General features: G+C 59.9%; 101 protein-coding genes, 1 other RNA gene and 2 pseudogenes (2 of these 104 running past the window's edge). 43 read left to right on the forward strand and 61 right to left on the reverse strand.

Translation table 11 applies throughout. From position 1 onward, the window contains the following. Both BLR16_RS13515 and BLR16_RS13520 read left to right on the forward strand, forming a co-directional pair. Window positions 1-633: the 3' portion of a CDP-6-deoxy-delta-3,4-glucoseen reductase gene (locus BLR16_RS13515; protein WP_003432257.1), read on the forward strand. Its footprint begins 336 nt before the window's first position; 633 of the gene's 969 nt are visible here — the last part of the coding sequence; its start codon lies beyond the left edge, outside the window; its stop codon occupies window positions 631-633. A gap of 208 nt (window positions 634-841) precedes the next feature. Then, a complete protein-coding gene (locus BLR16_RS13520) occupies window positions 842-1,510 on the forward strand; it encodes a gamma-glutamylcyclotransferase (protein ID WP_003365840.1) in 669 nt (222 codons plus the stop codon). Here the strand turns inward: BLR16_RS13520 and glpT are convergent, their stop codons facing one another. Then, window positions 1,511-2,860 (reverse strand): glycerol-3-phosphate transporter, encoded by a 1,350-nt coding sequence (glpT, locus tag BLR16_RS13525; RefSeq protein ID WP_054081231.1) that lies wholly within the window; start codon window positions 2,858-2,860, stop codon window positions 1,511-1,513. 274 nt (window positions 2,861-3,134) lie between these two features. On the opposite strand from glpT, the gene BLR16_RS13530 reads away from it, so the two are divergent. Together BLR16_RS13530 and BLR16_RS13535 are read left to right on the forward strand one after the other, a co-directional pair. After that, window positions 3,135-3,800, forward strand: a complete 666-nt coding sequence (locus tag BLR16_RS13530; RefSeq protein WP_368086292.1) for an energy transducer TonB — start codon at window positions 3,135-3,137, stop codon at window positions 3,798-3,800. Then, window positions 3,797-4,432, forward strand: coding sequence for a hypothetical protein (locus tag BLR16_RS13535; RefSeq protein WP_003432260.1), 636 nt, complete (start codon window positions 3,797-3,799; stop codon window positions 4,430-4,432). The genes BLR16_RS13530 and BLR16_RS13535 overlap by 4 nt, the downstream gene beginning before the upstream one ends. Window positions 4,433-4,502: 70 nt before the next feature. Here the strand turns inward: BLR16_RS13535 and BLR16_RS13540 are convergent, their stop codons facing one another. From BLR16_RS13540 to BLR16_RS13555, 4 genes are all read right to left on the reverse strand, one after another. Further along, window positions 4,503-5,285 (reverse strand): hypothetical protein, encoded by a 783-nt coding sequence (locus tag BLR16_RS13540; RefSeq protein WP_060708539.1) that lies wholly within the window; start codon window positions 5,283-5,285, stop codon window positions 4,503-4,505. 47 nt (window positions 5,286-5,332) lie between these two features. Beyond that, the gene (locus BLR16_RS13545) at window positions 5,333-5,602 is read right to left on the reverse strand and encodes a bacteriocin immunity protein (RefSeq protein WP_010413539.1); all 270 of its coding nucleotides are present in this window, start codon (window positions 5,600-5,602) and stop codon (window positions 5,333-5,335) included. After that, entirely contained in the window at window positions 5,599-7,230 is a 1,632-nt protein-coding gene (locus BLR16_RS13550) for an S-type pyocin domain-containing protein (RefSeq protein WP_161437950.1), read from the reverse strand. Before BLR16_RS13550 ends, BLR16_RS13545 begins: the two co-directional genes overlap by 4 nt. Before the next feature lie 895 nt (window positions 7,231-8,125). Beyond that, window positions 8,126-9,109 (reverse strand): NADPH:quinone oxidoreductase family protein, encoded by a 984-nt coding sequence (locus BLR16_RS13555; protein ID WP_074806610.1) that lies wholly within the window; start codon window positions 9,107-9,109, stop codon window positions 8,126-8,128. Between the two features lie 130 nt (window positions 9,110-9,239). Here BLR16_RS13555 and BLR16_RS13560 point away from each other — a divergent pair, with 130 nt between their 5' ends. Continuing rightward, window positions 9,240-9,647: a flagellar basal body-associated protein FliL gene (locus BLR16_RS13560; RefSeq protein ID WP_003365857.1), complete on the forward strand. Its 408-nt coding sequence runs from the start codon at window positions 9,240-9,242 to the stop codon at window positions 9,645-9,647. Window positions 9,648-9,653: 6 nt separating this feature from the next. Here BLR16_RS13560 and BLR16_RS13565 read toward each other — a convergent pair whose 3' ends face one another. Next, window positions 9,654-10,103: an EVE domain-containing protein gene (locus BLR16_RS13565; RefSeq protein WP_003365859.1), complete on the reverse strand. Its 450-nt coding sequence runs from the start codon at window positions 10,101-10,103 to the stop codon at window positions 9,654-9,656. A gap of 194 nt (window positions 10,104-10,297) precedes the next feature. On the opposite strand from BLR16_RS13565, the gene BLR16_RS13570 reads away from it, so the two are divergent. After that, the gene (locus BLR16_RS13570) at window positions 10,298-10,450 is read left to right on the forward strand and encodes a hypothetical protein (protein ID WP_003317333.1); all 153 of its coding nucleotides are present in this window, start codon (window positions 10,298-10,300) and stop codon (window positions 10,448-10,450) included. A 45-nt stretch (window positions 10,451-10,495) separates the two neighbouring features. On the opposite strand, the gene BLR16_RS13575 is transcribed toward BLR16_RS13570, so the two are convergent. The 4 genes from BLR16_RS13575 to BLR16_RS13590 form a co-directional block, all read right to left on the reverse strand. Beyond that, entirely contained in the window at window positions 10,496-11,107 is a 612-nt protein-coding gene (locus BLR16_RS13575) for a 5-formyltetrahydrofolate cyclo-ligase (protein ID WP_003365861.1), read from the reverse strand. A 94-nt stretch (window positions 11,108-11,201) separates the two neighbouring features. After that, window positions 11,202-11,380, reverse strand: a non-coding RNA gene (ssrS, locus tag BLR16_RS13580) — 6S RNA. Window positions 11,381-11,410: 30 nt separating this feature from the next. After that, on the reverse strand, window positions 11,411-11,740 hold the full coding sequence (locus BLR16_RS13585; protein ID WP_003317331.1) for a cell division protein ZapA: 330 nt from the start codon (window positions 11,738-11,740) through the stop codon (window positions 11,411-11,413). Next, complete coding sequence (locus BLR16_RS13590; RefSeq protein ID WP_002551573.1) at window positions 11,737-11,946, reverse strand: TIGR02449 family protein; 210 nt, start codon at window positions 11,944-11,946, stop codon at window positions 11,737-11,739. The genes BLR16_RS13585 and BLR16_RS13590 overlap by 4 nt, the downstream gene beginning before the upstream one ends. A 150-nt stretch (window positions 11,947-12,096) precedes the next feature. Between BLR16_RS13590 and BLR16_RS13595 the strand changes: the two genes are divergently transcribed. The 4 genes from BLR16_RS13595 (at window position 12,097) to BLR16_RS13610 (ending at window position 16,525) form a co-directional block, all read left to right on the forward strand. After that, on the forward strand, window positions 12,097-12,651 hold the full coding sequence (locus BLR16_RS13595) for a YecA/YgfB family protein (RefSeq protein ID WP_003432285.1): 555 nt from the start codon (window positions 12,097-12,099) through the stop codon (window positions 12,649-12,651). A 74-nt stretch (window positions 12,652-12,725) separates the two neighbouring features. Then, window positions 12,726-14,060 (forward strand): Xaa-Pro aminopeptidase, encoded by a 1,335-nt coding sequence (gene pepP / locus BLR16_RS13600; protein ID WP_054081235.1) that lies wholly within the window; start codon window positions 12,726-12,728, stop codon window positions 14,058-14,060. Continuing rightward, entirely contained in the window at window positions 14,057-15,244 is a 1,188-nt protein-coding gene (gene ubiH, locus BLR16_RS13605; RefSeq protein WP_003365867.1) for a 2-octaprenyl-6-methoxyphenyl hydroxylase, read from the forward strand. The genes pepP and ubiH overlap by 4 nt, the downstream gene beginning before the upstream one ends. A 51-nt stretch (window positions 15,245-15,295) precedes the next feature. Then, window positions 15,296-16,525, forward strand: coding sequence for a 2-octaprenyl-3-methyl-6-methoxy-1,4-benzoquinol hydroxylase (locus tag BLR16_RS13610; protein WP_092194312.1), 1,230 nt, complete (start codon window positions 15,296-15,298; stop codon window positions 16,523-16,525). 203 nt (window positions 16,526-16,728) lie between these two features. Here the strand turns inward: BLR16_RS13610 and BLR16_RS13615 are convergent, their stop codons facing one another. Continuing rightward, a complete protein-coding gene (locus BLR16_RS13615) occupies window positions 16,729-17,721 on the reverse strand; it encodes an AraC family transcriptional regulator (RefSeq protein WP_003365871.1) in 993 nt (330 codons plus the stop codon). A 637-nt stretch (window positions 17,722-18,358) separates the two neighbouring features. Here BLR16_RS13615 and BLR16_RS13620 point away from each other — a divergent pair. From BLR16_RS13620 to BLR16_RS13635, 4 genes are all read left to right on the forward strand, one after another. Further along, a complete protein-coding gene (locus tag BLR16_RS13620; protein ID WP_003365873.1) occupies window positions 18,359-19,642 on the forward strand; it encodes an MFS transporter in 1,284 nt (427 codons plus the stop codon). A gap of 213 nt (window positions 19,643-19,855) precedes the next feature. Then, window positions 19,856-20,437, forward strand: coding sequence for an alpha/beta hydrolase (locus tag BLR16_RS13625; protein ID WP_003365875.1), 582 nt, complete (start codon window positions 19,856-19,858; stop codon window positions 20,435-20,437). An 83-nt stretch (window positions 20,438-20,520) separates the two neighbouring features. Continuing rightward, window positions 20,521-21,471, forward strand: coding sequence for a sigma 54-interacting transcriptional regulator (locus BLR16_RS13630; protein WP_072365132.1), 951 nt, complete (start codon window positions 20,521-20,523; stop codon window positions 21,469-21,471). Window positions 21,472-21,674: 203 nt separating this feature from the next. Continuing rightward, window positions 21,675-22,457: a MetQ/NlpA family ABC transporter substrate-binding protein gene (locus BLR16_RS13635; RefSeq protein ID WP_058416521.1), complete on the forward strand. Its 783-nt coding sequence runs from the start codon at window positions 21,675-21,677 to the stop codon at window positions 22,455-22,457. 299 nt (window positions 22,458-22,756) lie between these two features. On the opposite strand, the gene BLR16_RS13645 is transcribed toward BLR16_RS13635, so the two are convergent. After that, on the reverse strand, window positions 22,757-24,019 hold the full coding sequence (locus BLR16_RS13645; protein ID WP_074806614.1) for a lipase family protein: 1,263 nt from the start codon (window positions 24,017-24,019) through the stop codon (window positions 22,757-22,759). Between the two features lie 116 nt (window positions 24,020-24,135). Here BLR16_RS13645 and BLR16_RS13650 point away from each other — a divergent pair, with 116 nt between their 5' ends. Beyond that, complete coding sequence (locus tag BLR16_RS13650; RefSeq protein ID WP_074806617.1) at window positions 24,136-25,362, forward strand: MFS transporter; 1,227 nt, start codon at window positions 24,136-24,138, stop codon at window positions 25,360-25,362. A gap of 120 nt (window positions 25,363-25,482) precedes the next feature. Here the strand turns inward: BLR16_RS13650 and BLR16_RS13655 are convergent, their stop codons facing one another. The 4 genes from BLR16_RS13655 to BLR16_RS13670 all read right to left on the reverse strand — a co-directional run bounded on the left by BLR16_RS13655 (window position 25,483) and on the right by BLR16_RS13670 (window position 31,411). Then, entirely contained in the window at window positions 25,483-26,100 is a 618-nt protein-coding gene (locus tag BLR16_RS13655) for a GAD-like domain-containing protein (RefSeq protein ID WP_024661533.1), read from the reverse strand. A gap of 54 nt (window positions 26,101-26,154) precedes the next feature. Beyond that, the gene (locus BLR16_RS13660; protein WP_057425626.1) at window positions 26,155-26,772 is read right to left on the reverse strand and encodes a GAD-like domain-containing protein; all 618 of its coding nucleotides are present in this window, start codon (window positions 26,770-26,772) and stop codon (window positions 26,155-26,157) included. Window positions 26,773-26,782: 10 nt separating this feature from the next. Then, window positions 26,783-28,153 (reverse strand): DUF6861 domain-containing protein, encoded by a 1,371-nt coding sequence (locus tag BLR16_RS13665; protein ID WP_044308756.1) that lies wholly within the window; start codon window positions 28,151-28,153, stop codon window positions 26,783-26,785. Window positions 28,154-28,312: 159 nt separating this feature from the next. Continuing rightward, a complete protein-coding gene (locus BLR16_RS13670) occupies window positions 28,313-31,411 on the reverse strand; it encodes an autotransporter domain-containing protein (protein WP_139211505.1) in 3,099 nt (1,032 codons plus the stop codon). Window positions 31,412-31,628: 217 nt separating this feature from the next. Here BLR16_RS13670 and BLR16_RS13675 point away from each other — a divergent pair, with 217 nt between their 5' ends. From BLR16_RS13675 to BLR16_RS13715, 8 genes are all read left to right on the forward strand, one after another. After that, a complete protein-coding gene (locus BLR16_RS13675; protein ID WP_074806619.1) occupies window positions 31,629-32,525 on the forward strand; it encodes a TauD/TfdA dioxygenase family protein in 897 nt (298 codons plus the stop codon). A gap of 16 nt (window positions 32,526-32,541) precedes the next feature. After that, complete coding sequence (locus tag BLR16_RS13680; protein WP_054081242.1) at window positions 32,542-33,423, forward strand: ABC transporter ATP-binding protein; 882 nt, start codon at window positions 32,542-32,544, stop codon at window positions 33,421-33,423. Between the two features lie 91 nt (window positions 33,424-33,514). Then, entirely contained in the window at window positions 33,515-34,381 is an 867-nt protein-coding gene (locus BLR16_RS13685; RefSeq protein ID WP_005744777.1) for an ABC transporter permease, read from the forward strand. A 38-nt stretch (window positions 34,382-34,419) separates the two neighbouring features. Further along, window positions 34,420-35,439, forward strand: a complete 1,020-nt coding sequence (locus BLR16_RS13690) for an ABC transporter substrate-binding protein (RefSeq protein ID WP_003432311.1) — start codon at window positions 34,420-34,422, stop codon at window positions 35,437-35,439. Between the two features lie 626 nt (window positions 35,440-36,065). After that, window positions 36,066-37,049, forward strand: coding sequence for an RHS repeat-associated core domain-containing protein (locus BLR16_RS13700; RefSeq protein WP_074806622.1), 984 nt, complete (start codon window positions 36,066-36,068; stop codon window positions 37,047-37,049). Window positions 37,050-37,355: 306 nt separating this feature from the next. After that, window positions 37,356-38,474, forward strand: coding sequence for an efflux RND transporter periplasmic adaptor subunit (locus BLR16_RS13705; RefSeq protein ID WP_003432315.1), 1,119 nt, complete (start codon window positions 37,356-37,358; stop codon window positions 38,472-38,474). Beyond that, the gene (locus BLR16_RS13710) at window positions 38,471-39,556 is read left to right on the forward strand and encodes an efflux RND transporter periplasmic adaptor subunit (RefSeq protein ID WP_003365897.1); all 1,086 of its coding nucleotides are present in this window, start codon (window positions 38,471-38,473) and stop codon (window positions 39,554-39,556) included. The genes BLR16_RS13705 and BLR16_RS13710 overlap by 4 nt, the downstream gene beginning before the upstream one ends. Continuing rightward, window positions 39,553-42,654: an efflux RND transporter permease subunit gene (locus tag BLR16_RS13715; RefSeq protein ID WP_074806625.1), complete on the forward strand. Its 3,102-nt coding sequence runs from the start codon at window positions 39,553-39,555 to the stop codon at window positions 42,652-42,654. The genes BLR16_RS13710 and BLR16_RS13715 overlap by 4 nt, the downstream gene beginning before the upstream one ends. Window positions 42,655-42,705: 51 nt before the next feature. Here the strand turns inward: BLR16_RS13715 and BLR16_RS13720 are convergent, their stop codons facing one another. The 13 genes from BLR16_RS13720 to BLR16_RS13790 all read right to left on the reverse strand — a co-directional run bounded on the left by BLR16_RS13720 (window position 42,706) and on the right by BLR16_RS13790 (window position 56,706). Beyond that, entirely contained in the window at window positions 42,706-43,206 is a 501-nt protein-coding gene (locus tag BLR16_RS13720) for a hypothetical protein (RefSeq protein ID WP_003432318.1), read from the reverse strand. Between the two features lie 137 nt (window positions 43,207-43,343). Continuing rightward, on the reverse strand, window positions 43,344-43,970 hold the full coding sequence (locus tag BLR16_RS13725; RefSeq protein ID WP_074806628.1) for a class I SAM-dependent methyltransferase: 627 nt from the start codon (window positions 43,968-43,970) through the stop codon (window positions 43,344-43,346). Window positions 43,971-44,026: 56 nt separating this feature from the next. Continuing rightward, complete coding sequence (locus BLR16_RS13730) at window positions 44,027-44,671, reverse strand: methionine ABC transporter permease (protein ID WP_044308745.1); 645 nt, start codon at window positions 44,669-44,671, stop codon at window positions 44,027-44,029. Continuing rightward, complete coding sequence (locus BLR16_RS13735; RefSeq protein WP_054081246.1) at window positions 44,661-45,791, reverse strand: methionine ABC transporter ATP-binding protein; 1,131 nt, start codon at window positions 45,789-45,791, stop codon at window positions 44,661-44,663. The genes BLR16_RS13730 and BLR16_RS13735 overlap by 11 nt, the downstream gene beginning before the upstream one ends. After that, window positions 45,788-46,576, reverse strand: coding sequence for a MetQ/NlpA family ABC transporter substrate-binding protein (locus BLR16_RS13740; RefSeq protein WP_074806632.1), 789 nt, complete (start codon window positions 46,574-46,576; stop codon window positions 45,788-45,790). The genes BLR16_RS13735 and BLR16_RS13740 overlap by 4 nt, the downstream gene beginning before the upstream one ends. Before the next feature lie 1,104 nt (window positions 46,577-47,680). Next, a complete protein-coding gene (locus BLR16_RS13755) occupies window positions 47,681-49,039 on the reverse strand; it encodes an LLM class flavin-dependent oxidoreductase (RefSeq protein ID WP_074806637.1) in 1,359 nt (452 codons plus the stop codon). After that, window positions 49,039-50,244, reverse strand: coding sequence for an SfnB family sulfur acquisition oxidoreductase (locus tag BLR16_RS13760; protein ID WP_003432325.1), 1,206 nt, complete (start codon window positions 50,242-50,244; stop codon window positions 49,039-49,041). Before BLR16_RS13760 ends, BLR16_RS13755 begins: the two co-directional genes overlap by 1 nt. 25 nt (window positions 50,245-50,269) lie before the next feature. Continuing rightward, complete coding sequence (locus tag BLR16_RS13765; RefSeq protein WP_092194316.1) at window positions 50,270-51,592, reverse strand: SfnB family sulfur acquisition oxidoreductase; 1,323 nt, start codon at window positions 51,590-51,592, stop codon at window positions 50,270-50,272. A 388-nt stretch (window positions 51,593-51,980) separates the two neighbouring features. Next, window positions 51,981-52,700 (reverse strand): hypothetical protein, encoded by a 720-nt coding sequence (locus tag BLR16_RS13770; RefSeq protein WP_092194318.1) that lies wholly within the window; start codon window positions 52,698-52,700, stop codon window positions 51,981-51,983. 577 nt (window positions 52,701-53,277) lie between these two features. Continuing rightward, window positions 53,278-54,021, reverse strand: coding sequence for an L-cystine ABC transporter ATP-binding protein TcyN (gene tcyN / locus BLR16_RS13775; RefSeq protein WP_080484305.1), 744 nt, complete (start codon window positions 54,019-54,021; stop codon window positions 53,278-53,280). Between the two features lie 3 nt (window positions 54,022-54,024). Beyond that, window positions 54,025-54,693 carry a cystine ABC transporter permease gene (gene tcyL, locus BLR16_RS13780; protein WP_003341471.1) on the reverse strand — a complete coding sequence of 223 codons (669 nt, stop codon included), beginning with the start codon at window positions 54,691-54,693 and terminating at the stop codon, window positions 54,025-54,027. Then, window positions 54,690-55,487 carry a cystine ABC transporter substrate-binding protein gene (gene tcyJ, locus BLR16_RS13785; RefSeq protein ID WP_003432330.1) on the reverse strand — a complete coding sequence of 266 codons (798 nt, stop codon included), beginning with the start codon at window positions 55,485-55,487 and terminating at the stop codon, window positions 54,690-54,692. The genes tcyL and tcyJ overlap by 4 nt, the downstream gene beginning before the upstream one ends. 220 nt (window positions 55,488-55,707) lie before the next feature. Then, window positions 55,708-56,706, reverse strand: a complete 999-nt coding sequence (locus BLR16_RS13790; RefSeq protein WP_003432331.1) for a D-cysteine desulfhydrase — start codon at window positions 56,704-56,706, stop codon at window positions 55,708-55,710. A gap of 197 nt (window positions 56,707-56,903) precedes the next feature. Between BLR16_RS13790 and epsC the strand changes: the two genes are divergently transcribed. Beyond that, complete coding sequence (epsC, locus tag BLR16_RS13795; RefSeq protein ID WP_072365110.1) at window positions 56,904-57,857, forward strand: serine O-acetyltransferase EpsC; 954 nt, start codon at window positions 56,904-56,906, stop codon at window positions 57,855-57,857. 12 nt (window positions 57,858-57,869) lie between these two features. On the opposite strand, the gene BLR16_RS13800 is transcribed toward epsC, so the two are convergent. From BLR16_RS13800 to hutC, 6 genes are all read right to left on the reverse strand, one after another. Then, complete coding sequence (locus BLR16_RS13800) at window positions 57,870-58,577, reverse strand: anti-sigma factor (protein WP_044308739.1); 708 nt, start codon at window positions 58,575-58,577, stop codon at window positions 57,870-57,872. After that, window positions 58,574-59,140 carry a sigma-70 family RNA polymerase sigma factor gene (locus tag BLR16_RS13805; RefSeq protein ID WP_003365926.1) on the reverse strand — a complete coding sequence of 189 codons (567 nt, stop codon included), beginning with the start codon at window positions 59,138-59,140 and terminating at the stop codon, window positions 58,574-58,576. Before BLR16_RS13805 ends, BLR16_RS13800 begins: the two co-directional genes overlap by 4 nt. A gap of 104 nt (window positions 59,141-59,244) precedes the next feature. Further along, the gene (locus BLR16_RS13810; protein WP_003365928.1) at window positions 59,245-59,778 is read right to left on the reverse strand and encodes a DUF3455 domain-containing protein; all 534 of its coding nucleotides are present in this window, start codon (window positions 59,776-59,778) and stop codon (window positions 59,245-59,247) included. A 105-nt stretch (window positions 59,779-59,883) separates the two neighbouring features. Then, a complete protein-coding gene (gene nhaA, locus BLR16_RS13815; RefSeq protein ID WP_003432334.1) occupies window positions 59,884-61,059 on the reverse strand; it encodes a Na+/H+ antiporter NhaA in 1,176 nt (391 codons plus the stop codon). Between the two features lie 49 nt (window positions 61,060-61,108). Further along, entirely contained in the window at window positions 61,109-61,705 is a 597-nt protein-coding gene (locus BLR16_RS13820) for a HutD/Ves family protein (RefSeq protein WP_074806644.1), read from the reverse strand. Then, window positions 61,702-62,412 (reverse strand): histidine utilization repressor, encoded by a 711-nt coding sequence (gene hutC, locus BLR16_RS13825; RefSeq protein ID WP_161420743.1) that lies wholly within the window; start codon window positions 62,410-62,412, stop codon window positions 61,702-61,704. The genes BLR16_RS13820 and hutC overlap by 4 nt, the downstream gene beginning before the upstream one ends. Before the next feature lie 204 nt (window positions 62,413-62,616). On the opposite strand from hutC, the gene BLR16_RS13830 reads away from it, so the two are divergent. Then, entirely contained in the window at window positions 62,617-63,981 is a 1,365-nt protein-coding gene (locus BLR16_RS13830; RefSeq protein ID WP_003365936.1) for a formimidoylglutamate deiminase, read from the forward strand. Between the two features lie 89 nt (window positions 63,982-64,070). On the opposite strand, the gene BLR16_RS13835 is transcribed toward BLR16_RS13830, so the two are convergent. From BLR16_RS13835 to BLR16_RS28605, 7 genes are all read right to left on the reverse strand, one after another. Next, entirely contained in the window at window positions 64,071-64,649 is a 579-nt protein-coding gene (locus BLR16_RS13835; RefSeq protein ID WP_003365938.1) for a lipocalin family protein, read from the reverse strand. A 3-nt stretch (window positions 64,650-64,652) separates the two neighbouring features. Beyond that, window positions 64,653-64,907: an outer membrane protein assembly factor BamE domain-containing protein gene (gene bamE, locus BLR16_RS13840; protein WP_003403102.1), complete on the reverse strand. Its 255-nt coding sequence runs from the start codon at window positions 64,905-64,907 to the stop codon at window positions 64,653-64,655. A gap of 251 nt (window positions 64,908-65,158) precedes the next feature. Continuing rightward, window positions 65,159-66,169, reverse strand: a complete 1,011-nt coding sequence (locus tag BLR16_RS13845) for a class 1 fructose-bisphosphatase (protein WP_003341445.1) — start codon at window positions 66,167-66,169, stop codon at window positions 65,159-65,161. Between the two features lie 134 nt (window positions 66,170-66,303). Continuing rightward, window positions 66,304-67,653 (reverse strand): DUF3999 domain-containing protein, encoded by a 1,350-nt coding sequence (locus tag BLR16_RS13850; protein ID WP_003365943.1) that lies wholly within the window; start codon window positions 67,651-67,653, stop codon window positions 66,304-66,306. Between the two features lie 26 nt (window positions 67,654-67,679). Then, window positions 67,680-70,484 carry a DUF2339 domain-containing protein gene (locus BLR16_RS13855; RefSeq protein ID WP_092194321.1) on the reverse strand — a complete coding sequence of 935 codons (2,805 nt, stop codon included), beginning with the start codon at window positions 70,482-70,484 and terminating at the stop codon, window positions 67,680-67,682. 267 nt (window positions 70,485-70,751) lie between these two features. After that, complete coding sequence (locus tag BLR16_RS13860; protein WP_003365946.1) at window positions 70,752-73,202, reverse strand: glycogen/starch/alpha-glucan phosphorylase; 2,451 nt, start codon at window positions 73,200-73,202, stop codon at window positions 70,752-70,754. Between the two features lie 65 nt (window positions 73,203-73,267). Next, window positions 73,268-73,405 (reverse strand): hypothetical protein, encoded by a 138-nt coding sequence (locus tag BLR16_RS28605; RefSeq protein ID WP_154583503.1) that lies wholly within the window; start codon window positions 73,403-73,405, stop codon window positions 73,268-73,270. A gap of 77 nt (window positions 73,406-73,482) precedes the next feature. Between BLR16_RS28605 and pip the strand changes: the two genes are divergently transcribed. From pip to mdoH, 4 genes are all read left to right on the forward strand, one after another. Beyond that, the gene (gene pip, locus BLR16_RS13865; protein WP_003365948.1) at window positions 73,483-74,454 is read left to right on the forward strand and encodes a prolyl aminopeptidase; all 972 of its coding nucleotides are present in this window, start codon (window positions 73,483-73,485) and stop codon (window positions 74,452-74,454) included. 39 nt (window positions 74,455-74,493) lie between these two features. Continuing rightward, window positions 74,494-74,931, forward strand: coding sequence for a D-aminoacyl-tRNA deacylase (gene dtd / locus BLR16_RS13870; protein ID WP_058397805.1), 438 nt, complete (start codon window positions 74,494-74,496; stop codon window positions 74,929-74,931). A 263-nt stretch (window positions 74,932-75,194) separates the two neighbouring features. Beyond that, on the forward strand, window positions 75,195-77,138 hold the full coding sequence (locus tag BLR16_RS13875) for a glucan biosynthesis protein G (RefSeq protein WP_003432358.1): 1,944 nt from the start codon (window positions 75,195-75,197) through the stop codon (window positions 77,136-77,138). Next, window positions 77,131-79,713, forward strand: coding sequence for a glucans biosynthesis glucosyltransferase MdoH (mdoH, locus tag BLR16_RS13880; protein WP_074806653.1), 2,583 nt, complete (start codon window positions 77,131-77,133; stop codon window positions 79,711-79,713). Before BLR16_RS13875 ends, mdoH begins: the two co-directional genes overlap by 8 nt. 881 nt (window positions 79,714-80,594) lie before the next feature. On the opposite strand, the gene BLR16_RS29290 is transcribed toward mdoH, so the two are convergent. The 12 genes and pseudogenes from BLR16_RS29290 to ubiE all read right to left on the reverse strand — a co-directional run bounded on the left by BLR16_RS29290 (window position 80,595) and on the right by ubiE (window position 90,852). Further along, window positions 80,595-81,470: a methyl-accepting chemotaxis protein gene (locus tag BLR16_RS29290; RefSeq protein WP_371124297.1), complete on the reverse strand. Its 876-nt coding sequence runs from the start codon at window positions 81,468-81,470 to the stop codon at window positions 80,595-80,597. Beyond that, window positions 81,453-82,622 (reverse strand): annotated as a pseudogene (locus tag BLR16_RS29295) (methyl-accepting chemotaxis protein); the annotation flags it as partial. The gene BLR16_RS29290 and the pseudogene BLR16_RS29295, both read right to left, overlap by 18 nt. Before the next feature lie 118 nt (window positions 82,623-82,740). After that, window positions 82,741-84,576, reverse strand: coding sequence for a methyl-accepting chemotaxis protein (locus BLR16_RS13890; protein ID WP_371124299.1), 1,836 nt, complete (start codon window positions 84,574-84,576; stop codon window positions 82,741-82,743). Between the two features lie 169 nt (window positions 84,577-84,745). Continuing rightward, window positions 84,746-85,453 carry a 16S rRNA (uracil(1498)-N(3))-methyltransferase gene (locus tag BLR16_RS13895; protein WP_003365960.1) on the reverse strand — a complete coding sequence of 236 codons (708 nt, stop codon included), beginning with the start codon at window positions 85,451-85,453 and terminating at the stop codon, window positions 84,746-84,748. Next, window positions 85,450-86,250 (reverse strand): twin-arginine translocase subunit TatC, encoded by an 801-nt coding sequence (gene tatC, locus BLR16_RS13900; protein ID WP_003365962.1) that lies wholly within the window; start codon window positions 86,248-86,250, stop codon window positions 85,450-85,452. Before tatC ends, BLR16_RS13895 begins: the two co-directional genes overlap by 4 nt. After that, window positions 86,247-86,723 (reverse strand): Sec-independent protein translocase protein TatB, encoded by a 477-nt coding sequence (tatB, locus tag BLR16_RS13905; RefSeq protein WP_003365964.1) that lies wholly within the window; start codon window positions 86,721-86,723, stop codon window positions 86,247-86,249. Before tatB ends, tatC begins: the two co-directional genes overlap by 4 nt. A 4-nt stretch (window positions 86,724-86,727) precedes the next feature. Continuing rightward, window positions 86,728-87,003 (reverse strand): twin-arginine translocase TatA/TatE family subunit, encoded by a 276-nt coding sequence (locus BLR16_RS13910; protein WP_003316632.1) that lies wholly within the window; start codon window positions 87,001-87,003, stop codon window positions 86,728-86,730. 44 nt (window positions 87,004-87,047) lie between these two features. Continuing rightward, window positions 87,048-87,380 carry a phosphoribosyl-ATP diphosphatase gene (locus BLR16_RS13915; protein WP_002551631.1) on the reverse strand — a complete coding sequence of 111 codons (333 nt, stop codon included), beginning with the start codon at window positions 87,378-87,380 and terminating at the stop codon, window positions 87,048-87,050. A gap of 2 nt (window positions 87,381-87,382) precedes the next feature. Next, complete coding sequence (hisI, locus tag BLR16_RS13920; RefSeq protein ID WP_003432368.1) at window positions 87,383-87,775, reverse strand: phosphoribosyl-AMP cyclohydrolase; 393 nt, start codon at window positions 87,773-87,775, stop codon at window positions 87,383-87,385. 67 nt (window positions 87,776-87,842) lie between these two features. Beyond that, on the reverse strand, window positions 87,843-89,462 hold the full coding sequence (gene ubiB, locus BLR16_RS13925; protein ID WP_003365970.1) for a ubiquinone biosynthesis regulatory protein kinase UbiB: 1,620 nt from the start codon (window positions 89,460-89,462) through the stop codon (window positions 87,843-87,845). Next, window positions 89,459-90,082 carry a ubiquinone biosynthesis accessory factor UbiJ gene (locus BLR16_RS13930; RefSeq protein WP_003316636.1) on the reverse strand — a complete coding sequence of 208 codons (624 nt, stop codon included), beginning with the start codon at window positions 90,080-90,082 and terminating at the stop codon, window positions 89,459-89,461. The genes ubiB and BLR16_RS13930 overlap by 4 nt, the downstream gene beginning before the upstream one ends. After that, on the reverse strand, window positions 90,082-90,852 hold the full coding sequence (gene ubiE, locus BLR16_RS13935; protein WP_002551635.1) for a bifunctional demethylmenaquinone methyltransferase/2-methoxy-6-polyprenyl-1,4-benzoquinol methylase UbiE: 771 nt from the start codon (window positions 90,850-90,852) through the stop codon (window positions 90,082-90,084). Before ubiE ends, BLR16_RS13930 begins: the two co-directional genes overlap by 1 nt. 144 nt (window positions 90,853-90,996) lie before the next feature. On the opposite strand from ubiE, the gene BLR16_RS13940 reads away from it, so the two are divergent. From BLR16_RS13940 to BLR16_RS13950, 3 genes and pseudogenes are all read left to right on the forward strand, one after another. Next, complete coding sequence (locus BLR16_RS13940) at window positions 90,997-91,275, forward strand: polyhydroxyalkanoic acid system family protein (RefSeq protein WP_003316638.1); 279 nt, start codon at window positions 90,997-90,999, stop codon at window positions 91,273-91,275. A gap of 61 nt (window positions 91,276-91,336) precedes the next feature. Further along, window positions 91,337-91,535: pseudogene (locus BLR16_RS13945) on the forward strand (phasin family protein); the annotation flags it as partial. A 10-nt stretch (window positions 91,536-91,545) separates the two neighbouring features. Next, the gene (locus BLR16_RS13950) at window positions 91,546-92,235 is read left to right on the forward strand and encodes a phasin family protein (protein WP_074806659.1); all 690 of its coding nucleotides are present in this window, start codon (window positions 91,546-91,548) and stop codon (window positions 92,233-92,235) included. Between the two features lie 843 nt (window positions 92,236-93,078). Here BLR16_RS13950 and BLR16_RS13960 read toward each other — a convergent pair. The 6 genes from BLR16_RS13960 to BLR16_RS13985 form a co-directional block, all read right to left on the reverse strand. Beyond that, window positions 93,079-93,456, reverse strand: coding sequence for a gamma-butyrobetaine hydroxylase family protein (locus BLR16_RS13960; protein WP_003316640.1), 378 nt, complete (start codon window positions 93,454-93,456; stop codon window positions 93,079-93,081). Between the two features lie 92 nt (window positions 93,457-93,548). Continuing rightward, entirely contained in the window at window positions 93,549-94,886 is a 1,338-nt protein-coding gene (hslU, locus tag BLR16_RS13965) for an ATP-dependent protease ATPase subunit HslU (protein ID WP_074806664.1), read from the reverse strand. Between the two features lie 66 nt (window positions 94,887-94,952). Next, window positions 94,953-95,483, reverse strand: a complete 531-nt coding sequence (hslV, locus tag BLR16_RS13970) for an ATP-dependent protease subunit HslV (protein WP_003392345.1) — start codon at window positions 95,481-95,483, stop codon at window positions 94,953-94,955. 206 nt (window positions 95,484-95,689) lie between these two features. Further along, complete coding sequence (locus BLR16_RS13975; protein ID WP_003432151.1) at window positions 95,690-96,385, reverse strand: SPOR domain-containing protein; 696 nt, start codon at window positions 96,383-96,385, stop codon at window positions 95,690-95,692. 1 nt (window position 96,386) lies between these two features. Then, the gene (gene argS, locus BLR16_RS13980; protein ID WP_003432149.1) at window positions 96,387-98,123 is read right to left on the reverse strand and encodes an arginine--tRNA ligase; all 1,737 of its coding nucleotides are present in this window, start codon (window positions 98,121-98,123) and stop codon (window positions 96,387-96,389) included. 97 nt (window positions 98,124-98,220) lie between these two features. Beyond that, the gene (locus BLR16_RS13985; RefSeq protein WP_074806667.1) at window positions 98,221-100,440 is read right to left on the reverse strand and encodes a primosomal protein N'; all 2,220 of its coding nucleotides are present in this window, start codon (window positions 100,438-100,440) and stop codon (window positions 98,221-98,223) included. Window positions 100,441-100,609: 169 nt separating this feature from the next. On the opposite strand from BLR16_RS13985, the gene rpmE reads away from it, so the two are divergent. From rpmE to BLR16_RS14000, 3 genes are all read left to right on the forward strand, one after another. Then, on the forward strand, window positions 100,610-100,831 hold the full coding sequence (gene rpmE / locus BLR16_RS13990; RefSeq protein WP_002551648.1) for a 50S ribosomal protein L31: 222 nt from the start codon (window positions 100,610-100,612) through the stop codon (window positions 100,829-100,831). A gap of 13 nt (window positions 100,832-100,844) precedes the next feature. Beyond that, the gene (locus tag BLR16_RS13995) at window positions 100,845-101,648 is read left to right on the forward strand and encodes a thermonuclease family protein (RefSeq protein WP_074806671.1); all 804 of its coding nucleotides are present in this window, start codon (window positions 100,845-100,847) and stop codon (window positions 101,646-101,648) included. A gap of 182 nt (window positions 101,649-101,830) precedes the next feature. Continuing rightward, window positions 101,831-103,099 (forward strand): malic enzyme-like NAD(P)-binding protein, encoded by a 1,269-nt coding sequence (locus BLR16_RS14000; RefSeq protein ID WP_003365988.1) that lies wholly within the window; start codon window positions 101,831-101,833, stop codon window positions 103,097-103,099. Between the two features lie 1,347 nt (window positions 103,100-104,446). On the opposite strand, the gene BLR16_RS14005 is transcribed toward BLR16_RS14000, so the two are convergent. Beyond that, a complete protein-coding gene (locus tag BLR16_RS14005; protein ID WP_371124301.1) occupies window positions 104,447-106,888 on the reverse strand; it encodes a penicillin-binding protein 1A in 2,442 nt (813 codons plus the stop codon). A 209-nt stretch (window positions 106,889-107,097) separates the two neighbouring features. Between BLR16_RS14005 and BLR16_RS14010 the strand changes: the two genes are divergently transcribed. The 8 genes from BLR16_RS14010 to BLR16_RS14045 all read left to right on the forward strand — a co-directional run. Beyond that, window positions 107,098-108,162: a pilus assembly protein PilM gene (locus tag BLR16_RS14010; RefSeq protein WP_003365992.1), complete on the forward strand. Its 1,065-nt coding sequence runs from the start codon at window positions 107,098-107,100 to the stop codon at window positions 108,160-108,162. Further along, a complete protein-coding gene (locus BLR16_RS14015; protein ID WP_003365994.1) occupies window positions 108,162-108,737 on the forward strand; it encodes a PilN domain-containing protein in 576 nt (191 codons plus the stop codon). Before BLR16_RS14010 ends, BLR16_RS14015 begins: the two co-directional genes overlap by 1 nt. Continuing rightward, a complete protein-coding gene (gene pilO / locus BLR16_RS14020) occupies window positions 108,734-109,357 on the forward strand; it encodes a type 4a pilus biogenesis protein PilO (protein ID WP_003432147.1) in 624 nt (207 codons plus the stop codon). Before BLR16_RS14015 ends, pilO begins: the two co-directional genes overlap by 4 nt. After that, the gene (gene pilP / locus BLR16_RS14025; RefSeq protein WP_003350151.1) at window positions 109,354-109,881 is read left to right on the forward strand and encodes a type 4a pilus biogenesis lipoprotein PilP; all 528 of its coding nucleotides are present in this window, start codon (window positions 109,354-109,356) and stop codon (window positions 109,879-109,881) included. Before pilO ends, pilP begins: the two co-directional genes overlap by 4 nt. Window positions 109,882-109,928: 47 nt before the next feature. After that, entirely contained in the window at window positions 109,929-112,034 is a 2,106-nt protein-coding gene (gene pilQ, locus BLR16_RS14030) for a type IV pilus secretin PilQ (RefSeq protein WP_003432146.1), read from the forward strand. A gap of 4 nt (window positions 112,035-112,038) precedes the next feature. Further along, on the forward strand, window positions 112,039-112,557 hold the full coding sequence (gene aroK, locus BLR16_RS14035; protein WP_003365999.1) for a shikimate kinase AroK: 519 nt from the start codon (window positions 112,039-112,041) through the stop codon (window positions 112,555-112,557). Window positions 112,558-112,672: 115 nt separating this feature from the next. Then, window positions 112,673-113,776: a 3-dehydroquinate synthase gene (gene aroB / locus BLR16_RS14040; RefSeq protein WP_044308720.1), complete on the forward strand. Its 1,104-nt coding sequence runs from the start codon at window positions 112,673-112,675 to the stop codon at window positions 113,774-113,776. Window positions 113,777-113,786: 10 nt separating this feature from the next. After that, on the forward strand, window positions 113,787-115,039 hold the 5' portion of the coding sequence (locus BLR16_RS14045) for an SPOR domain-containing protein (RefSeq protein ID WP_003432141.1). The gene runs 376 nt beyond the window's last position; the window shows 1,253 of its 1,629 coding nt (coding positions 1-1,253); the start codon lies at window positions 113,787-113,789; the stop codon falls past the right edge of the window.

Below are 115,039 nucleotides of genomic sequence, written 5' to 3' on the forward strand. Positions count from 1 at the left end.
CGCGCGCCGGCTGGCAAGCCACCGCGTTATCACGCCGGGCAGTACCTGATGATCGAGCGCGAGAACGGCGAGAAGTCGGCGTTTTCCATCGCATCGGCGCCGCACAGCGGTCGCGACCTGGAGCTGCACGTGCTGGCTCGTGAAGACAGTGCGCGCAGTCTGATCGAGCAGCTGCAACGCAACCGCATGGCACGGGTCGAGCTGCCCTTTGGCGACACCCACCTTGCAGAGCTGCCGGACGGGCCGCTGGTGCTGATCGCGGCCGGTACGGGCATGGCGCAAATGAACAGTTTGTTGGAACACTGTCGCTCCACAGGCTTCAGTCATCCCGTGCACCTTTACTGGGGCGTGCGTCGTCCCGAAGATTTCTACCAGGTCAGCCATTGGGATGAGTGGGCGAAACTGCCGAACCTGTTCCTGCACAAGGTTGTCAGCGACCTGTGCGGCTGGGAGGGGCGTTGCGGTCTGCTGCACGAGGCGGTTTGCGAGGACATCAAGGACCTGTCGGCCGTCCACGTCTACGCCAGCGGCTCTCCAGCGATGATCTACGGAACGCTGGACGCTCTGGTCGACGCCGGAATGGATGCCCATCAGATGCGCGCAGACGTATTCGCCTACGCACCGCGTCCGTAATGCCGGACTGACGGCTGCATGAGTGGAGTGTAAATTGCTTTAACTGATTACAACCGATGGCGACGCCTGTTCGTCGCCAGGCAAACTTTAGTAACGGCAGGCCCTTGGCCTGTGGCAACAACCGAACCACGACACCCTGATGCCGCTCAACCACGAGCGAGTCGGCGGGGCTCGGTAAAAACTGACAGTCAGACTGTCAGGGAGGCAAATGGAGAACCCAATCAACGAGTTGGCCGTTGCAGTGCATGACGGCCTTGGCCTGACGTACCCGCCCGTTATCGATATGGGCCCACAGCTTACCCGCGAGCAGTTGCTCGCATCCATGAACGCCACCATGCGTCGTCACAAGGGCGGCCCGGTCTGGCTGTTCGCTTACGGCTCACTGATCTGGCGTCCCGAGTGCACCGCCGTGGAGAGCCAGCGCGCCCGAGTGCACGGTTACCACCGCGGGCTTTACCTCTGGTCGCACGAACACCGTGGCACGCCTGAAGTACCGGGGCTGGTATTTGGTCTGGATCGTGGCGGTTCATGCACCGGCTTTGCCTATCGTCTGCCGGATGAATGCCTGGAAAAATCGCTGCTGGCCTTGTGGGAGCGCGAGATGCCGTACCCCTCGTATCGCCCGCACTGGCTCAATTGCCGCCTTGAAGATGGCCGGAAGGTGCAGGCGCTGGGCTTCGTGCTCGAGCGGCATCTGCCCAGCTACGCAGGCAACCTGCCGGACAGCGTGCTGAGCCAGGTGCTCGCCAGCGCCAGAGGACGCTATGGAACCACCCGCGAGTACGTGGAGCAGACCGCCAAGGCCCTGCGTAGCCACGCCATGCCAGACCTGAATCTGGAGGCGCGGCTCAAGCGCTGCAAGTCAGAGACTGCCTGATCAGCCTTTGATGTCGCGGGACGTGCTGGCGACCTGCTTGTGCCGCAGCGTCGGCGCAAGGAACACCATCGCCAGAATGCACGCGCCGATCAACAGCACGAAGCCGCCATCCCAGCCGAAGTGGTCAACCGTGTAGCCCATTGCCGCGCTGGCCGCGACCGACCCGCCCAGATAGCCGAACAGCCCGGTAAAACCTGCCGCCGTGCCTGCTGCCTTCTTCGGCGCCAGTTCCAGCGCCTGCAGGCCGATCAGCATCACCGGGCCGTAGATCAGGAAGCCGATGGACACCAGGGCGATCATGTCGACGGTCGGATTGCCTTCAGGGTTCAGCCAGTACACCAGCGTGGCGATGGTCACCAGAAGCATGAACACCATGCCGGTCAGGCCGCGATTGCCCTTGAAGATCTTGTCCGACATCCAGCCGCACAGCAGCGTGCCCGGAATGCCCGCCCACTCGTAGAGGAAATAGGCCCATGAGGTCTTGTCGACCGTGAAGTGCTTGGCTTCTTTCAGATAGGTCGGTGCCCAGTCCAGCACGCCGTAGCGCAGCAGGTAAACGAACACGTTGGCCATGGCGATGTACCACAGGAATTTGTTGCGCAGCACGTACTTGATGAAGATTTCCCTGGCGCTGAATTCTTCTTCGTGGCTGGCATCGTAGCCTTCCGGATAATCGTTCTTGTAGTGCTCGATAGGCGGCAGGCCGACCGATTGCGGTGTGTCACGCATGGTCGCGAAGGCGAACACCGCGACCAGCAATGCAACCGCCGCCGGCACGTAAAACGCCGCATGCCAGTCGTTGGTCCAGCCCATGCCGAGCAGGAACAGTGGGCCGATCAAACCGCCGCCGACGTTGTGCGCCACGTTCCACACCGACACCACACCGCCGCGCTCTTTCTGCGACCACCAGTGGACCATCGTCCGCCCGCTCGGCGGCCAGCCCATGCCCTGTGCCCAGCCATTGATGAACAGCAGCACGAACATGATCGTGACACTGGACGTCGCCCACGGCGCGAAGCCGAAGATGAACATGATCCCCGCAGAGACCAGCAGGCCGAACGGCAGGAAGTAACGCGGGTTGGAGCGATCCGAAACGATGCCCATGAGGAATTTCGACAAGCCGTAGGCAATTGCAATGGCAGACATCGCCACGCCCAGCTGGCCACGCGTATAGCCTTCGTCGATCAGATACGGCATCGCCAGCGAGAAATTCTTGCGCAGCAGGTAGTAACCCGCGTAACCGATAAAGATGCCTGCGAAGATCTGCCAGCGCAGACGGCGATAGGTACTGTCTACCTTTTCTTCGGGAAGGGGTGCCTGATGCCTGGCAGGGCGGAAAAACCCAAACATGGAGAAGCTCCTGATTATTGTTGTTTTTGCGAATGCGAATATTACATTTTCATTACAGAAAAAAGCAGTGCCTTCGGGCTGATTCCTTGTAGGAAATGCAGGCGATCGGCTGTTCTTTTACGAACATTGCGCAAATGTTTAAAGGTGTTTCAAGTATTTGGGATGGGTCCTACAGGCGTACCGGAAGTCGTGTGCTGACTGATATGTCGGCAGGTTCTTACCATCGTCATCACTGCGCCCTGGAGGTGCACCACGACGATGAGCCCCTACAACAATGAGAATGACCGCGTTCATGATTGCCGCATCACTGGCCCCTCACGTAGGCGCTGCAGAGCCATTTCTGGTGCCGATATACACGCCGACACCGGTTTTTCCGCCTGAGCTGGTCAAGACCCGCTACGCAGGCAAGGTCCGCGCCCAGCTGTGGATCAAATCCGACGGGCAGGTTCGTGAAGCTAGGGCGATCGAGAGCGGGCATCCGCAGCTCGCCGCAGCAGTGGAGCAGGCACTCCGCCAATGGCGCTATAAACCCTGGGTCGGAACAGTCGGCGCACCGCCCATGACCACGATCACCGTGCCCGTCATTTTTGATTCCCACGGCTATCGGCGCTTCAATACCGAAGTGACCGTGGGCCTGGGCAACATCCGCTGCGGCTACCTGAACGACGAAGTGAAATCCGCCCGCCAGTACTATCCCAAGGAACCGCTGAGCAAGGTCGACGTGTTCTGGCACACCGGGCAGGCACTGTTCGGCAGCCATGTTGCCCATCAGCGCAGCGAGCCCCAGCGGAAGGCGTTGCTTGAATTGCTCGGAGCGTCGATACCTGCGGTAGTGAGCAACTGCAGAAGCAATCCGGATCATCTGTATGGGGATTACCTGCCTGGGCCGGTCAAGGTATTGATGGTCGGGTTGGCCGAGCAAGCGGAGGGCAGCGAATGAGCCGCGTGCTGGGTTGCATGATGATTACAGGGTTGCTTTGGGCGGGGGGAGCACAGGCGTTGCCGTCGTATCCGGTGCCGTTGCATATGCCTGAGCCGGGCTATCCGACATCAATGCTTCGTTCCTCCGTAAAACGCAGTGTCAGCATCAGGGTTTTCATTCAGGCCGATGGAGGCGTGCGCTTCCTGGAAGTGCTGGGGGCGCCCGATCCGAGGCTCATCAGCCTGACCCGAAGTGCTGTCGAACAGTGGGTCTTCGAACCTTGGCAGCCGCCGGCCTCTCACCCCGAGGGCGAAGCAGTTACGGTCACGTTCAATTTCACAGGGCGGCCACATGTCAACCCGCCGCTGACAGCCAATGTCGAGCTGAAGCAGGTGTTGTGCTGGCAGCTGAATACGGAAATGTTCGAGGGACGCAAATGGCGCAAGGACGTCAAGCCGGATGCGCTGATGCGCACAGAACTGTACCTGTCGAGCAGTCCGGTCGTAGAGCAGTTTCTCACTCTGGACGAGCGCCAGGCCCTGGTTCTTGAGCTGCTGGAAGCGACGCCGGGTATTGTCGCTCAATGCCAAAAAAATCCGATGCGCAGGTATGTTGATTATTTGCCGGAGAATGTGAGGAAGGCGTTGTAAGGGAGGGCGCATTAGCGAAATGCGGGGACCAAAGCATTATTGCCTTGGTCCCCGCACTGTTGGTGAGCGGTTAGTGAGTCGCGCTCATATTTTGAATCGCTTCAAGCTGACTCATGTCGAACGCCCCGTGAGCGCTGATCGTATTCGAGAAGTCGGTGATCGCGATTTCGATAGTGCCCCTCAGCACCTTGATCGCATTATCGATTTCTCGCGACGCCTCAGGCCCGAACGTCATCTCTATCGCTCGGTTGGATTCGGCCTCTTTAGCGCGAGCTTCCTCGGCGTTGCGTAGGGCCAATGCGTGCTCGGCTTCTTCGACCTGACGCTGTGCAAGCTGGAACGCTGCCTCTATAGCTCGCTGCTGCGCAGCATGTTCTTCCGCGAGTCGGCGAGCCGCCTCTTCCGCCTCGGCTCGCGCGCGCGCTTCTTCTTCGGCTTGGCGTTGTGCGGCTTCTTGGGCCATGCGCTCTGCGTGTTGGCGACCAAGTTCCAATAGCCGAGTAAGTAAGTCTTCGATGCTGCGTTTGAAATTCTCTAGGAACAGGATACTTTCCATGAAGAATCTGGCTTCGGCAATTAAATCCATACGGCCGTCACCAGGAAGAGTTCGTAGGTGTGCGCTCATTTCCATATCTTCTTTGGTTGAGCGCTGGTCACCCCAAAGTGTATGGGCATACTCGATATTGATCGGCTGCAGGGGCGCTCGTTTACTATTTATCAGATGGTTGACGGCCTGTATGTGTTTGTCGGTTATTTCGATATAATTCATCCCGCTCCAGTCGCCGACGTAAGCCGCAATCTCGGCTTGCAGAAAACCAGGTAATTGCCGTAGGTGATGATGTAGTTCTTCCATGGATGATTTCCTTTTTATAGTGTTTGAACTATTAGTTTGTGGAGTACTTAACTTTTGAATCCAGGCTTGCCATTTTTAGCTCGCCATTCTTTAATTTCTTTCATAACCCCTGCGGCGCTATCCTCTCTGCCTTCGAGCGGGTAATACAGGAGGTCCGATTTTTCCGGATGCTCTGTCACTTCTGTAATGTGGTCGACAAGGCTGTTCACGTACTCTTCGGCATCTTCTCTCGTTTCGCTTACGCCAGTGAAAAGCTCACTTAGAATTTCCATGAACTCAGCTTCGGTGTAATCGCTCAGTTTGGATTTCAGTTTCATTGGTTACTCCTGTGAGTCTGGATGTGGTCTTTAGGGGTCATAATTATAAGGTTGTCCAGATCATAAACTGATCCCCCTTCACTGACCCGGTGTTTGTGATGGATTTCATATTTCACGCGCTTGCCGACTCGATCTGCTAGCGGGGCACGAGGTGCACGTTTGTTTGATAGCTCCTGAAGGTTTAACTCTCCAAGATGTCCGCTCAACTCCGGGTCTTTTGATACCTCTAACCAGATCGCTTCCCTTAACTTGGCAAAGCTTGCGAATGGTCGCCCACTCAGCTTTTCCGCAACACTGGAAGGAATCGGCGCTGGTTGGCTTGCCGTCGGCCCTCTCAGCCAGGTAGCTGTCACCGCCTCGCCAAACCCACTCGCAACCCCCGGAATCGACCTCGGGTCCTTGAACAGCAGGTAGCTATTCGGCAGCCCTGAATCAATCGGCGATATGAGAATGTAATCATCAGGATCATCTCGATCAATCGCCGGGTAAGCTTCAAGCTCGGGTACAAAAGGTGTTACCACGTTGCCTGGATTTACCGGCAAAGCGGGTGGTCCTGCGGGTGAGCTTGTCGAGCTGTCCGCCGGTCGTGCTATTGGCGTCCATATCAGTGCCGGTGTCGATTCCCCGTCACGGATAAACTCGTAGGAATTGTTCTGTGCGTTATAGGTGAAAGTTCTTACGCGAACCTTGGTACCAACTTTCACACCGTCCGTAGCTACCCAGCGTGTAGCGCCGCTTGTGCCAGCTTCATCGGATGTCAGTCGATGAGGGACATCCAGCGTGCCCTTGACGCTGGCAAGGTAGTGCAGATCGATATGCGGCGGCAGGTTGAGCTGCGACAGAGGTGTGGCGATAACGGCGGGCGGCAGTTCTGCGTCGCCCAACGGTTGTGGATACATCGCCAGCAACGTAACCAGATTGCTGCCCAATGTTCTGGTCGCAATCCTGATGAGTTGATCCTTCGCGATGTTGGTCGCAACGGTTCTGATGCCTGGTGCTGCGGTGGTGGTTGACGCGGGGGCAATAACTGACCACAACTTGTCGATGCCAGCGGCCTGTCGTGCTTCCTGACTCGCCGGTTTATTGGCCAGCGACAGTTCAGCATGGCGCATGGAAAGCGCTGCTGATTGTTCATTGAGCAGCGTGACCGACTCGGCAAGAAGCTTTGCTTCGTAGGTTTGAGATAAAGCGTTTACCCACGCTTCATGGGCCTGCTGCACACGTGGCGGATCACCCTGGCTGTAGTACACCAGATAGTTCAGGTGGTCTTTTTGTGTAGCATGGTCAAGTTCTTGACCGGTGAGACTCAGAGCCTGAGCGCGACGCTCGTCCAGTAACGGTTGTTTGATTGCAAGTAAATAGTTAACCCTGGTTTTTTTCTGAAGTATAAGCTCAAGAGCCTGCTCGTCGCGTGGGGGATCAGCATTTAGATCATGACCTGACGCTATTTCTTTTTGAAGATCATTCGGCAGCGATGCAGAAGCCAGTAAGTAGTTTTGTGCCAATCCAGATTGTAACGAGGGATAGGACGCTGTCAGCGTTTCAAGAGCCTGTCGATGTGCCTGATCTTTTTCGGCCTGTGCGCGCACCTGCGCTTCAACGCGCTCTCGCTCGGCGGCTTCCGCCATTGCCCGAGCATGCGCCTCGGCTTCTACTCGTGCGAGATGAGCCGCGTGTTCTGCTGCTTGCCGCTGTGCCAACGCATGCGCCTCTGCCTCTTGTTGCCTTAATAGACGTCTCAGCTGTTTATTAGTGATACCTCTTCGGCGACCGCGGCCTGGGCCTAGGCCGGTAGTGCTGGGTCCATTGCCGCTACCAACGACTCCAATGTTCCAACCGGAATTGCTGCCGTTGCTTTCCGCACCGATATGAAAGTTTTTTGATAAATCCGAATCCGGGCGCATTGGAATACCACGGTCTACCAGGATGTTTTTTTCCGGAGGGTCATCGTTACTGTTATTTTCGCTCATACAATTTCCTTTTTTTTGTATGACGATAGGCTAACAAAGGCTTTTTTCTGAAAAGCCATAATTATGTATGGGTGATGTGCCAACTTCCTGATTTATAGTGTTTAGTAAGCTCGCAAATTTACTGCCTGCACTAAAGTCACTGTGATTATTTGAAGATGCTGCCTTAGTGGTTTATATATTTTCGCGTTTACCTTCTAATAAAGAAGGCTATGCGAGCAGTGTGAGGATTTCTTCTCGGTGCGTACAAAGCTTCAGTCACGGACAGCGTGAGTGCCGCGTACTTGTGGGAGTGAGCTTGCTCACGAAGACGTCGGTACAGCCGACGGATATCTCTCGTCTCGCACGCGTCAGCGGGAATGCCTTTCGTAAGGCTCCGCGTCACCATTCGCTCCATGATGCACATTCAAGATTGGACGCGGAGTCTCCAGAGAAGCGTGAGCGAGCATGGCAACGAAAATGTTTGTTGCCCTGTGAATACGCCTTCGCGAGCAAGCGAAGCTTCGCTTGGATCGCATCCCCATGTCAGGGAATCTCGCGTGTATTTGCGTGAGTTTCAGGCTTTGCCAACCAACACCACCACCTTCCCCACAGCCCTGCGCCCCCCCAACAAATCAATCGCCTCCCCAGCCCTTTCCAGCGGATAAACCGTCGACACCAGCGGCTTCAATTTCCCTTCTTCAAACCACGCAAACAGCTGCTTGAAGTTCGCCGCATTGTCCTGCGGTTGTCGCTGCGCAAACGAGCCCCAGAACACGCCGACCACCGAGGCGCCCTTGAGCAGGGTCAGGTTGACGGGCAGTTCCGGAATGCGGCCGCTGGCGAAGCCGACGACCAGCAGGCGACCGTTCCAGGCGATGGCGCGGATGGCCTGGTCGAAAAGGTCGCCGCCGACCGGGTCGTAGATCACGTCGGCGCCGTTGCCGTTGGTGAGACGTTTTACTTCGTCCTTGAGGCTGGTTTCGCTGTAATTGATCAGTTCGTCTGCGCCTGCGTTTTTGGCGACTTCAAGTTTTTCCGCGCTACTGGCGGCGGCGATGACGCGGGCGCCGAGGGCTTTGCCAATTTCCACGGCGGCCAGGCCGACGCCGCCGGATGCGCCGAGCACCAGCAGGGTTTCTCCCGCTTGCAGGTTGGCGCGTTGTTTGAGCGCGTGCATGGAGGTGCCGTAGGTCATGCTGAATGCGGCCGCCGTGGTGAAGTCCATGCCCTGCGGAATCGGCAGTACGTTGTAGTGGGGAACGGCGACCTGTTCGGCAAAGCTGCCCCAGCCGGTGAGCGCCATGACACGGTCTCCGGGTTTCAGGTGGCTGACGTTTTCCCCGACGGCGGCTATCACGCCTGCGGCCTCACCACCCGGTGAGAACGGGAAGGGGGGCTTGAACTGGTATTTGCCCTCGATAATCAAGGTGTCGGGAAAGTTGACCCCGGCGGCGCGCACTTCAAGCAGAATTTCGTTCTTTTTGATCGCGGGGCCGGGGACGTCTTCGAGCACCAGTGTGCTGGCAGGACCGAAGGCTTTGCATAACAGGGCTTTCATCGGGCTATTCCTTTTCCGGTAATGGCCGATAAAGTCAGTTAAGCGGGTTCCCGGGTCAACAAGCATGGCCCTGCCTGATAAGCACACATAAGCTGTAAGCTACGTGGCAAACCGTATTAAGGAGTGAACTGTGAAAGCGTGGATTCTGATGTTGCTGGCCTTGTCATTGCCTGTCATGGCGCAAGAGGAAGCCAAGGAAGAAGGTGGTGCGCCCAAGGCGGCTTATGTCTCGCTGACGCCTCCGTTCGTGGGTAACTACGCGCTCGATGGCGGCCCCAAGCTGCGTGTCTACAAGGCTGACATTTCCTTGCGTGTGACCGGTGCCGACGCCGAGGCCGCCGTGAAGCGCAATGATGCACTGATCCGCAATCAACTGGTTTCGCTGTTCACTCAGCAGACCGTTGATTCCATGAGCAGCGCCGAAGCGAAGGAAAACATTCGTCAGGAGGCACTCAAGCAGGTTCAGCGCGTTATGAACGATGAAGAAGGCAAGCCGATTGTCGAAGACCTGCTGTTCAATAACTTCATCGTTCAATAACGTCCGTCAGCGCAGTGCCAGTATCGCCGCCCATTGCTCGGCGGTGACCGGCATCACCGAGAGCCGGCTGCCTTTCTGTACCAGAGGCAGTTGCTCCAGCTGGCTTTGTTGCTTGAGATAGCCCAGCCCCAGCACGCGCTTGAAGTTCTCCACGAACTCGACGTCGATGGCACTCCACGGATTCTTTTCCTCTGTGGCCTTGGCGTCGTGATAGTGGCTCTCGGGGTCCAGTGCGGTGGGGTCCGGATAGGCTGACCTGGCGATTTTGGCGATGCCGGCGATTCCCGGCTCCGGGCAACTGGAGTGGTAGAAAAAGAACGCGTCGCCCTCGGTCATGGCTCTCAGAAAATTACGCGCCTGATAGTTGCGCACCCCGTCCCAGCGAGCGTTGCCCAGTCGTTGCAGGTCGCTGATCGAGAATTCATCAGGCTCGGACTTCATCAGCCAATAGGCCATTGTGCTCACTCCACAGACAAAAAGTTCACGGTATTTCGAATGGCTTGATGACAAACCGACAATCGGTTCGCGCCACTATTTGCGTACTGGTTCACGTTACCGCAAAATGCCGCCCTTTAAAGTTCCACGCTGCTGCACGGCCTATACAAAAACCGATGCTGACATCGTATTGATTTGCCTAAGGAGGGCAGTCAATGAAACGCAAGCCTGATTTACTCTGGATTCTGGTTATTTTGTTTGGCTTGGGTGTCGTGACAACCGGTTATGCACAGAGCTTGTGGTCCACCAAGGATGACGCTCCAGTCGAGATCACTCAGCAGCAGCAAAAAGTCCCCGGCAGGCATTGAGCCCTGCTTGTACTCTGATCGTTGATTGCCCTGTTGGCTGAACGATCAGAGTGTCTGCGTCACATACCAGCCTTTATCCGATACCGTGCCTTGCAGCGGTACATCCCAACTGGCCTGCGCCAGTCGATCCACTTTCTGACACTCGTGAGCCAGTCCCAGTAACACCGGTTTGCGCCAGGTCTTTCTGCGCGCCAGGTACGCCAGGCTGCGGTCGTAGAAACCTCCGCCCATGCCGAGGCGACCGCCTTCGTCATCGAAACCTACCAGCGGCATCAGAATCAGGTCGAGCGCCCATATAGTGCGCTGTTTTGCCCGGTCAATGCGCGGCTCGGGGATGCGGAAACGGTTGGGGATGAATGTCTCGCCGGGACGCACGCGCTGAAAAACCATGCGGGTGCGCGGCCATGCGTTGAGCACCGGCAGATAGGTTGCCTTGCCGCGGCGCTGGGCTTCGCGCAGCAACAGCCGCGGGTCGATCTCACCATCCATCGGCAGGTACAGCGAAACATGTCGGGCACGTCGAAACAGTGGGTGCTGCGCCAGTTGACGGTAAATATCCCGTGCGGCTTCGCGTTGCTGGCTGCGGCTCAAGGCTTTGCGTGCCTTGCGTAGCTGGCGGCGCAATTGCGGACGTGTAAGTGACTGGGCGCTGATCATGAGCAGGAGGTCATGCAGGCTGATCCGGAAAGGAGGTTGAAGCTTGAGCGGGGTCGTCGTTGCCAGACAACGGGGCTGGCAACTGACCGAATATGGACTCCCCGACGAACCGCTGTCGGTTTAGCCCTTGAACCCGAAAGTTCAAGGTGGAGATTGCAGGAGGTTTTAAGGCTTTCCGTCGAGCGGACATGCACACCAACCCCAACGTGCAACCCCCGTGGTTGTGCGTATCGGCTCAGGGACATGACCGACTGGCAAGCACTCCAGGGAGCAGCGCGAGTATACAGAAATGCCCCGCAATAATCAGCCCCGAGTTGAATCCGGTGTGCCGGGCGTGTCTGTCGCCAGCACCAGATCGACCTTGTCGAGCAGATCGCGGACCTGTTCGCGGGTTGAACCGCTGGTCTGTACGTCAGGCAGATGTTCCTTGTGCAGCAGATCGTGAGTGATGTTGAGAGCGGCCATCACGGCGATGCGATCGGCGCCGATGACTTTACCGCTGCTGCGGATTTCACGCATCTTGCCATCCAGGTAGCGGGCGGCGCTGACCAGGTTGGTGCGCTCTTCCTGAGGGCAGATGATCGAATATTCCTTGTCCAGGATCTGAACGGTAACGCTGTTGCCATTGCTCATGAGTCTTGCTCCAGGGCTTTAAGGCGCGAAATCATTGACTCGACCTTCTGCCGGGCGATTTCGTTTTTTTCAATCAGTTGGGCACGTTCCTCGCGCCAGGTCTTTTCCTGAGCTAATAAGAGTGCGTTTTGGCCTTTAAGTTGCTCGGCATACTTCAGGAGCAGCTCCACACGTTTCATCAGCGCTTGCAGGTCGGTGTCTTCCATTGTTTTCCACTGAATACTTTCTGATGAATGGCAGGGGGAGCGATGCTTGTGCTCAAGCTCGAACCACCGTCCGGGTGATCTTGTCGCGCGGATAGTCTAGGATACAAGGCCTTCATTCTAGACATTGCGCCGTTTGGCGACTAGCTACCCATGCCCATTCAGAATTCTCCGTACAAAGCGTTCGCCACTCTGCTCAACAGTGGCGGTCACCAGGTATCTCCTGCCGAGCTGCATGGCCTGTTGCTGGGGCGCAGTTGCGCAGCTGCCGGTTTCGACAACGAAGGCTGGTTCGCCGACGCGTCGCAACTGCTGGAAACCGAGCCGCAAGACAATATCCGTCAGGCGCTCATCGGTCTGCAAGAGATGGTCAAGGGCGAGCTCACCGGCGACGACATGACCGTTGTGCTGTTGCTGCCGGGCGACGACGAACCACTGACCGAGCGCGCTGCTGCGCTGGGCCAATGGTGTCAGGGATTTTTGACAGGCTTCGGTCTGAACATCGGTGACAAGCCGCTGGGTACAGAGGCCAAGGCCGTTCTTGAGGATCTGGCGGCGATTGCGCAGGTTCAGGACGCGCTGGAAGAGTCCGAAGACGGCGAAACCGACTACATGGAAGTCATGGAGTACATGCGCGTAGCGCCGCTGCTGCTGTTCACTGAATTCAACGAGCCGTCCGCGCCGCAACCCAAGCCTTCACTGCACTGATAGCCGATCACTGCGACACCGGCCTGCGCGTGCCATAGCGCGAGCCGGTGGACTCCATCAGGACGCTGCTGCCCATGATTCAGATCCCTAAGTCCGAATACGCCCGCCGCCGCAAGGCTCTGATGGCTCAGATGGAGCCGGACAGCATTGCCATCCTGCCGGCCGCTGCGGTTGCCATTCGCAATCGTGACGTCGAGCACGTCTACCGGCAGGACAGTGACTTTCAGTACCTGAGCGGCTTTCCCGAGCCGGAAGCGGTGGTGGTGCTGATCCCCGGTCGTGAATACGGCGAGTACGTCTTGTTCTGCCGCGAGCGCAATCCCGAGCGCGAGTTGTGGGAAGGTCTGCGCGCAGGCCAGGAAGGCGCGATCCGTGAGTACGGTGCAGACGATGCGTTTCCCATCAATGACATCGATGAAATCCTGCCCGGCCTGATCGAAGGCCGGGATCGGGTGTATTCGGCGATGGGCAGCAATCCCGAATTCGACCGGCACCTGATGGACTGGATCAACGTGATTCGCTCCAAAGCGCACCTCGGTGCCGAGCCGCCCAAGGAGTTCGTGGCGCTGGACCATCTGCTGCACGACATGCGCCTGTACAAGTCCGCTGCGGAAATCAAAGTCATGCGTTGCGCGGCAGATATTTCGGCGCGGGCTCACGTGCGTGCGATGCAGGCCTGCCGCGCCGGGCTGCACGAGTTCAGCCTGGAAGCCGAACTGGACTACGAGTTTCGCAAGGGCGGTTCGAAGATGCCTGCCTACGGCTCGATCGTTGCCTCGGGGCGCAACGGTTGCATCCTGCATTATCAGCAGAACGACGCGGTGCTCAGGGACGGTGATCTGGTGTTGATCGACGCCGGCTGCGAAATCGACTGCTATGCCAGCGACATCACCCGTACCTTTCCGGTGAGCGGCAGGTTTTCCCCCGAGCAGAAAGCCATTTACGAGGTGGTGCTCAAGGCCCAGCATGCGGCCTTCGAGGCCATCGGCCCCGACAAGCACTGGAACCAGGCACACGAGGCGACGGTCAAGGTCATTACCGCCGGGCTGGTCGAACTGGGCCTGCTGCGCGGCGACGTTGGCGAGCTGATCGAAAGCGAAGCCTACAAAATGTTTTACATGCACCGTGCCGGGCACTGGCTGGGCATGGATGTGCACGACGTAGGCGAATACAAGGTCGGCGGCGAGTGGCGCGTACTGGAGGTCGGCATGACGCTGACCGTTGAACCCGGGATTTACATATCCCCCGACAACCTGGAAGTCGCGAAGAAATGGCGAGGTATTGGTGTGCGAATCGAGGATGACGTGGTTGTGACCAGGCAGGGGTGTGAAATTCTGTCCGGCGGCGTGCCCAAGACCGTCGCCGAGATCGAGGCGCTGATGGCGGCTGCACAGGAACAGGTCGCATGAGCCGCTTCAATATCGCCATCGTCGGCGGCGGGCTGGTCGGTGCAAGCCTTGCGTTGTCGCTGCAGGCTGGTGCCAAGGCGCGCGGCTGGAAAATCGTGCTCATCGAACCCTTCGCGCCGGGTGAGGCCTGGCAGCCCAGTTACGATGCGCGTTCTTCGGCACTGTCGTTCGGCTCGCGACGCATCTATGAACGGCTTGGCCTCTGGCAGCAGATTTCCCGACGCGCCGAGCCGATCCTGCAAATCCAGGTGTCGGACCGTGGTCGCTTCGGCGCCACTCGCCTGTCTGCGATTGAAGAGGGCGTTCCGGCGCTCGGCTACGTAGTCGAAAACGCCTGGCTCGGTCAGGCTCTGTGGGCCGGGCTGGATCGTGATGTGGTCAGTTGGCGTGTGCCGGCCGAGGTCAAACACATGCAGCCATTGGCCGACGGTTATCGCCTGAGCCTGAGTGACGACAGCGAGCTGGACTGTGACCTGGCGGTGCTGGCCGACGGCGGCCGCTCCAGTCTGCGCGAGCAGCTGGGTATCGGGGTGCGGCAACGGCCCTACGATCAGCATGCGCTGATTGCCAATATCACGCCGAGCGAAGCTCACTGCGGGCAGGCGTTCGAACGTTTCACCGAGGACGGGCCGATGGCGCTGCTGCCATTGCCGGAAAACCGCTGTGCGCTGGTCTGGACGCGTCCGGGCAACGATACCCAGCGCCTGGCCGAGCTGGACGACCGCAGTTTTCTGGAAGAGCTGCAGGGCGTGTTTGGCTATCGCCTGGGCACGCTGCGTCAGGTCGGTGCACGGCATGTCTACCCCCTGGCGCTGATCGAGGCCGAAGAGCAGGTGCGTTCGCATCTGGTGATTCTGGGTAATGCGGCGCACAGCCTGCATCCGGTCGCCGGGCAGGGGTTCAATCTGTCCTTGCGTGACGCCGATGCACTGGCCGGGACGCTGCTGGACAGCGCCGCGCCGCCCGGTGAGTTGTCGACTCTGCAGCTCTACCGTGAGCGTCAGCGTCAGGATCAGCAATTGACCGTGGGCTTCTCCGACAAGGTGACACGCCTGTTCGGCAGCTCCCGGTCGGCGGTTGCCACCGGGCGTAACGTCGGGTTGCTCGGCCTCGACCTGCTGCCCGCCGCCAAGCGCTGGTTTGCCCGCCAGGCCATGGGGTTGGGGACTCGATCCGATGTGTGAATCACACACTTTAAACACAGGGCTTCGGCCGCAAGCGAGAACGGTTTGACCATGGAAACGCGCGCAGATGTGCTGATTGTCGGAGCCGGAATGGTCGGCAGTGCCCTTGCCTTGGCATTGCAGGGCAGCGGCCTTGATGTGCTGGTGGTCGACGGTGGACCGCTGAGCGTCGAGCCATTTGATCAACAGTCGGGCTTCGAGCCGCGGGTCAGCGCCCTGTCGGCGGCCAGCCAGCGAATCCTTCAGCGTCTGGGTGTGTGGGAAGGCATCGTAGCCCGGCGCATCAGCCCGTATGCGCATATGCACGTCTGGGACGGCAGCGGCACCGGGCATATTCACTTCTCGGCCTCCAGCGTGCATGCCGACGTGCTGGGCCATATCATCGAAAATCGTGTGGTGCAGGACGCGCTGCTCGACCGCCTGCATGCCAGCGACATCGGTCTGCTGGCCAATGCGCGGCTTGAACAGATGCGTCACTCCGGCGATGACTGGCTGCTGACCCTGGCCGATGGTCGTCAGCTGCGCGCACCGCTGGTGGTGGCCGCCGACGGTGCGAATTCCGCTGTGCGCCGCCTGACCGAAACGCCGACGCGTGAATGGGATTACCTGCATCACGCCATCGTCACCAGTGTGCGTACCGCCGATCCCCACAGAAAAACCGCCTGGCAGCGTTTCACCGATGACGGGCCGCTGGCCTTTCTGCCGCTGGAACGCGAGGACGAGCACTGGTGCTCCATCGTCTGGTCAGTCACACCTGCCGAAGCCGAGCGCCTGATGGTGCTGGAGGATGACCTGTTCTGCCGCGAACTGGAGCAGGCATTCGAAGGGCGACTGGGCCAGGTGCTGTCTGCCGATAGCCGCCTGTGCGTGCCGCTGCGTCAGCGTCACGCCAAGCGTTACGTTGCCAGCGGATTGGCGTTGATTGGCGATGCGGCACACACCATTCACCCGCTGGCCGGGCAGGGCGTGAACCTCGGTTTCCTCGACGCCGCAGTGCTGGCGGAAGTACTGACCCATTCTGCAAAGCGTGGCGAGCGCTGGTCTGACCTGCGTGTGCTGGGCCGTTACGAGCGCCGCCGCATGCCGCACAACCTCGCGCTGATGGCCGCGATGGAAGGCTTCGAACGCCTGTTCCAGGCCGACCCGCTGCCCTTGCGCTGGTTGCGCAATACCGGCCTGAAAATGGTCAACCGCATGCCCGAAGCCAAATCGCTGTTCGTGCGCGAGGCGCTGGGGTTGTCGGGGGACCTGCCCGAGCTGGCGCGGATCGAAGCACACTAGAAGCCAATACATACCTGCTCGGAGCATGGGTACGATGGTGTTCTTCCGGGCACGTTACGCTCGCGATCCCCCAGACACCTATCGTTCCTCACGCTCCAGCGTGTGAATGCCTGTCGTGACGCTCTGCATCATGGATCTGCGCTGCGCCGCTTGATCAAGAGTGGACGCGCAGCATGGGCACGATGGTGTGTCCCTGACAATGCTCAACGCACCACGCCGCTGCGGTACTGTTCTGGCGTCAGTCCGGTCCAGCGTTTGAAGGCGCGGCTCAGGCAGTCGGTGTCGGAAAAGCCCAGCAGGTAGGCGATTTCGCTCAGCGAGCTTTGCTGATCGTTCATGTGCAGCAGCGCCAGGTTCTGGCGGCATTGATTGAGCAGCAGGTCATAGCAGCAGCCCTCGTCGGCCAGATGGCGCTGCAGGCTGCGCGTGCTCAGGTGCAGGGCTTCGGCGATGCTTTGGGCGGTGGGCTCGCCGTCCGGCAGCAGGGTTTCGATGGCCGAGCGTACGCGCTGTTCCCAGATCAGTGACGGTAACGGATCTCCTTGGGATTCCTGGCCGTTCAGCTGTACCGGCCCGTCATCCAGATGGCTGTCGAATTGATCACCGCCAAACTCCAGCAGGTTCTCCTGCGCCGCAAACGTGACCGGTGAACGAAACAGGTCGTGCCAGGGCTGCGGATCCTCGGGTGCCGGACGTTGCAGGTGCACGGCGAGCGGCGCATAGCCCCGGCCTAGCCGATTGCGGCAGGTGCGTACGTAAATGGCGGCAAATGCATCCAGCAGCTCATGAACCGGTGACTGACAGGATGGCGGCGTACCGAAGCGGAATTCATAACGCTCGCCGACTGTTCTGAAATCCAGCTCCAGAGAGTCCTCGGCCATCGAGCGGTAACGTACGATGCGCTCGAAAACCTCGCGCAACGAGCCGCTGGCGACAAGCGTGTAGCCCAGCGCATGAAACGCCGTCGGGCTGACAAAGCGTGAAACACGCAAACCCAGGGCTGGGTCAAGGCTGGCTTGCACTGCGCGTTGCCAGAGCGCGGCGGTGACATCCGGCGAGAATTGCGCATCGGGTTCACTCAGCCTGTTCAGGTCAATACCCGCGCTTCGGCACAACGCATCGCTGTCCATACCCAAGGCAATGAGCTGCTTGCGCAGAGCGGGGGTCCAGCTGGCGAGACTGCTTGGCTCAGGCATGCGGACGCCTCTTCCTGGCATAAAGTGACTTCGGCAGCAGGCCGGTGCCGACAAGGCACCACCGGGCAACTCCATTGCCTGACGCCGTCACCAAGAATGAGAGCATTTGTGACAGTTGTGCAAGTGCCAGGACGCGTTTCTTGCCGTCACACAGAAAATAGTTCGCGCTCTAATCGCTGAGCAGTGCCCCATAGGCCCAAACGAGCTATCAGCAGTCGCCAATTGCGCAGTCGTCGTATAACGCGAAAACGCTCCTTCCCTTCTCAACACGTCGCCAGCCCATGCTGATGAAGGTCAGAGCGTTTCTGTCATTTGACACTGGAATGGCAAATGACTATAAGTTCTCCATGTTGTACGACAACATAAGACTCGAATAAAATTACAACCACAAAAATAATTCAAAGAGTAACAACCTCATGATCAGTCTGAATTCTCAGGCCATAAAGGCATGCTCCTCGTGCGAAAAATCCGTTTTTACGCATGATCGTCGGCAGAAAGCGCCTAAAAGTCTTCTGAAGAAACCGTAACCTGAAGTTACATAAAACCAGCCGCCTCACGGCCTTGGCCGCGGGACGCTCATCGCCAATCTAAAAATAAACAGGGTGAAGAGATGAAGATAAAAGGCATTCGGTGGTGGATGGTGGGGCTGGTCACGGCCGGCCTGGTCGTCAACTACCTGGCACGCAATACGCTGTCTGTCGCAGCACCGACGCTCATGAGCGAGCTGAGCATCTCCACCGAGCAGTACGCGCACATCGTGGTCGCCTGGCAATTGTGCTATGCCATCATGCAGCCCGTTGCGGGCTACATCATCGACGCGATCGGCACCAAGATGGGCTTTGCGATTTTCGCCATCGCCTGGTCTGCCGCCTGCGCTGCCGCCGCATTCGCAACCGGCTGGCAGAGTCTGGCGATCTTCCGCGGCATGCTCGGCCTGACCGAAGCCGCGGGGCTGCCGGCAGGCGTCAAGGCGACCACCGAATGGTTTCCAGCCAAAGAGCGCTCGGTCGCCATCGGCTGGTTCAACATTGGCTCGTCGTTCGGCGCATTGCTTGCACCCCCGCTGGTGGTCTGGGCCATTCTGCAGAGTGGCTGGGAGCTGGCGTTCCTGATTGTTGGCGGTCTGGGCATTGTGTGGAGCGGCCTGTGGCTGCTGTTGTACAAGCATCCGCGCGATCAGAAGCGTCTGGGCGATGCCGAACGCGACTACATCCTCAGCGGCCAGGAAGCGCGTCTGAAGGATGCACCTGCCCGGAAAGGCAGTTGGAAGCGACTGTTCAAAAACCGTAATTTCTACGCGATTGCTTCGGCGCGAATCCTCTCTGAGCCTGCCTGGCAGACCTTCAATGCGTGGATCCCGCTGTACCTGATGACCGAACGCCACATGAACATCAAGGAAGTCGCGATGTTCGCCTGGCTGCCGTTTCTGGCGGCTGACATTGGCTGCGTACTGGGCGGCTACCTCAGCCCGCTGTTCCACAAGTACTGCAAGGTGTCGCTGTTCACCTCGCGCAAGATGGTCATGCTGTTCGGCTGCTCCTGCATGATCGGGCCGGCGTGCATCGGGCTGGTCGAAAGCCCCTACACCGCCATTGCCTTGCTGTGCATCGGCGGTTTTGCCCACCAGACCCTGTCGGGCGCGCTGTATTCGATCACCTCGGATTCATTCGGCAAGAACGAGGTGGCCACAGCGACCGGGATGGGCGGAATGTTCGGCTTTTTCGGGGCGGCGGCGTTCACCATGGTGTTCGGCGTGCTGGTCACCAAAATCGGCTACAGCCCGCTGTTCGTGGTGCTGGCAATCTTCGACATCGTCGCTGCGATCGTGGTGTGGAACGTTGCCCGTGAAGTCCCGCAGTACGACGAGCCGGTACCGCTGCCTGCGGGCGAGCAGGGCCCGCGTACTGTGCCTGCAACCTGAGGCCGTCGTAATCCTGTAACGAAGTACGGATAGTCTTTGCCCTGAAAGTGATTTTTATTAGAGGCCGTTCCTCGAAGGCAGGGAGTGGCCTCTTTTTTTGTCTATTGGCTGATATTCGTTTTGGGAATTAACAAATAGCTTCTTATTCCTTAGCGAATATAACTTCCATCCCTATACTCGTCTCATGAACGCATACATGCAGGAGGCGAATCCATGCATAACGAGTCGATCCGGTATCTGATCGTGCCAGGCTGGCAGGGGTCTCCTGATGATCATTGGCAGACCCACTGGCAGAACAGCCTGCCCAACAGCACACGCGTGGAACAGGCCGACTGGCTCAAGCCTCGTCGTGAAGACTGGGTCGGCGAGTTGCAGCGCACGATTGCCGCGCACGACACCCCCGTGATCCTGATCGCTCATAGCCTGGGTTGCGTCACCGTCGCGCATTGGGCTCAACTCGCGCCGCTGGAAACCTTGCGTCAGGTGCAGGGCGCGCTACTGGTGGCACCGGCGGACGTCGAGCGTCCGAATTGCCCGCCTGCGTTGCGTAATTTCGCGCCGATCCCTGCTGATCTGTTGCCGTTTCCGACGCAGATTGTCAGCTCTGACAACGACCCTGCGGTCAGCTCCCAGCGCGCCATGGAAATGGCCCGTCACTGGGGCGCAGAAGTCGGGTTTCTGAGTCAGGCCGGGCATATCAACGTCAAGTCCGGTCATCAGCGCTGGGAGCAGGGGTTCGCCTACCTGTACCGCCTGCAAAACCGTCTGGAGCAACACGCGCGTCGTCGCGCATGACCGGGCAGCCTGTTTATCGGACTCACCGGGTCCCGTCTTTTTAAACGCTTGAGCCATCGCAAGGGCTCAGGCGGGAGTGTGTCATGAGCCTTCACGAAAACTTCGGCCAGCCGCTGCTGACCTTTCCCGATGCGGAAAAAAGCCCACTGAGCATTCGCGCCAAGGCGCTGGTGTTCATTGACCCACGCTCGCGCCGATTGCGTGAAGAAATGGAGCAACTGGCTCCCCGTTCTCTACCGGTACTGATCCGTGGCGAGTCCGGGACCGGCAAGGAGTTGCTGGCCCGGCATATTCATCGCGGCAGTGATCGCTCGGGCTTGTTCGTTTCAGTGAACTGCGGTGCGATCAGCCCGACCTATGCCGACGCCGAATTGTTCGGCTACGCCGCCGGAGCCCACAGTGGGACGGTCAGCAGCCGCGCAGGCTGGTTTGGCTCGGCCAACGGAGGCACTTTGTATCTGGATGAAATCGGCGACCTGCCGTTGCCGATTCAGGTCAAGCTGCTCGCGGCGCTTGAGAATCACGAAGTCACGCGAGTGGGTGCGCAGCAGCCGAGCCCGGTCGATGTGCGTCTGGTCGCAGCCACCAGTATCGATCTGGCGCAGGCCGTGGCTGCCGGCAAATTCCACGAGCGGCTTTATCACTACCTGAGCGAGGGGCGTCTTGAACTGCCGGCGTTGCGCGAGCAGCCGGGCAACATCCTGCCGCTGGCCGAATATTTTGTCGGGATCTACAGCCAGCGTCTGAATCTGCCGGTGCAATTGATCAGCGAGGATGCGCAGCGCACGCTGGAGGCTCACAGCTGGCCCGGTAATACCCGTGAACTGGAGAACGTCATTCACTTTGCCTTGCTGGTCAGCAGCGGTGATGAAATTCGGGCTGAAGATATCAATCTGCCGGACATCGCCGATCCGTTCACGCTGATCGAGCGCCAGACGCAGCTATTGCTCGATGGTGGTGATCGCAGGCAGCTGTCCGCGCTCAGGCAACTGCTTGAAACAGTCACCTCAGAGCTGGCGCGGCGTCCTGCTTGAGCGCGCCCCAGCACGGTCCTGATGAGGTAGAGTAGATGCTGATGCAAAAAAGCATAAGCACTCGATTAAAAAGTATTTTATCGGAATATAAAACACCGGTAATGTCAGCGTGATGTCGCAGGGTTCGGATAGCTGTGACAAACCATTGAATAATAAGGTGTCATTTCTGGATGACGCTCTCGGATTTTCGTTAAGGACATTGCATGAAAAAGACGTTTTTGCTGACCGCTCTGGCGGCTGTGTTCTCCATTGGCCTGGCTCACGCAGGTGAAAAGCTGGTCGTCGGCGCGACGCCAGTACCGCACGCGGAAATCCTTGAGCTGATCAAGCCGACCCTGGCCAAAGAAGGCGTGGACCTGGAAATCAAGGTCTTCACTGACTACGTGCAGCCAAACGTTCAATTGAGCGAAAAGCGCCTGGATGCCAACTATTTTCAAACCAAGCCTTATCTGGATGGCTTCAATAAGGGCAAAGGCACCAATCTGGTGACTGGCGTGGGCGTACACGTCGAACCGTTCGGCGGCTACTCCAGCAAGTACAAGACGCTGGCTGATTTGCCTGAAGGCGCAACCATCGCCATTCCAAACGAAGGCAGCAACGCAGGCCGCGCACTGCTGCTGTTGCAAAAAGGTGGCCTCATCACCCTGAAGGATCCGACCAACGCCCTGTCCACGCCGAAAGACATCGCAACCAACCCGAAGAAATTCAAATTTCGCGAACTCGAATCGGCTGTACTGCCACGTGCGTTGAAGCAGGTTGACCTTGCCTTGATCAACACCAACTACGCGCTGGAAGCCAAGCTCAATCCGAAGAAAGACGCGCTGATCATCGAAGGTGCCGATTCGCCGTACGTGAACTTCCTCGTCACCCGCGAAGACAACGCTCACACCGACGCCATCGAAAAGCTGTCGAAAGCGTTGACCAGCCAGGAAGTCAAAGACTTCATCAACAAGAAGTACGACGGCGCGGTACTGCCTGCGTTCTGACCCTCTGAGTGTCGTGCGTAATCTAACTATCGTGCGACGCTCCGCGTCGCATGCCGTTCTGGACGCTTTGCGTCCTCTTTTGAGCATGTGGCGCGGCACAGATCTGTGACGCAGAGCGTCACGCAAGGCATTCCTGCGCTGGAGCGTGAGGAACGATAACATCACTATCGTGCGACGCTCCGCGTCGCATGCCGTTCTGGACGCTTTGCGTCCTCTTTTGAGCATATGGCGCGGCGCAGACCTGTGACGCGGAGCGTCACGCAAGGCATTCCTGCGCTGGAGCGTGAGGAACGATCATCTCACTGTCGTGCGACGCTCTGCGTCGCCCCACAATTCCCCGCCATAAACTCCCCCGAAAACGCTTTCTCGACAAAGCGCGTCGAGTCCGGCAGAGACCCATTCACCGCTCCCGAGTGATCCAGCTGCGGGTAGTAATGCCACTCGATGCGGTCGCCGACCTTGCACGCGTCTTTCACCAGCGCGATCTGGCTGCGAACAGGTGAAATGACATCCTTGCCTCCCGTACCGATAAAAACCGGAATGTCCGACTTTAACGTCGGGTAGTCCGATTGGCGATTGACCTGATCAAGTGCCTTATCGGGTGAGCGTTTGAAGCTGTTGTTGAATGTCAGTCCATCCGCGACCACCTTGCGCTCGATGGCTTGCAGGCATTCACGCTGACTGGTTTCGAACGCGAGCTTTGCGCGGTCGCTCAGGTAATCGGCAGGATGCAGCGACGGGTCGATCAGCGCGGCAGTACTCAGTCGCAACAGGTTATAGGCCAGCGATGGCTTGACCTGATCGCGGAAGGTGTCCGGTCCGGCATGTTTCTCATGCGATTGAGCCATCGGATACGGCGTCCCGGTCGCAACCACTCCGACAATGTTCAATTCGGGCGCATAAGTCTTCTGGTAGACGGCCGTTGCGAAAGCGGCACGGCCACCTTGCGACTGCCCGAACACAACCACCCGCGAAGACAGATTGAAGTCCGCCTTCTGAACCGCACGAACGCTGTCGAGCACACCATACGCCAGCGGACTGCTCAGCCCGAACGGGTGCAGCCCCGGCGTGCCCAAACCCTGGTAATCAGTAGCCACAATCGCATAGCCACGCCCGAGCCATTCATTCAGATAGCGCGTGTCGCGATCACTGCGCCCGGCAAAGGAAGGCGCACAGATGTCCGCGCTACCAACCGTGCCATGCGCCCACGCCATCAGCGGCCATCCGCCCTTTGGCGGCTCACCCTTGGGCATGAACAAGGCTCCTGACACTGCGACTGGCTGGTTGTTGAGCCCGTCTGTCGAGGTGTACAGGATGCGGACATTCTGTCCGGCACTCTCAAGGCTCTGCGTGGCCGTCAGCGGCTCCGAGCGCAGCAGTTGGCCCGGTGTCGACGGCACTTTATCCGGCCATGTGTAAAATGCGGGAACACCGCCTTCGCCCGGGTCTGACTGGGCAACGGCGACAGTTTTCATGGAAGTGCCTGGCACTGCGCTGCAAGCTGCGAGCAGGACCATCAACAGAGTGGCCAGAACGGCCGAATACCTTGGCGATGAGTTCATCGGTATTTCTCCACAAGCTGACAGGAGAGAGCGCATCAGCATCGATGTATCAAGCCGATTATGACCTGAGCGATGATAACTGACGCACGCGCTGCCAGTACTGAACGGAGTTCTTCATGCGCAAGGATTACCTCGCTTTCTTCATCTCGCTTTTCCTGTCCAGGCTGGCGGATCAGATCCTGTTGTTTATTGTGCCGCTGGTGGTGTTCCAGACCACCAACAGCGCTTCATGGGCGGGGCTGGCGTTTTTCGTCGAATCGTTACCGAGGTTTCTCGCGTTTCCGTTGTGCGGCGCGTTGTGCGACAAGTATTCGCCTATCAGAATTCTGCACATCAGCCAGGTCTACCGGGCATTGCTCTGCGTGCTGGCGATGGTGTTCTACGCACTCTTTGGTGGCATTGGATGGCTCGTGGTTCTCTCGGCATTGTGCGGGGTGCTGACCACGCAAGGCATCATGGCGCGCGAAGTGCTCATGCCGCATATCTTTCAGCACTACAGCTACACCAAAACGTTGTCCTATTCCCAGATCGCCGACCAGTCAGGGCTGGTTCTCGGGCCCTTGGTCGCGGCACTGATACTTGAGGTGTGGGCCTGGTACTGGGTCGTACTGTTGACCGCCGGACTATTCATGCTGGCAGACCTCTGCATGTTGGCTTGGCAACGTCTTGGCCGTTTTAAGCTGGAAGTGTTCGAGCAGCATCAAGACATCTGGCTGCAGCCCTTGCGGATTGCGTTCGGGCATATCCGTGGCCTGGCAGAGTTGAAAAAGATCATCACGCTGGCAGTAGGGGTCAACCTGATTGTCGGCGTCACGCTGGCGACCTCGGCAGCCATGGTCATCGGCGAGTACAGCGCAGGCAAGGATAACTATGCAGTGCTGCAGGCGGCGGGGGCAGTGACCACTATCGTGATCCTGTTCTTCCTGGCCCGTGTGGTGCTGCCTTTGCGGGTGCTGGGCGGTGTCGGGTATTCAATGATCGCGATCGGGGCATTTATCAGCGCCCTGAGCCCGAACCTGATTGGCTATGCGCTGGGGTTTCTGTTGATCGTCGGCTTCGACAAGATGTTCAACGTCTACATGCGCACCCTCCGGCAGCGGGTGATACCGCCTCAGGACTTCGGCAAGACGGTGGGCGTGATCACGTTGCTCAACAACCTGTCGCAGCCTCTGGCGGGTTTGCTGGTGGCACTGCTCGCAGCGCCTTTGGGCATTCGCCAGGTCATCCTGAGTTTGGCCATGCTGACGAGCGTTATCGGGACGGGTGCCCTGTGGTGGTTTGCAAAGGCACGCAGCCCATTCCCGACCTCGATTGCTGAGGCTGATCGGGAGGTCGGGAAATGAAAATGGAGCTGAGTCCGTTTCGCTGAATCTGGATAGAGTCAGGGCTTTTGAGGAAAGGCATTGTGCTTGTCCACGATGCAATGCTAAGAGCGCGGTGAAGAATTGATTTCATTGCTGTATTCAAAGATCGGGAAATCCCCAATCCTGAAGTGGGGAGAGTTGAGACAGAAAAGTTAGATGCTCGATGGTTTTTACTTTTTGTAGATTTTTAAGTTCCATCGGACCGCCGAGTGCCAGGGCTGGGACGAAGCCGTACATTTCGTCACTTTTGAGTGGCCCGAGTTTTTCGAGAGCCGGTTTGAATAGATCATCTAAGTCGCTTTCATTAGGTTTTTTTGACGAGAAAAAAACTTTTATTCCGAAATCGAGTTTTTCGCCTGTAAATTTAGAGGTACGAGGAGTGTATCTGGCTACATAGCTGTTAATAGTCAAGCAGCTACCTTTCCTTTCACCCCATACGTAAAGCTTTCCGAAAGCGCTGCGTGCGATAACATGGTAATTATCCAATCCATGGATATCTGTGTCAGTAAGCCAGTGTTCAAGTATTTCTTCATAATCTTGAGGGTTCACGGTCCAGAAAATCCCATCTGCATATCCGCACCAGCCATGATCTATCCAATACGTCAGTAGTTGGTCAGGCAGTTTGTTTTTATATCTGATGATGCTTGACTTCAGAACTTCATCTCGCTCAATCGCAGGGCCAAATTTTTCTAGAAAGAAAGCAAAGTCTTCGTCCATCATGCAGTCCGAACTGACAGCGTCATGAAGAAGGGTAATCTCTGGTTTCCGGATTTAGACATCTGGAAACCCCCAGTCCTGAAGTGGCGAGAGCTGAGACAGGAATGTTAAGTGCTCGATAGTTTTCACTTTTTTCAAGTTTTTCAGTTCCATCGGTCCTCCCAGGGCAAGAGCAGGAACGAAGCCGTACATTTCATCCGCTTTAAGTAAGCCGAGAGTTTCAAGAGCGGGGAGGAATAGTTCTTCAAAACCATTGGTCTTCGGGCTTTTTGTAGAGAAAAATGCTCTTATTCCCAAATCGAGTGCGTCGCCTTTAAACTTGGATTCCCGTTCTACATAACGTGCCATAGAGCTGGTTATAGTTAAGCTAAATCCGTTTTTCTCACCCCATACGTAAAGTTTTCCAAACGCACTTCGAGCTATAACGTGGTAATTGTCTTGGCTGCAGAATTTGGTGTCTGAAAGCCATTGGTCAAGTATTTCTTCATAATCTTGAGGGTTTACCGTCCAGAAAAGTCCCTCCGCATACCCGCTCCAGCCGTGATCAGCCCAGTAATCAAGTAGCTGATCAGGGAGTCTGTGTTTATACTTGGCAATGCTTGATGCGGGTACTTCACGGCGTTCCATCGCCGGGCCGAACTTTTTGAGAAAAAAAGCATAGTGCTCGTCCATAATTTTCCCTCTATTCACATTTTTTAAGTTTGGCATTCATATTGGTAGACCTACGCAACGCCTCTGGCACCTCCTGTGCGGCACTATCCAAGCCTGTAATACGGCTTGGCCATTGTGCACCCAAGCTAGAGTTGATCCTCCGATCACCAAAACCACCAATTATGTCTTTCCCTCCAGCAAATAAATCAGGATTATGCAGTGCGGCCAGAGTTGCCATTTTTTCTGAGGCCATTTTTTTGGCTGTTGCTTCTGCCCACTCGGGCATAGCTCCGCCCGAGATTAGTTCGTCTTGCATTTTTTCCTCTAGTTCATTGCGAAATTCCTCGCGCGCCTTTGCAGCCAACTGAGGGTCTCGCACAACGTCCCCATCCGTAAAAGCTTTCCGCCCTTTCAGATAATCATTCACCGTCAAGTCATTCAACCCATTTTGCTGAGCTTCTAGCTGGTCATCAAACTCTTTAGCAAGGTTGCGGTGCTTTTCACTTAATCTAAAACATGGCACCTCATGCTCCGCCATGCCCGACGCTCTTTTCGGTTCGGGCTCGTCCGCACGTCGATTGGGCGGCGGAGGCGGAGGCGGCGGTTCCTGTTTGTCCAGTGCACTTTTACGAGGGCCGGCATGTTGCAGGTCGGGGTGTCTTGTCAGGGCGTCTTCGTGCTGGAGCATCCATTGGCCGAGCTTCGCACCTTTTTTGCTGGCTTGCATTTCATTGGCAAGTACGCTTGCGCTGCCTCTGCCGCGCGTCAGGTAGGCGACGATGGCGCCCAGTAGCAGTACCACCACTTCTTCGTGGCCTTGGGCGATGTGGTGTGCTGCGCGGTCTACAACCTGCGGATCGTCGCCGCCGAAGGGGTTGAGGCCTGGCTCGCCACGGGTGCCTTCCCAGGCGACAGTGATGCCACGCACGTAATAGTCGACAATCCGCGGAAGGCCGTCGACGAAGAATTCGGCAATGGACGCCAGGCCGAGAATGCCCAGGATCCAAGTGCTGAGCTCCAGGCCTATTGCGGCACCCGCCATGCCCATGGGCACCGCGCCTGCACCAAAGAAAAAGCTGCCGACTCCCGCACCTATCGCGCCCCCTGCGAGCGTGCTGCCCGCGACGATCATGGCCATTTGGGTGACCACGTCTATCAGGTCGTTGATGATGCTGGCGATGTCGATATCCAGGAAACGCCGCCCAAGCCGGCGGGCCGCTTCCAGTTCGGCGCGGTTGAACGCGCTTCTGATATTACCGACGCGTCGGAGGTTGAGCTGTAATGTTGAAACCGGCTCATTGTTGAGTCTGCGCTGGAAGCTGGCTCCAGGCTGGTAGCCCATGCTTCGGCTGATGCGTCGTTCTATATCGAGCCACGACGGCACAATGCCCGATAGCTGCATTGGGTGTCTCCCTGACTGCCCCGGTTGGTAGCTGCACCATAGGGAAGGCCGATAATGAAGTCAAAGTAGCCCGGGATTTTCTGATGGGTCCTACATGCCGAGTCTAGAAATCCTGCAGGCTACTCTCCGCCCCTACAGAGAGCAGCCGCCGCTTCAGCCTTAAAACGCCAACGTCACCCGAGCATTCAGCGACTGATCCGAAGCATCGTTACTCACCTGACCGTCGTAACTCAGGCCCACGCTCAGCGTATCGCTCAACCCCAGGTCGACGCCTGCGCCGAGCACGGCGGCGCTGCGGGCGATCAGTGCGCCGGAGAGTTCGAAGGTGCTGCCGCCGCTGAAGGCTGAGCGGCTTTCCGGGGTGACGTCACCGTAGGCGCGACGCCAGCCCAGTGTGGCGTTGGGTTTGATCACGACGCTGCCAGCGTTCAGGCGGGTCGCTGCACGCAGGCCCAGGGTACTGAAGGTGATGTGGTTGTCCTGGGATTTGTTCTGCAGGCTGATGGCGTTGCTGTTCTCGTCGAAGGCGTCGGTGTCGAGGCGCACATGGGCGAGGTTGGCGAAGGGTTCAAGCAGCGCATTGCCCATTTCGATGGAGTAGCCCAGCTCGCCGAAGACCTGATTGGTCGCTGCCTTGTAGTCTTCCTTGAAGTGCTCGGACGAGCCCGGCAGGTCCAGCGTACGCTTGGCGGTCAGCTCATGCCAGGTGCGTACCGCGCCGAGGCGCAGGCCCAGTTGGCCCCATTTCGCGCCGCCGTAGACACCCAGATGATAGTTGTCGCTGTCGGTCGAGCCAGACGCGTGGCGCAGGTCGAAGCTGCTGTTGCTGAAGCCTGCCAATGCACCCACACGCCAGGTGTCGTCGAGCGGTACGTCGGCGCCGAACAACAGGCCGCTGGTGCGGGTTTCCAGGCCCGAGGCGTCGCGGCTGCTGTCGGTCTGGCCGGTCGCGCCGATGGCCTGGGTCCACACCAGGCCACGCGAGGCATCACCGGCCAGGGTTTGTGTTGTGCTGCCGAATGACTGCGCGGACTGCGCTTGTTGCATGCGATCGTTCATGGCATTGCGCACCAGCCGGCTGTCTTCGATCAGCGCAGATTGAGTCGATGCGTGCAGCTCGTTGGACAGCGCGCTGAACGTGGCCTGCGCCGTCGAGGCGTCGTCCTGCACCACCTGACGCCATAGCGCGTTGCCTGCGCCCGCGCTGTCCAGACCCTGCGCGACCGCCTTGGCGTTGCGCGTGGTCGCCAGGCTGGCGAAGGTTTGTGCGTTGCGATCCAGCGTCAGCCCTACGTCGGTCGCGGTGTAGTTCAGCGTCGGGGTAAGGAACGCGAAGTTGGTTTGCACGGCGGCAAATGCACCGCTCACGCCACCGGCTGCGGAAATGATCGAGTAACGGCTGGCGGCCAGCCAGTTACCGCCTTCGACCAGCGACAGCGTGCTGTTATTGATCGTCGCGCGGCCGCTGGCGACGATGCGGTCGGCATTGCCATTGGCGTCCGATTCCACTTGATAAACCGAACCCTGAGCCAGGTTGACGTCACCATTGACGTTCAGCTGCCCGACCGAATTACCCGGTGCGACCACGCCGCCCTGAGCGACGTTGATGCCGCCGACGGTGCCGTTGCCACCCAGCGTCGCGCCTTGCTGCACGCTGACGATGGAGTTGCCGAGGTTGCCATTCACTGCCAGGCGACCGGCCTGCACGGTGGTCGCGCCGGACAGGCTGCTGTTGCCGGTCAGGTTCAGTGAACCGACGCCGCGTTTGATCAACGCGCCGTTGCCGGTCAGGGTGTTGGCGAGGGTGTCGTTGGTGGACTGATCGACCACCAGCGTTGCGTTGTCGGTGATCGTGCCGCTGCCGAAGGCCTGGGCATGACCGGTCAGGGTGCCGCCGTTGATCAGCGTGCCGCCCGAGTAGGTGTTGTTGCCGGTCAGGATCAGGTTGCCCGTGCCGTTCTTGATCAGCGCACCGCTGCCGCTGATGTCGTTGCGCCAGGCGTCGATGGCGTTATAGCCGCCCAGGCTGGCGTTCATGTTGACGGTGACGTTGGAATTGAACGCGCCGTAACCATCGCCTGCGGCATACAGGTTCAAGCGACCGTAGCCACCTGACTGATCGATCACTGCGTAGCCCGACGACAGCTCAGTGGTCGCCAGAATCTCGCGGCGCTGGCTGGCGTCCAGGTACGGGAAGCGTGTTTCCAGCAGCACTTCAGCGTTGGTCGGCACGACCGGCGCGAGATTGGTCGGGCCGACCGGGTCGAAGCCGTAAGTCATGCGCGCGGTATACAGCGCCTTGTCCTGCGCATGCTGGGAAGTGCGATCGGTGGCCGGGTCGATGGCCGTCATGCAATTGTTGACGTCGCCGCCGCACTGAGCGGTGAAGTAGGCCAGCGCCTGCGCGCGAGCATCGGCGCGCAATTGCGTGTTGGCGGAATTGGACAGGTTGTCGATGGCGAAATAGGTCGCGGTGATTCGCCCGCCCATCACGTCGAAGGGCGAGTGCATGCCCGCTTCGATGCGGTTGTCGCCGATTTCCGAAGCACGCAGCATCAACTCGCTGAACCGCTCGGGGATCGCGTAGGCCAATGCGTAGGCTGACAGGTAGGCAGCGTTGGTGTGCCCGCTGGGGAAGCCCGAGTCACTGGCCGGCGTGGTGCTTTCGGCCGGGCGCAGGGACGGCGCGACGACGAATGCCAGGCTCTGTCCGTCGAGGTTCTGCCGCCATGGCCGTGGATACAGATAGTGGGACTTGGCCGGGGTTGTGGAGGCATCGTTACGCACGGCACCGACCAGATCCACCACCTTGCCCAGCGCCGAGGACGAACTGCCTGCGCCATTGCCCTTGTCGTCGTACCTGACGGTTTTGTTGCTGTCGTCGAATTGCGTGATCGTCGTGAACGCGCCCGCGCCGGCTTTGTAAGCATCGCTCAGCGAGCCCAGGCCGCTGATGGCGCTGTAGCTCTGGTCGCGGCGGTCATCGAAGTAGGCGGCGGTTTCCTGCGCCAGCGTGCGCGAGTTGGCGCGGTCGACCACGATCTGCAGGTTGCGTCGCAGCAGGCTCTGACCGAGGGCAGTCGGCGTGCCGGTGTCCCAGGTCGCACCGGTCGTCCACAGGGTGTTGAACCCGGAGAGCAGGTCGACACCGTTTATACGATTGTCATTGGCACGGCTCGCTGCCTGAACCGAGACGGCAAGCAGCGAAAGTATCAATGACGACACCATTACATGGGCAACCGGTTTATTGGATCGCATAGCGGGCGCTTCACTCGATTCGGATGAGGCGCCGACCCTAGCAAGGCGGTCTTACACTTGGATGTATCTGTCGTGACACATTTATGCTGGCTGACGCTACACAGCGAGGCAGTGAAAAAATCAGCACTATGGATATTCCTTAACGGTATTTAAATTATCTTTCTTATACCTATAGAGTTTCGTCTTTCAGTCACACAGTCCTGGAGTCGGAGTTCTCATGCCAGCAGCCTCCCTCGCTTCATCGTCCGCTCAACCTGCTTCGCAATCCTTCGAAGTGCGTCCATTCACCGAAAAGGTGGGCGCTGAAATCGTTGGGCTGGATCTGTCCAGGCCGTTGAACGATGCCGACTTCGCTCGTGTGCATCAGGCACATCTGGATCACCATGTCGTGGTGTTTCGCGATCAGCAGATCACGCCGCAACAGCAGATCGATTTCAGCCGGCGTTTTGGGGTGCTGCAGATCCATGTGCTCAAGCAGTTTCTGTTGGCCAACCATCCGGAAATCCTGATCGTCTCCAACGTTGTCGAGAACGATAAGCCTGTGGGCCTGGGCGATGCCGGCAAGTACTGGCATTCGGACCTGTCTTACAAAGAGCTGCCGAGCCTGGGCTCGATGCTTTACGCCCAGGAGCTGCCAAGTGAAGGCGGCGATACGCTGTTTGCAGACATGCACCTGGCGTGGGAAACGTTGCCGCAACACCTGCGCGATGCAGTCGCAGGGCGCTCGGCGGTGCACAGTTACACGGCACGCTACGCCGAGGGCCATAACGCCGCCAACTGGCGTCCGACCCTGACCGCCGAGCAACTGGCTCAGGTGGTGGAAGTCAGCCACCCGATCGTTCGCACCCACCCTGAAAACGGGCGCAAGGCGCTGTTCGTCAGCGAGGGTTTCACGACGCGCATCCTCGGTCTGCCGGAAGACGAGAGCCGTCAGATTCTCAACGAGATTTACGCCCACAGCGTGAAGCCCGAGCACATCTATCGGCACCAGTGGCAGGCCGACGACATGGTGTTCTGGGACAACCGTTCCCTGATCCATCTGGCTGCCGGCTGCCCGGCGCACCTGCGTCGCAAACTGCATCGCACGACCATTCAAGGCACCGCACCATTTTGATCCAGGAGAGCCGTTCATGAATGCTGTCGCGCAAGGCCACACGGCCAGCACCAGCACCCAACCGCAACCGGCTGAACAGCCGACTGCTGAAGCCTTGCTGCAAGTTCGCGGCGTCAGCCTCGAATACCGCACACCAGAACGTGTGGTGCGGGCGACGCATCAGGTCAGTTTCGAAGTCGATCCGGCCGATCGTTTCGTGCTGCTCGGCCCATCCGGTTGCGGCAAGTCCACATTGCTCAAAGCCGTAGCCGGGTTCATCCGGCCCAGCGAGGGCGAGATTCGTCTGGCGGGTCATCAGGTCACCGAACCTGGCCCGGACCGCATCGTGGTGTTTCAGGAATTCGACCAGTTGCCGCCGTGGAAAACCGTGATCGAGAACGTCATGTTTCCGCTGCTGGCATCGCGCACCCTGAAGCGTCCCGAAGCGCTGGAGCGTGCACGTTACTACCTGGAAAAGGTCGGCCTCAGTGCGTTTGCCGATGCCTACCCGCACACCTTGTCCGGTGGCATGAAAGCCCGCGTGGCGATTGCCCGGGCCTTGGCCATGCAGCCGAAAATCCTGCTGATGGATGAGCCGTTTGCCGCGCTCGATGCACTGACCCGACGCAAGATGCAGGAAGAGCTGCTTGAGCTGTGGGAAGAGGTGCGCTTTACGTTGCTGTTCGTCACGCACTCCATCGAAGAAGCGCTGGTGGTCGGTAACCGCATCCTGCTGCTGTCACCGCATCCGGGCCGCGTACGGGCGGAAATCAACAGCCATCAATACGACCTGAAAAGCCTGGGCGGCGTTGGCTTTCAGCAGACCGCGCAGCGTATTCATCGTTTGTTGTTCGATGAGGGCGAGGCCGGGCCGGTGGAGCAGGATCTGAATTTTCAGGACATCCGGATTGCTTACTAGGCGACTGCCTTGATCGTTCCCACGCTCCGCGTGGTAATGCCTTTCAGGACGCTCCGCGTCCTCTCTACACGATTACCGGGAAACCCGAATCATGAGCCTCGCACCTCCCGCTCGCGAAGAATATGAAATCACGCTGGAGCCTTTCACTCAGGAAGACCTGGCCCGCGACCTGCCCCTGGCACAGCGCATCTGGCAACTGGGCTGGGTGCGCAAATGCGTCATCATGATCGCCCTGGCGGTGATCTGGGAACTGGCTGCACGTCTGCAGAACAACGACCTGCTGTTGCCGAGCTTTCTGCAAACGGCGGCCGCCTTTTATGACGGGCTGATCTCTGGCGAGCTTCCAGGCAAGGTGTGGATTTCCCTGACCGTACTGATTCAGGGCTACCTGATCGGCATCGTGCTGGCGTTCGCCCTGACCACCCTGGCAGTGTCCACCCAACTGGGCCGCGACCTGCTCGGCACGCTGACTGCGATGTTCAATCCGCTGCCGGCCATTGCCCTGTTGCCGCTGGCGCTGCTGTGGTTCGGGCTGGGCCAGAACAGCCTGATCTTCGTGCTGGTGCATTCGGTGCTGTGGGCGCTGGCGCTCAATACTTATGCGGGCTTTCTCGGTGTCTCGGAAACCCAGCGCATGGCCGGGCGCAACTATGGTCTCAAAGGCCTGCGCTTTGTCTGGCACATCCTGATTCCTGCTGCGCTGCCATCGATTCTCGCCGGTCTGAAAATCGGCTGGGCCTTTGCCTGGCGCACGCTGATCGCCGCCGAGCTGGTGTTTGGCGCGTCCTCCGGCAAGGGCGGTCTGGGCTGGTACATCTTCCAGAACCGTAACGAGTTGTATACCGACAAGGTCTTTGCCGGTCTGGCAGCGGTGATCCTCATCGGCCTGCTGGTCGAGAACCTGCTGTTCGCCAACATCGAGCGCCTGACCGTCAAGCGCTGGGGCATGCAGCGTTGAAACGCCGTCTTTTTTTGAATAATCAGGGTGGGAACCACATGAACACTGCATTTCAACGCCCGGCACTGACTGTGCTGGCGGCGACGCTTGGCTTGTTTGGCGCGCTGCTCAGTGGCGGCGCTCAGGCTGAAGGCAAGATCAGCATCGCTCAGCAATTCGGCATCGGCTACCTGATCCTCGACGTGGTGCGCGATCAGAAGCTGATCGAGAAACACGGCAAGGAGCAGGGTCTGGATATCAAGGTCGACTGGAACAGCATCTCCGGTGCCACGGCGATGAACGAAGCGCTGCTGGCCGGCGCGCTTGACGTGGTGTCGGCAGGCGTGCCGCCGATGCTGACCGTCTGGGACCGCACCAAGGGCAAGCAGAACGTCAAGGCGATTGCCTCGCTGGGTTCGATGCCCAATTACCTGCTGACCAACAACCCCAGCGTCAAGACCCTCAAGGACTTCACCGAAAAGGACCGCATCGCCGTACCGGCTGCGGGCGTGGGCTTCCAGTCGCGCACATTGCAGATCGAAACCGCCAAGCTGTTCGGTAACGACAACTACAAGAAATTCGACAACATCTCGGTCAGCCTCGCGCACCCGGACGCGACCTCCGCGCTGATTGCCGGTGGTTCGGAAATCAACTCGCACTTCTCCAGCCCGCCGTTCCAGTACCAGGAACTGGAGAACCCCAACGTGCATAAGGTGCTCAGTTCCTATGACGTGCTGGGCGGCCAGGCGACGTTCAACGTGCTCTACACCACCGAGAAATTCCACGACGAAAACCCCAAGACCTACAAGGCGTTCTACGACGCGTTGGCCGAAGCCGAGAAGATCATCAAAGCCGACAAGCCTGCTGCCGCGCAGACCTACATCCGCGTCGAGCAATCGAAGCTGCCGTTGCCACTGGTAGAGAAAATCGTCGCCGACCCGGAAATCGACTTCACCGTCACGCCGCAGCGCACCTTTATCTACGCCGAGAAACTGCATGAGCTGGGCGTGTTGAAAAACAAGGCGGCGAGCTGGAAGGACTACTTCTTCGAAGAAGCGCACGGCACCGAGGGCAGTTGATCGACGCGTTTTGAAGATGACGCGGAGCGTCATGAAGGGCATTCCCACGCGGAGCGTGAGGAACGATAGAAGATCTCCCGGGCGCCTATCGTTCCTCACGCTCCAGCGTGGGAATGCCGTTCTGGACGCTCTGCGTCCTCTTCTGAACAAATCAGGTGACTTCCGCTCACGAAAAACCTGTCCTGCAGGACCTTTCTTTCAGTCTTTTCTCTTTCCTGCGTATGACCTTTCCTAGAAAATCCCGGGCCCTTGCGCCTGCCAAATCCGCACACTAGGCTGCGTCGGTCGCTGGTTTTTCAGCGATCGGGTTTAGCAGCCTGTCCAGAGACACGCAGCGCAATTACCGTTTTATGGCGGCTTTGCGTGGGGCACTTTCGAGTGCGCCGGGTCTGTGTTCTCTACCGGTCTGCTAACCCGCGTCAAAGTCGCCACCCTTGTTTGTTTAGCAGCAGGCATCTGATCAATATGGCCAAGGCCGAGCTGGAGCGCTCGCTGGAATGCGTCCAGAACCCCTGACATCCCTGATGCAACCTAGCAGTTCTACGAGTAGCCGCTGCGGTCCCTGCAATGCATTGTGTGCTTGAAGAGGCCTGTCTCGCTAATCAAGACCACTCCGGTTACTCGCCATGTGCCAGCAAACTACTCTGTGCCGTTACCGCTACGACGCGCTTGACCGGCTCGCGACTCGCACGCCTGCGGCAGGGACCCTTGTCCGCTCGTACTATCAGTCCGACACCTTGGTCAGCGAGATTCAGGGTGCAGAACACCTTCGTTTCCTGCATCGCGACCGTCAGTTGCTGGCCACGCAGTCAGCGCTCGCCACGCTGTTGATCGGCTCGGACCAACAGCACAGCGTGCTCCACACCGTATCGGCCAGCTTGTCTGACCCTATCGCTTACACCCCCTATGGGCATGGGCAAGCGTTGAACCAACTGCCAGGCTTCAACGGTGAGCGACCCGACCCATTGACCGGTCATTATCTGCTGGGCAACGGCTATCGCGCCTATAACCCTGTTCTGATGCGCTTCAACAGTCCCGACAGCCTGAGTCCGTTTGGCAAGGGTGGAATAAATGCCTATGCGTATTGTGCGGGGGATCCGGTCAATCGATCTGATCCGACGGGGCATGGCTTTCTTGAGGATGTGGAAACTTCCCTCTACATCGGTGCTGCAATTCTGAGCGGCATTATTGGTTTGCTGGCGGTCCGTGCACCTATAAGAGCTGTACTAAAAGGTGTCAAAGTGAAGCCTCAGGCTGTCGCCAGCAATAACCTGGCTTTTCCCGTTCAGGAGACAAGAAGACCGGCGAATACAGCGGAAAAAATCTCGGCATTCACCGGAGTGTCTGCACTGGTTGCCACTTCGGCATGGGCCACTTCCTTCGTTCTGACAAAAACTGACCCTGAATCGCCAGCAATTCGCCCACTGAGGATTGCCGCTATCCTTATTGCTTACCCGACGGCTGGGCTGCGTGGCTGGTCAATTGCTCGTTCCATAATGGACAAACGGGTCCAGAAAGAAGTGCCTGTGCTTCTTAAAGGCCCTGCTATGAGACGCTCAAGTAATGCGTCGAACATTAGTAATGCTTCGGTCATCCGAACGGCCTTGTGATATTTGCTACCACTTGTCAGGCACCTTCCCCCCGATACTGACCTTTCTGGCAGTAGCCCCTCATCCCGAATCGGTTCAGGCTGAAGCCTTTACTCCATCATCAGGGATCGATCACGGCTCTCCTCTGCCGATACACTTACGACCCGCCGGACCACGTTTCTTCGCTGACGCCACTCGCTCAAGCCGTCTCCCGGCGCTTCTACAACGCAAGCCCCAATGAACCCTCCCTCTCGCACACAGTCGCATACTCACGCTATTCTCTCGCCCTGATCACGCCCGCATCCGGCAGTTGCACAAGGAGTCTGCATGCCCGTTCGTATTTCAAGACTGGTTACGTTCGGTCTGGCTGCTGCATTGGCGGCGCTGGCCGGTTGTGGCGAGGAAAAACCGGCGGCGCCCGAACTGCCCAGGGTTTATGTGCAGACGGTAAAAAGTGCCGACTTCGCCGCCAGTGTCGCCCTGACCGGTGATGTTCAGGCGCGGGTGCAGACCCGGCTTTCATTCCGAGTCAATGGCAAGATCATTCAGCGTAATGTCGATGTGGGCGACCGGGTCACTGCCCGGCAGGTGCTGGCGCGGCTCGACCCCAAGGATCTGCAGGTCAATGTCGACTCGGCCGCTGCTGCTGTGGCCGCCGAGCAGGCCCGCGTGAATCAGGCCAGCGCTGCTTTCGTCCGACAACAAAAATTGTTGCCCAAGGGCTATACCAGCCGCAGCGAGTATGACTCTGCACAGGCCGCCTTGCGCGGCAGTGAAAGTTCGTTGAAGGCGGCGCAGGCGCAATTGGCCAATGCCCGTGAACAACTGGGTTACACCGCTCTGGTCGCTGACGCACCGGGTGTGATCACCGCGCGTCAGGCTGAAGTCGGGCAAGTGGTGCAGGCCACCATGCCGATTTTCGATCTGGCGCGCGACGGTGATCGCGATGCGGTGTTCAACGTCTACGAGTCCCTGTTCGTCAAGCCGCCCACCGATCAGGCCGTGCAGGTCACGTTGCTCGATAACCCGACTATCAAGGTCAGCGGCAAAGTGCGTGAGGTGACCCCGGCGGTGTCGGCGCAAACCGGCACCTTGCAGGTCAAGATCGCGCTGGACCCGCTGCCTGAAGGCATGGACCTCGGCTCGGTGGTCAGCGTGGCACTGAGCGCACCGGCCAATGCCAGTGTCGAGTTGCCATGGGCGGCGCTGACCAAGGACCTCGGCGAGCAGTTGGGCAAGCCTGCCGTGTGGGTGGTGGACGAGCAGGGCAAGGTCAATCTGCGCAAGGTCACCGTCACCCGTTACCTGACCGCCAAAGTCATCATCGGCGACGGGCTCAAGAGTGGAGAGAAAGTCGTGGTGGCAGGCGGACAGTTGTTACACCCGGACATGCAGGTCGACATTGCCGAACAGCCCAAGCAGCAGAACGCACAGGTGCAGCCATGAAGCGTCTGTCATGCGTAGCGCTGGGCAGCCTTTTGTTGAGCGGCTTACTATTGAGCGGTTGTGGCAAGGATGAAACACCTCCTGAACCGGTGCGTCCTGTCGTCTTTGTCGAAGCCCGACCTGAGTCCGTCCAGGATTTCGGGCGCTTTGCCGGCAATATCCAGGCGCGTTATCAAAGTGTGCTGGGCTTTCGGGTCGCGGGGCGCATCGCCCGGCGCGACGTCGACGTCGGCGCTGAAGTCAGGAAAGGCGATTTGCTCGCAACCCTCGATCCGACCGATCAACAGAATACAGTGCGTGCCCGGCAGGGCGATCTGGCCAATGTTCAGGCGCAGTACATCAACGCCCAGGCCAATGCTCGCCGCCAGCAGGAACTGTTCGATCGCGGTGTCGGTGCCCAGGCGCAACTGGACATCGCCCTGACCGATCTGAAGACCGCCAGCTCGTCGCAGGAACAGGCCAAGGCCGCGGCTCAACAGGCCCGCGACCAATTGAGTTACAGCGAGCTGCGCAGTGATCACGACGCAGTGGTCACCGAATGGAAAGTCGAAGCCGGGCAGGTGGTGACAGCCGGTCAGGAGGTCGTGACCCTGGCGCGGCCGGACATCAAGGAAGCGGTGATCGACCTGCCCGATACACTGGCCGACCAATTGCCGTCCGACGTGGTATTCACCGTCGCCAGTCAGCTGAATCCGGAAGTGAACACCACCGCCACCCTTCGTGAAATCGAACCCCAGGCCGACCGCACGACGCGTACTCGTCGTGCGCGTCTGTCGCTGGCGCAAACGCCAGCGGCGTTCCGCCTGGGCACGGCCATCAGCGTGACGCTCAGTTCGACCATCACACCGCGCATGCGCCTGCCGATCAATGCCCTGCAGGAAGTCGATGGCAAACGCCAGATCTGGATCGTCGATTCGCAGAGCCAGACGGTTAACCCCAGAGCCGTCACTATTGCCAGCCGTGATAGCGACTCTTTCGTGCTGACCGATGGCGTCAAAGCGGGTGAAAAAGTGGTGAGCGCGGGCGTCAACAGCCTCAAGCCGGGCCAGAAAGTCAAAGTCGATGAGGAAAGCCCGCGATGAAAGGGAATTTCAATTTATCCGAGTGGGCCATCAAGCATCAGTCGTTCGTCTGGTACCTGATGTTCGTCGCGCTGTTGATGGGCGTGTTTTCCTACATGAAGCTTGGGCGCGAGGAAGACCCGTCCTTCACCATCAAGACCATGATTATCCAGACCCGCTGGCCGGGCGCGACGGTGGACGAGACCCTCGAGCAGGTCACCGACCGCATCGAGAAGAAGCTCGAAGAACTGGACTCGCTGGACTACGTGAAGAGCTACACACGACCGGGCGAGTCCACAGTCTTCGTGTACCTGCGTGACACCACCAGTGCCAAGGCGATACCGGAAATCTGGTATCAGGTGCGCAAGAAGGTCGATGACATTCGTGGCCAGTTCCCGCAGGGGCTGCAAGGCCCGTCGTTCAACGACGAGTTCGGCGATGTATACGGCTCGATCTATGCGTTTACCGCAGACGGTTTCTCGATGCGTCAGTTGCGGGACTACGTCGAGAAGGTTCGCGCCGACATCCGCGACGTGCCTGGCCTGGGCAAGGTCGAGATGATCGGTCAGCAGGACGAAGTGGTGTACCTGAACTTCTCGACACGCAAACTCGCAGCATTGGGCATCGACCAGAGCCAGGTGGTGCAAAGCCTGCAATCGCAGAACGCGGTGACGCCTGCCGGTGTTATCGAAGCCGGGCCGGAGCGGATCTCGGTACGCACCTCCGGGCAGTTCGCGTCCGAGAAGGATCTGGCTGCGGTCAATCTGCGCATCAATGACCGTTTTTACCGTCTGAGCGACATTGCTGACATCACCCGCGGCTACACCGATCCGCCCAAGCCACTGTTCCGCTTCGATGGCAAACCGGCGATCGGCCTGGCCATCGCGATGCAGAAGGGCGGCAACATCCAGTCCTTCGGCAAGGCGCTGCACGAACGTATGGACGCTACCACAGCGGAGCTGCCAGTCGGCATTGGTGTGCACAAGGTCTCGGATCAGGCCGAGGTGGTGAACAAGGCTGTGGGCGGCTTCACCAGCGCGTTGTTCGAGGCGGTAATTATCGTGCTGTTGGTCAGCTTCGTCAGTCTTGGGTTTCGCGCAGGGTTGGTGGTTGCGTGTTCGATTCCGCTGGTACTGGCGATGGTGTTCGTGTTCATGGAATACAGCGGCATCACCATGCAACGGATTTCCCTCGGCGCGCTGATCATCGCCCTCGGCCTGCTGGTGGATGACGCCATGATTACCGTGGAAATGATGGTCACACGGCTGGAAATGGGCGAATCCAAGGAGCAGGCCGCGACGTACGCCTACACCTCGACAGCGTTCCCGATGCTCACCGGTACGCTGGTGACTGTGGCTGGCTTTGTGCCGATCGGACTGAACAACAGCTCGGCGGGGGAATACACATTCACACTTTTTGCCGTGATTGCCGTGGCGATGCTGGTGTCGTGGGTGGTTGCCGTGCTGTTTGCGCCGGTGATCGGCGTGCACATTCTGAGCGCCAACATCAAGCCCAAATCCGAAGAGCCGGGCCGCATAGGCCGGGCATTCAACGGCAGCATGCTCTGGGCCATGCGTCATCGCTGGCTGGCGATTGCCATCACGGTAGGGTTGTTCGCCGCGTCGCTGTTCTCCATGCAGTTCGTGCAGAACCAGTTCTTCCCGTCTTCGGACCGCCCGGAAATACTGGTCGACCTGAACCTGCCGCAGAACGCCTCGATCAACGAGACGCGCAAGGTAGTGGATCGTTTTGAAGCGAGCCTCAAGGACGATCCGGACATCGAGCGCTGGAGCACCTACATCGGCCAGGGCGCGTTGCGTTTCTACCTGCCGCTCGATCAGCAGCTGGAAAATCCGTTCTACGCCCAGCTGGTGATTGTCAGTAAAGGCCTGGAGGAGCGTGGCGCGTTGACTGCCCGTCTGCAAAAACGCCTGCGTGATGACTTCGTCGGCATCGGGTCCTATGTGCAGGCGCTGGAAATGGGCCCGCCGGTGGGTCGTCCGTTGCAGTATCGCGTCAGCGGCGAGAACATCGACAAGGTACGCCAGCACGCTATCGAACTGGCTACGCTGCTCGATCACAACCCGCATGTGGGCGAAGTGATCTACGACTGGAACGAGCCGGGCAAGGTCCTGCGCATCGACATCAACCAGGACAAGGCCCGACAGTTGGGTCTGTCGTCGGAAGACGTCGCCAAGCTGATGAACAGCGTGGTCAGTGGTTCTACCGTGACCCAGGTGCGCGATGATATCTACCTGATCAACGTGATCGGGCGTGCTGAAGATGCCGAGCGCGGCACACCGGAAACCCTGCAGAACCTGCAGATCGTGACGCCGACCGGCACGTCGATCCCGCTGCTGGCGTTCGCCACGGTCGGTTACGAGCTGGAGCAGCCATTGGTCTGGCGCCGCGATCGCAAGCCGACCATCACGGTGAAAGGCGCCGTTCGCGATGCAATTCAGCCGACCGATCTGGTCAAGCAGCTGCAACCGGAAATCGACAAGTTTGCCGCAGGTCTGCCGGTCGGCTACAAGGTTGCAACCGGCGGTACGGTCGAAGAAAGCAGCAAGGCGCAGGGGCCGATTGCCAGCGTTGCGCCGCTGATGCTGTTCCTCATGGCGACGTTCCTGATGATTCAGTTGCACAGCATTCAGAAGATGTTTCTGGTGGCCAGTGTCGCGCCTCTGGGGCTAATTGGTGTGGTGCTGGCGCTGATCCCGACGGGGACGCCACTGGGGTTCGTGGCAATTCTCGGGGTGCTGGCGCTGATCGGCATCATCATCCGCAACTCGGTGATTCTGGTGACCCAGATCGATGCCTATGAGAGCAGTGGGTATCTACCATGGGACGCTGTGGTCGAAGCCACCGAGCATCGCCGTCGTCCGATCCTGTTGACGGCGGCAGCGGCCAGCCTGGGCATGATTCCAATTGCCCGTGAGGTGTTCTGGGGGCCGATGGCCTACGCCATGATCGGCGGCATCATCATCGCCACGCTGCTGACCTTGCTGTTCCTGCCAGCGTTGTACGTGGCCTGGTATCGCATCAAGGAACCTACCGACGAACAGCGTCGCGAAGCGGCTGACAAGGATGACGGCGAGCACGCGCAGCCAGCGCATTGAGGTCGGCGTGCCCTGCCGCCTGTGACGCGGGGCAGGGCTGCCAACCCGGCATCAGTCGGTCTCGTCTGCGTCTTTGACGTCGATCGTGGACAGGCTGAGGTTGGCGAACCGTACCGGGCCGTACGGTGAAGCCAGCCTTGAGTTTGAGAGCGAGAAGCGGAACGTGTTCGAAGGCGCCGACAGATTCACGAAGCATTTTTCAAGCGCTTCTCCGAACGTAACGTCGCCTGAAAAATGTTCCCACTCTTCAGTGGCGAGGCCAATGACCGGTGTCAGATTCAGCGCGCCCTCTTTGTTGTAACCTCCCACGGCTATAACAAAGAGCGCCTCGTCTAATTTCAGGTCTGCGCTATGCACATCGAACTCGATATGCAGGGTAGAGTCAGGCAGCGCATTGATAAATTGGCTTACGGTCACTCCAGTCGCATCCAGTTTGATGCTCTGCCCATCCCCTGCGGGCCAAGGCTTGAAGTCAGGATCAAAGCCCTCCGGTGCTGCCCAGTACTTGAGATCGTCGCTGAAGTTGCCGTTTTTCACGAATTCGGTCGCCATGATCAGTTCCTTTGATCGGTTCAAATGGATTCCATTGCCAGCCGCCTGCGTAGGCGGATGGGAGTCCATCCTAAGGCGCGTGAGTATTTGCCGATACTGTCAGAAGTAACAGCACGCGGACTGCACAGCGCCGGACATCACTGACGCCGCCAGACACTCGCCAGCCACGGCTGCTGCTCTCTCGGCAATCCGGCGGGGCGGTAGTAATGCTCCAGTTCGATAAAGCCGGCTTCGGTCAGCAATGTGCGCCATGATTCCAGGTCGTGATAAGCGCCGTAACGCTCGCCGTTCCAGCCTTCCTGATTCTCACCACGGGGGTTGGAGCTGAACAGCACGCCGCCCGGCTTGAGCGCGTCATGCAACTGACGCAGGACGCGCGGCAGCTCCTGTTTGGGGATGTGAAACAGCACCGCGTTGGCGAAAACGCCATCGAAGCGGCCGTGCGGCAGGTCGAGTCCGAGGAAGTTTTGTTGCAGCACTTCGCATCCGGTCTCGGCACGGGCCATCTCGGCGAAACGTTCGGACCCGTCGAGCCCGACCGCCACATGGCCCATCGCGGTAAACGTTTTCAGGTCGCGGCCCGGCCCGCAGCCGAAATCGAGAATCTGCCAGGGTGCCGGTCCTTCGATATGCCGCAGCAGGGCGTCGATATTCTGGCTGACGTCGTGGTCGCGGGTGCCTTCGCGAAAGTCGTCGGCCACGCGGTTGTAATTGTCGAGGGTCGCGGAGGTGATCTGCGCAAGGGTCTGTGGATCGAGTTTCATCAAGGGCGGTCCGGTAAAGGAAGACCGCCAATATACCCTCGCTGCGTTGCGGCTGCTCAGCGCCTGTCGAAGCTGCGTGCCAGCCTGTCCCCGCCCAGCTGCACCAGCGCGACGACCGCTACCAGCAAGACAATTACTGTCAACATCACCTGCGTGTCGAAGCGCTGATAGCCATAGCGATAGGCAATATCGCCCAGCCCGCCTGCGCCGATGGCACCGGCCATGGCCGATGAGTTGATCATGGTCACCAGCGTGATCGTAAAGCCGCCGACGATACCGGGACGCGCCTCCGGCAGCAGCACATGCCAGATGATATGCCAGCGCCGACAGCCCATCGCTTGCGCGGCCTCGACCAGACCATGATCGACCTCCCGCAGGCTCACTTCAGCGACCCGCGCAAAGAATGGCGTGGCGGCAATGGTCAGCGGCACGACGGCTGCCCATACGCCATACGTGGTGCCGACGATCATCCGCGTGAACGGAATCAGCGCGACCATCAGGATCAGAAACGGAATCGAACGAAACAGGTTCACGAAGCCACCCAGCACCCGGTTGATCCCCGGTGCTTCGTAGATGCCGCCTTTGGAACTGGTGACCAGAATCACTGCCAGCGGAATGCCCAGCAGCAGTGCGATCAATGACGACACACCGACCATCAGAAACGTGTCGAGGGTGCCTTGCAGCAAGCGATCAACCCACATAACCCAATACCTCCGCGCGTGGCGCCAGTGTGCGGGCGCGCGCCAGCAGTTCTTCCCGGCTGTGTGGCGAGCCGGCAACCGACAGAATGAGATGCCCGATGGGCCGTTCCTGAATCCGCTCGACGCCGCCCTGCAGCAATTGCACCTTGCCGCCCAGCGCGGCAAACAGCGCGGCCAGATCCGGCCCTTCGTCACTGACACCGGTGAAATGCACGTCCAGCAGCAGGGCCGCATCGGATCGTTGCGGCTGATCGCTCAGGCGCTCTGCCCACTCTTTCGGCAGCCCGGTTTGCAGCGGAGCCAGCAAGGTTTTGCTGACGTCGTGCTGCGGGTCGCCAAACACCTGCCATACCGGCCCCTGCTCGACGACTCGCCCCTGTTCCAGCACCACCACGCGGTGGCAGATATCACGGATAACCGCCATTTCATGGGTGATCAGCACGACGGTCAGGCCCAGGCGCTGGTTGATCTCGCGCAGCAGGCCGAGGATCGACTGGGTGGTTTCCGGGTCCAGCGCCGAAGTGGCTTCGTCGCACAACAGAATCGCCGGGTCGTGTACCAGCGCGCGGGCGATGCCGACACGCTGTTTCTGCCCGCCGGACAGTTGCGCGGGGTACGCCTTGTGCTTGTCCTGCAAACCCACCAGTTCCAGCAACTGCGCGACCTTGCGCGCGCGTTGCTCCTTGGGCACACCGGCGACCTTGAGCGGCAGTTCGACGTTCTGCCAGACGGTCTTGGCCGACATCAGATTGAAGTGCTGGAAGATCATGCCGATGCGTCGGCGTAGCTCCACCAGCTTGTCTTCGTCGAACTCGCCGATGTCCACCTGATCGATCAATACGCGACCGCTGCTCGGTTGTTCCAGGCGATTGATGGTGCGGATCAACGAGGATTTGCCTGCGCCGCTGCGGCCGATAATGCCGAAGATCTCGCCGCGCTGGACGGCCAGATCGATATTGCCCAGCGCCTCCACCGTGCCTTGCTTGCCGTGATAGGTCTTGCCCAGGTTGATGAAGCGCACATGCGCGCGATTCAGCTCCGGGTGCAGCTCGGCCTGTTGCGCCCGTTGACCTGCGCCCGCAGTGTCGAGTGGCCGTTGGCGTTGCGCGGTCGCAGTCATTCTTTCCACCCGGCCTGATAAAGCTTGCCGTTGACCTTGTCCAGCGAAGCGCGGACGACCGGCGAGTGCTGGTAAATGTCGACGAATTTCGCCAGCCGCGGGTCATCCTTGTGATCAGGCTTGATCACGAACTGAATCACGTATTCCGGGTGGTCCAGGCCGTCGAACAGGATCGCCGAGTCAGCGGGAAAGGTCTTGGCCAGACGGATGTAGGCGGGGTAGCCCTGCACCAGATCGGCATCGTCGTAGGCTCGCACCAGTTGCACGGCTTCGACCTGTATGAGCTTGAGTTTTTTCGGGTTGGCCGTGATGTCTTCTTCGGTGGCCTTGTAACCAACACCTTCCTTGAGCGTGATCAGCCCGGCCTTGGCCAGCAGTTGCAGGCCGCGTCCGCTGTTGATCGGGTCATTGGCGATGGCCACGGTGGCGCCGGTCGGCAGCTCATCGAAGCTTTTGTACTTTTTCGAGTACAGACCTACGTTGTTGATGATCCCCGGTGCGTAAGGCACCAAACCGAAGCCAGCGGCTTCGTTGGCATTGGTCAGGAACGGGATGTGCTGAAAGTAATTCACGTCGATATCGCCGGCAGCGAGGCTGACGTTGGGCGCGATCCAGTCGGTGAACTCGACCAGCTCGACCTTCAGGCCCTGCTTGCCAGCCTCTTCGGCAGCGGCTTCCAGCGGTATCGCGAAGGCTGCCGTGGTCCCGACTTTCAGGGGTTTATCGTCAGCGTAAGCGGTCAGGGTCAACAGGCCGATGGCCAGTGCAGCGAGGGTTTTGCTCATGATGTGGTCCTTTTAAAAATCCCTAAGTCTCGTTCCCACGTCTTGCGCTTATCGATCCTGTGGGAGCGAGCTTGCTCGCGAATAGGCCAGTGCAGCCACAGAGAGCAGGGCGTCTGGCCAATCGCTTTCGCGAGCAAGCTCGCTCCCACAAAATCTGTGTACAACGCCAAGCGCTTCAGCGTGGGTGCGCATGTCGTCACCAATTACGCTGGTGTGCATCCCCCCGCAGCGCATCGGTCCTGTGGGAGCGAGCTTGCTCCCGAATAGGCCAGTGCAGCCGCAGAAAACAAGGCGTCTGGGCAATCGCTTTCGCGAGCAAGCTCGCTCCCACAAAATCTGTGTACAACGCCAGGCGCTTCAGCGTGGGCGCGCATGTCATCATCAACTACGCCGGTGTGCATCCCACTTAGCGCATAGGCCCTGTGGGAGCGAGCTTGCTCGCGAATAGGCCAGTGCAGCCGCAGAAAACAGGGCGTCTGGGCAATCGCTTTCGCGAGCAAGCTCGCTCCCACAAAATCTGTGTACAACGCCAGGCGCTTCAGCGTGGGCGCGCATGTCATCATCAACTACGCCGGTGTGCATCCCACTTAGCGCATAGGCCCTGTGGGAGCGAGCTTGCTCGCGAATAGGCCAGTGCAGCCGCAGAAAACAGGGCGTCTGGCCAATCGCTTTCGCGAGCAAGCTCGCCCCCACAAAATCTGTGTACAACGCCAAGCGCTTTAGCGTGGGCGCGCATGTCGTCATCAATTACGCCGGTGTGCATCCCCCGTAGCGCATCGGCCCTGTGGGAGCGAGCTTGCTCGCGAATAGGCCAGTGCAGCCGCAGAAAACAGGGCGTCTGGCCAATCGCTTTCGCGAGCAAGCTCGCTCCCACAAAAACTGTGTACAACGTCAAGTGCTTCAGCATGGGGCGCATGTCGTCATCAAATAGGTCGGTGTGCATCCCCCGCAGCGCACCGGCCCTGTGGGAGCGAGCTTGCTCGCGAATAGGCCAGTGCAGCCGCAGAGAACAGGGCGTCTGGGCAATCGCTTTCGCGAGCAAGCTCGCTCCCACGAGACTTGTGTATAACGCCAAGCGCTTTAGCGTGGGCGCGCATGTCTTCATCAAATAGGCCGGTGTGCCGCTCCCCCATGCCGTTGCGGTAAACGGTCGGTGCCTTCCGGAAACAGTTTTTTGCGCAGGCTGCCTTCTTCGTAAGCGGTCTTGTATGAGCCGCGGCGTTGCAGCTCCGGGATCACCAGATCAATGAAGTCCTCGTAACTTTCCGGGGTGACGATGCGGGTCAGGTTGAAGCCGTCCAGGCCGGTTTCGGCGATCCAGGACTCCAGTTCGTCGGCGACCTGTTCGGGCGAGCCGATCAAGGTGATGTAACGGCCGCCCAAGGCGTGCTGGTCGAGCAGTTTCTGGCGCGTCCAGTCGTTGTTTTTCAGGTTCCTGGTCGCCGATTGAATGGCGTTGTTTTTCACGTACTGAATGGGTTCGTCGAGTTCATACTCAGAAAAATCGATGCCCGTGGACGCGGCGAAGTGCGCCACGCCGGCTTCGGCGCTGGCATGGCGGCGGTATTCGGCGTGCTTCTCCCGAGCCAGTGCTTCGGTGGCCGCGACGATCACGTTCAGGCCCATGAACACTTTGATGTCGTCCGGGTTGCGCCCGGCCTGCACGGCACTGGCGCGCACCTTGTCGACCTGCTCGCGGGTCGCTGCCTTGTTCTGCCCGCTGATGAAAACGCATTCGGCGTTCTGTCCCGCAAACTGCAGGCCGCGCTCCGAACTGCCGGCCTGAAACAGCACCGGCGTGCGTTGCGGCGACGGTTCGCAGAGGTGATAACCCTCGACCTGATAGAACTCGCCCTGGTGCCGGACCTTATGCACCTTGCCCGGCTGGGCGTAGACGCGCTGCTCGCGATCATTGATCACGGCATCGTCTTCCCAACTGCCTTCCCAGAGCTTGTACAGCACCTCCAGGTACTCGTCGGCCTGATCATAACGGCGGTCATGCTCGTTCTGCTCGCTGAGGCCCATGGCCCGCGCCGCGCTGTCGAGGTAGCCGGTGACAATGTTCCAGCCCACCCGGCCACGGCTCAGGTGATCCAGCGTCGACATGCGCCTGGCGAACAGATAGGGCGCGTCGTAGGTCAGGTTGGCGGTCAGGCCGAAGCCCAGGTGTTTCGTGACCCCTGCCATCGCCGAGACCAGCAGCAGTGGGTCGTTGACCGGCAACTGGATCGCCTCCTTGAGGGTAACGTCCACCGAGTTCTGATACACGTCATACACGCCCACGATGTCGGCGATGAACAGGCCGTCGAACAACCCGCGTTCGAGCAGTTTCGCCAGGTAAGTCCAGTACTCCAGGCTGTTGAATTGCGTCGAGGTGTCCCGTGGATGGGTCCACAGGCCATGGTTGATATGGCCGATGCAGTTCATGTTGAACGCGTTGAGGAGGATCTTTTTACGCGCCATCAGATCGTCCCCCGCAGGGGAGGATTAGTGTCGTTGAGGTAGTAATTGCCGATGGCGTGAAACTTCCAGCGTACCGGGTCGTGCAGCGTATGAACGCGCGCGTTGCGCCAGTGGCGATCCAGGCCGTGTTCCGCCAGCGTGGATTGACTGCCCGCCAGTTCGAACAGCGTGCTGCCGGCGGCCAGGGAAATCTCCGTGCTGATGGCGCGCGCTTCGGCCACGGCTATCGAGGCCGCGGCGACGGTTTCGTCATTGCTGTCGGCCTGAGCGACATCGAGAAACTCTCCGGCGCGCTCGAGCAGTGCTTCGGCGGCGTGCAGGCGAATACCCAGCTTGCCGAAGCTGTGCAGCGTCAGCGGGTCATCCACGGCCTTTTCAATACCCGAATCGATCCATGGCCGGGTACGCGTCCGCACGAACGTCAGGGCGTCCTCGAAGGCTGCGCGGGCAATGCCGGTGTCGATCGCCGCATGGAGAATCTGCGCCAGTGGCCCGACCGTGGTGGGGCGCTGGAAGGCGCTCTGGAACGGCACCACATCGCGGGCGCTGACATACACATTGTCGAACACCACCGAGCCGCTGCCCGTGGTGCGCTGCCCGAAACCGCTCCAGTCGTCGATGACGCTGAGCCCCTCGCTGTCATGCGGCACGAACACCAGTTGCTGCACACCCTCGTCGTCAATCACCGAGGTGGGAATGCGTTGCGCGTACAGCGCGCCGGTGGCGTAGAACTTGCGGCCGTTGATGCGATAACCGTCCCCGTCGCGGCTCAGGCGAGTGGTGCGGTCATGTGCGGTTCTGGTCCCCAGTTCGGCCAGCGCATTGCCGAAGCGTACGCCCGCCAGTGCCTCGGCGTACAAGCGCGCCTGTTGTTCCGGACTGCCGTTCACGCGCAGCACTTCCAGGGCGTAAAAGTGGTTTTGCGGAATCTGGCCCAGCGAGCCATCGGCTTCGGAAATCAGCTGGATCACCTTGGCCAGCGTGACATTGGAAACACCCGCGCCGCCGAAGGCTTGCGGCACACTGATGCCCCACAGACCGGACTGGCTGAACAGGTCCAGTTCGGCATGCGGCAAACGGCGTTCGCGATCGCGTTGCGCGCTGTCGGTTTTCAATTGCAGGGCCAGTTCGCGGGCTGTGTGCAGGGCCTGAGCGTCACTGGTGATCAGCGCTGCGTTAGCGCGCGCTTTTGGGTTGAAACTCATGAAGGGTGTTCTCCAGTGGTCTGGTTCAGATCCAGGAATGGCGAGCAGGCAGGGTGCCGTTCAAATGCCACGTGCCGACCGCGTGGTATTTCCAGCGCACCGGGTCATGCAGGGTGTGGACGCGCGCGTTGCGCCAGTGGCGGTCGAGATTGAACTCGGCCAGGGTCGCGCGGCTACCGGCCAGTTCGAACAGCTTCTCGCTGGCCAGCAGCGAGATCTCGGTGGTCAGGACTTTGGCCCGCGCCACTGCAATGGAGGCGCGGGCTGCCGATTGCTCATCGATAGGCGCAGCGCTGATTTCGTCGAGTTCCTGGCCCGCCTTGCGCAGCAGCGCTTCTGCGGCGTGCAGTTCGAGTTTCAGCTTGCCGATGTCGGCGATCACATAGAGGTCATCGCTGGCGCGCTCGACGTTGGCGTCGATCCACGGACGGGATTTCTCGCGTACAAAAGCTATCGCATCGTCGATGGCCCCGCGCGCTATGCCCGCATCGATGGCGGCCTGGATCAGTTGCGAAACGGCACCCTGAATGTTCGGCGTCAGGGACAGGCGCCAGTTATCGACCACCAGCCCGGCGTCCACCGGAACATTGTCGAGCAGCACCGTGCCGCTGGCGGTGGTGCGCTGGCCAAAGCCCGACCAGTCATCAACGATGCGCAGGCCCGGTGTGCCACGCTGGACGAAGGCCATGATCTGCCGCCCCTGGTCATCCAGCGCCTTGACGGCAACCCAATGCGCGAACAACGCGCCGGTGGAGTAGAAATTCTGTCCGGTGATGGCCAGGCGGTCGCCATTGGCGGTGATCCGTGCCTTGAGTTCCAGCGTGTTTTTGGTGCCGCGCTCGGGCCCGGCGTTGCCGATGCGCCAACCGTCCAGCACGCTCTGGAACAGTGTTTTCTTCTGTTGCTCGGTGGCGCTGCCCTGCAGCAGATGCAGAATGCCGAACTGGTTTTGCGGAATTTGTCCCAGTGCCGGGTCGGCAGCAGAAATGATCCGGAAGACTTCAGCCACTGTGACGAACGATACTTGCGGGCCGCCGTATGCGCGCGGGACGGAAATACTGCCCAGTCCGCTGCGAGTGAACTGTTCGATTTCAGCCCATGGCAAGGCACGTTGTCTGTCACGATTGGCAGCATTGATCTGTGCGGCTGCGGCCAGTTCATGGGCTGCTGCAATGGCTTGCGCGTCGTTTTGCAACACGGTGGCCTTCAGCAGGCGGGGAGCAGCGTCAGGCTCTTGTGAAGCCTCGACGCGTTGGGTCGCTACCGTCGCCGGATCAGACTCGCGTCGCTCACCGTCAATCGATACGACCCTGGGTTTATCCACAGGGGTAGTTGTGAAAGGGACCATCGGAACCTCGTAGCAGTAGGCCGCATCAGGTGCGGCTGGAAAACATCACGATGTCCGGTGGTCCGGTGCATATACCCTAAGCGTGTATAAAAGTTTTTAAAACGTGCTTTTTGGAATAAGCATAGACAGTTATTGTCAGTCGCCAATGCCGCTTCATATCCTCACCTCGCGTAACGCACGATGTTAGACGTCTGCGCAGAGCCAAGTACGGATGAAACACGGCGTATGCCGGAGCGACGTTGAACTTTCTTACACGCGTGGCCAATGTTTAATGCAGGTAATGAGCGTGAATAACTAACGCTTCGTTTTTAGAATGGTCCGTGCGGTGTTGTCCATTGAACAGTATTGTCGAGTGATGCGGTTTGTCCGACTTGCCGTCGTCAGGCATTCAATGGCCCAGCGGTTGGATCCTTATTATTCGGGGTGGCGCCCAGAGCGAGTTGTTGCCCACCCGGTCGATAACACAGTAACTCACTTCCAGCCGTTGTTCGTCTCCGCCTTCGCGTATCAACTCAGGCGGTACGACCAGGTCGACCGGCTCACCGATATCGTCGGCAGTGAGCGGCGGCATGTCCATGCGCAGATCACCCCAGCGCACGGTGATCTCGTCGTGAACAGCCATGTTCAGATAAGGCTCGATGGTCATCGGCAAGCCGCCTTCCAGGTGCCTGCGCGAGAGTCCGTGGCGTATGACCGATGGCGCAACATAGAGTGGCGCCAGCCCCTGGTTTTCTTCCGTGTTGGCGCTGACCAGCCGCCCTCCCGGTGCGTTCAGCTTGACCCATAGCTTGCGGCAGGGCGAGGTCACAGGCACTCCGCCTATCTTCATGACCCGGTAGTAAGTTCTCGCCTTGCCATTCTGCAGAAAACTTTCCGGCACACGTAGGACGACAGGCTTGCCGACGTCGGATGCCTTCAAAATTGTTGACGCGACGTAACAGCCGTCCCAGAACAGTTCGATCAGATCGCCCTCTTCCATGCTGCCATAGGGTTCAACATGAACAACGAGTTGAGAGGCGTTCCTCACGCCTATGCCATGTCGGCTGGCCAGCGGAACAGAAGGGATAGGCAAGCCCAAGGGGCTGGCGTTGCAAGTATTTTGACGCATGTCGGGGTACTCCAGATAATCAATGGTTCAAGTAAAGAATCGTCATAAGTTGTCATGTTCAAGTAATGAAGTGTGCGTTTCAGGCAGGGGGATAATTACCTTAAATATCCAAGCTATGGCAAACATTACAAACGGTATTAAAGGTGTGCTTGAAACTTTACTGCCCCACTGAAATGCGTGAAGTAGGTGAGCTAATGGGCTTTGCGGGAACTTGTCAATGTGCGAAGTGCATTTAAGGACTGTTTACTTGAAAACCGGATACTTCCTACGCTGTGTGTTTGGAACCGTTGACTCCTCACGAAACAACCGTCCTACCACAAAGTATCAATGGCAACAGGCCGTAACCGACAGCAGAGTGTCCGGAAGGGAAAGTCTGGCAACACGGACGCGCAGTGGCGCGCCCGGCTACGAATCAAGGAGCAGGAAGAACGTGGGCTAATTTTATTATTTCGATGATTTTTCGGGAAATTACGCGGGAATTCAGCAAGGATATTGAACGATTAATCCTTCCGGAAATGTAAGAAAAAAGCAGCGCCGCTGGATGGACGCTGCTTTTTGCAGATGCTGATCGTCCTGATCAGGAGCGGGTACGCTCAAGAAACTGCCTGGTGCGTTCTTCTTTCGGGTCGGCGAACAGCGCCTTGGCTTCGCCTTGCTCCACGATCACTCCCTTGTCGATGAAGATCACCCGGTTGGCGACGTCCCGGGCAAAGCTCATCTCGTGAGTGACGATGACCATGGTGCGGTTCTCTTCAGCCAGCGCGCGGATGGTGGTCAGCACCTCGCCGACCAGCTCCGGGTCCAGAGCCGAGGTCGGCTCGTCGAACAGGATCACTTGCGGCTCCATCGCCAGCGCCCGTGCAATCGCCACGCGCTGTTGCTGCCCGCCGGAAAGGCGTCGCGGGTAAGCGTCTTCCTTGCCGCTCAGGCCGACCTTGGCGAGCAGCTTTCTGCCCAGCGCCTCGGCGGCTTCGCGGGCCACCTTCTTGACCACCACCGGACCTTCGATGACATTTTCCAGTGCGGTGCGATGCGGAAACAGATTGAAGTTCTGAAACACGAACCCGACCTGCTGACGCAACTGGCGGATCAACCCCTGTTGCTGGTTCATGGAGCGGGTGCCATCAATCTCGATGTCACCGACCTTGATCCTGCCGCTGTCAGGCGTTTCCAGCAGATTCAGGCAGCGCAGCAGGGTGGTCTTGCCCGAGCCGCTGGGCCCGATGATGGCCACCACTTCCCCGGCTTCGATACGCAGATCGATGCCCTTGAGCACCTCATTGCCCTTGAATGCCTTGGTGAGTTTTTCAACCACTATCATGTGTCAGGTCTCCAGATCGTGCCGGTTGACCCTGGCTTCCAGCTTGTTTTGCAGGTGCGAGAGCGCCGTGGCAAGGATCCAGTAGATCAGTGCAGCGGCCAGGTACATGGTGAAAATTTCGAAGGTGCGTGCGGTGATCAACTGCGCCTGACGGAACAGCTCCGGCACCTGGATGGTGGCTGCCAGCGCCGTGTCCTTGACCAGCGAGATGAAGCTGTTGCCCAGTGGCGGCAATGCGGTGCGTGCGGCCTGCGGGAGGATCGCCCGACGCATGGTCTGCCAGCGGGTCATGCCGATACTGGCCGCGGCTTCCCACTGGCCGCGCTCCACCGAACTGATGGCCGCGCGCAGGATTTCGCAGGCGTAAGCGGCCATGTTCAGGGAAAAACCGATCAGCGCAGCGCTCAGCGGTTCGAGCTGGATACCCAGCTCCGGCAGGCCGTAATAAATCACGAACAGCTGCACCAGCAAGGGCGTGCCGCGAAAGAACGACACGTAGATGCGTGCTATCCAGTTCACCGGTTTGATGCGCGAGAGGCGCATCAAGGCCAGGCCGAAGCCCAGCAGCAAACCGAAAAACATCCCGCCAATACTGAGGAAGACGGTGTAGTACGCGCCCTTGAGGAGGAAGGGCGCGGAGTCCAGCGCGAGCTGAAGGCTCTCTTCAATCATTTGGTGACGTCAGCGTTGAAGTACTTTTCCGACAATTTCTTCAGCGTACCGTCGGCACGCAGCTTGTCGATGGCCTTGTCGATGGCCGCCAGCAATTCAGGCTCGCCTTTGCGCAGGGCAATGCCCGATTCCTGGCGGGAGAATGCGTCGCCTGCAGGGACGAGTTTGTTTTTCGTTTTGGCAGCCATTTCCAGGGCGGCCAGACGGTCAACGAGGATCGCATCGATACGACCTACACTCAGGTCCTGGATCTTGCTCGGGTCATCGTCATAGGTTTTGACGATCGCGCCCGGAACGTTCGCCTTGAGCCATTCCTCGTAGTTGGTGCCCAGGCCCACACCGACCTTCTTGCCGGTCAGGTCTGTGGCTGTCTTGATCTTGTCTTCGTTCGTCTTCAGAACCAGCGCCTGAATGCCGGACACGGTGTAGGGTTCGGAGAAGTCGTACTTCTTCTTGCGCTCGTCGGAGATGGTCACCTGGTTGATCACCACGTCCAGACGCTTGGAGTCCAGAGCGGCCAGGATGCCATCCCATTTCGACGGCTGGATCTTGGCCTTCACGCCCAGTTCCTTGGCCAGCGCTTCGGAAAACTCGACTTCGAAGCCGGTGAGCTTGCCGCTCTCATCGACGAAGCTGAACGGTGGGTAAGTGCCTTCCAGGCCTACATTGAGCGTACCGCTGTCCTTGATTTTCTGCAGTTGCTCGCCAGCCATGGCTTGCCCGGCGATACCGGCATTGAGCATCAAGCCCATTGCCGAGAAAAGAAACGTACGACGAATAGCGGAAATGTTCATGCAAGCCCCTTGTTGGTATGGAAGTGTCTGGCCATTTTCTGACCCGACTCAAGCAACTTCGTGCTGATTATTCAGCTTTTTTTCAGGCAGTTACGTCAGGTGTAAGGTTAAGCGTTGTGGTCTGCCGGGCGCGACTATATAGCCATCAGCTTATGAGGAAAAATAACAAAAAAAGTTATTTTCCCTCCACAAAAGCATAAAGGACCCGTTGGCTGAAACGTCACTGGTCGAACGCATCCGGATAGGCAAACAGCGCTGGCGCACCGCCGGTGTGCAGAAAGATCAGTGGGCCGTCGTTAAAGCGTTGACGACCGATACCATCGAGCAGACCGGACATGGCCTTGCCGGTGTAGACCGGGTCGAGCAACAGCCCTTCGTGGCTGGCCACCAGCTTGATGGCTGACAGCGTGCCGGCATTCGGTTCGCCATACCGTGGCGCGAAATACTCATCCCACAGTTCGACCTTGAAGTGTTGGGGCAACGGAGCGCCGAGCAACTCTGCGGTGCGCTCGGCCAGGCCCTGAACCTTGGGCAACTGTGCTTCTTCACTGCGCGACACGGTCACGCCGATGACCGGCAATTGCGGCAGCTCGTGAGCCAGAGCCAGCGCCAGACCGCTGTGCGTGCCGGCACTGCCGGAGGCCAGAACGACGGCCGCAAACTCGATGCCGGTCTGCTTGATCTGCTCGGCCAGTTCCAGCCCCGCGCGCACATAACCCAGCGCCCCCACCGGGCTCGAGCCACCGATGGGCACCAGATAAGGCTTTTTGCCGCTGGAACGCAGGCGTGCTGCCAGGGCGTGCAGTTGCTCGTCGGCGTTGTCGAGGTTTTCCACCAGCTCGACCTTGGCATCGAACAGCTCCAGCAGCAGGCGGTTGCCGTTTTTCAGGTAACTGGGGTCTTCGGTGCCGATGGGGTTTTCCAGCAGCGCCACACAGCCCAGGCCCAGGCGCGCGGCCAGCGCTGCGGTCTGGCGGACATGGTTGGACTGGATGGCCCCGGCGGTGATCAGTGTGTCGGCACCCTGGGCCAGCGCATCGGCGGCCAGGTACTCGAGTTTGCGCACCTTGTTGCCGCCCAGGGCCAGCGTCGTGGTGTCATCCCGCTTGATGTAGATATCACGATCTGCCCAGACCGACAGGCGCTCGAGCTTTTCCAGAGCCGTTGGCGCGCTGATCAGGTCCAGGCGATTGAAGCGGGCAAGCTGATTTTTGATCATGGTGGTCGATAAGCCGTGTAAAGAGTCAGCGGACTATAGGCAGACGTTTCTCGCACGGCAACTTATCTGTGCGCACGGCTCTCTTCGCGTATTCCGACAGAAATTGTTGTTTTTTTCGTCTGAATGTTTGCCGTAGAGTGGCAACAGCAGCGGCCCGTACTGTCGGTCGCCACCCTTCACATCAAGGAGAGTCAAGCGTGAGCGATATTCCAGAAGCGTCCGCCGACGGCCGCTCCAGCCACTGGCAGTTGCAGCGCATCGTCAGCCAGTTGCGCAGCGCGCGTGAAGACTGGCGGGCTCGCAACAGGCGAGTGAGCGGTGAACACGGTGGGCGTGAGCTGCCTTCGCGTGCGGCCATGGGCGAGATTCTTGAAGCCTTGAGCGGCGCACTGTTCCCGATGCGCCTGGGCCCGGTGGACCTGCGTGAGGAAAGCGAGGACTTCTATGTCGGCCATACGCTGGATGTGGCGCTCAACGCACTGCTGGCTCAGGCCCGGCTTGAATTGCGCTATGTGGCCCATCAGCAGGGCGGTGACCTGAAGGGCATCGATGCGCGAGCACTCGAGCTGATCCAGGGTTTCGCCATGGCCCTGCCGGGTATTCGTCTGTTGCTGGACACCGACGTGCTGGCCGCCTATCACGGCGACCCTGCGGCGCGCAGTGTCGATGAAGTGCTGCTGTGCTATCCCGGCATTCTGGCGGTGATCCACCATCGGCTGGCGCATTATCTTTATCGCGCCGGCTTGCCGTTGCTGGCGCGTATCAGCTCGGAAATCGCCCATTCGGCGACCGGTATCGATATTCATCCGGGTGCGCAGATCGGCCCGAGCTTCTTTATCGATCACGGAACAGGCGTGGTGATTGGCGAAACCGCGATCATCGGCGAGCGGGTGCGGATCTATCAGGCCGTGACCCTGGGCGCCAAGCGCTTCCCGTCGGACGAGGACGGTCAGTTGCAGAAAGGCCACGCACGGCATCCAATCGTTGAAGACGACGTGGTGATCTATGCGGGTGCGACCATTCTGGGTCGCATCACCATCGGCAAGGGTTCGACCATCGGCGGCAATGTCTGGCTGACGCGCAGCGTACCGGCAGACTGCAACCTGACCCAGGCCAACCTGCTGCAACAGGACGACTGCAGCCGCAAGTAGGCGACCTTCGCGTCAGATCACCTTCACCGCCCGGCCGATGAACTGAATCGGCCCGGTGGGTTTGCCGATTGGCGAGCCAGTGGATTTCTCCAGTGTCAGCTCGAACAACTGGTTGGGTTGCAGCGGCGGCAGTTTATCCAGCGGCACATGCAGGCTCTCTCCCGGCTTGACCAGCCCAAGCGAAACCGGGCCTTGCCAGTCGTCACCCTTGGTCCAGAACTCCAGCGCCTTGTCGGTCGGAACCTCGAACACGCCCAGCGGGATAAGCTGTATTTCCTGCGGGTTACTGGCCTGCACGACCCAGCCGGGAGCCTTGTCCTGCGGTCCTACGAGGACCACCAGATAAGACGGTTGCGCCGGTGCGCGGGTCAGCAGCGTCATGCCCAGTACCAGTGAAGCAGCCAGGCCTGCTCCGGCCAGGCCACGCCAGATCGACAGGTTGTCCCACCAGCGAACGCGCGGTCTTTGCGGCGTGCTGGCAGGCGCGGTCATGTCCAGCAGGTTACGTTCGATACGATCCCACAGGCCGGGCGAGGGCATCACCGGTTCGGCCAGTTCGGTCAGGGGCAGCAGACGCTGTTCCCAGGCATCGACGGCGGCCTGCAGGTCGGGCTCGCGCGACAGGCGACGCTGTACGTCGAGCCGCTTCTGCGCCGAGAGCGTGCCGAGTACATACTCGCCCGCCAGCTCGTGAATGTTGTCGTCTAAAGGCCGGGTCATCCCATGCACTCCCGCAAAGCCGTCAGGCTACGCTTGATCCAGGCTTTGACCGTCCCCAATGGCGCGCCAATTTTCTGCGCGATTTCCTGATGCGAATAACCGTCCACGTACGCGTGAAAAACACAGTTGCGTCTTACCGGCTCCAGCTGCTCCAGGCATGACGTGATCCGTCCTGGATTGACCTGCCAATCGAAGGCATCGCCGATTTCCTGCCAGCCTTCCAGTGTCGCCTGTTCATGATGATCTTCACTGCCGTCGTCCTCGACACGCACTTCGCGAGCCGTGTTGCGCAATGTGTTGAGCGCCAGGTGGCGGGTCACGCTGAAGATCCAGCCACGTGCCGAACCACGCGAGGCATCGAAGCTGGCCGCGTGGGACCAGATTTTCAGGAACGCGTCATGCACGATGTCTTCGGCCAGCGCGCGGTCACGCACCAAGCGCTGAGCGACGCCGAGCAACCGGGCGCTTTCCTGTTGATAGAGACGCTGCAAGGCCTGCTTTTCACCGCGAGCGCAGGCCTGCAACGTCGCTTCGTAATCAAAGAGAGATTCGTGCGAAGACAAGATGATCCGCCATCAATGCAAGACTACTGCCTCGTTGACATCACGAGGCTCCCGCGCAGCAGCATAGACCACTGGCTGCGCAGTCACCCGGTGAATGATGGCTATCAGCTCGCGGTCCAGAACAGGTAGTCGGCCTGATACTTGACCACTTCCTTCGCGCCCTTGTTGCTCTCTGCGCAGGCTTTGGCCGGGGCAACGCCGCCTTTCAGGGCTACACGCTGAATGTACGTGACGCCAGTCATGGCGCCTTTGCCTTCGGCCGGGTTGGCCTTGACCAGCTGGTACGGCAGGTTGCCAGCGCTCGAAGGGGCCACGGCGACTTGAGTGCCGGTTATTTTGGAACCGTCTTTGGCTTCCCAGGTGGCAGGTGGGCCGTAGTAGGTGCCGACCTGTTTGCCGCTCTTGTCGTTGAGCACTGCTTTGGGACCGACGAACGCCCACTCCATTTCGTTGGGCATGTTGGCCTTGGCGCGGCACTCGTAGGTGATCTCGCCAACCCCGGTGGTTTGCATGCCGACCTTGTTGCCAGCCGGCACACGGACGCTTTCGGGGAGGTCGGTCTGAGCCATGGCAACGGACGACAGGCAAGTGAAGGCCAGAGTAGTACCAGCAAGGCAGAGCAAGCGTTTTGCGTTCATGCAGAAATCTCCAGAAGGTTTAACCGCGCTCAGCAACTCGAAGTGGCTGCTGAATGTACTACCCGCGAGAAACCCATCTGGATGCAGTGATTTGAAAATATTTTTTCAGCGCCGGCTGAAACGGCTGCGCAGCAGCACAATCCCGGCAATCGCGGCCAGACCCGAGCCGATCAGTACGCCGACCTTCACCTCGTCGATCAGGTGTTGCGAGCCGGGGAACGCCAGGTTGCCGATGAACAGGCTCATGGTGAAACCGATGCCGCACAGAATCGCCACGCCGTACAGTTGCACCCAGTTGCTGCCCTCCGGCAACACCGCCAGCCCGGCGCGTATGGCCAGCACAGCGGCGAGAAACACGCCGATCTGCTTGCCCACGAACAGCCCCAGCGCAACGCCCAGCGGCACAGGATCGACCAGGTTGCCCAGGGTAATGCCGGCCAGCGACACGCCCGCATTGGCAAAACCAAAGATCGGCACCACGGCGAAGGCCACCCAGTAGTGCATCTTTTCTTCGAGGAACAGCAGTGGCGAGCGGGCTTCTTCCTCGGGCTTGCCCATCGGGATGCATAGCGCCAGGGCGACACCGGCCAGCGTGGCATGCACACCCGATTGCAGGACGAAGAACCACAGCAGCGCGCCGAGCAGCAGATAAGGCAACAGACGGCGCACGTTCAAACGATTCATGACGATCAGCACCGCCAAGGTCACGAAAGCGGCAGCCAGCATCGGCAGGTTCAGACCGGAGCTGTAGAAGAAGGCGATGATCGTCACGGCGCCCAGATCGTCGAGGATCGCCAGCGCGGCCAGAAACACCTTCAGCGAGGTCGGCACCCGATTGCCGAGCAGCGACAGCACGCCGAGAGCAAAGGCGATGTCGGTGGCTGCCGGGATCGCCCAGCCGCTCAGGGTCTGCGGATTGCCCCAATTGATCGCGATGTAGATCAGCGCAGGCACGAGCATGCCGCCTGCCGCTGCAAAGCCGGGCAGGGCTCGTTGCCCCCAGGTCGCCAGACCACCGGCGAGGACTTCACGTTTGATCTCCAGGCCGACCATCAGGAAGAAGATCGCCATCAGCCCGTCGTTGATCCACAGCTCGACCGAGAGGCCCAGCCAGACGCTGTGCAGGATCGAGAAATAGCCGGCAGAAAGAGGCGAGTTGGCAACGATCAATGCCGCCAGCGCAGCGGCCATCAACACGATGCCGCCAGCTGATTCGGAGGCGAGGAAGCGTGCGAGGACGGCAATGCCTCTGGGCGTTTCCCGGTTCGGAACTTGAGTCATGGTTGTCCTTGAAACGAAGCACTTTTTTATCGTAATGCCAGGAATGCGGTTACTGGCCTGTGGCAGTGAGCTCGATCAGGCAGCAACGGCTGGCGCGAGGCGATTGCAGTTCGACTTCGAGCAGACCGCCAGCATTGTCCACCTGAGCGCAATCGTGTTTGCCAAGAATTTCCCACGGCTGGTTGTCGACGCTGATCGCCACTTGCTCGGCCATACTGAACAGCACCAGGGTGCTGGCAGAGCTGAACAAGCGTTGCGGGTGACGCACGTCTATCCAGTGCAGACGTGCAGTGTAGCGGTGTGGGGCGTAGATCAGGTTGAAATCGCGAATCGGCCCGTCCAGCAAGGTGCAATTGACCTGGCTGTCACCGCTGAATGCGAACGGGTCCGATGGCAGCAGCGGACGACTGCTCAGACCATCCACGTCCAGCGTCATGCCCGTGCCCTGCAGGACGGTGATGATGCGTTGATAACCGGCGAACACCGAAAAGCCGCCCGAGGTTTCGATGTCGGCAATCGACAGCCGCCAACCGAAACCGTCCAGATCCTGGCCGGCGTCGCGAGCGATCTCTTCCGTGCTGCCACCGCCGTTTTTCCACGGCATGCGCGGGTAGTCGACGGCGCGCAAAATGCGGGTCTGGTTCATTTGGTAAAGCGTCCTTCCAGGCGATGACGGGAGCCGGGGTGGATCAGGCGCGCAGCGGTAACCGGCTGACGACCAGACCAGGTCCGACGGCGAATCAGCAGGCAGGGCTCCCCCGCCTCAATCTGCAACAGCCTGCATTCATCGGCTTCGGCGAGAATCGCCTCGACCACATGCTCGCCTTCGGTGAGCGGCGCAACCTGCGAGAGGTAGGCGTAAGGCGTCTGCAGGGTAAAGTCCTGCCGGAGGTAGTCCGGAGCGACTTGGGCGTTCACGAAGCGGTCCTCGATCTGCACCGGGATGTCGTTCTCGTAATGCACGATCAGCGAGTGGAAAACCCGCTGGCCTTCGCGCATGTCCAGCGCCAGGGCGCGCTCGGAGCCAGCGGCTTCCTCCTTGAGGACCATGACCTTGCACGTGTGGCGATGGCCGCGCGCGGCAATCTCGTCGGCAATGTTATGCACTTCGAACAGCGCCGACTGGCTCTTGGGCTCGGCGACAAAGGTGCCGACGCCCTGCATGCGCACCAGCAGGCCCTCGGCGGTCAGCTCGCGCAGTGCCCGGTTTATGGTCATGCGGCTGAAGCCCAGTTGCGTCACCAGTTCGCTTTCGGACGGCACACGATGATGCGGCGGCCAGGTGCCGTTCTGAATCTGCAGAGCGATCATCTGTTTCACGCGGGCGTACAAGGGTGCGGGACTTTCGCCCATCTGGGCTGCCAGGGAAGAAGCGGCGGGCGGAGTCGACACGTGGGAGTCCTTGTTGTTCGAGACGGTGTTTTCGAGCGCATTCAGACGCTGCAAAGCGCTCACGCTAACCATTAACCTGCTGCTCGGCAAGCGTGCAGGCGGTTTACCGGTCGCTGAAACGTCTGTATATGTATATACAAATTACAGTGATGAGGTGTGAAGTCAATGTCAGCCTTCTTTGCCGAGCGCGCGTTACTCCCCGACGGCTGGGCCAGCAATGTGCGTCTGGAGGTCAGTCAGGACGGTATTTTGACCCGCGTCGAGGCCGATGCCGCTCAGCAGGGCGCCGAGAAAGTCAGCGGGCCTTTGCTGCCTGGCATGCCTAACCTGCACTCCCACGCGTTCCAGCGTGCAATGGCCGGGCTTGCGGAAGTGGCCGGCAACCCCAACGACAGTTTCTGGACCTGGCGCGATCTCATGTATCGCCTGGTGGGGCGCATCAGCCCGCAGCAGTTGGGCGTTATCGCTCGTCAGCTGTACATCGAGATGCTCAAGGGCGGCTACACCTCGGTGGCCGAATTTCATTACGTGCATCAGGACAGTGACGGCAAGCCCTATGCCGATCCTGCCGAGCTCGCGCTGCAGATCAGCCAGGCGGCCGGTTCGGTCGGTATCGGCCTGACCTTGCTGCCGGTGCTGTACAGCCATTCCGGCTTTGGCGGGCAGGCACCCAACGAAGGCCAGCGGCGTTTTATCCACAGTACCGACAGCTATCTGGATGTGCAGGCTCGTCTGCGTCCGGTTCTGGCGGCTCAGCCTGCCCAGCAACTCGGTCTTTGCTTCCACTCGCTGCGCGCGGTGACGCCGCAGCAGATCAGTGAGGTGCTGGCGGCCAGCGACCGGCAGTGTCCGGTGCATATTCATATCGCGGAGCAGCAGAAGGAAGTCGATGACTGCCTGAGCTGGAGCGGTCGGCGCCCGTTGCAATGGCTGTATGAAAACGTGCCTGTGGATAACCGCTGGTGCCTGGTCCATGCGACCCATGCCGAGGCGGATGAAGTGGCTCTGATGGCGCAAAGCGGCGCGGTGGCCGGGTTATGCCTGACCACCGAGGCCAACCTCGGCGACGGGATCTTTCCGGCGGTGGACTACATTGCTCAGGGCGGTCGCTGGGGAATCGGCTCGGACAGTCACGTCTCGCTCAGTGTGGTCGAGGAACTGCGCTGGCTGGAATACGGCCAGCGTCTGCGCGATCAGCGCCGCAACCGGCTGTATCGCAGCGATCAGCCCATGGTTGGCCGCACGCTATATGACGCTGCACTTGCCGGTGGCGCGCAGGCATTGGGGCAGCAGATTGGTACGCTGCAAGTGGGTCAACGCGCCGACTGGCTGGTGCTGGATGGCAATGACCCGTACATCGCCACGGCCTCGGAAGACGCCATCCTCAATCGCTGGCTGTTCGCCGGCAGCGACCGGCAGATCCGCGACGTGGCGGTCAACGGGCGATGGGTCATACGTGAGGGGCGACACGCCGCAGAACAACAAAGCAACCGCGAGTTCGCGCAGGTGTTGAGGGAATTGCTCGGCTGATGCAAGAGAGGACGCAGAGCGTCCAGAACGGCGTGCCCACGCGGAGCATGGGCACGATAGTGTTCTTGCGGACGCTTGTTCCAGCCTGGTTACTTCTCGCCCTTGCCGATCTTCGAGTCATCCTCGCGCCAGATCAGGCGTGAGGTGTCGTAGCCTTGCTGGCGGGCCTTGCTCAGCATGTCTTCCCTGACCGATGCGGAGACGGTCGGTGTACGCGACAGCAGCCACAGGTATTTGCGATCCGGGTTGCCGACCACGGCGGTACGGTAGCCTTCGCTGACGTCCAGAATCCAGTAATCACCCTTGGCGACGCTGGGCAGCAGGCGCGAGAACCAGTTGTCGAACACAACCCACAGCTTGTCGGTCTTGCCCGCAACCTGCGGCGAAGCCGTACCCGTTGCTTCTTCCCACTTGCCTTCAATCGTGCGGCAGCGGTTGGTCACTGCGATGTTGCCGTCGTCCTTGAGCGTGTAACGCGCCTCGGACTGAGCGCACTTGCGCTGGAAAAACATCGGCAAGCGGGCGATCTCGTACCAGGTACCCTGATACTGCTTGAGGTCGACGCTACCTACAGTCTTTGGCTCGAGGTTGTCAGCCGAGTGGGCAAAACCGATGGCCAAAAAGCTGGCCATGACACAAATTCCAAAACGTACCAGTACCTTGATCATGGGTTATTTCAGACCCTGACCCGAGAACAGCACCACCTTGTCCGCTGCGTACTGCACGCTGATAAAGGTGTTCTGGTCGCCCCAGGTGCAGCTCGACATGCCCAAGGCACCGGAACATTCCGTCGGGCTGCCCAGCAAGGACTCGACTTGAGCCTTGGGCATGCCAGCGGACAGTTTGGAATAGTTTTCCTGAGTGATCTTGCTGCAGGCAGCCAGCAGGACGCAGAACGAGAGTAACGCGACAGAACGCAAGGACATGGATGTAGCTCCTGAACGGAAGGGGGTCGCGTCGCAGTGCAAGCCTGTGCAGTCTGGCGCTGGCGCAGTACCGCAAGCTTAGAAGAGAAAAAGGGACTCTGGTTCCCGGACGGCGCAAGGATTTGTGCCGAGGATCAGATAGTTGGCCCGCAGACGGCGCTGAGCGAATGGCTGACTGCTCGTGTTTCCGAGCATTGGCTCACTCGGCAGTGATCGAGCATGGCCCGATCACTGCCGGTGCAGAAGGCGTCTTACGCCTTGTGATACGCGGTGGCGCGCTCGACTTCTTCCTTGGAACCCAGGTACACCGCTACGCGCTGGTGCAGGCCTTCAGGCTGAATGTCGAGAATGCGCTGATGGCCGTCGGTGGACGCGCCGCCAGCCTGTTCTACCAGGAAGGACATCGGGTTGGCTTCGTACATCAGGCGCAGCTTGCCCGGCTTGGAAGGCTCGCGGCTGTCGCGCGGGTACATGAACAGGCCGCCACGGGTCAGAATACGGTGCACGTCGGCAACCATCGCCGCGACCCAGCGCATGTTGTAGTTCTTTTTCAGCGGACCGTCTTCACCGGCCAGCAGCTCGCTCACGTAGCGCTGTACCGGGGCTTCCCAGTGACGCTGGTTGGACATGTTGACCGCGAACTCCTGAGTGGACTCCGGGATGGTGATGTCTTCGTGAGTCAGCACGAAGCTGCCCATTTCACGGTCCAGGGTGAAGCCTTTCACGCCATCGCCCAGGGTCAGGACCAGCATGGTTTGCGGACCGTAGATGGCGTAACCGGCGGCGACCTGTTCGGTGCCTGGCTGCAGGAAGGCCTTTTCATTCAGCGCTTCGTTCTGGCTCAGGTATTCGTTCGGGCAGCGCAGTACCGAGAAGATCGTGCCGACCGGTGCGTTGATGTCGATGTTCGACGAGCCGTCCAATGGGTCGAAAACCAGCAGGTAGGCACCCTTCGGGTATTTGCCCGGGATCTGGTAGGCGTTGTCCATTTCTTCGGAAGCCATGCCGGCCAGGTGACCGCCCCATTCGTTGGCTTCGAGCAGAATCTCGTTGGAGATCACATCGAGCTTTTTCTGCACTTCGCCCTGCACGTTTTCGGTGCCCATGCTGCCCAGTACGCCACCCAGCGCGCCCTTGGAGACGGCGTGGCTGATTTCCTTGCATGCGCGCGCCACAACTTCGATCAGGAAGCGCAGATCGGCAGGGGTGTTGTTGCTGCGAGTCTGCTCAATCAAGTAACGACTTAGTGTAACGCGGGACATGGATAGCTCCGAAAATAGGGGGTATGAAAACCCGCGCAGTTTAACGCGAGTGGCGACGTAATACTGCTATGAGACTGGCTTAAGACTGTTTCAGTTCAGATGTCAGGCGAACCGCACCTGACAGGCCGCCCGTTTTAGCGTTTTGCAGCGCGCAGCGTGCTGAATGCCATCCAGCCAAGGAACACCACGCCAAGCAGCAGAAGGGCCCAAAGCCCCAGGCGTTTGAAGTCAGTAGTTTGTTGCACGGCGATCGGCGCAGCGGCCATGTTGGCCACGGTAGCCGTGGCCGGGCTTGCTGTGCCGAGAGTCGCGAGCTTCTCCGGGCTCAGGTCGGGAATCAGCGTGGCCAGCGACAGGTTGGCAGCCTTGACGCTTGGGTTGCCGATTGCCAGGGTGAAGGGCCCGTTACCGCGCGCCAGGAACACCACCTCCGTGGCAGGCACGGCCACACTCAACTGCGGCGCTTCACTGCCCAGTCCGCCGCCGCGATCATCCACCACCAGCTTGAGCTGCCGAACGATGCGTCCGGACAATTGCAACTGGTCCTGCAGGACATCGCTGTTGTTCTGCGACAACCGATACAGCAGGCCGCTGCTGATTGGCTGCCAGGGCTGCCCGGCATCGAGCCGGCCGTAGAGCGTCGCCGGTGCCAGGCTGTTGGGCTGGGTGATGTCGATCCTGACGCGGCCTATCGGCAAGCCGGTGGGCAGTTGCCAGACATACTCGTTGGGGCTTTCGACGCTGCCCTTGACCGGTGGCGACCAGGTCAGCGGCGTGGCTGGAGTGTCGCTGCTGGCACTCAGCAGGTGCGCAGAGATCAGCAGCGGCGCACTGTGCGGGGAATGCCACAGCAGGCGCAGATAGCGCGCGCTCTGGCCGGGCAGGCCGACTTCGCGCTGTTCGACCACTTCGTCGGCAAACGACAGCCGTGCAACCTGTCCCTCGCCCCAGTTGCGCCAGTGCTGCAGGTCATCACTGGCTTCGATGCTGAAGTTCTGGAAGCCCTCCCGCTCGGTGCTCCAGTCGATAACCAACTGCTCCAGCGGTGCCTTGATTGCGCTGGTGTCCAGCAACCAGCCGCGCAGCACTTCTTCGCCCGCTTCGATATCGCTTTGTGGCTGGACCTCGATCACGCTGCCGTTGCTGGAGCGCTCGATACGGATGACCGGCGCGGCGTCGGCTGATTCCTGTGTGCTGTACAGGGCGAACCAGTTGACCTCAATCGGCACCGGCTCTTGTTCGGGGGCGGGTTGGCGCGGCGTGATCGAGTAAGCCTGCGTCTGGCCCTCGGCATTGAACACACGTACATCGCTCAGATCGGTCTGCCGGGCATTCAACTGGACGGCAAGCGGCAACTCGATGCGATACCACGGCCCTTCGCCGCTCAGGCTCAGCGGCGTCTGGCTGGCAAAGTCCGCCGGTTTGTCCTGAGCGAGGGCGGTTATCGCCGTGCACAAGGCCAGGCCAAGCACGGCGATCTTCATGGCAGGATGACTCAAGAACGGTTTCCTCATAGCGTGTCCGGCGCGGCAGTCGAGCCTGGGCCGGGTTCTTCGCCGGCCTCTGTGGCAGAGTGTTTCGGCGGTAATGGTGCGAAATATCCCACCACCAATAGCAAAATGCCAACACCGATGAACGAGACGATGCGCTCCATGCCGCCACGATTGCTCAGCTCGACGAAGAACAGCTTGACCACCACCATCCCGATCAACGCTGCTCCGCCCAGCCACAGCTGGCGGTTGGAGCGCATGTGACCGCCGATCATCAGGGCCAGTGCCATCAGCGTCCAGACTATCGACAACCCGGCCTGGACGCGCATCGAGTCGAGCAGCAACCCGGTGTTCCATGGCACATCAGCCCAATGATGCGCCGTGCGCATGACCATTGCCGTGACCAGCGCGAACAGCGAGGCGCCAGCCACCAGCAAGGCAGCGTTACCAAGGCGCATGACCTGTTTGCGCAGCCACAGGCAGACCCCTGCCAGTGACAATAGCAAACCGATTTCCAGCGGGTTGAACAGCGGGATATACGGCAGTGGTTCCGCTGCGCCGTCGCTCAAGGTATTCGCCAGCCAGAACCACGCCAGCATCAACACCGCCAGCGGCGCAGCGGCACCGAGGTGATAGGCTTCGGGGCAGGCTTTTACCGGCCACGGCCATTGGCGCGCCGAGCTCATCGCCAGCAGGAACAGGCTCGGCAGAATCGCCCAGCCCAGCCATCGCCAGGCGTTGTAATGTTCTGACAGTTGCAGCAGGCCGAAGCGCAGTTCCAGGGCCAGCACGGCGATGATCAGCAGGCAGCCCGCGGTGTGAGCGACACGTCGTGCGAGGATGGGCTGCCGGTCTGCCAGATAGCGCAGAGTCAGCAGGTGCACGGCGAACACCACCATCCAGGCCAGCCAGCCCCAGTGGGCGGCGGGGTGGTAATGCTCACTCAGCGAACCCAACAGTAATGCTGCGCTGACGGGCGTAAGCGTGCTGCACAGCGCGGCGAGGTCTGGCCAGCGCAAGCGTACGGACAGCACTGTCCAGATTGCCACGCTGAGCGCGGCGGCGATCAACAGCACAGACGTCTGCACTCCAATGGGAACGTACAACTGCACGACGCTGATCAATGAAACCGACCACCAGATCGCACCCCATACGGTCAGTACGGTTCTGGCGACTTTTTGATCGATAAGGGTCAGGGTGTTGAAGCGGTACGCACTCCAGGCACTGACCAGCGCACCGATGGCCAGGATCATCGGCGTCCAGTAGTCGTCAGCCGAGTCGGCGCTGCCTGACGCATTGATCAACATCACGCTGGCGCACAGTTGCAGCAGCAGGCCGAAAGCCTGTGCCAGCTTGCGCTGCTGCCGCAAACCCAGCCAGAAAATCGCCGCGCCTTCCACGGCCCACGCGCTCGTCGTCCACTGAGAACCCAGGCCCAACGGGATCGCCAGTGTGGCAAACACCACGCCCAGCGCCAGGCAGGTTTCCATCAGCAAGGCGGTTTGGCCCGGTGCACGTGCTGCCAGCCAGCGTGCCAGCGCCATGTAGATCAAGCCCAACCCAAGCGCGCTGAACGCAGCGCCGAATTCCAAATGCTCGACGAGCGCATATTGCAGGCCGAAGCCGACTATCGGCGTGCCCAGCAACAACGTGCCGTCGACGTAATCGCCCTGACGCGCAGCCCAGCGCAGCATGGCTTCGCGAGTATGGTCAGGTGGCGCGCTGTCCAGTTCGAGCAGTTTGCGGCGGGCAAACAGCAGGCCGATGGCCAGATACATCAGGAAGAACACCATCAGAAAGGGCTCGGTGCTCCAGAACAATGCCGGAGTGTAAGCCTGCAGGCCCCAGGCGAAGCCGATGCCGAAAGTGCCGAAGAAGCCGATCAGGTTGAGCGTGCGCCAGGCCTTGAACCAGGCGATGGCGATGATGCCCGCATTGAGCAGGGCAAAGTAACTGAACAGCGAGATATGGCTACCTTGCCCGGTCGAGGCCAGCAACGGTGCCGCGAAGCCGCCGAGCGCGCCAGCGCAGGCGAGTGCCAGCGAATCCTGCGTCAGCGCCAGAATGGCTGAGAAGCTGGTGATTGCGACCAGCAGCGCGAAGCCCAGCGTCGGGTCCAGCAGGGTGTGCAGTTTCATCGCGGCGAACACGGTCAGGTACAGCACCCCAACGCCTGCGCCTTGCAGCATCAAGGCGTAAGGACCGTTGCGCCTGCGCAGCCACCAGCCCAGACCGAGCAGGGCCAGCGCACTGGCGGCGACTGCGGCGTAGCGTGCTTCAAGCGGCACGACCATGCCCTCAGTGGCATAGCGCAGCAAAAACGCCAGGCCGAGGAACAGCACCACGACACCCACGCGCAGCACTGTATTCCCGCCCAACAGCCAGTCTTTTGCGGCGTTGATCGCGCTGTCCAGCGGGTTGGTTTTTGCTGTGTTGGTTGGCTCGTGTATCGGCGGGGCGGGCTCGACAGGTGTTGTTACCTGCGGCGCTTCGTCCGGCAGGTCCCAGATCAGCTCGGGGCCGTCGCCGGGTGCTTCGACAATGATCGCATCGAGTGGAAGCGGCGCAGCGTCCTGCGCAGGCGGTACGCCAGGCGCGGACTGACGTTCGAGTGCGCTCAGGCGCTGTTGAAGGGCGTCGAGGGATTTGCGGTTTGCGAGCAGTTGTTGCTGCTGATCAGCCGATTGCCTGCCAAGCACGCGCACGCGAATGCCGGCCCACACGGCCCAGCCCATGACTGCACCAATCAGTGCACCGGCCCACTCGTCATAACTCAGCGAATAGCCCAGCGCAGCGCCGCCCAACACCAGACAAATCCAAAGCACGCGACGACATCCTTTTCGATGTGTGAAGGTTCATCGAGCGCAGTATATAGGGGCGGGCGGACATCGTTTGTAATGTTTTATGCCGGGGGCACCAGAGTCTCTGCAGGACTGAGACAGATCCTCGTGGCGCTTGTGGGAGTGAGCTTGCTCACGAAGGCGTCGTTTCGAGCGCCTTCTTTGCGGAGACCTTAATGGCCTCTTCGCGAGCAAGCGAAGCGTCGCCCGGCTCGCTCCCACTGGGGTTGTGAGTCTTTTCAGGCTCTGACGTCAGTCCAGCGCCTTCCAAATGTCTCCGGCGTACTCGCGGATGGTCCGGTCTGAGGAGAACCAGCCCATGCGTGCGGTGTTGAGGACCGCCGAGCGCCACCATTCCTTGGAGTCGTGCCAGCGCTCTTCGACCTTGGCCTGGGCCGCCCAATACGAGTCGAAGTCAGCGCAGACCAGGAAGCGGTCATACGCCAGCAACTGATCGATCAGCCCCACATAACGGTTCGGATCATCCGGCGAGAACACACCGCCACGGATCGCCTGCAGGACATCGTTCAAGCGTCCGGAGGCGGCCACATCGTCATGCGCGCTGAATTCACCTGCACGCTTGCGGGCTTCGACCTGTTGCGAGGACATGCCGAAGATGAACATGTGTTCCAGCCCGACCTGCTCGCTCATCTCCACGTTGGCACCGTCCAGAGTACCGATGGTCAGTGCGCCGTTGAGGCCGAACTTCATGTTGCTGGTGCCGGATGCCTCCAGGCCCGCGGTGGAAATCTGCTCGGACAGGTCGGCCGCCGGGATGATGCTCTCCGCCAGGCTGACGTTGTAGTTGGGCATGAACACCACTTTCAGCAGACCGCGCACCGTCGGATCGTTGTTCACGGTCCGCGCGATGTCGTTGGTCAGCTTGATGATCAGCTTGGCCGAGTGATAACTGGCCGCCGCCTTGCCGGCGAAGATCTTCACCCGTGGCACCCAATCGGTACCCGGCTCGGCGCGAATGGCCTGATACAGAGCAACCGTGTGGAACAGGTTCAGCAACTGGCGTTTGTATTCGTGAATCCGCTTGACCTGAACGTCAAACATCGCGGCAGGATTGACGGCAATGCCCAGGCGCTCGTGAATGATCGCGGCCAGCGCACGCTTGCTGTGCAGGCGTTGATCGGCCATCTGCTTGCGGAACGACGACTTCTCGGCGAACGGCTCGAGCTCTTTGAGGCGCGTCTCGGCGTTGTCCAGAACATCCTCGCCGAGTGACTCGACAAGCATCTCGGTCAGCTTCGGGTTGGCCTGGAACAGCCAGCGGCGGAAGGTGATGCCGTTGGTCTTGTTGTTGATCCGCTCCGGGTAGATCTTGTGCAGCTCGGCGAACACGGTCTTGCGCATCAGCTGGGTGTGCAGCGCCGAAACGCCGTTGACGCTGTGCGAGCCGAGGAACGCCAGGTTGCCCATGCGTACCCGACGACCGTTGTCTTCTTCGATCAGCGATACGGCACGCAGTACGTTGACGTCGTCGACGCCTTTGGCGCGCAGTGTGTCAATGTGCTGCGCGTTGATCAGGTAGATGATCTGCATGTGGCGCGGCAGCATCCGCTCCATCAGACCGACCGACCAGGTTTCCAGCGCTTCAGGCAGCAGGGTGTGGTTGGTGTAGCCGAGGGTGCCGACGGTGATTTTCCACGCGGTGTCCCACGGGATGTTGTGGTTGTCGATCAACTGACGCATCAGCTCGGCCACTGCGATCGAGGGGTGCGTGTCGTTCATCTGAATCGCCGCGTGCTCGGACAGATCCGTCAGCGTGGCGTGTTGGTTCAGATGGCGGCGCAGCAAGTCCTGCAGCGACGCGGAGACGAAAAAGTATTCCTGACGCAGACGCAGTTCCTGACCCGCTTCGGTTGCATCGTTCGGGTAAAGCACGCGGGAAATGCTTTCGGCGCGCACCACTTCGGCAACCGCGCCGAAGTGATCGCCGGCGTTGAAGCGTTCCAGGTGCAGGTCTTCTACTGCACGGGCGCGCCACAAGCGCAGCGTGTTGACGCTCTTGCCACGCCAGCCTACCACCGGGGTGTCATAGGCGATGGCCCGAACGGTCTCGCCCGGACGCCATACCTGACGCGAGTCGCCTGCTTCGGTCGGGACCGTGTCGACGCTGCCGCCGAAGCCAATGGAGTAAACCACCTCAGGGCGTTCGAATTCCCATGGGTTACCGAAGTCCAGCCAGTTCTCGGTTTGTTCCTGCTGCCAGCCATCGACGATGCCCTGACGAAACAGGCCGTGCTCGTAACGAATGCCGTAACCATGACCCGCGATACCCAGGGTCGACATGCTTTCCATGAAGCACGCCGCCAGACGACCCAGGCCGCCGTTACCCAGTGCCGCATCCGGTTCAAGCAGGCGGATGCGCTCGATGTCCACACCCAGTTCGGTCAGCGCCTCGCGAGCGACTTCGAGCAGGCCGAGGTTACTGAGGCTGTCGTACAGCAGCCTGCCTATCAGGAATTCGAGAGACAGGTAGTAAACGCGTTTCTGAACCTTGCGATAGATCTGCCGCGTGTGGTCCATCCAGTGTTCGACCATGTGGTCGCGGGCGGCAAGGGCAACAGCTTCAAACCAGTCATGCTCAAACGCATGGTCGGGGTCCTTGCCCACCGAGTAGGTGAGTTTGGCGAGCACAGCGGCGCGAAAAGCGGCCACATCAGCGTCACGAACAAGTGGTTCCTGAGACATCGGTAAAACCTCAAGTAGTCTGACGAATGGAAAACGGGATTCTTAGACTGTAGGCGTGTCGTCAATTATTTCCTGAAAAAAAGAGAAATAATTGACGGCACAGCTCTCGCTTCGACCCAGCGCAACGGCTCTGGTTCGCGCACCGTTGAAATTGGCAAAACGCTTGCATCGTTCGTTCCATCCTGATCGATGACGTGCAGCATGCTGATTCTTCGTTTCGGGTTTATGATGCCCCACGGCAGAATAATAGAAGCCTCTAAATTGGACTTATGGAGCACTTATGCAGACTTTGTACCCGCAGATCAAACCCTACGCCCGGCACGATCTGGCCGTGGAACAACCGCATGTGCTTTACGTCGATGAAAGTGGCTCGCCAGAAGGGTTGCCGGTGGTGTTCATCCACGGCGGCCCGGGTTCGGGATGCGATGCGCACAGTCGCTGCTATTTCGATCCCAACCTGTACCGCATCGTTACGTTCGACCAGCGCGGCTGCGGTCGTTCCACTCCGCATGCCAGCCTTGAAAACAACACCACCTGGAAACTGGTGGAAGACCTTGAAGCGATCCGCGAGCACCTCGGGATCGACAAATGGGTGTTGTTCGGCGGTTCGTGGGGCTCGACCCTTGCCCTGGCGTATGCTCAGACCCATCCCGACCGCGTGCACGCGCTGATCCTGCGTGGCGTATTCCTTGCCCGTCAGCAGGAAATCGACTGGTTCTACCAGGCAGGTGCCAGCCGTCTGTTCCCGGATTATTGGCAGGATTATGTCGCGCCGATTCCGCTGGACGAGCGTGACAACATTCTGGCTGCCTTCCACAAGCGGCTCACCGGGCCGGATCAGATTGCCCAGATGCATGCCGCCAAGGCCTGGTCGACCTGGGAGGGGCGTTGCGCCACCTTGCGGCCCAATCCGCAAGTGGTCGATCGCTTCGCCGAGCCGCACCGTGCGTTGTCCATTGCGCGCATCGAATGCCACTACTTCATGAACAACGCCTTTCTGGAAGACAACCAGCTGATTCGCGACATGCCGAAGATCGCGCACCTGCCGGCAATCATTGTCCACGGTCGTTACGATGTCATCTGTCCGCTGGACAATGCGTGGGAGCTGCACCAGAACTGGCCTGGCAGCGAGCTGCAGGTGATTCGCGAGGCCGGGCACTCGGCAGCCGAACCCGGTATCGCCGACGCACTGGTGCGGGCTGCTGCAGAGGTTGCGCGCAACCTGCTCGACCTGCCGCCCGAAGAAGCGTGACAGTGATCCGGTATTGGTTTTGAGTCTGGAAAGGCATCTATGAAAGGTTTGTTGCAGCGCGTGCGAAGTGCGCGCGTCGAAGTCGGCACTGAGGTCGTGGGTGCGATTGAACAGGGCCTACTGGTGTTGGTGGGAATAGAGCCTCAAGACACCCGCGCCAGTGCCGATAAGTTGCTGCACAAGTTGCTCAATTATCGAGTGTTCAGCGATGCCGAGGGCAAGATGAATCTGTCTTTGCGCGAGGTGAGTGGCGGCTTGTTGCTGGTTTCCCAGTTCACGCTGGCTGCAGACACCAAAAGCGGGTTGCGCGCGGGCTTCTCGAAAGCCGCGCCTCCAGCGCTGGGTGCCGAGTTGTTCGACTATCTGTTGAGCCAGGCCAGAATCGCGCATCCCACGGTAGCGGCGGGCCAGTTTGGTGCAGACATGCAGGTGCACCTGATAAATGATGGCCCCGTGACATTTTTGTTTGATACATAAGCTACGATTTCACTTTGTCCCCCTGAATTCATCTGTCTTGCGGGAATAAATTTCTTTGTCATACCTGATGCGTTGTGGCGCGTGCTACTGGATAATCGCGCGCTACGGGGATCGACACTGTTGGTCCATTTGGTATGACAAAAGCGGTTCTGACACCGGGTTGGGGAATCATTAAGCCCATTCGGAGTCGGAACAATGCTCGCCAACCCGGCATTGATAGCTGGCCGTTGGTTTTTTCATCTGTTTTTCGGCGAGGGTTGCTCGTGATTGTTAGTCCCTGTGATGCTCCAAAGACACCTGTCAAGCGGTTGCGTAGTGCACTTCTGGCAAGCTCGGCCCTTGTATGCCTGTTCAGTGCAGGTCAGCTGTGGGCGTTCAACCTTGATGATGTAGCGGCGAAGGCCAAAGAAATGGCCGGGCAGAAGTTCGAGGCTCCGAGGAGCAATCTGCCGAACGAGCTGCGCGACATGAAGTTCGCCGATTATCAGAAGATCCGCTTCCGTGATGACAAGGCCGAATGGGCGGGCGAAAAGACTCCGTTCAAAGTGTCTTTCTACCACCAGGGCATGCACTTCGACACGCCGGTCAAGATCAACGAAGTGACCGCGACCAGCGTCGACGAGATCAAATACGACCCGAGTCGTTTTGACTTCGGCGATCTGAAGATCGACCCAAAATCCACCGAGAAACTGGGTTATGCCGGTTTCCGTGTCCTGTATCCGATCAACAAGGATGACAAGCAGGACGAAATCATGACCATGCTGGGCGCGAGCTACTTCCGCGTGATCGGCAAGGGTCAGGTTTATGGCCTGTCCGCGCGCGGCATGGCGATCGACACTGCCTCGCCGTCCGGTGAAGAATTTCCGCGCTTCAAGGAATTCTGGATCGAGAAGCCGGGCCCGGATGACAACCATCTGGTGATCTTCGCACTGCTCGACTCGCCGCGTGCCACTGGCGCCTATCAGCTGACCCTGCGTCCGGGTACCAACACCCTGGTTGACGTGAAGTCGCGCATGTTCCTGCGTGACAAGGTCAACAAGCTGGGCGTTGCTCCGCTGACCAGTATGTTCCTGTTCGGCGCCAACCAGCCTTCGCGTGTGCCTAACTACCGTCGTGAACTGCACGATTCCAGCGGTCTGTCGATCCAAGCGGCCAACGGTGAGTGGCTGTGGCGTCCGCTGAACAACCCTAAACATCTGTCCATCAGCAGCTTCTCGGTCGAGAACCCGCGTGGTTTTGGTCTGCTGCAACGCGGCCGCGACTTCAGCCAGTACGAAGACCTGGATGACCGCTACGACAAGCGCCCAAGTGCCTGGATCGAGCCGAAGGGCGATTGGGGTAAAGGGACTGTCGAGCTGGTCGAAATCCCGACTGCCGACGAGACCAACGACAACATCGTGGCCTACTGGAAGCCTGAAACTCTGGCAGAACCTGGCCAGGAAATGGCGTTCGACTACCGTTTGCACTGGACCATGCAGGAAAACTCGATCCACTCGCCGGATCTGGGCTGGGTCAAGCAGACCCAACGCTCCATCGGTGACGTGCGTCAGTCCAACCTGATCCGTCAGCCGGACGGCAGCCTTGCCTTCCTGGTCGACTTCGTGGGCCCGGTTCTCGCCGCACTGCCGGAAGACAAGACCATTCGCAGCCAGGTGACCACTGACGACAACGTCGAACTGGTGGAAAACAACCTGCGCTACAACCCGGTCACCAAAGGCTACCGCCTGACCCTGCGGGTGAAGGTCAAGGACTCCAGCAAGCCGACCGAAATGCGCGCCTACCTGTTGCGTGAAATCCCTGCCGAGCCAGGCAAGGAGCCTGCGCTGCTCGTGGCTGACAAGGCCGAAGAGAAGAAGGCTGCCGCCAAGGAAGCTGCCAAGCCGGCAGTCGCCAAGGAGTCCGCCAACGACCAGGTAGAAATCGCCAAGGCCGATGCGCCGAAGGCCGAAGCTGCCAAGCCTGAGACTGCCAAGTCTGAAGCTGGCAAGGCTGACGCAGCAAAAGCTGACGCAGCCAAAGGCAAAGGCGAAGTCGCCAAGGCCGACGCAAGCAAAGCCGACGCATCCAAGGCTGAAGTAGCCAAGGATAAAGACGGTAAAGAAATTCAGCAGCCTGAAACCGAGGCAGCGCCCACCCATCCGGAACCGGCCAAGACGTTGCAAGTCATGACCGAGACCTGGAGCTATCAGTTGCCGAGCGATGAGTAATTCTCTACCGGTGCCAATGTCTCTGAACGAGTACCTGGCGCATTTACCGATGAGCGACGAGCAGCGGGCAGAACTTGCCAGCTGCACGACCTTCGCCGAATTGCATGAGCGACTTTCCGCGCAGCCGGTCACTGACCCTGCCGAGGCCGCTCAGGCTTCGGTGGGTCGCCGTCTGACGCTGACCACTGCAGATCAGTTGGAGGACGCCGAGATGCTCGGCGTCGATGCCAGCGGTCGCCTGTGCCTGAAGGCCACACCGCCGATTCGCCGGACCAAGGTCGTGCCAGAGCCATGGCGCACCAACATTCTGGTGCGCGGCTGGCGTCGTCTGACCGGCAAGACCAACCCGCCCAAGCCCGCGCATGATGATCTGCCGCGGGATCTGCCGAAGGCGCGCTGGCGCACCGTCGGCTCGATCCGTCGCTACATCCTGCTGATCCTCATGCTGGGCCAGACGATCGTGGCTGGCTGGTACATGAAGGGCATCCTGCCGTATCAGGGCTGGTCGCTGGTTTCGCTCGACGAAATCACCCGTCAGACCTTCGTGCAGACCGCCTTGCAGGTCATGCCTTATGCCTTGCAGACCAGTATCCTGTTGCTGTTCGGGATTTTGTTCTGCTGGGTATCGGCCGGTTTCTGGACCGCGCTGATGGGGTTCCTTGAGCTGCTCACCGGTCGCGACAAATATCGCATCTCGGGTGCCAGTGCTGGCAACGAGCCGATCGAAAAGGGCGCACGTACTGCGCTGGTCATGCCGATCTGCAACGAGGACGTGCCTCGGGTTTTCGCCGGTCTGCGCGCTACGTTCGAGTCGGTAGTTGCCACGGGTGACCTGGATCGTTTCGATTTCTTCGTGCTCAGCGACACCAACGAAACCGACATCGCCGTTGCCGAGCAACAGGCGTGGCTGGACGTGTGCCGCGAGACCAAAGGTTTCGGCAAGATCTTCTATCGTCGCCGTCGCCGCCGCGTAAAACGCAAAAGCGGCAACCTCGACGACTTCTGCCGTCGCTGGGGCGGTGAATACCGCTACATGGTCGTGCTGGACGCCGACAGCGTCATGAGCGGTGAGTGTCTGACCAGCCTGGTTCGCCTGATGGAAGCCACGCCGGACGCCGGTATCATCCAGACCGCGCCACGTGCGTCGGGTATGGACACGCTGTATGCACGCATGCAGCAGTTCGCTACCCGGGTCTATGGCCCGTTGTTCACCGCCGGTCTGCACTTCTGGCAGTTGGGTGAATCCCACTATTGGGGTCACAACGCGATCATCCGCATGAAACCCTTCATCGAGCACTGCGCCCTGGCGCCGTTGCCCGGCAAGGGCGCGTTCGCCGGTGCGATCCTCTCCCACGACTTCGTCGAAGCTGCGCTGATGCGCCGTGCAGGCTGGGGCGTGTGGATTGCTTACGACCTGCCAGGCAGTTATGAAGAGTTGCCGCCCAACCTGCTGGACGAACTCAAGCGTGACCGTCGCTGGTGCCACGGCAACCTGATGAACTTCAGGCTGTTCCTGGTCAAGGGCATGCACCCGGTTCACCGTGCGGTGTTCCTGACCGGTGTGATGTCTTATCTGTCGGCACCGTTGTGGTTCTTCTTCCTCGTGCTATCCACGGCCCTGCTGGCGGTGAACACGCTGATGGAGCCGACCTACTTCCTTGAACCGCGTCAGCTGTATCCGCTGTGGCCACAATGGCACCCGGAAAAAGCCGTCGCGTTGTTCTCGACGACCATCGTCCTGCTGTTCCTGCCTAAACTGCTCAGCGTCATTCTGATCTGGGCCAAGGGCGCGAAAGGCTTTGGTGGCAAGTTCAAGGTCACCATTTCGATGCTGCTGGAAATGCTCTTCTCGGTGCTGCTTGCTCCGGTGCGCATGCTGTTCCACACCCGCTTCGTACTGGCCGCTTTCCTGGGCTGGGCCGCGACCTGGAACTCGCCGCAACGCGACGATGACTCCACGCCGTGGATCGAAGCAGTGAAGCGCCACGGTCCGCAAACCCTGTTGGGCGCGTGCTGGGCCTTGCTGGTGTTCTGGTTGAACCCAAGCTTCCTGTGGTGGCTTGCGCCGATCGTGGTGTCGTTGATGCTGTCGATTCCGGTGTCGGTGATTTCCAGCCGTACCAATCTGGGCGTCAAGGCGCGTGACGAGAAGTTCTTCCTGATTCCTGAAGAGTTCGAGCCGCCGCAAGAGCTGATCTCGACGGATCAGTACACCTACGAGAACCGCTGGCATGCGCTGAAGCAGGGCTTCATTCGGGCTGTGGTCGACCCGCGACAGAACGCTTTGGCTTGCGCCCTGGCGACGTCGCGTCACCGTCAGGCTCAGCCGATTGAAGTGGTGCGTATGGAACGTGTTGATCAGGCACTCAAGGTCGGCCCGGCAAAACTCGGCAATCAGGAACGCCTGATGCTGCTGAGCGACCCGGTCGCCCTTGGCCGCTTGCACGAGCGCGTCTGGAGCGAAGGTCACGAAGAGTGGCTGGCCGCGTGGAGAGCTTCCATCGAAGCCGATCCGCACGCGCCTTTGCTGCCTTTGCAGCCTGTAGGTAAAGCATCGGAGCCGGTCCCGGTCTAAAACCGCCCGGCTACGAAAAGAGCCCCTGACGCCTAGCGCGTCGGGGGCTTTTTTATTGGGCTTTGTGGCACATACATGCACAGGACATGGTCAAGACCGGTTCTCCAGAACCCCGATCGTTCCTCACGCTCCAGCGTGGGAATGCGGTTCACGAAGCTCCGCGTCGCAAGAGGACGCAGAGCGTCCAGACCGGCATACCCACGCGGAGCATGGGTACGATAGTGTTATTCCTGACGACGATCGTTCCTCACGCTCCAGCGTGGGAATGCAGTTCACGACGCATCGCGTCGCAAGAGGACGCAGAGCGTCCAGACCGGCATGCCCACGCTGGAGCCTGGGCACGATGGTGTTATCCCTGCCGACTATCGTTCCTCACGCTCCAGCGTGGGAATGCAGTTCACGACGCTCTGCGTCGCAAGAGGACGCGGAGCGTCCAGACCGGCATACCCACGCGGAGCATGGGTACGATAGTGTTATTCCTGCCGACGATCGTTCCTCACGCTCCGGCGTGGGAATGCAGTTCACGACGCTCTGCGTCGCAAGAGGACGTGGAGCGCCCAGACCGGCATGCCCACGCTGGAACATGGGCACGATGGTGTTACCCCTGCCGACGATCGTTCCTCACGCTCCGGCGTGGGAATGCAGTTCACGACGCTCTGCGTCGCAAGAAGACGCGGAGCGTCCAGACCGGCGTACCCACGCGGAGCATGGGTACGATAGTGTTATTCCTGCCGACGATCGTTCCTCACGCTCCGGCGTGGGAATGCAGTTCACGACGCTCTGCGTCGCAAGAGGACGTGGAGCGCCGAGACCGGCATGCCCACGCTGGAGCATGGGCACGATGGCGTTGTCCGGACGTCTACCGGCGTGATGGCATGGGTTCAACCCACCCTGAATCGCCCCACCAGTGTCTGCAGGTGCGTTCCCAGTCTGGCGAGTTCGACGCTGGAGGTTGCGGTTTGCTCGCTGGCTGCAGCGGTCTGTTCGGAGATGTCGCGTACGCTGATGACGTTACGGTTGATCTGTTCGGCGACTACGCTCTGTTCCTCGCTGGCGGTAGCGATCTGTTCGTTCATGTGCTGGATCGTCGCAACGGTGCGGGTGATCTGCTCCAGTGCGCCACCCGCGCGACGGCTCAGCTCAACCGTGTTGTCGGTCAGGGTGCGGCTGTTATCCAGGGTGGTTGCGACTTGTTGGGTGCCGGTTTGCAGGGCGGCGATCAGCTCTTCGATTTCCTCGGTGGACTTTTGCGTACGTTGCGCCAGACCACGGACTTCATCGGCAACCACCGCGAAGCCGCGCCCGGCCTCTCCCGCGCGGGCTGCCTCGATGGCCGCATTGAGGGCCAACAGGTTGGTCTGCTGTGAAACAGACTTGATCACATCCAGAACGCCAACGATCTTGTTGCTTTCCTGCTTGAGCGCGCTCATTGACTGCGTGGAGTTCAGCACCTCGCGAGCCAGTTGCTCGATCTGACTGATCGCCTGCCCGACCACTTCATCGCCACTGCGCGCCTGTTGATCCGCCTGAGCGGCCGCCTGCGACGCTTCCTGCGCATTGCGCGCGACTTCCTGCACGGTTGCGGCCATTTCATTCATGGCCGTGGCCACCTGATCGGTTTCGTCTTTCTGACTGGTGACCCCGATGCAGGTCTGCCTGGTCACTGCTGACAACTGCTCGGCTGCGCTGGCGATCTGCGATACGCCCTCGCTGATGCCGCCAACCAGTTCGCGCAGGCTGATGGTCATGGTCTGCATGCTGCGTTGCAACTGACCCATTTCGTCACGGCGTGTGACCGATATGTCCCGACTCAGGTCGCCCTGGGCGATGCGTGTTGCGGCCCCCAGAGTCTGCTGCAACGGCACGGTGATCTGCCGGGTCATGATCCAGGCGGCAAGCAATCCGATCAGCAATGCCAGGCCTGCAACACTGCTCAGCATGGCGCTGGAGTTGGCCGCCTCGCTGTCACGCTGGGCAGTCTGCAGGCGGTTCAGCGCCGCGACGGAGTCCAGCAGCGTTTCGCCAAGACCTTCCATGATTTCCTGATCCGCTTCGGCCTTGGTCTGTATCTGCTTGAACTCGCCAAGCCGTTCCCGATAACTCTGCAAGGCGGCGGTCGCCGGGGTCAGGCCCTGAAGGCTTTCATTGCCCTGATCCTGAGCGATCTGCCCGATCTCCTTGAGCGCTTCGTCGATGGCCGCAATGGCCGCGTGCTCATCCGCGTCGCGGGTGGTGAAGGTATACGCCTGCACCTGATAACGAGCGGTCTGCACCTGCTGCCTCAGCTGGGAAATGTTGGTGAACTCCTCCATCCGCTCGCTGCTGTCCTGTTCCTGGCTGACGCTTTTGAGTACCTCTACCTCAACCTGCGCGATGGCCTGCAAGGCCTGTTCGGACGTCTGCTCCAGGCGCGCGCGTATCTGGTTGCGGGTTTGTCGGTTGGTGCGAACGTCCGCGAAGGTCTTTTCCAGCCTGTTCAGCATCTCGAACTGGCCGTTTAGCAGCTTGATGGTTGCCTCCTCCTCACTCTGTGTGTGCAGCAGGGTGAGTTGGGCTTTCATTTCATTGAGCTTTTCTGTGACCAGCGCGGTGCTCTCCGGCGTTTTTTCGACGCGGTCGGTGATTCGCTCGGCGCGCAGGTCTTTGGTCAGACCGTTGAGCTGGGCGATGTCCGAGAGCGACTCCGAGCGGTCGATCATGGTGTACAGGCCATGCCAGCCGGTCAGTGTGATGATCAGCGTCAATAGCAGCACCAGGCCGAAACCCAGGGACAGCTTGAATCTGACGTTCATGTTGCCGAGCGCTTGATTGATCAGTCGGAACATTGGAATCTCCTGCAATGAGCGAACAAAAGCACGTTCCGAACCCGTCGGGACGTGCGTTGTGAGCGCATCGGCGTGGTGACTCATTGCGTGACCTGAGAAGGTCGTAGGAGATTTCCGAGTACGAAGGAGGGGTGAACGCTGTCACATTTAGTTGGGGAAAATGGCCCGCGCCGAGTGCGGGCGCGGGCTGTGTGCTGACAGGTCAGACGGTGAAGCGGCTCACCAGCACCTGAAGGTGGTTGCCCAGTCTTGCGAGTTCTACGCTGGAAGCCGCGGTTTCTTCACTGGCCGCAGATGTCTGCTCGGACACGTCGCGGACGTTGATGATGCTGCGGTTGATCTCTTCGGCGGTGGCGCTCTGTTCTTCGGCGGCGGCGGCGATCTGCTGATTCATCGCCTGGATCGCCGAGACGGTTTTGGTGATGCTTTCCAGCGATCCTCCGGCCCGACGTGTCAGTTCCACGCTGCTGGTGCTCAGCTCGCGACTGCTGTCCATGACCGTTGTGGCCTGCTGTGTGCCGCTTTGCAGGCCGGCAATCAGTGCTTCGATCTCTTCGGTGGATTTCTGCGTGCGCTGCGCCAGGCTGCGCACCTCATCGGCAACCACAGCAAAGCCCCGGCCGGCCTCACCGGCGCGGGCTGCCTCGATAGCGGCGTTCAAGGCCAGCAGGTTGGTCTGTTCGGCGACCGATTTTATGACGTCCAGCACGCTGCCGATCTTGTCGCTTTCCTGTTTCAGCGCGCCCATCGCTTCGCTGGAGTTGCCCACCGCGGAGGCAAGACGTTCGATTTGCGCAATGGCCTCGTTGACCACTCGTTCGCCATCACGGGCCTGACGGTCTGCCGCCACTGCTGCTTCCGAGGCTTCCTCGGCGTTGCGCGCAACCTCCTGAACCGTTGCCGTCATTTCATGCATGGCGGTGGCGACCTGATCGGTTTCGACCTTCTGGCTGTTGACTCCGGCGCTGGTCTGCTCGGTGACCGCTGACAGCTCTTCCGCCGCGCTGGCGATCTGGGTGACGCCATCGCGAATCCCGCCGACCAGCTCACGCAGGCTCACCGTCATACGTTGAATCGTGGCCTGCAGTTTGCCCAGTTCGTCCTTGCGATCAACCTTGAGGTTGCGACTCAGGTCGCCCGAGGCCACCCGCTCCACTACTTCGAGGGTCTCCTGCAACGGGGTGGTGATCTGGCGAGTGATGACCCACGCCGCGAGAATGCTCAGCATCAGCGCCAACGCCGTAGCGGCAGCGATCATCGTGACCGACTTGGCGCTGTCTGCGTCACGGCTCTTGTTCTGCCGGATGATCAGGTCGTTGCTGGTGTCGAGCATGCTGACGCCCAACGTGGTCATTTTATCCAGTGCGGCCTTGGAGGCGGCCTGGGCATCGCGGTAGCGGCCCACAGCCGCGCGGTAGCCATTGAGCCCGGCGATGGCCTGTTGCAGCATGGGCGAATAAGTGGAAGAAATGTCGCCAGCCAGCGTGTTGATCCCGGTCACCGCGTCATCGATGGCCTTATTGGCGTCCTTTTCGAAATCGGGACGGCCGCTGTAGGTGTAACCACGTACCTGAAAACGCGCCTGCTGAATCAGCTTGCTGACGCCGACGATGCCATTGAATGCCAGGATGTTATCTTCCTTGAGCAGTTCGGCTTCGATCCTGTCGGCCTGATCCACCGCTTTGTCGGCGTTTTCGCCCATCTGGCTGCGGCTCGCTTCGCGGGTTTCGATCGCCTTGCTCATGTCCTCAAACGACTGGCGATAGTCGCGGGTGGCCTGAATCTGGGCATCCAGCAACTGCAGGTTCTCGGGGGATCGCAGCAGGTTCCTGGCGCTTTGCAGCGCGGCGTCCAGCTGATCGAGTGTACTTCTGACCTTCGCTGCGGTCTCTGCGTTGTACAGCGCCTCGTAGCTCATACGGTTGATGCGCAACTGAAGGGTCAGCTCATTGATCTGCGCAATCGCAGTAACACGGTCCCCTCGATCGATCAGAGCCTGATTGCTGAACCAGCCGGTGGCCGAAATCATCAGCGTCATCAACAGCACCAGGCCAAAGCCGATCGCCAATTTCAGGCTGACACTCGCATTGGCGAGGCTTTTGGATAACCCACGAGACATGATCACTCCTTGACGTCTTTTGCTCTAAGTATGCAATTGCATCGGCCAGTTATCGGTTAACTGAAGCGATTGAGTCGACACTGACAGCTTAGAACAAGCGGGCGAGAAGGGCCGTTACAGCGGTTTCGACGCGCAGGATACGTTCGCCCAATTGCACGGGCTGCAAACCCGACTGACGCAACAGATCGATTTCGTAGGGTATCCAGCCCCCTTCAGGGCCGATGGCCAGCGTGACTTGCTCTGTGACCGCACGAGGGCAGGCGGGGAAATCACCGGGATGGCCAACCAGGCCCAGTGTGTCGAGCGCGATCTGCGGCAAGCGATCTTCAACGAAAGGCTTGAAGCGCTTTTCGATCACAATCTCAGGCAGCACCGAATCGCGCGCCTGTTCCAGGCCCAGAATCAGTTGCTCGCGGATGGCTTCAGGCTCTAGAAACGGCGTCTGCCAGAAGCTTTTTTCCACCCTGTAGCTGTTCAGCAGGATGACTTTCGGCACGCCCATGGTCGCGACGGTCTGAAACACCCGGCGTAACATCTTGGGGCGTGGCAACGCCAGCAGCAGGGTGAGCGGCAGTTTTGCCGGCGGAGCACTCTGCAGTTCGACACGCAGCTCTGCCTCATGGGGTTCAAGGCGCAGCAGTTCGGCATTGCCCAGCAGGCCGTTGACGCGGCCCACCCGCACACTGTCGCCGACCTCTGCGCGGTGCACCTCCTGCATGTGCTTCAGACGACGATCACGCAGGACCACCCGGTCAGCCGCAATGAAATCGGCTTCCTCAAGCAGCAGCAGGTTCACGGTGTGGTCGCGGGCGGCTGGTCCTGCTTGTCAGCGTCCTCGGTCTCATCGTCCGGATGTTCGCCACGCTTCTTGATCATCGTGCTGCACAGTACGCCCAGCTCGAAGAGCAGCCACATTGGCACTGCCAGCAGCGTCTGCGAGAAGATGTCCGGCGGCGTCAGGATCATGCCGACCACGAAGCAGCCGATGATCACGTAAGGGCGGATTTTCTTCAGGTATTTGACGTCGACGATGCCGATCCACACCAGCAACACCACGGCCACCGGGATTTCGAAGGCCACGCCAAAGGCGAAGAACAACGTCATCACGAAGTCCAGGTAACTGGCGATGTCGGTCATCATCGAAACGCCTTCCGGCGTTACGCTGGCGAAGAAGTGGAAAATCAGCGGGAAGACCAGAAAGTAGGCAAACGCCATGCCTGCGTAGAACAGGATGATACTCGACACCAGCAGGGGCACCGCGACGCGCTTCTCGTGCTTGTACAGGCCTGGCGCGATAAAGCCCCAGATCTGATGCAGGATGACCGGCATGGACAGAAACAGCGCGACCATCATGGTCAGCTTGAACGGCGTGATGAACGGCGAGGCCACATCGGTGGCGATCATCGTTGCGCCTTCAGGCAGATAGACTCGCAGCGGCGCCGAGACCAGTGTGTAGATCTTCTGCGTGAAGTAGAACAGGCCGGCAAAAATCAGGAACACTGCCGCAACACAACGCAACAGACGTGTACGCAACTCGGTGAGGTGCGAGATCAGCGGCATTTGCTGATCGTTTTCCGGGATATCAGCGCTCATGGTGCTCGCGGTGGCAATGACGAATCGTGGGCGGGAGGCGTCGGGACCGGTGTGCCGGCGTCAGCCGGTTTCGCGGTTTTCTCCAGCGACAGCTCGGTCTTCGGCGCCGCAGGTTGTGCCGGGCCGATTTCGTGGTGTGCGGCTTCATCGTGCGCGGGGCTTGCCGCTTCGGCTGCTGCCGGTGCGGGCGACGGGTTTACCGGCTCGGAGCCGTTCTCGGGCGGCTGATTGGGCGCGAACATTTTGCGCGCTTCGTCTTCCAGCGAAAGAATGTGCTCGTTGTGCAACTGCCGACGAATCTCGTCAGCCCCGATTTCACGTTCAACTTCCTGTTTGATCGCATTGAAGCTGCGCTTCAACCGACCGATCCATAAGCCTGCGGTGCGTGCAGCACCCGGCAGGCGCTCGGGACCCAGTACCAGCAAGGCAACCAGGCCAACGAGCAGCAGTTCAGAGAAGCTGATACCGAACATGGGCTTAAACCTGGTCTTTGCGGATCGGCTCGTCGACTTTGTGCGCCTGAGCGTCAATAGTGTGTGGCTGATTCAGCGGCGAGCCCTGTGGCGCTGGCTGGGCCTGCTGGGGTTGAGGTGCAGGCTGTTCGGCTGGCTTGTCGTCGTCATTCATCGCCTTGCGAAAGCCCTTGATCGATTCGCCGACGTCGCTGCCCAGGCCCTTGAGTTTCTTGGTCCCGAAAACCAGTACAACGACGATCAGGATGACGATCCAGTGTTTCCAGTCAAAAATACCCATGAAACAGTCCTCGTAAAAGATTTCAAGCTTGAAAGGGGAGAGCGTTACTCTGCCGTGCGAGCGGCTTTTTCCGCGTGGCCGGACAAGCCGAATCGGCGGTCCAGTTCATCGAGCACGGCCTGCGGGTGCTGACCCAGCGCGGCGAGCATCACCATGCTGTGGAACCACAGGTCAGCGGTTTCATAAATCACGTCACTGCAATCACCGCTGACCGCAGCGTCCTTGGCAGCGATGATGGTCTCGATCGACTCTTCGCCGAGCTTTTCCAGAATCTTGTTCAGGCCCTTGTGATACAGGCTTGCGACATAGGAGCTGTCGGCAGCGGCGTCCTTGCGTGATTCCAGCACTTCGGCCAGACGGGACAACGTATCAGTCATGTTCAATGGCCTGCCTGGTAAATAGCATCAGGATCTTTCAGAACCGGGTCTACGGTCTTCCAGCCTGAATTTTCATACACTCGGTAGAAGCAACTTTCGCGGCCGGTATGGCAAGCGATGCCACCGATCTGCTCGACCATCAGGATAATGACGTCGGCGTCACAGTCCAGGCGCAGTTCATGCAGCTTTTGCACATGACCCGATTCTTCACCTTTGCGCCAGAGTTTGCCACGCGAACGCGACCAATAGATGGCACGGTTCTCGGACGCCGTCAGGCTCAGGGCCTCGCGGTTCATCCAGGCCATCATCAATACCCGGCCGGTCTTGTGATCCTGAGCAATTGCAGGCACCAGACCGTCGCTGTTCCAGTGAATCTCGTCCAGCCAGTCTTTCATATCTACTCCGGCAGCCGGCGTTCATGCCCGGCGGATTGAACAGTGTGCCAGCGCCATCCGCTGCTGGCTATCGGCGAACGATCAGATACAGCCCGGCGATGAGCATGATCGCCGCCGGCCACGCGGTGAGCGTCAGCAACTGGGTAGCGGCCTCGCTCATCACCCAGCCCTGTATCGCGCCGCCGACCAGCAATGCCGCGCCGATCAGCCGCAGGACCGGCTCGTCCTTGCGATCGTGCCACGGGCGCGGCGGATCCGAGGCGTGCGGGCGGGACATGCGCTCCAGCAGGTCACGGGTCATGCCCGCGATGTGCGGCAGTTGCTCGACCTGTGATTGCAGATTGCCCAGCAGGGTCTTCGGGCTGACCCGTTCACGCATCCAGCGCTCCAGATAAGGCTGCGCGGTGCTCCACAGGTCCAGATCAGGGTACAACTGACGACCCAAGCCTTCGATGTTGAGCAGGGTCTTTTGCAGCAGAACCAGTTGCGGCTGGACTTCCATATTGAAGCGGCGCGCGGTCTGGAACAGACGCATCAGCACCTGGCCGAAGGAAATATCCTTGAGCGGCTTCTCGAAAATCGGCTCGCAGACCGTGCGGATGGCCGCTTCGAATTCATTGAGCTTGGTCTCTGCCGGCACCCAGCCCGAATCGATGTGCAGTTGCGCAACGCGACGATAATCTCGTTTGAAAAAGGCAAACAGGTTACGCGCCAGATAATCCTGATCTTCCGGGGTCAGACTGCCGACGATACCGCAGTCGATGGCAATGTACTTCGGCGCCCACGGGTTGACCGTGCTGACGAAAATGTTGCCAGGGTGCATGTCGGCGTGGAAGAAACTGTCGCGAAATATCTGCGTGAAGAAAATCTCCACACCGCGCTCGGCGAGCAGTTTCATGTCGGTGCGCTGATCGGCCAGCGCGGCCAGATCGGTTACCTGAAGCCCGTAGATACGCTCCATGACCAGCACTTTCGGGCGGCACCAGTCCCAGTAGACTTGTGGCACGTAAAGCAGGTCGGAGCCTTCGAAATTGCGCCGCAACTGGCTGGCGTTGGCCGCTTCACGCAGCAGGTCGAGTTCGTCGTAGATGGTCTTTTCATAATCCATCACCACCTGCACCGGGTGCAGCAGGCGGGCATCGGCGGAGACGCGTTCGGCGGTGCGGGCGAGAATGAACAGCCACGCCAGATCCTGGCCGATGATCGGCTTGAGGCCGGGGCGTACCACTTTGACCACGACTTCTTCGCCGGTCTTCAGGCAGGCGGCATGCACCTGAGCGACCGAAGCGGATGCCAAAGGCTTCTCGTCAAAGCGGCTGAACACGTCACAGATGCGCGCGCCGAGCTGTTCTTCGATCAGCTTGATCGCCAGTTGCTGATCGAACGGCGGCACGCGGTCCTGCAGCAGCATCAGTTCGTCGGCGATGTCCTCGGGCAACAGGTCGCGCCGGGTGGACAGCAATTGCCCGAACTTGATGAAAATAGGCCCCAGGTCCTGCAGCGCCAGACGAAAGCGTACGCCCCGGCTCAGCTCGGATTTGCGCCGTGGCAGCCAGCGCCAGGGCAGCACGAAACGCAGCGCGAGCATCCACCACGGCAGGGGCAGGGCGAACAACAGGTCATCGAGGCGATAGCGGATAACGACACGTTGAATGCGAAACAGACGGCGGACGGCAAGCAGCTTCATGCGTTATCGCTGGTATTGAGGGAGTGGGCAAGGCGGGCAAAGCGCGCCTCGAGGCGTTCCAGATCGAGCTTGATCTGGTCGAGTTCGGCGAATCGTGCTTCGGCTTCGTGTTTGCCCACCAGCGTGCGCGATTCTTCGCTGAGGTAGTCGGCAACGTTCTGGCTGAGGCTGTTGAAGCTTTCCCGCGTCCAGCGCCCACTGTTGCGCAGGTGGCTGCTGAACAACTGGCTGGCCACCGGGCCGATCCAGTTGGACAGTTCGTGTTCCCAGTCCAGCTCCAAGTCCTGAAGAATGCCGACCAGTTCCAGCAGCGCGCCGCTGTCACCGTCGAGTTCTACATCCGGGCCGTGCAACACAGCGGTTTTGTCTTTGCTCAGGGCCAGGCGCACCAGGCTGGAAGCCGGCGCGCGCAGGGTGCAGTCAGCCTCGGCAGCCCAGTCAGCGGCGAGCAGCAAGCCTTCGTCGCTGGGCAGGATGAACAGCTTCAGGGACGGATCGCGACAGTCCACCGCAATGACACGTCCGGACAGACGCGCCATGCGTGGCAGCGCGGTGCTGTCCAGGCGCAGCACCCGATTGATGCCGTGCTCGATGCTGGCGAGCAGCCCCCGGAGCAACATCAGGGTTTGATACCGCGATGCAGGGCCACGACGCCGGCAGTCATGTTGTGATACGTCACGCGGTCAAAACCGGCTTCTACCATCATCGACTTGAGGGTTTCCTGGTTGGGGTGCATGCGGATCGATTCGGCCAGATAACGGTAGCTTTCCGAGTCATTGGTGACCAGCTTGCCCATCAACGGCATGAACGCGAACGAGTAGGCGTCGTAGGCCTTGGACATCAGCTTGTTGGTCGGCTTGGAAAACTCCAGTACCAGCAGACGACCACCCGGCTTGAGCACGCGCAGCATGGAACGCAGGGCGTCTTCCTTGTGCGTCACGTTGCGCAGGCCGAACGCGATGGTCACGCAGTCGAAATGGTTGTCCGGGAATGGCAGCTTTTCGGCGTCTGCCTGGACGAACTCGACGTTGCCCGACACACCCAGGTCCAGCAGGCGGTCACGGCCGACCTTGAGCATGGAGGCGTTGATATCAGCCAGTACCACCTGGCCGGTCGGACCGACCAGGTTGGAGAATTTGCGGGTCAGGTCGCCCGTACCGCCAGCAATATCCAGCACGCGGTTGCCGGTGCGGACGCCGGACAGCTCGATTGCGAAACGCTTCCACAGGCGATGCATACCGCCGGACAGCAGGTCGTTCATCAGGTCGTACTTGGCCGCTACCGAATGGAAAACCTCAGCGACTTTTTCTGCCTTCTGGCTTTCCGGTACATTTTTGTAACCGAAGTGAGTCGTAGGTTCGGCATCGCTGCCTTTGCGCTGATCGTTCATATCGCTTCACCGGAATAGAGTGCGGGTCATTCTAATCGCCAAGGCCGGCTTTGTCTTGACAAGGCTCACCTGCAACGCTTTCTTGGATGCGGGCGGGTGTATATAGTTGCGCCGCATTTCATATGACGATCAAGGAAGCCTCCGATGGCCAAGATAACCGTTGAACGCCCGCACGCCCTGGGCCTTGAGAAGGCTCGCGAAAAGGCCGAGCAACTGGTCGAGAAGCTGTCCACCCGATACGGACTGGCTCACGAATGGGCTGGCGATACCGTAAAACTGGAGGGCAAGGGAGCCAAGGGTGAGGTCGAGGTCGAAGAGGCTTTGATCCGCGTCAACATCGAGCTGAACTTCATCCTGTCGGCCATGAGCGGTTCGATCAAGACAGAAGTCGAGCGCGTTCTGGACAAGGCGCTCGCTGCCTGAGCGTTGTACGCAGCCCATTTTTTTCTTCGCCGCCGTATGCCCATGCGCTCTTTTGTGAGCGCAAATCGACAGAATCGAGCGTGCTTTCGACCTTAGAGTCGCAAAGGCCTTGAACCGGGTCGGTATCCCGTCTAAACATGATGTAGACACGCTCTTTGCCAGGCTCGATGAGCTGACGGCATTGCTCGAGCGTGTCGGGCCGATAAAAGCTCGAACGCTGCGTGCCGAAACGACTCGGGTGTTCCAAGTCTGGACGATAAGGAGAACAGGATGGCTGGCAAGAAAAAAACCGACAAAGATGGCAGCTCCTGGATGGGCGAGGTTGAGAAGTACTCTCGTCAGATCTGGCTGGCTGGTTTGGGCGCGTATTCCAAGATCAGCAATGATGGCAGCAAGCTTTTCGAGACCCTGGTGAAGGACGGCGAAAAAGCCGAGAAGCTGACCAAGGCAGAAGCGCAGAAGCAGCTCGATGACGTCAAGAGCACCAGCAAGTCGGCCAAGTCCCGTGCGGACGACGTGAAAGACCTTGCGGTTGGCAAGTGGAACGAGCTGGAAGAGGCTTTCGACAAGCGCCTGAATGGCGCGATTTCACGCTTGGGTGTGCCGAGTCGCACTGAGGTGCAGGCGCTGCACAGCAAGGTCGACCAGCTGAGCCGACAGATCGAGCTATTGGTGGGCGCGAAAGCCAAACCGGCTGCCTCGCGCACTGTGGTGGCCAAACCGGCAGCGGCGAAGAGCGCGGCAAAACCGTTGGTCAAGGCTGCTGCCAAACCTGTCGCCAAAGTGGCGGACAAGAATGTAGCGGCCAAGCCAGCCGTCAAGAAAGTAACGGCCAAGCCCGTCGAGGCTGCCAAAAAGCCTGCCGCAGCGAAAAAACCAGCGGTAAGAAAGCCAGCCGCCAAACCTGCGGCCAAGCCTTCTACGCCGGCCGCATCGGAAAAACCCGCGATTCAGTCCTGATACCCGGCTGCAACAAAGAAGACCGGACGCAGAGCGTCCAGAACGGCATACCCACGCGGAGCATGGGTACGATGGTGTTCTTACGGGCGACTATCGTTCCTCACGCTCCAGCGTGGGAATGCAGTGGGTGATGCTCTGCGTCACAGATCTACGCCGCAACCGTGTTCAGGGATGACGCAGAGCGTCCAGAGCGGCATACCCACGCGGAGCATGGGCACGATGGTGTTCTTGCGGACGACTATCGTTCCTCACGCTCCAGCGTGGGAATGCAGTGGGTGACGCTCTGCGTCACAGATCTACGCCGCAACCGTGTACAGGGAGGACGCAGAGCGTCCAGAACGGCATACCCACGCGGAGCATGGGCACGATGGTGTTCTTACGGGCGACTATCGTCCCTCACGCTCCAGCGTGGGAATGCAGTGGGTGACGCTCTGCGTCACAGATCTACGCCGCAACCGTGTTCAGGGATGACGCAGAGCGTCCAGAGCGGCATACCCACGCGGAGCATGGGCACGATGGTGTTCTTACGGGCGACTATCGTCCCTCACGCTCCAGCGTGGGAATGCAGTGGGTGACGCTCTGCGTCACAGATCTACGCCGCAACCGTGTTCAGGGATGACGCAGAGCGTCCAGAGCGGCATACCCACGCGGAGCATGGGCACGATGGTGTTCTTACGGACGACTATCGTTCCTCACGCTCCAGCGTGGGAATGCAGTGGGTGACGCTCTGCGTCACAGATCTACGCCGCAACCGTGTTCAGGGATGACGCAGAGCGTTCAGAACGGCATACCCACGCGGAACATGGGCACGATGGTGTTCTTACGGACACCTGTAAGGCGGGGTCAGAGCATCAGTTTGATGACGTGTTCGGAAGGGTCGCGGGATTTGCCGGCTTTCTCGAGCTCCTGCAAGTAGTCTTCCCACAGCGAAGCCTGGCGTGTGGCCAGTTCGTACAGGTATTCCCAGGTAAACAGGCCGCTGTCATGGCCGTCATCGAAGGTCAGCTTAAGCGCATATTGCCCGGCAGGCTCGACCTTGGTCAGGCCGACTCCCAGTTTGCCGAATTGCAGGATCGGCCGTCCGTGGCCCTGAACTTCCGCAGAAGGGGAATGCACCCGCAGAAATTCGGCGGGCAAATGGTATTCCTCATCCGGCGCGTATTTCAGCGTCAGGGTCTTGGAGGCCTTGTGCAACTGGATGGCAGTGGGCAGAGCGGGCATGGCTGCAGTCTCGGGTTTTAAGCGTCGGGCAGAAGCAAAAAGCTGCAAGAGTGAACAACCTCTTGCAGCCTGAAATGCCAACCGCGTGTGGCTTAGAGAATATAACGCGACAGGTCTTCGTTTTCTGCCAGATCACCCAGGTGACTATTGACGTATTCCGCGTCGATCTCGATCGGCGCTGCGTCAGGGTTGATGGCCAGGTCTCCGGCGCTGAACGAGACTTCCTCAAGCAGGCGCTCAAGCAGCGTATGCAGGCGGCGGGCACCGATGTTCTCGGTCTTCTCGTTGACCTGCCAGGCAATCTCGGCCAGACGCTTGATGCCTTCAGGCTTGAACTCGATCTTCAGACCTTCGGTCTTGAGCAGCTCGCGATACTGTTCGGTCAACGACGCATGCGGCTCGCTGAGGATGCGCTCGAAGTCCTGTGGCGACAGCGCCTTGAGTTCAACGCGAATCGGCAGGCGGCCCTGCAGCTCGGGGACCAGATCGCTCGGTTTGCTCAAATGGAATGCGCCCGACGCAATAAACAGGATGTGGTCGGTCTTGACCATGCCCAGTTTGGTGTTCACGGTGCAACCTTCGATCAGCGGCAGCAGGTCGCGCTGCACGCCCTCACGGGACACGTCGACACCGCCCGAATTACCGCGCTTGGCAACCTTGTCGATTTCGTCGATGAACACGATGCCGTGCTGCTCGACCGCTTCCAGTGCCTTGGCTTTCAGCTCTTCTTCGTTGACCAGGCGGCCAGCTTCTTCTTCGCGTACCAGCTTGAGCGCTTCCTTGACCTTGAGCTTGCGGCTCTTGGTCTTGCCTTTGCCCATGTTGGCAAACAGGCTCTGTAACTGATTGGTCATCTCTTCCATGCCAGGCGGCGCGGAGATATCGACACCAACGGCTTCGTTGACCTCGATTTCAATTTCCTTGTCATCCAGCTGGCCTTCGCGCAGGCGCTTGCGGAACAGCTGACGGGTATTGGAATCGCTGCTCTGCGCCGGGTCTTCGTTGAAGCCGACCCGGGCCGGTGGCAGCAGGGCGTCGAGAATGCGCTCTTCGGCGGCATCTTCGGCGCGGTGACGCACCTTGACGATTTCCTGTTCACGCAGCAGCTTGATCGCAGCATCGGCCAGATCACGGATGATCGACTCTACATCACGACCCACGTAACCCACTTCGGTGAATTTGGTGGCTTCGACCTTGATGAACGGTGCGTTGGCGAGCTTGGCCAGACGGCGGGCGATTTCGGTCTTGCCGACACCGGTCGGGCCGATCATCAGAATGTTCTTGGGGGTTACTTCGACACGCAGTTCTTCAGGCAACTGCATGCGGCGCCAGCGATTGCGCAGGGCAATGGCCACGGCGCGCTTGGCATCGTCCTGGCCGATGATATGGCGATTGAGTTCATGGACGATTTCGCGGGGAGTCATTGACATGGTTATTCACGGTCCTCTGTTGCGGGCAAGTCGATGGGGCCACAGGGTGTGCGGCCCGGCAGCGGCTTAGCCAGCGAGGTCCTGCTCCTCAATGGTGATGTTGTGGTTGGTGAACACGCAGATGTCGCCGGCGATATGCAGGGAAGTCTCGGCAATTTCGCGGGCCGACAGGTCGGTCTTGAGCAGCAGGGCGCGTGCTGCGGCCTGAGCGAATGCGCCGCCGGAGCCCATGGCGATCAGGCCGTCCTCGGGCTCGACCACGTCACCGTTGCCGGTGATGATCAGCGAGGCGTCCTTGTTGGCGACGGCCAGCATGGCTTCAAGACGGCTCAGTGAGCGATCGGTGCGCCAGTCCTTGGCCAGTTCGACGGCTGCACGAACCAGATGCCCCTGGTGTTTTTCCAGTTGGGCCTCGAAGCGTTCGAACAGCGTGAATGCATCGGCGGTCGCGCCAGCGAAGCCGGCGATCACTTCACCGTGATACAGGCGGCGTACCTTTTTGGCGTTGCCTTTCATGACGGTGTTGCCCAGAGAAACCTGGCCGTCGCCAGCCATGACGACTTTACCGTGGCGGCGCACTGAAACGATGGTGGTCAAGGGAGAGTCTCCACACTGCGGGGCGAAAATGCCCTGATGCAAACTCATATGGGGGTGTGGGTGAGTATTTCAACCTTGAGGATGAACAGCGGGGATAACTGGCAGCTGACTGCCGGAGGCATAAATCTCCGGCAGTTGTAACGGCCTCTTCGTGAGCAGGCTCACTCCCACCTATAGCGCAGAGCGCTTTTCGCGCTCTGTTTCAGCTAGCGGCTCTGACGCTGTTGCAACAACAGGTTACTAAATCCGCCGCTTGCCAGTTGTTTCTGGGCGGTGGTCAGTTGTTCGCGGTTGCTGAACGGGCCGACCAGTACGCGGTACCAGGTTTCATCCTTCACAGTGCCTGACTCGACGGTAGACGTCTGGCCCAGCAGGATGATTTGCGCACGGACTTTCTCGGCGTCAGCCTGTTTGCGGAACGAGCCCGCCTGCAGGAAGAACGTCGTCACCGCGGCCGGCTTGGTGGTCGCAACCGGTGGCGCTGGCGGAGGCGTCAGGCCGCTGAGGGCTGCCTGGGCACGTGCAGTGTCGATCTTGGCTGCCTGTTCCGGCGAGACCGGTGCTGTCGGTGCCACTGGCGGCGGGGTCTTCTCCGGCACGGCTTCGTTCGGCACGATCACTTCCGATTCCGGCAGCAATGTGTAGAAGTCGTACTTCGGCTTGACCGGCGCCGTAGGGCTCGGTGGTGTTTTATTCGCCTCGGCGATCTTCGCGGCCTTGGCGTCCGCCTTGACCCGCTTGACGTCATCGCCACCGGGCTCAAGCTTCATCAAAAAGACCACGAATGCGCCCACGGTCAAGCCAATCGCCAGCCACAACCATCCTGGAATCGGCTTCTTCGCGGGTGCCTGATAACGGCTGGCGCCCCGCTTGGGTGCCGGTTTCTTCTTCGCAACTGCCAACTTACATACGCTCCAGAGTTTCCAGACCCAACAGGTCCAGGCCTTGCTTTAGGGTGCGGCCGGTCAGGGCAGCCAGACGCAGACGGCTCTGTTGCTGATCGGGGTTTTCCGCACCAAGGATCGGGCAGTTTTCGTAAAAGCTCGAAAACAGACCCGCAAGGTCATACAGGTAAGCACAAAGTACGTGCGGTGTGCCTTTTTCTGCGACGTTGTTCAGTGTTTCGGTGAATTGCGCCAGACGTGCGGCCAGTTCCTGTTCCTGCGGCGCTGCGAGGACAATCTGGCCCTTGCTGGCGTCAAACGCGCTGCCCAGCTTGCGGAACACGCCCGCCACACGGGTGTAGGCGTACAGCAGGTAGGGCGCGGTGTTGCCCTCGAAACTGAGCATCTGATCGAAGTTGAAGCTGTAATCGCTGGCGCGGTGCTTGGACAGGTCGGCGTATTTCACCGCACTGATGCCCACGGCCTTGGCAATGCTGCGCAATTCTGCTTCAGCGACTTCCGGGTTCTTTTCCTTCACCAGCGTGTATGCACGTTCTTCGGCTTCATCGAGCAGGTCGATGAGTTTGACCGTGCCGCCGTCGCGGGTCTTGAACGGGCGGCCATCGGCGCCGTTCATGGTGCCGAAGCCCATGTGTTCGAGCTGCATGCCGTCATGCACGAAACCGGCGCGGCGCGCCACTTCGAACACCTGCTGGAAGTGCAGGGCCTGACGCTGGTCGACGAAATACAGCACGCGGTCGGCCTTGAGCACCTTGCTGCGATAGCGGATCGCTGCCAGGTCGGTGGTGGCGTAGAGATAACCGCCACCGGCCTTCTGCACGATGACCGGCAATGGCGTGTCATCGGCGGTGCGGAATTCTTCGAGGAACACGCATTGTGCGCCATTGCTCTCGACCAGCAGGCCTGTGGCTTTCAGGTCGTTGACCACATTGGCCAGGTCATCGTTATAGGCGCTTTCGCCCATCACGTCGGCCGGGGTCAGCTTGACGTTAAGGCGCTCGTAGGTCTCCTGGCAGTGCGACAGCGAGATGTCCTTGAAGCGCGTCCAAAGCGCCAGGCACTCGGCATCGCCGGCCTGCAGCTTGACCACCAGACCACGAGCACGCTCGGCGAACTCTTCGGACTCGTCAAAGCGCTGCTTGGCGGCGCGGTAGAAGTTTTCCAGGTCGGACAGCTCGTCGCTGGTCGCTGGCTTTTCCTGCAGATAGGCCAGCAGCATGCCGAACTGGGTGCCCCAGTCGCCCACGTGGTTCTGACGAATGACCGTGTCGCCGAGAAACGTCAGGACGTTCGCCACGCCGTCGCCAATGATGGTCGAGCGCAAATGGCCAACGTGCATTTCCTTGGCCAGATTCGGTGCCGACAGATCGACGACCACGCGCTGTGCAGCGCCCGCCTTGCGGACTGACAGGTGCGCGTCGGCCAGTGCAGCGTCGAGGCGTGCGGCCAGCGCGGCAGTGTTCTGGAAGAAGTTCAGGAAGCCCGGCCCGGCGATTTCGACCTTGCTGACTTGCTCGTCGGCCGGCAGTGCGGCGATCAGCTTTTCAGCCAGATCGCGCGGTTTCATGCCGGCAGGCTTGGCGAGCATCATCGCGATATTGCTGGCGAAGTCGCCGTGCGTCTTGTCGCGGGCGTTTTCCACCTGAATCGCCGGCGTCAGCCCTTCTGGCAAGACGCCCTCGGTGACGAGACGGGTCAGGGCTTGTTGAATCAGCTGGCGAATCGTGTCTTTCATGGTGCTCTCTTCGACCGCAAGCGCGGTGGCGCTTCGATGCGCGGGTGGAAAAACTCTGCATTATCCGTTGCTCAAGCCTGCTTGCCAACGGCGTGACTTAATAAAGATCCACAGGATCCACATCCAGCGACCATCTGACCTGCCGGCCGCTGGGCATTTGCTCCAGCGCGAGCAGCCAGGTGGCAAGCAATTTATGCAAGGGCGCACGGGCGCTGGACTGCACCAGCAATTGCGCGCGATAACGTCCGGCGCGGCGTTCCATCGGTGCCGGAACCGGGCCCAGCAGCTCAATGCCGCCCAGCGCCATCTGCGTAACCAGTTGCTCCGCATCGCTGCAGGCCTGATCGAGAAAGGCCTCGGCCTGTCCCGGCTTGTGCGCTTCGGCGCGCAGCAGTGCGAGGTGTGAAAACGGTGGCAGACCCGCCGAACGGCGCTCGCTCAAGGCCTGTTCGGCAAAGGCGAAATAACCCTGCTCGGTCAGCTGAATCAGCAGTGGATGGTCGGCCAGGTGGGTCTGGATGATCACCTTGCCAGGTTCTTCGGCGCGCCCGGCACGGCCTGCCACCTGAACGATCAGTTGCGCCATGCGCTCGCTGGCGCGGAAGTCGCCGGAAAACAGCCCGCCGTCGGCGTCCAGAATCGATACCAGCGTGACCCGGGGAAAGTGATGGCCCTTGGCGAGCATTTGCGTGCCGACCAGAATGCATGGCTGGCCGCGCTGGATCGTCATGAACAGCTGGTTCATGGCGTCCTTGCGCGACGTGCTGTCGCGGTCGACACGCAGCACGGGGTAGTCCGGAAACAGAATCGCCAGGCGCTCTTCGGCGCGCTCGGTGCCCGCGCCTACCGGGCGCAAATCCACCTTGCCGCACGACGGGCACTGGCGCGGTACACGCTCGACATACCCGCAGTGATGGCAGCGCAGTTCGCCCGAGCGCTGGTGCACGGTCATGCGTGCATCGCAGCGCTGGCAGCCGGACATCCACCCGCAGTCGTGGCACAGCAAGGTGGGTGCAAAGCCGCGACGGTTGAGGAACACCAAGACCTGCTGGCCTGCCGCGAGCGTCTGACCGATGGCCTGCTGCATGGGCCCGGAGATGCCGCTGTCCAGCGGTCGGCTCTTGACGTCCAGGCGCATGAAACGCGGCTGCTGTGCGCCGCCCGCGCGCTGATTCAGGCGCAGCAGGCCGTAGCGGCCAGTGTAGGCGTTATGCAGGCTTTCCAGGGACGGAGTGGCCGAGCCCAGGACAATCGGAATGTTTTCCTGACGCGCCCGCACCAGGGCCAGATCGCGGGCGTGATAGCGCAGACCTTCCTGCTGTTTATAGGAGCCGTCGTGTTCCTCGTCGATGATGATCAGCCCGGGGTTTTTCATCGGCGTGAACAGCGCCGAACGCGTGCCGATGATGATGTCCGCCTCGCCATCGCGAGCCGCCAGCCAGGCATCCAGCCGTTCGCGGTCGTTGACCGCCGAGTGGACCAGCGCAATGCGCGCATTGAAGCGCTGCTCGAAGCGCGCCAGGGTCTGCGGGCCGAGGTTGATTTCCGGGATCAGCACCAGCGCCTGCTTGCCCGCCTCGAGGGTCTCGCGGATCAGTTGCAGATAGACTTCGGTCTTGCCGCTGCCGGTGACGCCGGCCAGCAGGAACGCATGAAAGCTGTCGAACCCGGCGCGGATCGCTTCGTAAGCGGCGCGTTGTTCGGTGTTGAGCGGCAATTCAGGCTGGGCCAGCCAGTGTTCATGGCGTGCGCTGGGCGCATGGCTGCGGACCTCGACGTACACCAGCTCCTTGGCCAGCAACAGGTTGAGGCTGTCCTTGTTGAGCATCAGCTTGCTGAGCAGTTGATGCGCCACCCCGTGCGGGTGCTGGGCAAGGGTGGTCAGGGCCTCGCGCTGCTTGGGCGCGCGGGCGATGCGCGGATCGTCGACGCTGGCACCCGGTGCAACGTGCCAGAAGCGTTCCTGGCGGCTTTCGGCCAGTTCGCCCTGACGCAGCAACACCGGTAAGGCCCAGCTCAGCGTGTCGCCCAGGCTGTGCTGGTAATACTGCGAGGTCCACAGGCACAGTTTGAACAGCGCAGGTGGCAGCGGCGCTTCGCTGTCGAGCAGGGCGATTGCCGGCTTGAGCTTGTCGGCGGGCACTTCGCTGTGATCGACCACTTCCACCAGAATGCCGATCATTTCCCGGCGTCCGAACGGCACTCGCAGACGCATGCCCGGCTGCAAGGCGCTGCGCGACACGCCCGCTGGGGCGCGGTAGTCGAACAGGCGGCGAAGCGGCGAGGGCAGGGCAAGGCGCAGGATGGCGTCGGGCACGCGGTGTTTCCCTGTGGTGATAAGTGATGACGGAGGCGCGATCTTAGCAGACGACCGGTGTGAAGGTTCGCTTGCGTCGTTGCAATTGTCTGGTACTATCCGCAGCCTATTTCCGTGCGGTATTCAACAATAGTGTTGAGTGGCGGCGCGTTAGACCGAGGAAGTACCGATGAAAGCTGATATCCATCCAGTTTACGAAGCCATTGACGCTACCTGCAGCTGCGGCAATGTCATCAAGACCCGTTCCACCCTGGCCGCTCCTCTGAGCCTGGACGTGTGCAACGAGTGCCACCCGTTCTACACCGGCAAGCAGAAGACGCTTGACGTTGGCGGCCGTGTCGACAAGTTCAAATCCCGTTTCGGTGCGTTCGGCGCTACCAAAGCGAAGTAAGACTGGCTGCCCTATGGGCATCTCCAGACTGCTTGAAAAGGCGCTCCTTGTGGGCGTCTTTTTTATGCCCGCGATTTGGGTGTCCGGCGCGCAGGCCTTCTGCCCGGCACCTGCCTCGTTGCCGGTCGCACAGGTACAGCGTGTAGTCGACGGCGACACCTTGAAGCTGATCGATGGCCGCAGCGTGCGGATGATCGGGCTCAATACGCCTGAAACCGGCAGGAAAGGCCGGTCTGCCGAACCGTTTGCCGAGGCTGCCAAAAAGCGCTTGCAGGCGCTGGTGAATGAAAGCGGCGGCAAGGTTGGTCTGCGTATCGGTCAGCAGGGCAAGGATCATTACGGTCGCACGCTGGCCAACGTCTATGACCGTAAAGGCGCCAACCTTGAGGCGCAGTTGCTCAGCGAAGGGCTGGGCTATCTGGTGGCCGTTGCGCCCAATGTCAGGCTGGTCGCTTGCCAGCAGGGCGCGGAGCGTCAGGCACGTCAGGCGCGTCTGGGTGTATGGCGTAATTCGCCAGTGCAGTCCTCGACCCGGCTGAATAAAAGCGGGTTCGCGATTGTGTCCGGTCAGGTCAGGCGTGTGCAGCGCAACCGCGGTGGTATCTGGATCGAGTTGCAGGGCTCGCTGGTCTTGCGTGTCGCGCCTGACCACCTGAGTGCCTTCGATACGGCGATGCTCCAGCGCCTCGAAGGGCAGCAGGTCGAAGCGCGTGGCTGGGTCGTCGATCGCTCCCGACGCGGAGGCCTTGAAGCGGGGCAGTCCCGCTGGCTGCTGCCACTGACCCATCCGGCAATGCTGGACGTTTCACGTCGCTAGACGCGGCCTTCAAACCGGTGATCTGACGAGCGTGACCGAGTGTTCACGTTTCAGGTCTCTAAGCGTAAAGTCTAAGCCCGAGCCTATTGACAGCAGTGACTGGTCAGTCTTGTTAGGACTATGCATCTTGCGTATCCTCGGCGGTCCGTCTGTCCCACAGTAAAAAAAGCGGAATCCAATACATGTCAGATCTGAAAACTGCCGCGCTCGAATACCATGCCAATCCTCGTCCGGGGAAGCTGAGCGTCGAACTCACCAAGCCGACCGCAACCGCTCGTGACCTGGCTCTGGCCTACAGCCCTGGCGTTGCTGAACCCGTGCGTGAAATTGCCCGTGACCCCGAGCTGGCTTACAAGTACACCGGCAAAGGCAACCTGGTAGCAGTTATTTCCGATGGCACCGCGATTCTCGGCCTCGGCGATCTGGGTCCGTTGGCTTCCAAGCCGGTCATGGAAGGTAAAGGCGTTCTGTTCAAGCGCTTCGCCGGTATCGACGTTTTCGATATCGAAGTCGATTCCGAAAGCCCACAGGCCTTCATCGACACCGTAAAACGTATCTCCATCACCTTCGGTGGCATCAACCTGGAAGACATCAAGGCACCTGAGTGCTTTGAAATCGAGAAAGCGCTGATCGAACAGTGCGACATCCCGGTTTTCCACGATGACCAGCACGGCACCGCTATCGTGACAGCGGCCGGCATGATCAACGCGCTGGAAATCGTCGGCAAGACCCTCGATTCGGCGAAGATCGTCTGCCTGGGCGCTGGCGCTGCGGCCATCTCCTGCATGAAGCTGCTGGTGAGCATGGGCGCGAAGATCGAAAACATCTTCATGGTCGACCGTACTGGCGTTGTCCACTCCGGCCGTACCGACCTTAATCAGTACAAGGCCGCGTTCGCTCACGCTACCGAGAAGCGCTCGCTGACTGACGCGCTGGATGGCGCTGACGTATTTGTAGGCCTGTCCGGTCCTAACCTGCTGAGCGCTGAAAACCTCAAGCTGATGGCCAAGGACCCGATCGTGTTCGCCTGCTCGAACCCTGATCCGGAAATCTCCCCGGAACTGGCTCACGCCACGCGCAGTGACGTGATCATGGCCACTGGCCGTTCGGACTACCCGAACCAGGTCAACAACGTACTGGGCTTCCCGTTCATCTTCCGCGGTGCTCTGGACGTTCGCGCCAAGCGCATCAACGAAGAAATGAAAATCGCCGCGGCCAACGCCCTGCGCGAACTGGCCAAGCTGCCTGTGCCACAGGAAGTCAGCGACGCCTACGGCGGCATCAAACTGGAATTCGGTCGTGAGTACATCATTCCGAAGCCAATGGACACCCGCCTGCTGGGCCTGATCGCCGATGCAGTGGCCAAGGCCGCTATCGAAAGCGGCGTTGCCACCCTGCCGTATCCGAAGCACTACCCGCTGACCAGCGTGGATGATGTGTTCAAGGGCTGATCCCTGACCCAATAAAAAACCCCTGCAGCGATGCAGGGGTTTTTTTATGCCTTGGATGCCCTGCTCTTGTGGGGCATTTTAAGGGATTGAACTAGCCTCTTCGCGAGCAAGCTCGCTCCCACAAAGCTTCGGATCGTCCTGAAAGTCCACGAATCCGTGGGAGTGAGCTTGCTCACGAAGAGGCCTGTGCAGCCGCTGAAAAACTACTGACCCACTAATACGCCTTCGCGAGCAACTCGCTCCCACAAAGCTTCGGATCATCCTGAAAGTCCACGAATCCGTGGGAGTGAGCTTGCTCACGAAGAGGCCTGTGCAGCCGCTGAAAAACTACTGACCCACTAATACGCCTTCGCGAGCAAGCTCGCTCCCACATAGCCCCGGATCATCCTGGAAGTCCCCGATTCCGTGGGAGTGAGCTTGCTCACGAAGAGACCTGTGCAGTCGCTGAAAATCTACTGACCACTAATACGCCTTCGCGAGCAAGCTCGCTCCCACAAAGCTTCGGATCATCCTGAAAGTCCCCGAGTCCGTGGGAGTGAGCTTGCTCACGAAGAGACCTGTGCAGCCGCTGAAAATCTACTGACCCACTAATACGCCTTCGCGAGCAACTCGCTCCCACAAAGCTTCGGATCATCCTGAAAGTCCACGAATCCGTGGGAGTGAGCTTGCTCACGAAGAGGCCTGTGCAGCCGCTGAAAAACTACTGACCCACTAATACGCCTTCGCGAGCAACTCGCTCCCACAAAGCTTCGGATCATCCTGAAAGTCCACGAATCCGTGGGAGTGAGCTTGCTCACGAAGAGGCCTGTGCAGCCGCTGAAAAACTACTGACCCACTAATACGCCTTCGCGAGCAAGCTCGCTCCCACATAGCCCCGGATCATCCTGGAAGTCCCCGATTCCGTGGGAGTGAGCTTGCTCACGAAGAGACCTGTGCAGTCGCTGAAAATCTACTGACCACTAATACGCCTTCGCGAGCAAGCTCGCTCCCACAAAGCTTCGGATCATCCTGAAAGTCCCCGAGTCCGTGGGAGTGAGCTTGCTCACGAAGAGACCTGTGCAGCCGCTGAAAATCTACTGACCCACTAATACGCCTTCGCGAGCAACTCGCTCCCACAAAGCTTCGGATCATCCTGAAAGTCCACGAATCCGTGGGAGTGAGCTTGCTCACGAAGAGGCCTGTGCAGCCGCTGAAAAACTACTGACCCACTAATACGCCTTCGCGAGCAAGCTCGCTCCCACATAGCCCCGGATCATCCTGGAAGTCCCCGATTCCGTGGGAGTGAGCTTGCTCACGAAGAGACCTGTGCAGCCGCTGAAAATCTACTGATCCATTAAGTCTGTGCTATCAGAACAAATCGATCGGCGCTGACTCATCTGCCGGCAACGGGCTGCCCGGTGCGCTGCTGCCGCCCAGTTCGTTGACGCTTGGCGGTGTGTCTTCGCTTTTGAACAGCTCGAAGAATGCGTTCGGCGTGCTTGGCGTGGCGGCGCGGCCACTCAATGGGTCGACGCGCAGGCTGAGAATGCCTGGCGGTTCGGCCTGCTGATGCGGCGGCTTGTCCTTGAGCGCGGCGCTCATGTAGTCCATCCAGATCGGCAGCGAGACCGTGCCACCGAATTCGTGACGGCCAAGACTTTCAGGCTGATCGAAACCACTCCACACCGTGGTCACGTAGTCCGCGTTATACCCGGAGAACCAGGCATCCTTGGAATCATTGGTGGTACCGGTCTTGCCAGCGATGTCCGGTCTGTTCATGGACAGTGCGCGGCGCCCGGTGCCGCGCTTGATCACGTCCTGCAGCATGCTGTTCAGAATGTACGTGGTGCGCGCATCGACCACACGCTCTGCCACTGCGGGCGCCTGAGGCTGAGCAGGTGCCCCTGGCTCGCCGGTGACCACGCTCGGGCTGTCATGTACCGCAAAGGTCGAGGTGTTGGGCGCGGTATTGACGTCATTGGCCGGGACGCTTGGCGGGTTGGCGACAAACAGGGTCTGGCCGTCACGGTTCTCGATGGTCTGGATCAGATAAGGGCTGACCTTGTAACCGCCGTTGGCGAAGGTCGCCCAGCCGGTGGCGATTTCCATCGGGGTCAACGTCGCCGTACCCAGTGCCAGCGACAGGTTGCGCGGCAAATCCTGCTTGGAGAAGCCGAAGCGGGTGATGTAGTCGATGGTGCTGTCGATGCCGAGGGCCTGGAGCAGGCGGATCGATACCAGGTTACGAGACTTGTACAGCGCCTCGCGCAGGCGGATCGGCCCAAGGAAGGTGTTAGTGTCATTTTTCGGACGCCATACCTTGTCCAGGTATTCGTCGACGAACACGATAGGCGCGTCGTTCACCAGGCTGGAAGCGGTGTAACCGTTATCGAGCGCAGCGCTGTAGATGAACGGCTTGAAGCTGGAGCCCGGTTGACGTTTGGCCTGCATGGCGCGGTTGTAGTTGCTCTGCTCGAACGCAAAGCCGCCGACCAGTGCGCGAATGGCACCGTTTTGCGGATCAAGCGACACCAGTGCGCTCTGCGCGACGGGAATTTGACTGAATTTCAACGAGCCATCGTCCTGGCGCAGCAGACGAACGAGGTCGCCGACCTTGGCAACGTCAGCCGGCTGCTTCGGATTGGCGCCCAGGCTGTTGGTATTCAGGTAAGGGCGCGCCCACTTCATGGTGGCCCAGTCGACGGTTTCTTCCTTCTCGCCGTTGCGGGTCAGAACGCGTAGACCGGTCTTGTCGACCTGCGTCACGATGCCGGGCTCGAGGCCGTTGATCATGCGCTGCTTGGTCAGTTCCTGTACCCAGTTGGCGCGGGTCATGCCCGGGAAGCGGCTTTCCGGACCACGGTAGCCGTGGCGCTGGTCGTAATCGATCAAGCCCTGCTGAATGGACTTGTTGGCGTGTTCCTGAAGGTCGCTCGGCACGGTGGTGGTAACGCGGAAGCCTTCTGTATAGGCCTCGCTGCCATAACGGCCGACCATTTCAGCCCGCGCCATTTCAGCGATGTACGGTGCATTCACTTCCGGCGTCGGCACGTGATAGCTGGCATTGAGCGGCTCATTCAAAGCGGCCTGATAAGCCGTTTGGTCGATCTTGCCCAAGCGATACATGCGGCCCAGGATCCAGTCGCGACGTTCCTTGGCGCGGGTCGGGTTGGCCAGTGGGTTGAAACGTGACGGTGCCTTGGGCAGACCGGCAATCATGGCCATTTGCGCAAGGCTTACATCACGGATCGACTTGCCATAGTAGACTTGCGCCGCCGCCTCGATCCCGTAGGCGCGGTTACCCAGATAAATCTTGTTGACGTACAGCTCGAGAATCTCGTCCTTGGTAAGTTGGCGCTCGATTTGCAAGGCCAACAGAATCTCGGTGGTTTTGCGCGAAAAGCTGCGCTCGCTGGTCAGGAAGAAGTTTTTCGCGACCTGCATGGTGATGGTACTGCCGCCTGACTGGATATGGCCGCTCTTGACCAGCTGAGTGGCGGCGCGCATCAGGCTGCCCGGGTCGACGCCATAGTGGTTGGCGAAGTTGTCGTCTTCGGCCGACAGAAGTGCGTTGATGAAATTGGGCGGGATTTCCGCGAAGCGAATCGGCGTGCGGCGCATTTCACCGAACTCGGCAATCAGCTTGCCGTCGCTGGTGAACACCCTCAGGGGGATTTGCAGTTGAATGCTTCGCAGCGCGTCAACGGATGGCAGGGTCGGGCTCAGGTAAAGAAACGCGCCGCTCAGGCCAAGCAACAGCGAGCAGAATACCGCGACGAGGGACCACCAGAAAAACTTCAGCAGGCGTATCAAGGCTTTTGGATTTCCAGAAAAAATAATGGGTTAAGCGCAGGCATTTACAAATGAACACGCCTTGAAGCTTTGTTAAATGAAAAAAACGCTGGGCATTATAAGCATTTTTCGTCCCCAAGCGTGATTTGCGCTACTGTCAAGGCTGTCGACAGTGACGTTGGCCCGAAATAACTCCGTAAGTGACGGAAACTCATAGGAATCAGGTTGTGTTCGAACTCTTCAGTAAGAAGGCCAACACCCTTCTAGGGATCGATATTAGCTCCACCTCGGTAAAACTCCTGGAATTGAGTCGTTCCGGCACCCGTTACAAGGTCGAGTCTTACGCAGTAGAGCCCTTGCCGGCCAACGCTGTCGTCGAAAAGAACATTGCCGAACTCGAAGGGGTCGGGCAGGCGTTGTCACGCGTACTCGTCAAGGCCAAGACCAGCGTCAAGATCGTGGCGGTTGCCGTGGCCGGTTCGGCGGTGATCACCAAGACCATCGAGATGGACGCCGGTCTTTCCGACGATGACATGGAAAACCAGCTCAAGCTTGAGGCTGACCAGTACATCCCCTATCCACTGGAAGAAGTCGCCATCGATTTCGAAGTGCAGGGCTACTCGGTGCGCAACCCCGAGCGCGTCGAGGTGTTGCTGGCTGCCTGCCGCAAGGAGAACGTCGAAGTACGCGAGGCCGCGCTGGCACTGGCCGGGCTGACCGCGCGCGTCGTCGATGTCGAGGCCTACGCCCTTGAGCGCTCGTTCGGGTTGCTGGCTGCGCAACTGGGCAACGGCCATGACGAACTGACGGTGGCCGTGGTCGATATCGGCGCCACCATGACCACCCTGAGCGTGCTGCATCACGGCCGGATCATCTATACCCGCGAGCAGCTGTTTGGCGGGCGCCAGCTGACTGACGAAATCCAGCGCCGCTATGGGCTCTCCATGGAGGAAGCCGGGCTTGCCAAGAAGCAGGGCGGCTTGCCCGACGACTACGTCAGCGAAGTGCTCGACCCCTTCAAGGAAGCGCTGGTGCAGCAGGTTTCCCGCTCCCTGCAGTTCTTCTTCGCGGCCGGTCAATACAACTCTGTGGATCACATCATGCTGGCAGGCGGCACGGCTTCGATTTCAGGGCTGGAGCATCTGATCCAGCGACGCATCGGCACTCCGACCATGGTCGCCAACCCGTTTGCCGACATGGCCCTGAGCGCCAAGGTCAATGCCGGGGCCCTGGCCAGTGACGCGCCAGCCCTGATGATCGCCTGTGGCCTGGCGTTGAGGAGCTTCGACTGATGGCGCGGATCAACTTATTACCGTGGCGCGAAGAGCTTCGCGAAGAACGAAAGAAACGCTTCCTGACCGCACTGGTCGGCGTGCTGGTGGTGTCAGTCGGCATTCTGTTTCTGATCGATCGTTACGTCAGCAATGCCATCGAGCATCAGATGGCGCGCAATGCCTTTCTGCAGACGCAGATTGCCCAGCTCGATATCCGCATCAAGGAGATCAGTGATCTCAAAGCCCGGCGCAAACAGCTGCTCGAGCGCATGAAGATCATTCAGGACCTGCAAGGCAACCGCCCGATCACCGGGCGCGTCTTCGATCAACTGGCGCGGACCCTGCCGGACGGCGTCTACTACTCACAGGTCAAAATGACCGACAAGCTGATTGCCATCAATGGCGCTGCCGAGTCGAACAACCGGGTTTCCGACCTGATGCGTAATCTTGAAGCCTCTGACTGGCTGGAAGCGCCGAGCCTGACCGAGGTCAAGGCCACCACGGCCGGTGCCGTGGATCAGGCCAATGTCTTTCAGCTGACCGTACGCCAGACCCAGCCTCCGGTTGCCGCTGCCCCAGGAGCCAAGCCATGAATATGTCCGAATGGCTGGAAGGGCTGCGCAAGGTCGATCTGAGCGAGCTGGACCTGAACAACCTGGGCTCATGGCCCGCAGCGGTCAAGGCCATTGCCGGGCTCCTGGTTGCGGTCATGATTTTCGCACTGGGCTATTTCTTCTTTATCCAGGACCTGGAAACCCAACTGGAAAGCGCTCAGAACAGCGAGGTGACGCTCAAGGAGCAGTTCTCCAACAAGGCCTTCCAGGCGGCCAACCTCGAGCCGTACAAGAAGCAGATGGAAGAGATGGAAAACACCTTCGGCGCCCTGCTGCGGCAATTGCCCAGCGACACCGAAGTGCCCGGCCTGCTTGAGGACATCACCCGCACCGGGCTGGGAAGCGGGCTTGAGTTCGAGGAAATCAAGCTGCTGCCCGAGGCGGTCCAGCAGTTCTACATCGAGCTGCCGATACAGATCACCGTGGTCGGTGGTTATCACGACCTGGCGACCTTCGTCAGCGGTGTAGCCAGCCTGCCGCGCATCGTCACGCTGCATGATTTCGAGATCAAGCCGGTCGATCCCAAAGTGCCGACCAAGTTGCGCATGAGCATTCTGGCCAAGACCTACCGCTACAACGATGAAGGGCTGAAGAAATGAGGGCGGCGCGATTGCTGTGCGTCAGTGTGGTTCTGGCAGGGCTGGCCGGTTGCGGTAATGACAATGATTTTGCCGATCTGTCCGAATTCATGGATCAGGCCAGAGCCCGCCCGAGTGGCAACATCGAACCTTTACCCAAGTTTCGGCCGTATGAGGCGTTCACCTACAACGCCTCCACACTGCGCAGTCCTTTCCAGCCGCCGGTCAAGATCGACTTGCTCAACCGCCAGAAGGGTTCACGGCTGGTGGCGCCGGACGAACACCGGGTCAGGCAGTTTCTTGAAGGTTTCAATATCGAGTCGTTCGAGATGGTCGGCACGATTGGCAACGAGTCGGGGACGTTTGCCCTGCTGCGCGGTGCCGGAGGTGTTCATCGCGTCAAGGTGGGCGATTATCTGGGGCGTAACAACGGCCGGGTAGTGTCGATCGGCGACGCGCAGGTTGATGTCATCGAAATTGTTCCTGATGGAGAGGGGGCGTGGCTGGAAAGGCCGCGCACTATCGCCCTCAAAGAACGCTCATGAAGTGGGCAAGGCCAAGTATGCACAGTAGCGCTCAACGGAAATTGATCATGACCCGGATTCTCTCGATTATCGGCGTGTCGTTATGCATCGCGGTGCTGGCGCCGGTTCTCCAGGCTGCCAACCTCAAGACCCTGGATGTCGCCGCCCTGCCGGGTGACCGCATCGAGCTTAAGCTGGCATTCGACGCCCCGGTGCCGGCACCGCGCGGTTACACCACGTCGCAACCAGCGCGCATTGCGCTGGATCTGCCGGGTGTTACCAGCCAGTTGGCAACCAAAAGTCGTGACCTGGGCACCGGTAATGCGCGCAGTGTGGTTGTGGTACAGGCTCAGGACCGCACCCGGGTGATCATCAACCTGACCACGCTTTCGCCGTACAGCTCCCGCGTCGATGGCAACAACCTGTTCGTGGTCATCGGCCAGGGTGCCGGCGCCGCGCAAGCTTCCCAACCGACCACCGCAATGGGTGCGCAACGGGTCGCGGTGCCACCGCCCACGCCTGCATCCGCCAAACCGTTCATCCCCGCAGGCGTCAAGGCCATCCGCAATGTCGACTTCCAGCGTGGCGAGTTGGGTGAGGGCAATGTGGTCATCGACCTGAGCAACCCCAGCATTGCCCCGGATATTCAGGAGCAGGGCGGCAAGATCCGCGTGGACTTCGCCAAGACCCAGCTGCCCGAACCGCTGCGCGTCCGGCTGGACGTAAAGGACTTCGCCACGCCGGTACAGTTCGTCAGTGCTTCGGCGTCGGGTGACAAGGCCAGCATTTTGATCGAGCCGTCGGGCGCCTTCGACTACTCGGCGTTCCAGACCGAAAACAAGCTGACGATCAGTGTGCGGCCGTTGACCAATGAGGATCTGGACCGCCGCGCCGCCGACAAACCGGTGTACACCGGTGAAAAGCTGTCGCTTAACTTCCAGGACATTGATGTGCGTTCGGTGCTGCAGCTGATTGCCGACTTCACCAACCTCAATCTGGTGGCCAGTGATACGGTCCAGGGCGGTATCACCCTGCGTCTGCAGAATGTGCCATGGGATCAGGCGCTGGACCTGGTGCTGAAAACCAAGGGCCTGGACAAGCGCAAGGTCGGCAACGTGCTGCTGGTTGCGCCAGCCGATGAAATTGCCGCCCGCGAGCGTCAGGAGCTGGAGTCGCTCAAGCAGATCGCCGAGCTGGCGCCCCTGCGCCGTGAGCTGCTGCAAGTCAATTACGCCAAGGCTGCCGACATCGCCAAGCTGTTCCAGTCCGTGACCAGTGCCGAGTCCAAGGCCGACGAGCGCGGTTCGATCACGGTGGACGACCGGACCAACAACATCATTGCCTACCAGACCCAGGAGCGCCTCGACGAGCTGCGTCGTATCGTGTCGCAACTGGATATCCCGGTACGCCAGGTGATGATCGAGGCGCGCATCGTCGAGGCCAACGTCGATTACAACAAGCAACTCGGGGTTCGCTGGGGCGGTTCTACCAACACCAGCGGCAGCGGCAAATGGACAACCTACGGGCTGGATAATAACGGTGACGAGGCCGGTAACACTGGCAGCAGTACTACCTCCAACGTGCCGTTCGTGGACCTGGGCGCCGCTGATGCGACGACCGGTATCGGCCTGGGCTTCGTGACCAATAACACGCTGCTGGACCTTGAGCTGAGTGCCATGGAGAAAACCGGTAACGGTGAAATCGTCTCCCAGCCCAAGGTGGTCACCTCCGACAAGGAAACCGCCAAGATCCTCAAGGGTACGGAGATCCCGTATCAGGAATCCAGCTCCAGCGGTGCGACCACCGTGAGCTTCAAGGAGGCCTCCCTGTCGCTTGAGGTAACGCCGCAGATCACGCCGGACAACCGCATCATCATGGAAGTGAAGGTTACCAAGGACGAGCCGGACTACCTGAATGCGGTGCTGGGCGTACCGCCGATCAAGAAAAACGAGGTCAACGCCAAGGTGCTGATTTCCGACGGCGAAACCATCGTCATCGGTGGTGTGTTCTCGAATACGCAAAGTAAAGTTGTCGATAAAGTGCCATTTCTTGGCGATGTACCGTATCTTGGCCGGCTTTTCAGGCGCGATGTGGTATCCGAGTCCAAATCCGAGCTGTTGGTATTTCTGACTCCGCGTATCATGAACAACCAGGCGATTTCTGTGAGTCGTTGATTTTGTGCGAAATTTAATACTTGTGGGGCCGATGGGTGCTGGCAAGAGCACCATCGGCCGTTTGCTTGCCAAAGAATTGCGACTGCCGTTCAAGGATTCCGACAAGGAAATCGAGCTGCGTACGGGCGCCAACATTCCCTGGATCTTCGACAAGGAAGGCGAACCGGGTTTTCGTGATCGCGAGCAGGCCATGATTGCCGAACTGTGCGACGCCGATGGCGTGGTTCTGGCGACCGGCGGTGGCGCGGTCATGCGCGGCGAAAATCGCCAGGCACTGCGGGCCGGCGGGCGCGTGGTGTATCTGCATGCCTCGATCGAGCAACAGGTGGGGCGCACCGCGCGTGATCGCAATCGTCCTTTGCTGCGTACCGCCGATCCTGCCCGGGTACTGAGCGAGCTGCTGGCCATCCGCGACCCGTTCTATCGGGAAATCGCCGATATCGTGATTGAAACCGATGAGCGGCCTCCCCGAATGGTGGTTCTCGAGATACTGGCGCGACTGGCAGAGCTTCCTCCCCGTTAAAGCGCAGGCGAAAATGCGCTATTCTCGTCGACCAGCAAAACAGCGTCGGTTCATGGCCTTGCGTCATGACCTGCTGAAGCACAAACCGTCCAATCGGTAATCAATGTGGGGACACATGCAGACACTTAAGGTCGAGCTTGGTGAGCGTAGCTACCCGATCCATATTGGCGAAGGCCTGCTGGATCAGCCAGAGCTCCTGACCCCGCATATCGTCGGGCGTCAGGTGGCTATCGTTTCCAACACGACAGTGGCACCTCTGTACCTGGAGCGCCTGACGCAAACCCTGGCCGGTTACAACGTTCTGCCGATTGTTCTGCCCGATGGCGAGGCGTTCAAGAACTGGGAAACCCTGCAGACCATTTTCGATGGCTTGCTGACCGCTCGCCATGACCGTCGCACCACGGTCATCGCTCTGGGCGGCGGGGTGATCGGCGACATGGCCGGGTTTGCCGCCGCCTGTTATCAGCGCGGCGTGAACTTCATCCAGATCCCGACCACGCTGCTGTCTCAGGTGGACTCATCGGTCGGCGGCAAGACCGGTATCAATCATCCGCTGGGCAAGAACATGGTGGGTGCCTTCTATCAGCCGAGCGTGGTGCTGATCGATACCGCTTCGCTCAATACTCTGCCCGAGCGTGAACTGTCCGCCGGGCTGGCCGAAGTCATCAAATATGGCCTGATCTGCGACGAGCCCTTCCTGACCTGGCTCGAAGAGCATGTCGATGCACTGCGCGGCCTGGACCAGGCGGCGCTGACCGTAGCCATCGAACGTTCCTGCGCCGCCAAGGCGCTGGTGGTCGGCGCCGATGAGCGCGAGTCCGGCGTTCGTGCGACATTGAACCTGGGTCACACATTCGGGCACGCCATCGAGACGCATATGGGCTATGGTGTCTGGCTGCATGGCGAGGCGGTTGCTGCCGGTACGGTCATGGCGCTGGAAATGTCCTCGCGCCTGGGCTGGATCAGCACGCAGGAGCGGGATCGCGGCATTCGTCTGTTTCAGCGTGCCGGGCTGCCGGTCGTGCCACCGCAGGACATGACGGAAGACAATTTCCTCGAACACATGGCGATCGACAAGAAAGTCATCGACGGTCGCCTGCGTCTGGTGCTGTTGCGCCGGATGGGTGAAGCGGTCATCACGGACGATTATCCAAAAGAAGTATTACAGGCCACCCTGGTTGCGGATTATCGCGCCCTGGTGGATCAGCTCAGAGGTTAACGGAAACCCCATGACTAGTTTGCATGCCGACGAGGCCTTCCTCGGCCATTATCAGTTGAGTCATGACCCCTTTGCTGCGCGGGTACCTGGCTTCAAATTCTTTCCTGCCCAACGCAAGCCTGTGCTGGGTCAGCTTCATCATCTGGCACGCTACAGCCAGCTGCTGCTGGCGGTCACCGGGCCTCAGGGCAGCGGCAAGACCCTGCTGCGCCAGGCGCTGGTGGCGAGCACCAACAAGCAGTCGGTGCAAAGTGTCGTGATTTCTGCGCGCGGTGCAGGTGATGCGGCAGGCGTGCTGCAGCAGGTCGCGCAGGCGCTGAGCGTCGCGCAGGCTGAAATGCAGTCGATCCTGTCGCAGGTCGTGCAGCTCGGGCTGACCGGCCAGGAAGTCTACCTGCTGGTTGACGATGCGGAACAACTTGGCGATTCGGCGCTCGAAGCGTTGCTGGGTCTTGCTGCGGGAACGCCTGAAGGGCGTCCGCATGTATTCCTGTTCGGAGAGCCATCGCTGCTCGATCGTCTCGATCAGATGTGTGCCGACCTGCAGGGTGATGTCGAAGGCGAACGCTTTCACGTCATCGAGCTGCAACCCTATACGGAAGAGGAAACCCGGGAGTATCTGGCTCAGCGTCTGGAGGGTGCAGGGCAGGGAATCGCGTTGTTCACCGCCGACCAGATCACCGATATTCATGAACAGTCCGATGGCTGGCCTGGCGCAATCAACCAGGTAGCCCGCGATTCAATGATCGAGGCGATGATCGCGAGTCGTTCCGCGGTCAAGCGTCCAAGTGTGGGGTTCAAAATGCCGAAAAAACACGTATTGGCCTTGGGTGCCGTTGTCATAGTGGCCGTGGCAGCAGCCGTGCTGATCCCGGGTCGCGGCGACAAGACGGGTACACCCGCCAATGCCCCGGCTTCCGCTCAGGCGCAACTGCCGCTGGGTGAAGGCAAGCCAACTGCTCAACAATCGAATAACGGCAGCCCGGCCATCGAATTCGCTGGTAACTCCCAGCCGATGCCGCTACCGATGAATGGCTCTCAGCCGGTGATGCGCGGTCCTCTGGCCGAGGCTGCCGGGTCCAGTGATTCCGACGAAGACGCAGTGCCGACAGGTTCGCCTGCACAGCCGCCGACCGTCACCACTACGGCGCCGCCAGCGGGTGTACCGGCAGGTCAGGCCGCAGCACAGACGCCTCGCTCGTCCATCCCTGCACCGACCCCTGCGCCTGCGCCAGCCGCCAAGCCGGCCCCTGCGCAGACTCA

This window comes from Pseudomonas sp. BS3767 (genome assembly GCF_900099665.1).
Classification (GTDB): Bacteria; Pseudomonadota; Gammaproteobacteria; order Pseudomonadales; family Pseudomonadaceae; genus Aquipseudomonas; species Aquipseudomonas cerasi.

Bases quoted from the DNA above. Each gene is read 5' to 3' on its own strand.
- BLR16_RS13520 (WP_003365840.1), top strand. From the start codon at position 842: ATGGAGAACCCAATCAACGAGTTGGCCGTTGCAGTGCATGACGGCCTT.
- glpT (WP_054081231.1), bottom strand. From the start codon at position 2,860: ATGTTTGGGTTTTTCCGCCCTGCCAGGCATCAGGCACCCCTTCCCGAA.
- BLR16_RS13530 (WP_368086292.1), top strand. From the start codon at position 3,135: ATGAGAATGACCGCGTTCATGATTGCCGCATCACTGGCCCCTCACGTA.
- BLR16_RS13535 (WP_003432260.1), top strand. From the start codon at position 3,797: ATGAGCCGCGTGCTGGGTTGCATGATGATTACAGGGTTGCTTTGGGCG.
- BLR16_RS13540 (WP_060708539.1), bottom strand. From the start codon at position 5,285: ATGGAAGAACTACATCATCACCTACGGCAATTACCTGGTTTTCTGCAA.
- BLR16_RS13545 (WP_010413539.1), bottom strand. From the start codon at position 5,602: ATGAAACTGAAATCCAAACTGAGCGATTACACCGAAGCTGAGTTCATG.
- BLR16_RS13550 (WP_161437950.1), bottom strand. From the start codon at position 7,230: ATGGCGGAAGCCGCCGAGCGAGAGCGCGTTGAAGCGCAGGTGCGCGCA.
- BLR16_RS13555 (WP_074806610.1), bottom strand. From the start codon at position 9,109: ATGAAAGCCCTGTTATGCAAAGCCTTCGGTCCTGCCAGCACACTGGTG.
- BLR16_RS13565 (WP_003365859.1), bottom strand. From the start codon at position 10,103: ATGGCCTATTGGCTGATGAAGTCCGAGCCTGATGAATTCTCGATCAGC.
- BLR16_RS13570 (WP_003317333.1), top strand. From the start codon at position 10,298: ATGAAACGCAAGCCTGATTTACTCTGGATTCTGGTTATTTTGTTTGGC.
- BLR16_RS13575 (WP_003365861.1), bottom strand. From the start codon at position 11,107: ATGATCAGCGCCCAGTCACTTACACGTCCGCAATTGCGCCGCCAGCTA.
- BLR16_RS13585 (WP_003317331.1), bottom strand. From the start codon at position 11,740: ATGAGCAATGGCAACAGCGTTACCGTTCAGATCCTGGACAAGGAATAT.
- BLR16_RS13590 (WP_002551573.1), bottom strand. From the start codon at position 11,946: ATGGAAGACACCGACCTGCAAGCGCTGATGAAACGTGTGGAGCTGCTC.
- BLR16_RS13595 (WP_003432285.1), top strand. From the start codon at position 12,097: ATGCCCATTCAGAATTCTCCGTACAAAGCGTTCGCCACTCTGCTCAAC.
- pepP (WP_054081235.1), top strand. From the start codon at position 12,726: ATGATTCAGATCCCTAAGTCCGAATACGCCCGCCGCCGCAAGGCTCTG.
- ubiH (WP_003365867.1), top strand. From the start codon at position 14,057: ATGAGCCGCTTCAATATCGCCATCGTCGGCGGCGGGCTGGTCGGTGCA.
- BLR16_RS13610 (WP_092194312.1), top strand. From the start codon at position 15,296: ATGGAAACGCGCGCAGATGTGCTGATTGTCGGAGCCGGAATGGTCGGC.
- BLR16_RS13615 (WP_003365871.1), bottom strand. From the start codon at position 17,721: ATGCCTGAGCCAAGCAGTCTCGCCAGCTGGACCCCCGCTCTGCGCAAG.
- BLR16_RS13620 (WP_003365873.1), top strand. From the start codon at position 18,359: ATGGTGGGGCTGGTCACGGCCGGCCTGGTCGTCAACTACCTGGCACGC.
- BLR16_RS13625 (WP_003365875.1), top strand. From the start codon at position 19,856: ATGCATAACGAGTCGATCCGGTATCTGATCGTGCCAGGCTGGCAGGGG.
- BLR16_RS13630 (WP_072365132.1), top strand. From the start codon at position 20,521: ATGAGCCTTCACGAAAACTTCGGCCAGCCGCTGCTGACCTTTCCCGAT.
- BLR16_RS13635 (WP_058416521.1), top strand. From the start codon at position 21,675: ATGAAAAAGACGTTTTTGCTGACCGCTCTGGCGGCTGTGTTCTCCATT.
- BLR16_RS13645 (WP_074806614.1), bottom strand. From the start codon at position 24,019: ATGAACTCATCGCCAAGGTATTCGGCCGTTCTGGCCACTCTGTTGATG.
- BLR16_RS13650 (WP_074806617.1), top strand. From the start codon at position 24,136: ATGCGCAAGGATTACCTCGCTTTCTTCATCTCGCTTTTCCTGTCCAGG.
- BLR16_RS13655 (WP_024661533.1), bottom strand. From the start codon at position 26,100: ATGGACGAAGACTTTGCTTTCTTTCTAGAAAAATTTGGCCCTGCGATT.
- BLR16_RS13660 (WP_057425626.1), bottom strand. From the start codon at position 26,772: ATGGACGAGCACTATGCTTTTTTTCTCAAAAAGTTCGGCCCGGCGATG.
- BLR16_RS13665 (WP_044308756.1), bottom strand. From the start codon at position 28,153: ATGCAGCTATCGGGCATTGTGCCGTCGTGGCTCGATATAGAACGACGC.
- BLR16_RS13670 (WP_139211505.1), bottom strand. From the start codon at position 31,411: ATGCGATCCAATAAACCGGTTGCCCATGTAATGGTGTCGTCATTGATA.
- BLR16_RS13675 (WP_074806619.1), top strand. From the start codon at position 31,629: ATGCCAGCAGCCTCCCTCGCTTCATCGTCCGCTCAACCTGCTTCGCAA.
- BLR16_RS13680 (WP_054081242.1), top strand. From the start codon at position 32,542: ATGAATGCTGTCGCGCAAGGCCACACGGCCAGCACCAGCACCCAACCG.
- BLR16_RS13685 (WP_005744777.1), top strand. From the start codon at position 33,515: ATGAGCCTCGCACCTCCCGCTCGCGAAGAATATGAAATCACGCTGGAG.
- BLR16_RS13690 (WP_003432311.1), top strand. From the start codon at position 34,420: ATGAACACTGCATTTCAACGCCCGGCACTGACTGTGCTGGCGGCGACG.
- BLR16_RS13700 (WP_074806622.1), top strand. From the start codon at position 36,066: ATGTGCCAGCAAACTACTCTGTGCCGTTACCGCTACGACGCGCTTGAC.
- BLR16_RS13705 (WP_003432315.1), top strand. From the start codon at position 37,356: ATGCCCGTTCGTATTTCAAGACTGGTTACGTTCGGTCTGGCTGCTGCA.
- BLR16_RS13710 (WP_003365897.1), top strand. From the start codon at position 38,471: ATGAAGCGTCTGTCATGCGTAGCGCTGGGCAGCCTTTTGTTGAGCGGC.
- BLR16_RS13715 (WP_074806625.1), top strand. From the start codon at position 39,553: ATGAAAGGGAATTTCAATTTATCCGAGTGGGCCATCAAGCATCAGTCG.
- BLR16_RS13720 (WP_003432318.1), bottom strand. From the start codon at position 43,206: ATGGCGACCGAATTCGTGAAAAACGGCAACTTCAGCGACGATCTCAAG.
- BLR16_RS13725 (WP_074806628.1), bottom strand. From the start codon at position 43,970: ATGAAACTCGATCCACAGACCCTTGCGCAGATCACCTCCGCGACCCTC.
- BLR16_RS13730 (WP_044308745.1), bottom strand. From the start codon at position 44,671: ATGTGGGTTGATCGCTTGCTGCAAGGCACCCTCGACACGTTTCTGATG.
- BLR16_RS13735 (WP_054081246.1), bottom strand. From the start codon at position 45,791: ATGACTGCGACCGCGCAACGCCAACGGCCACTCGACACTGCGGGCGCA.
- BLR16_RS13740 (WP_074806632.1), bottom strand. From the start codon at position 46,576: ATGAGCAAAACCCTCGCTGCACTGGCCATCGGCCTGTTGACCCTGACC.
- BLR16_RS13755 (WP_074806637.1), bottom strand. From the start codon at position 49,039: ATGGCGCGTAAAAAGATCCTCCTCAACGCGTTCAACATGAACTGCATC.
- BLR16_RS13760 (WP_003432325.1), bottom strand. From the start codon at position 50,244: ATGAGTTTCAACCCAAAAGCGCGCGCTAACGCAGCGCTGATCACCAGT.
- BLR16_RS13765 (WP_092194316.1), bottom strand. From the start codon at position 51,592: ATGGTCCCTTTCACAACTACCCCTGTGGATAAACCCAGGGTCGTATCG.
- BLR16_RS13770 (WP_092194318.1), bottom strand. From the start codon at position 52,700: ATGCGTCAAAATACTTGCAACGCCAGCCCCTTGGGCTTGCCTATCCCT.
- tcyN (WP_080484305.1), bottom strand. From the start codon at position 54,021: ATGATAGTGGTTGAAAAACTCACCAAGGCATTCAAGGGCAATGAGGTG.
- tcyL (WP_003341471.1), bottom strand. From the start codon at position 54,693: ATGATTGAAGAGAGCCTTCAGCTCGCGCTGGACTCCGCGCCCTTCCTC.
- tcyJ (WP_003432330.1), bottom strand. From the start codon at position 55,487: ATGAACATTTCCGCTATTCGTCGTACGTTTCTTTTCTCGGCAATGGGC.
- BLR16_RS13790 (WP_003432331.1), bottom strand. From the start codon at position 56,706: ATGATCAAAAATCAGCTTGCCCGCTTCAATCGCCTGGACCTGATCAGC.
- BLR16_RS13800 (WP_044308739.1), bottom strand. From the start codon at position 58,577: ATGACCCGGCCTTTAGACGACAACATTCACGAGCTGGCGGGCGAGTAT.
- BLR16_RS13810 (WP_003365928.1), bottom strand. From the start codon at position 59,778: ATGAACGCAAAACGCTTGCTCTGCCTTGCTGGTACTACTCTGGCCTTC.
- nhaA (WP_003432334.1), bottom strand. From the start codon at position 61,059: ATGACTCAAGTTCCGAACCGGGAAACGCCCAGAGGCATTGCCGTCCTC.
- BLR16_RS13820 (WP_074806644.1), bottom strand. From the start codon at position 61,705: ATGAACCAGACCCGCATTTTGCGCGCCGTCGACTACCCGCGCATGCCG.
- hutC (WP_161420743.1), bottom strand. From the start codon at position 62,412: ATGGGCGAAAGTCCCGCACCCTTGTACGCCCGCGTGAAACAGATGATC.
- BLR16_RS13830 (WP_003365936.1), top strand. From the start codon at position 62,617: ATGTCAGCCTTCTTTGCCGAGCGCGCGTTACTCCCCGACGGCTGGGCC.
- BLR16_RS13835 (WP_003365938.1), bottom strand. From the start codon at position 64,649: ATGATCAAGGTACTGGTACGTTTTGGAATTTGTGTCATGGCCAGCTTT.
- bamE (WP_003403102.1), bottom strand. From the start codon at position 64,907: ATGTCCTTGCGTTCTGTCGCGTTACTCTCGTTCTGCGTCCTGCTGGCT.
- BLR16_RS13845 (WP_003341445.1), bottom strand. From the start codon at position 66,169: ATGTCCCGCGTTACACTAAGTCGTTACTTGATTGAGCAGACTCGCAGC.
- BLR16_RS13850 (WP_003365943.1), bottom strand. From the start codon at position 67,653: ATGAAGATCGCCGTGCTTGGCCTGGCCTTGTGCACGGCGATAACCGCC.
- BLR16_RS13860 (WP_003365946.1), bottom strand. From the start codon at position 73,202: ATGTCTCAGGAACCACTTGTTCGTGACGCTGATGTGGCCGCTTTTCGC.
- BLR16_RS28605 (WP_154583503.1), bottom strand. From the start codon at position 73,405: ATGCTGCACGTCATCGATCAGGATGGAACGAACGATGCAAGCGTTTTG.
- pip (WP_003365948.1), top strand. From the start codon at position 73,483: ATGCAGACTTTGTACCCGCAGATCAAACCCTACGCCCGGCACGATCTG.
- dtd (WP_058397805.1), top strand. From the start codon at position 74,494: ATGAAAGGTTTGTTGCAGCGCGTGCGAAGTGCGCGCGTCGAAGTCGGC.
- mdoH (WP_074806653.1), top strand. From the start codon at position 77,131: ATGAGTAATTCTCTACCGGTGCCAATGTCTCTGAACGAGTACCTGGCG.
- BLR16_RS29290 (WP_371124297.1), bottom strand. From the start codon at position 81,470: ATGCAGACCATGACCATCAGCCTGCGCGAACTGGTTGGCGGCATCAGC.
- BLR16_RS13890 (WP_371124299.1), bottom strand. From the start codon at position 84,576: ATGACGCTGATGATTTCGGCCACCGGCTGGTTCAGCAATCAGGCTCTG.
- tatC (WP_003365962.1), bottom strand. From the start codon at position 86,250: ATGAGCGCTGATATCCCGGAAAACGATCAGCAAATGCCGCTGATCTCG.
- tatB (WP_003365964.1), bottom strand. From the start codon at position 86,723: ATGTTCGGTATCAGCTTCTCTGAACTGCTGCTCGTTGGCCTGGTTGCC.
- BLR16_RS13910 (WP_003316632.1), bottom strand. From the start codon at position 87,003: ATGGGTATTTTTGACTGGAAACACTGGATCGTCATCCTGATCGTCGTT.
- BLR16_RS13915 (WP_002551631.1), bottom strand. From the start codon at position 87,380: ATGACTGATACGTTGTCCCGTCTGGCCGAAGTGCTGGAATCACGCAAG.
- hisI (WP_003432368.1), bottom strand. From the start codon at position 87,775: ATGAAAGACTGGCTGGACGAGATTCACTGGAACAGCGACGGTCTGGTG.
- ubiB (WP_003365970.1), bottom strand. From the start codon at position 89,462: ATGAAGCTGCTTGCCGTCCGCCGTCTGTTTCGCATTCAACGTGTCGTT.
- BLR16_RS13930 (WP_003316636.1), bottom strand. From the start codon at position 90,082: ATGTTGCTCCGGGGGCTGCTCGCCAGCATCGAGCACGGCATCAATCGG.
- ubiE (WP_002551635.1), bottom strand. From the start codon at position 90,852: ATGAACGATCAGCGCAAAGGCAGCGATGCCGAACCTACGACTCACTTC.
- BLR16_RS13940 (WP_003316638.1), top strand. From the start codon at position 90,997: ATGGCCAAGATAACCGTTGAACGCCCGCACGCCCTGGGCCTTGAGAAG.
- BLR16_RS13950 (WP_074806659.1), top strand. From the start codon at position 91,546: ATGGCTGGCAAGAAAAAAACCGACAAAGATGGCAGCTCCTGGATGGGC.
- BLR16_RS13960 (WP_003316640.1), bottom strand. From the start codon at position 93,456: ATGCCCGCTCTGCCCACTGCCATCCAGTTGCACAAGGCCTCCAAGACC.
- hslU (WP_074806664.1), bottom strand. From the start codon at position 94,886: ATGTCAATGACTCCCCGCGAAATCGTCCATGAACTCAATCGCCATATC.
- argS (WP_003432149.1), bottom strand. From the start codon at position 98,123: ATGAAAGACACGATTCGCCAGCTGATTCAACAAGCCCTGACCCGTCTC.
- rpmE (WP_002551648.1), top strand. From the start codon at position 100,610: ATGAAAGCTGATATCCATCCAGTTTACGAAGCCATTGACGCTACCTGC.
- BLR16_RS13995 (WP_074806671.1), top strand. From the start codon at position 100,845: ATGGGCATCTCCAGACTGCTTGAAAAGGCGCTCCTTGTGGGCGTCTTT.
- BLR16_RS14000 (WP_003365988.1), top strand. From the start codon at position 101,831: ATGTCAGATCTGAAAACTGCCGCGCTCGAATACCATGCCAATCCTCGT.
- BLR16_RS14015 (WP_003365994.1), top strand. From the start codon at position 108,162: ATGGCGCGGATCAACTTATTACCGTGGCGCGAAGAGCTTCGCGAAGAA.
- pilO (WP_003432147.1), top strand. From the start codon at position 108,734: ATGAATATGTCCGAATGGCTGGAAGGGCTGCGCAAGGTCGATCTGAGC.
- pilP (WP_003350151.1), top strand. From the start codon at position 109,354: ATGAGGGCGGCGCGATTGCTGTGCGTCAGTGTGGTTCTGGCAGGGCTG.
- pilQ (WP_003432146.1), top strand. From the start codon at position 109,929: ATGACCCGGATTCTCTCGATTATCGGCGTGTCGTTATGCATCGCGGTG.
- aroB (WP_044308720.1), top strand. From the start codon at position 112,673: ATGCAGACACTTAAGGTCGAGCTTGGTGAGCGTAGCTACCCGATCCAT.